This is a genomic window from Shimia sp. R9_3 (assembly GCF_017743755.1).
Taxonomy (GTDB): Bacteria; Pseudomonadota; Alphaproteobacteria; order Rhodobacterales; family Rhodobacteraceae; genus Shimia.
In genome coordinates this window covers 1-115,343 of the sequence record NZ_JAGHRP010000003.1, presented here as the reverse complement: position 1 = coordinate 115,343, position 115,343 = coordinate 1, and the positions used below count along the sequence as shown (strand labels likewise).

Sequence of the window (115,343 nt, the reverse complement as noted above, 5' to 3'; positions counted from 1 at the left end):
CACCATTCTGACCGATCTGTTCACGCTGGATGAGAACACCACTGAGGTGCCAGGCGAGCTGAACAACATTAGCCTGAACGAACTGCGCCTGACTCTGGCCGGTGCGAGCGTGGAAGGCGCAGGCGACTTTGTCTTTGACAACAGTGATCTGGAAACCTTTGACGGGCTGCCACGTCCGGAAGGCGCGGTAGACCTGACCATCAACGGCGTCAACGGGCTGATGGACACATTGGTCAGCATGGGCTTGCTGCCTGAAGATCAGGCTCTGGCAGCCCGCTTTATGATGGGCACCTTCACCAAACCGGGTGCAGGTGAAGACACTCTGACCTCCAAAATCGAGGTCAACGAGAAAGGCCATGTGATGGCCAATGGTCAGCGCCTGCGCTAAGCGCGGTCCCGAGATCACTGACAAGCCCTGCCGACCCCGGTGGGGCTTTTCTTTTTTGGGTGCCCACCATCGAAAGGAATGGGTCAGCTTTTTTGCCATTGTCGGGCTGGACGTTGAGTAAAGCGCGGCATAGTGTCCGAGCAAGCTTGAGAGGGGTTATACTATGGCAACCGGCAGCAACATTCGCACCTATTTCAACGGCAGCTGGCATGACGGCGACGCGCCGATTATGCGCGCCGCAGATCATGGCGCGTGGCTGGGATCCTCTGTTTTTGACGGCGCGCGGATGGTGAATGGTCTGACCCCGGATCTGGACAAACACTGCGCGCGCACCAACCGCTCCGCCGAGGCGCTGTTGCTGACACCAACGGTCAGCGCAGAGGAAATGGTGGAGATCGCGAAAGACGGCTTGAAAGCCTATGCCCCCGGCGCCGCGGTTTACATCCGCCCAATGTACTGGGGCATTGATGGCGACGCGACAGCCATCGTGCCAAGCGCAGACACAACGGGCTTTGCCCTCTGCCTTGAGGAAATCCCGATGGCTGCGCCAGAAGCCGCCGCCACCCTGACCAAAACCCGGTTCCGCCGCCCAGTGCTGGAAAGCGCGGTGGTCAATGCCAAGGCAGGCTGTCTCTATCCAAACAACGCGCGCATGCTGCGTGAGGCCCGCAACAAAGGCTTTTCCAACACGCTGACCTGTGACGCGATGGGCAATGTGGCGGAAACCGCGACCGCCAATATCTTTATGGTCCGCGACGGTGAAGTGTTCACGCCGGTGCCAAACGGCACCTTCCTCGCAGGCATCACCCGTGCGCGTCACATTGAAAACCTGCGCGCAGATGGTGTGACCGTGCATGAAACGGTGCTTGGCTATCAGGACTTTGAAGAGGCCGATGAGGTCTTCATGTCCGGCAATATGAACAAAGTGACGCCTGTAAGCGCCTTTGATGACCGCCAGTATCAGACCGGACCAATCACACGGCGTGTGCGCGAGCTTTATTGGGACTGGGCTGCCTCAAGCGCGGCCTGATCGGCGCTAACCGGCCTAAGACGTTGGGGATTTTGGCGCAAACAGATGTTGCGCCGCCCCACCCTAAGCGGCATGATCTCCGAAAGGGAGAAATGTGATGCGCAAGTTCCTCGTGGTGCTGGATGACAGCCGGGAATGTCTCAATGCGATGCGTTTTGCCGCGATGCGGGCGGCAAGCACCGGTGGGGGTGTGAAAATCCTGTCGGTCATTCCGCCGGAAGAGTTCAATCACTGGATTGGTGTGAGCGATCTGATGCGCGAAGAGGCGCGGGAGCGAATCGAGGTGCATTATGAGGTGTTTGCCAAATGGATGCGGGACCGCCAGAACGTCGACCCGGAGCTGAAGATCCGTGAAGGCGAAGCGGTGACAGAGATCCTGTCTGAAATCCGCGAAGACCCCGAAATTGGCGTTTTGGTCCTTGGCGCAGGCAACGATCGCAAAGGGCCCGGCCCTCTGGTGTCGCAGATGTCGCGCAACTCCGGCAGCCTGCCGATCCCGATCACCGTGGTGCCCGGCGATCTGACCAAAGAAGAGCTTGAGGCGATTACGTAAGAGACACACAGAGGCGTCGTGTCTGTCTTACAATTGCGCGCTCACGCAAATACCCCTTGCCCGCTTGGCAAATCGGCTGTAAAGGGCGCTGGTTCCCTATGGGAATAGGAAGGCGGGGTGATTCCCGCTTTTTGAGTTCGATGAGGGTTTGCGGTGGTCGCAGGTCCTCCTCTCAACTCCAACGCCTAAAAAAGGCTGACGAAATGCAAAGTCAAAACATTCGCATTCGGCTGAAGGCTTTTGATTACCGTGTCCTGGATGCCAGCACACAGGAAATCGTGAACACTGCAAAGCGCACCGGCGCGCAGGTTCGTGGCCCGATCCCGCTTCCCAACAAGATTGAGAAGTTCACCGTTCTGCGTGGTCCTCACGTAGACAAGAAATCCCGCGATCAGTTCGAGATCCGTACGCACAAGCGTCTTCTCGACATCGTTGATCCGACCCCGCAGACCGTAGACGCGCTGATGAAGCTCGACCTGGCGGCCGGCGTGGACGTGCAGATCTCTGTTTAAGGAGAATATCTGATGCGTTCCGGTATTATCGCAAAGAAAGTGGGCATGACCCGCTTGTTCATGGAAGACGGTAAGCAGATCCCTGTGACCGTTCTCCACCTCGACGGCCTGCAGGTTGTTGCACAGCGCACCGAAGAGAAAGACGGCTACACCGCCGTTCAGCTCGGCGCTGGCTCCGCCAAGGCCAAACGCACCTCCCAAGCCATGCGTGGCCACTTCGCAGCAGCGAAAGTGGAACCAAAGCGCAAGCTGGTTGAGTTCCGCGTTCCAGCAGAAGGCCTGATTGAAGTGGGCGCGGAAATCTCCGCAGAGCACTTCGTTGAAGGTCAGAAAGTGGACGTTGCGGGCACTTCGATCGGTAAAGGTTTTGCCGGTGCCATGAAACGCCACAACTTCGGCGGTCTGCGCGCAACACACGGTGTTTCGATCAGCCACCGTTCGCACGGTTCCACCGGTCAGTGTCAAGACCCGGGCCGCGTGTTCAAAGGCAAGAAGATGGCCGGTCACATGGGTGCGGTTCGCGTAACCACCCAAAACCTCGAAGTCGTGAAAACCGACGCCGAGCGTGGTCTGCTCTTCATCAAAGGCGCTGTGCCTGGCTCCAAAGGTGGCTGGGTTTCCGTTAAGGACGCCGTGAAGAAGAAAGCGCCTGAAGGTCTGCCATTCCCGGCGGCGATCAAGGCAGCAGCAACCGAAGCAGCAGAAGCGCCTGCGGAAGGTGGTGAAGCATGAAACTTGACGTGATCAAACTCGACGGCTCCAAAGCTGGTTCAGTTGAACTGTCCGAAGATCTCTTCGGTCAGGAACCACGCGCGGACATCCTGCACCGTGTGGTCCGATGGCAGCGCAACAACGCGCAGGCCGGCACCCACAAGGTGAAGACCCGTTCGGAAACTTCCTACTCCACAAAGAAGATCTATCGCCAAAAAGGCACCGGTGGCGCACGCCATGGTGACCGCAACGCGCCGATCTTCCGTGGTGGTGGTATCTACAAAGGTCCGGTTGTTCGCAGCCACGGCCACGATCTGCCTAAGAAGTTCCGCAAGCTGGGCCTGAAGCACGCCCTGTCCGCCAAAGCGAAAGCAGGCGAGCTGGTTGTGATCGAAGATGCAGCAGCTGAAGGCAAGACCGCAGCTCTGGCCAAGCAGGTGAAAAACCTGGGCTGGAAACGTGCTCTGGTCATCGACGGCGCATCCGTGAACGAAGGCTTCCTGAAAGCATCGCGCAACATCGACGGTCTGGACATCCTGCCGACCATGGGCGCGAACGTCTATGACATCCTCAAGCGTGACACTCTGGTGATCACCAAAGCGGGGATCGAAGCACTGGAGGCTCGTCTGAAATGAGCGCGAAGGCAGAACACTACGATGTGATCCGCAAGCCGGTCATCACCGAGAAATCCACCATGGCGTCCGAGAACGGCGCAGTGGTTTTCGAAGTGGCGATCGACAGCAACAAACCACAGATCAAAGAAGCTGTTGAAGCGCTCTTTGGTGTGAAGGTCAAAGCGGTCAACACCACCATCACCAAGGGTAAAGTCAAGCGTTTCCGCGGCCAGCTCGGCAAGCGTAAAGACGTGAAAAAGGCTTACGTGACCCTGGAAGAAGGCAACACGATCGACGTGTCCACCGGTCTGTAATAGACCCCGCCTTAAGAAATTAAGAGGCCGTTCGAGTTTCGGGCGGCCTTTTTTGTTGCCCGCTGGTCGCTTGCGGTCAGCCCCCTGCGCAAGGCCCCGCAGGCAGCCAAAACCGCCCCGGCAGATTCTGTTAACCTTTGGGGCGTAAAATGACAGCCACAACCCAATAAATTTAAGACTTCACGTTTGAACGCGTTAACCAATTAAATTGGTTCAAACTTGAATCAAATACTTCGTGTGTTAGTAGGTTCCTTATGGTGATGGGTAATTTTCATGGCTCCAAAGAATTTAATCATTAACGGCACATTCGATGCGGGTGCATCCGGATGGAGCGGCAGTGATATTGAAGCAAACCACAAAGAGACGGCGTATCTGCACAACGGCTCGCAAAACGCGGTGTCCGAGCTGGATGGGCGGCGTGGGCTGACCACTGTTCTTGAGCAGAGTTTTGAGGTGTCTCACGGCACCGACACAGAGCTGACCTTTGATTCTGCCCTGCGGAACGCCTCGAATCGCAACGCGGGCAAAGAAGGCTTCAACGTTGAAATTCTGGATGCAGACGACAAAGTCATAGCCTCCATGGAAGTGCGCCCAACGGCCAATGAGCTGTTGGAGTTTTCGCTGCCGGTCTCTTTTCCGAAAGGCGGCACCTATACGCTGCGGTTTACCGAGCGTGACCCCAACGACAGCCTTGGCGCGATTGTCGACAATATTTCGTTGATGGTCTGTTTTGCAGGCGGCACGCGGATTGCCACGGCCAACGGCACAAAGGCCGCGCGCGACATCGAGATTGGGGATGTGGTGCGCACAGAGACCGGCCTCAAACCCGTGCGCTGGGTTGGCCGCCGACAGCTTACGGCCGAAGCGCTGGCGCAGGACGAGAAGCTGCATCCGGTGAGAATCGCCGCTGGTGCGCTGGGTCAGGGTCTGCCGGAGCGCGACCTCTTTGTCTCCCGTCAGCACCGCATGGCTGTGCATTCCCCGATTTGTCAGCGCATGTTCGGACAGAAGACCGCGCTTGTGGCGGCCATCCGGCTGTGCGGTCTGCCCGGCATTTCCCTGCATCGCCCCTCCTCAGAGGTGGACTATGTGCATCTGCTGTTTGATCAGCATGAGGTGGTCTTTGCCGAAGGCTGCCCGAGCGAGAGCCTGCTGTTTGGCAAGATGACGGAATGCGCGCTGTCCCGTGAGGCGGTTGCGGAGATCAAGGCGATCTTTCCGGAGACCCGCGATGCCGCGTTTGTCGCCAAAAGCGCTTATGTGATCCCAGAAAACCCGCGGCAGAAACAGCTGGTCCGCCGCCTGCAGAAGAACCATCGGGCGGTGCTTGAGGGCTATGCGCCATCACAGGGGCGTACCGACCTGCAAGGGTTGGTGACAGCGGCCTAAGGATGGCGCGCCTGCGCCTCTACGCGCCGCAATCTGGCAGATAGGTCCACGTCGGCCCCGCCGTTTCGCCGGAGCCATCCGGCAGCGGGGTGCGCATCAGCTTGATGGCGTCTGACTTGAGGTCATACATCACCGGCACCAGTTGGCGCAGCGCCGCGTGCTCGCCGTTAAAGGCGCGCTCCAGCCCTCTGAGCAGCTTGGACCATGTGAAATTGAAGGCGTGTGACATGGCTTCGATGTCCTTTCGGCCCGCAATGTGATCCTGCGCAGGGTCATCACGCATCGGAGACACCGCGCGCCAATCCACGATCAGGTCTTTGCCCGTGGGCGGGCCGTCGGCGGGATCGTCGGGGTGATAGTAGCGGCTGTGCAGGATTTCGTTGAACTTGAAGTAGTGCGCGACGTCTTCGTGGTCTGCTGGGCCGGGGATGGGATCATTGTCGCCGGCGCGATGGCCGAGACAGGCGCCCTCGCCCTCCTCCATGATCTCATCAATGGCCTCTATCGCGGCGGCACAGCGCTCTTCTGGAGAGCCGATGATGTCTATCACATGCCCCCCTGCCCCGTAGTAGTCATCATTGCTGATCTGGCGGTCTTCTCCGCCAATGAAGATCGCTTCAACGCCGAAGGTGTCGCAGATGTCTTTGAGGCGGGTTTTGATGAAGATGTAAAAGCCCCCGATGGTGTGATAATCGCCGTGATCCCCCGGGTAGGGGCTTTCGGGGGCGGTTTCGATCTGGCGGAAGGTTTTGATCTGATCCGGCGTGAAGCGGCGCAGATGCACCGTTGGGCCACGCCCGCCGAGCAGAGCATGCGGGTAGGTTGGCAAGAGGTCGGGGTTGGTCATCTGCGGCGTGCCGCCGATGCTGTTCAGCACATTGGCGACCAGCACCATATGCAGCATTTCCTCAACCATGACCTGCCGGATGACCTCGATCGGTTCGGCATTCACCAGCTCCGGATCGGAGCGGTTGTATTGCCCTTCCTGCAGGATCGAATAGAGCGCCGTGGCATAGGGCGGGATGGTGGAGAGCTCCAACATCAGTGCCTGTTGCAGAAGGGTGCAGAGCTCGTGACGGGCGGCGGAGAGATCCTGTGTCATGCAACAGCCTCCTGTTTCAGCGCCGCTTTGAGCGCATCGGCCGCGCGGAAGGCCAGAGCGGCGAGGGTCAGAGTGGGATTGGAGGTGGCAATGGTGGGCATGGAGCCGCAGCCGACCATCCAGAGGTTTTCGTGATCCCACGTCTGGGACACACTGTTGGTGACAGAGGTGTCGCGCGACGTGCCCATGCGGTGGGTGCCGACAAGGTGGCCTGCGCCCCAGAAGGTGTAGCCCTTGCCATTGTAGGTGAAATAGCCTGCGGAATTGGGATCATAGGCGGTGTGGTCTTCCACGCCGAGGCGCTGGAAGATCTGTTTGCAGACATCGCGTGCGGCGGCGAGACCGGCGCGGGAGTAGTCATCCAGATCATAGGCGATCACCGGTCGGAAATCGCCCATCGGCGTGCGGTAGGCCGGATCAATTGTCACACGGTTTGAGGCGCGCGGGAGCTGCTCGACTAAGACGCCAAGGCGGACCTGACGCTGCACATCATGGTAAAGTTTGTCACGCAGGGCGGTGCCATAGAGGTTGTCCTGCTCCACAAGCCGCGCCACATCCGCATTTGGAGAGCCCGCCGCGAAGTTCCACCCCCAGTTGCCGATTTCCAGACGGAACGCGCCTTTGCGCCCCCGGAAGTTGCCATCGCGGAAGTTCGCATAAGAAGAGGTCGAGCCGGGGCCACGGAAGGCGCCAACAGGCTCCGGCGCCGCGCCCCAGCACATCATGTAAGGATGATCCATCAGGTTGCGGCCGAGCTCGCCGCTGCTGCGGCAGAGGTTTGAGGCCAGCGCCAAGGTGACATTCTCCACCGCGCCACCGGCCAGCACATATTGGCGGGCACGCACTCGGCGCAGATCAAACTGCGCCACGCCCGGGAACGGGTACTTCTTGTAGATGATGCCTGAGACTTTGCCATCCTCTCCCACTTCGACTTTGGAGACCACGGCTTGCGTGACCTTGCGCAGGCGGTCTTTGCCCAAATGGATCGCATCGCCCAGCGTCTTCATGGCGTTGTATTTGGCCTGAATGGGGCAGATCGGGATGCAGCTGGAATTGCCCTCACAGCGCTGGCCCATGAAGGCAAAAGCGCCGGTTGCGCCGCGCGGCAAAAAAGGCGCGCGTGTCTCATCGCCCACCGGAAATGTTCCATCTTTCTCTTTGGGCCTGCGCGGGGTCGAATTGCGCCCTTGCGGCGTGTTGGAAACCTTCAGATGCACCGGGCCATCATCATGACCGATGTTGATCGGCATATCATCGGCCTTGGCAAAGAACCCATCCACATAAGACGAGGGGATCGGGTGCATCGGGTATTCGTAGCCCTGGGCGAAGTAGCCTTCGTTGTCCTCCGGCTGGGTTGGATTGATGCCCAGCGCCTTGGGGGTCTGCTCGTTCACATCGGCGGAAACGCCAATCTCCCACTCGGCACGCTCATAGTAAGGGCGCAGATCCTGATAGGAGATCGGCCAGTCCACCCCTTTGCCAAAGCGGGTCTGCATCTCAAAATCGGCAGGCATCATGCGCAGGCTGGTGCCGAGCCAATGCAGCATGGTGCCGCCGTAGGCCCGCAGGTAGTTGCTGCCAAACGGCAACGGGCCTTTCTGCACAAAATAGCCGTTGGTGTCGGGCTGGGTGCCGCGCACGGCGGTGATGTCGAGCACCGAGGGCGAAGGCAATGTGGGCAGATTGGGATAAGGTGAATTGGGGGTCTTGGCCATCGACATGTAATATTGGTCAAGATAGCTGCGGTAGGTCTGCCATGTTTCGCCGTGGTCTGCGCCCGCCTCCAGAATAAGGACGGTCTGGCCAGCGGCGGCGAGCTCTTTGGCGACAATGCCGCCGGCAATGCCCGCCCCAACGATGGCCACATCATAAAACCGGTCTTCTTCAAACACATCAGCGCTCATGATCCGGCCCTCCCCGCAGGAGGCTTCATGGCCCAAGCGCCAAAGCCCTGTTGTTTGGCGCCCATAGGGTGCGCGCCGATGGCATCCCAGACGAGGCCTTCCTTATAAGCGCGGCTGGAGAGGATGCGCGCGGTGTCAAAGCGCGATGCGCCGTAGGCATCGGTCCAGTCCTGAGGCAGCGGGGACCACTCGCCGAGATACCAAAGCTGGATCAGGGCGCGGGCGACGGGGCCGTGGCATTTGTCTGAAAGGAAGTGGTCGCGCACGACGGCGTCCGGGTCATTGCATCCAAGTTTGGCAGCGCCCGCGAGAAAGCTCTCGCGGACCTCCTCTGACAAGACCTGCTGAAATTGATGCCAATATTCGGGGGCGCAGCCGGTGCCTTGCAATTCGGCGGGGGAATAACCGGTCAGCACCGCGCTGATGGTGAGGAAGGCGTCAAAGGCGGGATCAGACTGTGTCATGGCGGTCTCCGTCAATGGCGTCGACGTAAAAGCCGCGCGGCTCAAAACAGGCGGGCGGGCTTTCAAACACCTGAATGGCAACGGGCGTCATATCGGTGAAAAGCCTGTGCATGTCCCGCGTCATGGGAAAGTCATTGTCCCCGAGCTTGAGCTCGAAGGTCTTGGCGATCTCCTGCCCCGCGTCGTCGGTCAACAAGGCGGTTTCAAACAGGCCGGAGATGGTCCAGCGGGTCCAGACCGTACGCCCCAAGCCGGTGGCAAATTCGGGGATCGGCGTGCAATTGGTGATCGCCCATTGATCACCGGTCAGCAGGCCGAAATCGGCACTCAGATCGTAGACGATGGTTTCAGGATCATCGGGATTGACCAGCTGTATCCACCATTTCTTGCTTTGCCGGGGCGGAGTGCCCTTCATCTTGGCATTGAGCGCGGGCACTTTGTAATTGAAGTGGCCCAGAAACTTCGGCTCGCCAAAGGCCTCCCGCCCAGCTTTCACCGCCATGGCGTTGTCAGCGGCCACATGCACGCGCAGATGGCCGATGGTTTTGGTTTGATCGCGGCCGTGCAGATACTCCCAGAGCGAGACTTGCGGCACGCCGGGGACACGGTTTTGCGGATAGGCGAGAAGGTTGAATTCCACCTCGTTCACAAAGCCAAGCGAGTTGTCGTAATGCGCGGTGTAGCGTTGGAAATTCAGAAGGATGACAGCTTTGTCGTTGCCTTTTCCATCGGGAAATCTGGCGACGCAGAGACCAGTGCCTTTGACAAAGGCTTCGGCGACGTCCGGGTCGGTGTACCAGTACATCCATTGGCATTGCAGGGAGGCGTAGAAGAAGGGGAAGGTGTCAAACTCTTTGGGCAGCTTGGGCATCACGCCCGCGATATTGATCTGTTTGCACGGGTTTTCAGTCTGGCTGTCGTCTGTCATTGGTCCCTCCCTATGCGCCACCTTTCTGGCGGCTGACGATGTGCTTGATCTTCTCTCCGTCTTGTCCCTGTTTCAGGTGGCCAGTTTGGCCAAGGCTTTCCACGCCTGGGTCAGGGCCGGGTCTTTGGCCTTGGCTTTGCCAAGCTTGGTTTTCATGTTGTCGCTTGCGTCGCGCAGCCTGTCTGCCGCCGAGGGGATGGCGGCGAGATCGGCCACGGCAGAGGGCAAGGCCCCGTGGTGGCCCATCTCAAACGCCAGCGCGATGGCGCGCTCCAGATGGGTGATCGCCGCGGTGCGATTGCCTTTGGCCAGCGCCACCCGCCCCTGCAATCCGGCAAGTCCGACCACCCAGAATTTCTCCCCGCTGATGGTCACAAAATCATTGGCCTCCGCCAAAAGGTCTTCGGCGAGATCAAACTCCTCACGCAAGAGCGCCACGTCGGCGTAAAGGTAGAGGAAATAGCTCAGGCCAAGGCGACAACCGGTCTCACGCCATTCATCCAAGCCAAGCCGGATTTCGGCCAATGCGTTGACCTGTGGGTCGTGGCGTTGCGCCCAGCCGTTCATCACCCGCGCCCAGCCGCGCCAGAACTGGAAGGAATATTCTTCCGACAGGGTGATCAGGCGGGCGGAGGTTTCGGCCACGCGGGCCTCATCGCCGCTGAATTGCCCAAGCCATCCGGCAAAGGCGTTGGCAAAGGACACGCTGAAAGGATGCGCGGTTTCTTCGGCATGAACAAGGCAGCGCTCGCTGGCCTCACGGGCGCCGATCACATCCCCTGCGAGCCAGCGCGACAGGCCGAGATAGCCGTTGAGCGCGACGGACAGATCCACCACATCAAAATCCAGCCCGCGCTTGCGGTCCTCCAATGTCAGATCCACGGCGATGCCGGCATCCAGAAAGGAAATGGCTTTGTGCGGGTGGCCCAAATAGGTCTGCAATGCGCCCATAGAGCGCTCGGTCGCGGCCAGTGTCATCGGGCTGCCAAGATCGCGGGCCAGAGAGACCAGCCGGTCTGCGTTGTTTTGTGAGGTGGCGTATTCGCCCCCCAGCATCATGGAGCGGAACTGGCCGTAGATGACTTTGAAGAGCCGCTCCATTTCACCGTATTGGCGGCAGAGCTCCTGTGCGCGGGCATAGGCGGTGATCACGGTTTCATGGGCATAGCCGCGCACAAAGGCCAGAGGCACGGCGAGCAGGATTTGCAGATCGATCTCACGGTGATCACGCTCTTGGGACGGTGGCAGCTCGCGCAGGCATTCCAGAGAGTTCTGCAGATGAGAGATCGCCTCGACATTGGCGGACTGCAAGGTGGCGCGCCGTGCGGCGGAGAGCATGAAGCCCTCGGCTTTGGCAAAGTTGCCTGCCTTTTGGTAGTGATAGCCAAGGATTTCCGGCTCTGCCCCCGGCTCTCTGGGGTCGCCTGTGTCGAGCACGCGGGCAATCCGACCGTGCCATTTGGCCGCTGTGGCGCGCAGCATGGATTGATAGGCCGCATCCTGCACCAGAGCGTGGCGGAATTTGTAAGACTGCACATCGCCCGGCAGGCCAGCGGGCACGATCAGTTCAGCCTCCAAAAGCTGATCCAGCGCGTCGCGGGTTTCCAGCTCGTCCCAGTCCAGCACCTCGCGCAGGATGTCATGCCCAAAGACGCGCCCGATTGCAGCGGCGACCTGCACCACCTCGCGGCTGGCGGAGAGCCGATCCAGACGTGACATCAGCGAGTCCTGCAGGGATTCCGGGATCGCGAGGGACAGCTCGGCGGTGCTTTGGGAGTGATCCTCAAAGAGGCCGGTCTCCATCGCCATTTTGGTCAGTTCTTCAACAAAGAGCGGCACGCCGTCGGTGCGCTCTGCAAGCTGGTTGAGGATGGCGGTGGGTGGGCGCATCCCGGCGATGCTTTCCACCAGTTTGAAGGTGTCGGCGCGGCCAAGGCGGTTGAGCTCCAGCGTGGTGACATGGGGCTGGTTGCGCCAGGGGGAGTCAAATTCGCCGCGTGCGGTCATCAGGATCAGACAGCGCCGCTCCGCAAGCCGGGCGATCCATTGATCGACAAAATCCAGCGTGGAGGCATCCATCCAGTGCACGTCATCCAGAAGCAGGAGCAGCGGGTGCTCCGCCTCCATCGCGCAGCAGATTTGCAAGAGCGCGCTAACAAGGGCGGCTTTTTCCCGTTCTGGTGCCATCGGGGCGGAGCTGCCGGTTTCCTCATCAAAGCCCATGAGACGCAGGACCGGCGCGCCGCTGATGGTGACATCAAGGCCGAGCTTTTGCATGAAGGCGATGGCCTGCGCCCGGTTGTCAGACGCCTCGGCGCCGGGGGTGAGGTTCATCACGGAGGCCAGAGCGTTTTTGACCGGAAAAAACGCGCTGCTTTGGTGCATGGGCGAGCCAAAGAAAGTGAGGCTGCTGAAGGTGCCCTTGCTGATATCCTGATTGAGCGCAAAGGCGATTTTGGTTTTGCCAACACCCGCGTCTCCGGTGAGCAGAAGCACCTGCCCGTCACCTTCCAGCGCGTCATCCCAGCGCGACTTCACCAGAGCGATCTCTGCCCCGCGTCCTATGATCGGCGTGTCGCTTTGCAAGACTTCCCTGCGTGGGGTCTGAAAGACGCCGTGGCTGATCGACACAGAAAAGAGCTCCAGCGGGGCTTCGACACCGGCGAGTTCCGGGCTGCCAAGCGAGGCATACTCCAGCCGGTCGCCGATCAATCTGCGTGTCACCTCCGTCACCACCACCTGTCCAACCTTGGCGGCGGACTGCACCCGCGCGGCGACATTTGGCGTATCCCCGAAGAGCCACATTTTTTCATCCAGAGAGGCGCTGTTGGCGGCACCGACCACAACGGGGCCAGTGTGCAATCCGAGGCGCACCTGTGTGCTGACGGAGCTGTCGTTCAGCGCGCTTGCGATCTCTGCGGCACGGTCGTTGATTTCCAGCGCGCAGACGGCGGCGGCGTAGTGGCTGCCCTCTTTGGCCACCGGATAGCCGAACACCGCCACAACGCCATCTCCGGCAAAATTGGCAACCTTGCCGCCAAATTTGTCGACCACGGTTTCCACCAGCGTGCGGTAGCGGGTGATCAGATCGCGGTAGTCTTCGGGATCGAGCTGGGCAGACAAGGCGGTGGAGCCGACAAGGTCGCTGAACAGGACCGTGAGCAATCGCCGCTCTGCCACATCCTCCGGTGGCGGGGTTGTTGGCACCTTAAAGATCGCATCCTGAGGTGCGGGTGTGGCGCTCAGCAGATCTTCCCGCGCCTCGTCCCCCAGCGCAGTGCCGCAATTGGTGCAGAATTTCGCACCCGGCGTGGTCTGGTGGCCGCAGTTTGAACACGCCAGTCGCAGCGAGTTCCCGCAGTGTTGGCAAAAATTGGCGCCAACCGGGTTCTCTGTATCGCATTGTGAACAAGAACTAACGAGGCCTTCCAAACGGCACTCCTCACGCACATCAAAATCACTAAAAGCGTTTCAGAGCACTCTGCGTTTGGTAAAAACTCCTTGGTCACGGCTCTTCCCAAGGACTGCATGCCAAAATCTGACCGCATGCAGCAGGTAAAACGCAAAGTGCCTCAAACGGCAAATCGCCTCTTAGTATGTACCACAAATGCGCCTGATTGTCCTTGGGAATTGCAGCTCTCCTTGTGTGTTCTACCCCTGCAGGAAAGGGGTTTGAGCGCCTTCTACCTGAACTTGGGTGGCCGCTTTTCAAGGAAAGCGGTCATGCCCTCGCGTTGCGCCGGAAGGCCGTAGAGGGCGTGATACATTTGCCGCTCAAAGCGCAGGCCTGCATTGAGCCCTACTTCTTCGGCCTCATTCACACAGGCGCGCGCCATCATGACAATGTCTTTGGGATAGCTTGCGATGGTCGCGGCCACCTCCTGCGCGGTGCTGTGCAGATCCTCTTCAGGCACCACGCGGCTGACCAAACCGATGGCCTGCGCCTCGGGTGCGTCAATCATGCGGCCGGTGAGGATCATATCCATCGCGCAGGCGCGGCCCACAAGTTTGGTCAGCCGCTGTGTGCCGCCGATGCCGGGGATGCAGCCGATTTTAACCTCCGGCTGACCAAAGCGCGCGGTTTCTGAGGCAAGGATCACGTCACACATCATGGCCAGCTCACAGCCGCCGCCCAGCGCATAGCCTGAGACCGCCGCCACCTTTGGCGTGCGCAGGGATGCAAAGCGATCCCAGCCCGCAAAAAAGGCGGTTTCATACATGGAGCCATAATCCTGCACATTGAGTTCGGCGATATCTGCCCCCGCCGCAAAAGCGCGGGCATTGCCGGTGAACACCATACAGCCGATGTCGGGGTCGGTGTCATGGATGGAGGCGCAATCCAGCACCTCCTCCAGAACCTGAGAGTTGAGCGCATTCAGCGCCTTGGGCCGGTTGAGCGTGATCGTCAGAACACGCCCCACCTTCTCTGTCAGAATGGTTTTATAGCCTTGGACATCATCACGCATATCAACTATCCCAAATTGCACCGAAAGCGGGGATGCCTTCGCGTTCCATGTCGTAGATCACCTGTTGGGTGAGCTTCTGGTTGGAGATCACAATCACCGCCTCTGCTCCGGTCTGGCGCACCGCCTCAAGCGCAAGGGCCGAGAGGTTGGGTTTGCCGCGGGCATCGGTGTCCCAGATCAGCGGATCATGGGTGTTGCTTTCGATCTCATCCACCAGCGCATCCCCATAGGTTTTGCGCGGCGACCGGGTGGACCAGATCAGCTTGTTGGGCACCTCATGGGCCAAAAGATGCGGCAGGATCGGGCCAATGCCACTGCCCGTGCCGACATAGACCACCTTTTTGAAGAGCACCTCGATGCGGGCCACGCCCGAAGTGGTGATGCCTTTGACCCAGACGTGGCTGGGGGGCGTGTCGATGAAGCGCCCGGTCCAGTCCCCTGCCCGGCTGATCACCAGACGGTAGCCTGCCTCCCCGGGGGTGGGGATGTTGGCAAAGGAGTGCCATTCGCGCAGCGGGCTGAGGCTGAGCGCGTTGGAGGAGCCAGCAAAGGGGGTGTCACCATAGTTAAAGCGGACCACAACCGCGTGGTTGGAGGGCTTTTCCACCTCGATTGGCACCTTCTTGAGAGTCAGCCACGGCGAGACAATCGACAGCGTCAGCACGCAGAGCAGCCAGAAGGCGAGGCTTTCGGTCATCGGCTGTCCCGCATCGCGCAGCATGGAGGCATTGTGGAGCCAGAACAGCCCCAGAAGAGACCAGCCTGCGAAGCGGTGGATGTGCTCAAAGCGATTGTGAAACTTCTGACGGATGGGGCCGATGGCCGAGAGGATCATCAGGGTCATAAGACCCACCATGATGCCGGTCAGCCATAGCGTCTGCAGCGAGACCCCGCCGGTGCCGTTCAGCGCGTTTGAGACAAGAGCAAAGAGCAGGAAAGCAAACCAGATCGAACCGGCCACCGCGCCGCCGGAATGCAGCCCGCCAAAGTGGAAGACCTTGCCCGCGCCCCAGCGGATCCAGAGCGGCCAGCTGGTGGGGATGCGTGTGGCGAGCCAGAACAGCAGGTTTACCACACGCTGTTGTCGGATCAGGATCGTCAGCGTGAAGTTCAGAAGCGCCACCTGCGCAATCGCAGCGGTGTGAAAGCCTTCCGCGCTCTGCCAAACGCCGCCCGTGATGCCCTGCACAAAGACCCAGAGGTTCACGATGGCGACCACAGCGGCGAGCCGACGGTATTCGATCAGAGAGGGGTGCCGCGTGATGTTTCGGAAGTTGAAGCGGCGAGTCGGCTTGATGTTGGTGGTCTGCGTGGTCATTCCGCTGCCTCCTGACCGCTGAGGCGGATCGCCTCTTCGGCGCGCTGCAGCAGCAAACGTTTGTCGAGCTTGCCGCGCGGGGTTTTGGGCAGATCCGCCATGGGCAGCACCACTTTGGGCACACAATAGTAGGGCAATTTGTTTTCCACCCGCGCGCGCGCCTCTTTGGGGCAGACATCTGCGGGGCTGACGAAGGAGACCAGCGTGCGGTCATCAAATTTGAGGGTCACCGCCTGTTCACAGCAGGGGGTCTCTTCCAGAGCGCGGGAAACACCATCAAGCTCCACCCGGAAGCCGCGGATCTTCACCAGATCATCGACACGCCCGAAATGCAGCAGCTCTCCGGTTTCGGTCCAGGCGCCCAGATCGCGGGTGCGGAACATCAGATGGCCGGGGCGGAAAGGATCAAGGCGATAGCGCTGTGCGTTGAGCTCCGGATTGGCAAGATAGCCCGCCGTAACGCAATCCCCTCCGGCCCACATTTCTCCGGTCGCGCCAAATGGCAGCGGGTTCAACGCCTCATCAAGGATATAGACCGTGTTGTTGGGCGTGGGCTTGCCGATGGTCAGATCGGCCTTCTCGGGGTGGTGGCGCATGGCGGTGTTAATGATGGTGGTCTCGGTTGGGCCGCAGGAGTTGTAGAAATCACAAAAGCTGCCCCATTTGTCTGCCAAGGGACGCGGGCAGGGTTCGCCCGCCACGGCGGCGGCTTTGACCTGCTGGCAGGCGGTGGCGTCAAGGGAGCCAAGGATAGAGGGGGTGGCGATCAGAATGTCCACGGTTTCAGCGGTGGCCTGAATATCGCAGCCCCGGATCACCAGTGTTGCGCCGTTTGAGAGGCATCCGAGAATTTCCCAAGCCGCCATGTCAAAGGCGATGGAGAGAATTTGCCCGACGCGCAGACCGGGGCGCATGCCCAGATCCCCCGGCGCGGTCAGAAGGATGTTGGCGAGGTTCTGATGGGTGACCTGCACCCCATTGGGCACCCCTGTGGTGCCAGAGGTGAAAAGCACCATACAGATGTCATCGCCTTGCAGATCCGCCATCTCGCTCAGGCGCGGCAAAGAGGCATCCCGCATCACCTCCTCGATCGCCAGAAGGTGCTGGCCCTCCTCCAGAGGGACTTCGCCCTGCCGGGCCTCCAGTGTCAGGACAACCTTGGCTTTGGTGACGGCGGATATATGGCGCAGCGCGCTCTCGGTGGCGACGCCAAGGTGCTGCGGCACATAGATCGCGCCAAGCTTCATGATGGCCAGAATGCCCACAACCATCGGAATGGAGCGTTTCAGATAGAGGCCCACCGCATCCTGTTGGCCAATGCCAAGATCGCGCAGCTTCTGCGCCAGACGATCAGACGCCTCATTCAGCGCGCCATAGGTCATGGTTTCGCCTTCGCATTCCAGCGCAACCGCCTCCGGTTGTAGCGCGGCGTAATGCGCAAAGCCTGCCAGCACAGAGGCAAAGCGTGGCGCGACCTGCGGGCCAAAGCCGAAACGGGTGAACCAATCGCCGGGGATGTCTGGTGTCTCTTCTGCGAGGGGTGCGCCGTCTTTTGTCAAAGAGAGGGAGAACCCGTTTTCAAAATTCTGGGCCAAGTTGTGCATTCTGCTGTCCTTCCGCTATGCTCACGTAAATGTTTATGGGAATTTTTCCCACGACAACTCACGTTTTCGTGAATTTCCTTTCTTCTCAGTGGAAAAAAGCGCATATGTTTGCGGGGATTTTTGGGACTTGGAATGGGAAATACGACACGAAGCACCACGACAGACAGGATGGAACGCGCGCTCTCAGCCTTGCTGAAACCCCTGTCTAAACTGCTGATCAAAAACAATTTGGACGTGCAAACAGCCACCGAAGCCCTGAAACGTGCTTTGGTGACAGAAGGGCTGTCAGATGAGAGCGCCACCGACAGTCAGGTGAGTTTGCGCACCGGCGTGCACCGCAAAGATGTTAAGCGGCTGCGCGCTGAAATTGAGAGCGGGCAGACGAAAAAGATTCCCACACGGGGAATCGCTTTGGTGCTGACGACCTGGTCTCAGGAGCTGCCTTTTTGCGATGCGGCAGGCCAGCCGCGCCTGCTGCCGCGCAAGGGCCGACCCGATGCACCGGGGTTTGACGAGCTGATCAAAGCCAGCAAGGTCGACCTTGCGGCAGCCACCGTCCTGTCAGAGCTTGAACGACAGGATCTGATCAAACGCCATCCGGATGGGCAGCTAGAATTGCTGTCAGCGACCTTTGTGGCGCAATCCGGTGATGCGGCGATTGATGCCTTTGAGGCGACGGTGGGGGATCATTTGCGGATTGCCACGGAAAACGTGCTGTCCCCGCCCGGTGCGCCGCGCCAGTTTGATCAGGTGCTGCGCTACTCTCACCTCTCTGCCAGCTCGGTTGCCGCGCTGGAAGCAGAGGCGCGCAAGATGGCACAAAGCTATCTTGAGACGCTCAACGCCATGGCGCACCGCTTGCAAAGCGAAGACGATGCGTCCGGGCAGTTGGCAAACGGCCGCTTTGTCACCGGTGCTTTCATTGCGCCGATACATCCGACCGATACTTCCACGCCAGAAGGCGTGGCCACCCCCGAGAAGAATTCCGAGGAAGACACCAAAACATGAGCGGTTTTCTGAAACTGAGCGCATTATGCGCGTTTGTGATAGCCAGCAGCGCCCTGCCCATCTCTGCTGGCGAAGAAAAGGAGGCGCGTGAAGGCGGTCTCACCGGCACGGGTATTGTCGGCGAAATTGTCAAACTGGGCAGCATCATCGTGAACACGCAGCGCATCACCTTTGCGCCCGATATGCAGGTGAGCTCTGCGGCTGGCTCCAAACCGGCCAGCACGTTGCGGCCCGGGCAAACCGTGGCCGTGGCTGTGCAGAGGGACGGCGATCATTGGGCCGCGGATGCGATCACGCAGGTGCATCCGATTGTCGGCCCTGTGAGTGAGGTGCATCCAGATGCGCTTGTGGTGATGGGCGCACGCATCCTGAAAGATGCGCGCGCGCCTGAGGTGGCCGTGGGCGATTGGATTGCCGTGAGCGGTTTTTGGAACCGCGAAACAGTGATCGCCACCGCCATTGAAGTGGTGCCCCCGCAGGCGCAGGCCAGCGTGCAGGGCAGCTATGCTCCCCCCCCTGAGGGCACCCCATCATGGAAATTGGGCGCCGTGACCATGAACGGGCCGCGCCCGGAACATGCGACAGAGGGGCAGATCCTGCGGGTCTATGGCACAGCGCAGCGCGACGGGCTTGAGGTGCGCGATATGCGTCTTGGCGTGTTTGACGCTCCTAAAGCGCTGGTGCTCGCGGAGGGCTATTTTTCCGTGGTCTCTGCCACCGGGCATTACACTGTCGCAGGCAGTGGGCTGTCGTCTTACACAGAGCAACGCGGCGATGTGATGACCCAAGACAAGGTGCGTATTTGCGGGGTGGACGGGTCCATCGTGAAACCCGATGCAGTGCTGAGCGCGGAAACACGCGCGCAGCTGCGCGTTTTGGGCTGCCCGACACCTTAAAGTCTGGCGAGCGCTGCCATCACTTGCGCAGCGGTCGCCACGTTTACTTTAGAATGAATCTAAACCTTGACTAATCACAACCGCAGGCGCATATCAAATCTTGATAGGAAAGGTCTGCCAATGTTCATTCAAACGGAATCCACCCCGAACCCTGCAACGCTGAAGTTTCTGCCCGGGCAGACTGTGTTGGAAATGGGCACCGCCGATTTCCCGACTGCGGATGGCGCGGCAGCCTCCCCTCTGGCGACCCGCATCTTTGCAGTGAATGGCGTTGCGGGCGTGTTCTTCGGCAATGACTTTGTGACCGTGACCAAAGCGGACGGCATTGAGTGGGATCACATCAAACCGTCGATCCTTGGCGCGATCATGGAGCATTATCAGTCTGGCCAGCCTGTGATGGCAGGTGAGGCAACAGCCCCCTCCGGTCACGCAGAGCACACCGGCGAAGATGGCGAGATTGTAGGCCAGATCAAAGAGCTTCTGGACACCCGCGTGCGTCCGGCAGTGGCTCAGGATGGCGGCGACATCACCTTCCACGGTTTTGACCGCGGTGTTGTGTACCTGCACATGCAGGGCGCTTGCGCTGGCTGCCCCTCCTCTACGCTGACCCTGAAAATGGGTATCGAGAACCTGCTGCGTCACTACATTCCTGAAGTGACCGAAGTGCGTCCGGTCGCGGTGTAATTTCTACCCATGACGGCCCCACTGGTCCTGAGTTTTGACACATCGGCCGCGCATGTCGCGGCCGCTTTGCTGTCTGGTGAGCACATCATCGGCTTTAAGGTCGAAGAGATGAAGCGCGGTCAGGCGGAGCGCCTGATGCCGATGCTGGAAGAGGTTTTGGCGGAAGGCGGCAAGAGCTTTGCCGATCTGGATGCGATTGGTGTGGGTGTTGGCCCCGGCAATTTTACCGGCATTCGTATTTCTGTCTCCGCCGCGCGGGGCCTCGCGCTCGGGCTGGGTATTCCAGCGGTGGGCGTGAACAGCTTTGACGCGATTGAAGCCGGGTTAGACCACCCTGCTGTACCCGTTGTGCCCGGACCGCGCGGGCAAGGCTATCTCTCTCCCAAAGGAGAAGTGCCTTATCTCGCGACCGAAGAAGAGCTCAATGACATCGCGCAGGACCTGGCACTGGCGACTCCAAAGCCGGACAGCTTGGTGGAACAGATCGCCCGCTTGGCGGCAAAACGTTATCAGGACAGCCCGCCTGCCCCGGCACCGCTCTACATCAAGCCTGCTGACGCGGCGCCGCCCAAGGACCCTGCTCCGGTCATTTTGGATCAGTGATCCGCCATGACGCCTGAGACCATGGCGGCCGTACACAGCGCCGCATTCACAGACAGCCGCGCCTGGGATGCCAAAGAAATAAGCGGACTGCTTCAGTCTCAACTGGTGTTTTTTGTCTCAGTTGACGCTGGGTTCGCTTTGGGCCGTGCGGTGGCAGACGAGTGCGAACTCTTGACAGTGGCCGTACATCCCGACGCCCGGCGGCGTGGTTTCGGCTTGTTATTATTAGAAAAATACGAGGCGGAAGCCAGCGCACGCGGGGCGGTCACAAGCTTTCTGGAAGTGGCGGAGGACAACGCAGCTGCGCTTGCGCTCTATGAGCGCTGCGGCTACGAAATATATGGCACGCGGCCCGGCTACTACACACGCACAGACGGGCAGCAAATCGCTGCATGCCTCCTAAAAAAGGCGCTAAACTGATCGGGGGCCTGATTCGAATGTCACCTTTTTGGCCAAATGGTCAAATTAAAGTTGACCGCTTCGGTATCAATCGCCTTAGTTACATGATGGTCCGGCGGGACATGAACAATAGACGGGACGGCACTCGCGACGAAACGACCGCCCCGCTCAACACTGGGAGACTTAAATGAGCCTGATGCACAAATTTCTTGGCGCTGCGGCAGCTGCGGCCCTTTCTGCGGGTGCAGCCGTGGCAGAACCGGCGCTGATCTTTGACCTCGGCGGCAAGTTCGACAAATCCTTCAACGAAGCGGCCTTTGGCGGCGCAACCCGCTGGGCAGAAGAAACCGGCGGCAGCTTCCGCGAGATCGAACTGCAGTCTGAAGCACAGCGTGAGCAGGCTCTGCGCCGCTTTGCAGAAGCCGGTGCCAACCCAATCGTGATGGCAGGCTTTGCTTTCGGCAACGTGCTGGGCGAAGTGGCGGGCGACTATCCTGACACCAAATTTGCCATCATCGACATGGTTGTGGACGCGCCAAACGTGCGCTCCGTTGTGTTCAACGAGCACGAAGGCTCCTACCTTGTCGGCATGATGGCGGCGCAGGCGTCCAAATCCGGCACCGTGGGCTTCATCGGTGGCATGGACATCCCGCTGATCCGTAAATTCGCCTGTGGCTACGTTCAGGGCGTGAAAGCGGTGAACCCGGACGCAACCGTGATCCAGAACATGACCGGCACAACACCTGCCGCATGGAATGACCCGGTAAAAGGCTCCGAGCTGACCAAAGCACAGATCAGCCAGGGTGCGGACGTTGTTTATGCAGCGGCAGGCGGCACCGGCGTTGGCGTTCTGCAAACCGCAGCGGATGAGGGCATCCTCTCCATCGGTGTGGACAGCAACCAGAACCACCTGCACCCAGGCAAAGTCCTGACCTCCATGATGAAGCGCGTGGACAACGCGGTTTACGAAGCCATGAAAGCGGGTGACGCGCTGGAAACCGGCTTCAACGTGATGGGCGTGGCCAATGGCGGCGTCGGCTATGCGATGGACGAATACAACGCTGAGTTGGTTTCTGCGGACATGGCTGCCGCAGTTGATGCAGCAAGCGATAAAATTGCTTCCGGTGAGCTGGCTGTGCACGATTACATGAGTGACAACAGCTGCCCAGTGGAATAACAGGCGCCCGGGATCCATCCCGGAGCTCTTTAAGGGGGCCGTGCCATGGCGGTGCGGCCCCTAAAACGTAAAAGGGGGACAAGTTCATGCCAGACTACGTGACCGCTTTCTTCGCCACCTGGGCAGAGGCAGACGCTAACACACGCAGCGCCACACTAGCCGACGTCATGGCTGAAAACTTCTCCTATTGCGATCCCAATGCCCCAGAGACGATTTCTGATCTGGACGCGCTGAGCAGCTATATCGGCATGTTCACGCAATATGCCCCCGGCGCGACTGCGCAGGTGGTCAGAACCAGCGAGACCAAAGGCCACCACAGGGTGACCGTTGCCTTTCGCATGGCCGACGGCAAAGAGCAGCTTGGCCAATATTTCGTGGAACTTGACGCCGACGGGCGCGCAACGCGCATGGTCGGCTTCGCAGGACTGGGAGAGCCTGAATGACGGCGCCTGCCATTGAACTAAAAGGCATATCCAAAGCCTTTGGCCCTGTTCAGGCCAACAAGGATATCTCGATCTCGGTGCAGCCTGGCACCATTCACGGCATCATCGGCGAAAACGGCGCGGGGAAATCCACGCTGATGTCGATCCTGTACGGCTTTTACAAAGCGGATGCCGGGGAGATTTTTATCAAGGGACAAAAGACCCCGATCCCGGACAGCCAAGCCGCCATCAGCGCAGGCATCGGGATGGTGTTCCAGCACTTCAAGCTGGTGGAGAACTTCACGGTTCTGGAAAACATCATTCTGGGGGCCGAAGACGGCGCGATGCTCAACACCTCTTTGGGCAATGCGCGCCGCGAACTGAAGCATCTGGCGGATGAATACGGTCTGAACGTGGATCCGGATGCGGTGATTGAAAACCTCTCTGTGGGCCATCAGCAGCGCGTGGAAATCCTCAAGGCGCTGTATCGCAAAGCGGAAATCCTTATTCTGGACGAGCCGACCGGCGTGTTGACCCCAGCCGAAGCGGATCAGCTGTTCCGCATTCTGGACCGGCTGCGCGAAGAGGGCAAAACCATCATCCTGATCACACACAAGCTGCGTGAGATCATGGAATACACCGACACTGTTTCGGTGATGCGGCGCGGTCAGATGACCGCCACGGTGAAGACCAAGGAGACCTCACCTGAAGAGCTCGCCGAGCTGATGGTGGGTCGCAAAGTGCTTCTGCGCGTTGACAAAAAACCGGCGGAGCCGGGTGTCACAATTTTGGATGTGCAGGGCTTGCGCGTTGTGGATGACGCGGGCGTTGAGCGTGTCAAAGGCATCGACCTCAATGTGCGCGCTGGTGAAATTGTCGGGATCGCAGGGGTGGCCGGAAATGGCCAATCCGAGCTGCTGGAAGTGCTTGGCGGTTATGCCGAAGGCACCGGCACCATTCTGGTCAACGGGGAGCCGATCCCGCTGAGCGGCCATGGCGCTGACGGACAGGCGCGCCGCGCGACCGGGGTGAGCCACGTGCCGGAAGACCGCCAGCGTGAAGGCCTGATCATGGAGTTCTCCGCTTGGGAAAACACCGTGTTTGGCTATCACCTGGAACCGGAAATCCAGAACGGCGTTCTGATGGACAACAAAGCCATCTATGAGGATGCCGAAGCCAAGATGGAGCGCTTTGACGTGCGCCCGCCCGATCCGAAACTGGCGGCCAAGAATTTCTCTGGCGGCAACCAGCAGAAAATCGTGCTGGCGCGCGAAATCGAGCGCAATCCGGACCTTCTGCTGATTGGCCAGCCAACCCGCGGCGTGGACATCGGCGCGATTGAGTTCATCCACCAGCAAATCGTGAACCTGCGCGATCAGGGCAAAGCGATCCTGCTGGTGTCTGTGGAACTTGATGAGATCATGTCCCTCTCTGACCGGATTGCGGTCATGTTTGACGGCCACATCATGGGCGAGCGCGATCCGGCGCACACCAATGAAAAAGAGCTGGGCCTTCTGATGGCCGGGATCACCGACACCTCCGCAGTTGCAGGCAACGGCGGCAATGACACCACTGAACAGGAGGTCCACGCCGATGGATAAGATGCCTAAATGGGCTGACATCGTCCTGATCCCCCTTATCTCGCTGCTATTGGCGGCTTTTTTCTCCGCATTGGTGATTTTGGCCATTGGCGAAAACCCGATTGAAGCGTTGAAACTGATGATCGACGGGGCGCTGATGCGCTCGGCGGGTTGGGGCTACACGCTCTATTACGCCACCAACTTCATCTTCACCGGCCTTGCGGTATCGGTCGCGTTCCATGCGCGCCTGTTCAACATCGGTGGCGAAGGCCAGGCGATGCTGGGGGGCCTCGGCGTGGCGCTGGTGTGCCTCTACATCCCCTGGCCCCATTGGTCTTTGTCGATCCTCGGTGCCTCTGTGGGTGCGGCGCTGTTTGGCGCGCTATGGGCGCTGATCCCGGCCTATCTGCAGGCCAAGCGTGGCAGTCACATCGTGATCACCACCATCATGTTCAACTTCATCGCTGCGGCGCTGTTGAACTATGTGCTGGTGGAAATGCTGCGGCCCGTGGGCGCGATGGACCCGGCCTCCGCCAAGTTCCCGGATGCAACCCATCTGCCGTCTTTCCAGGATATGTTCTCCACCGCAGAGACACCCATGTTCCGTGGTGCCCCTGCAAACGTGACCTTCTTCCTCGCGCTGATTGCCTGTTTTGTGGTCTGGGCGCTGATCTGGCGCACGCGGCTTGGCTATGAAATCCGTGCCTTTGGCCAATCGGAAACGGCCGCCAAATACGCCGGTATCAGCCCAGTGCGCATCACCGTGATCGCCATGCTGATCTCCGGTGCGCTGGCCGGGATGATGTCTGTGAACACCACAATGGGCGAAAGCGAACGTCTGATCCTCAACAGCACCGAAGGCGCGGGCTTTATCGGCATCGCGGTGGCGCTGATGGGGCGCAACCATCCGTTTGGCGTGTTCCTCGCAGCCATCCTGTTTGGCTTCCTCTATCAGGGCGGCGCGGAACTGGCGCTCTGGACCAGCATCCCACGTGAATTGATCGTGGTGATTCAAGCTCTGGTGATCCTGTTCACCGGCGCGCTGGACAATATGGTGCGCCACCCGCTTGAGAAACTCTTTATCGCGCTGCGCCGGAGGAACGCCTGATGGACTTTCTGACACTGCTTCAGGTGCTGGACACATCTGTGCGTCTGGCAACACCTCTGCTGCTGGCTTGTCTCGCAGGCCTTTACTCCGAACGCTCCGGCGTGGTCGACATCGGCCTTGAGGGCAAAATGCTGGCAGCGGCGTTCTTTGCCGCCGCATTCGCCTATTACTCCGGCAATGCCTGGGTTGGCCTGCTGGCCGGGATTGGCGCGTCGATCATTCTCGCGGTGATCCACGGGCTGGCCTCTGTCACCTTCCGTGGCAACCAGCTGATTTCCGGTGTGGCGATCAACTTCCTTGCGGCTGGCATGACCGTTCTGGCGGCGCAAAGCTGGTTCCGCCAAGGGGGCCGCACGCCACCTCTGGAAGGGGCCGCGCGCTTCAACCCGATTGAGCTGCCGTTTGCAATTGGCCCCACGGACGCGGAAGCCGCAGGCCGTCCGCTGAGCCAGCTGATCGCAGAGGCTAGCCCGCTGCAGCAGTTCTACTCCGAACTGATCTCTGGCCATTCGATCCTTGTTTATCTGGCGCTGCTGACGGTGCCTTTCACCTGGTGGCTGTTGTTCCGCACCCGCTTTGGCCTGCGCCTTCGCGCGGTTGGGGAAAACCCGGCAGCTGTGGATACGGCAGGCGTTTCCGTGGTTTGGCTGCGCTATGCGGCTGTGCTGATCTGCGGTGTGCTGTGCGGTGTGGCCGGGGCCTATCTCTCCTCAGCTCTGCAGGCGGGCTTTGTGAAAGACATGACCGCCGGTCGTGGCTTTATCGCGCTTGCGGCGCTGATCTTTGCCAAATGGCGTCCGGTCTATGCGCTTTGGGCCTGTCTGCTCTTTGGCCTGTTCCAGGCCCTGGAGCTGCGTCCGGACATTATCGAGAATGTTTCCGGCATCAAGGTTCAGGTGCAGCTCCTGGGGGCGCTGCCCTATATCCTGACCGTGGTGATCCTCGCTGGCTTTGTCGGCAAGGCGATCCCGCCACGTGCCAGCGGCGAGCCCTACGTCAAAGAGCGCTAAATCCGCAACCGGACGATAAGTCCAGTTTTCGGTCAATGATCTGTCCTGCCAGCGTTTTATCGACGCTGGCAGGTTGCTTTTGAGAGCCCTGTAGCGCTATCAAAAATTATGCAGATTTACCTCCCCATCGCCGAAGTTTCCGTCAACGCATTCCTGCTGCTTGGACTGGGCGGCATGGTGGGCATTCTTTCGGGGATGTTCGGGGTTGGCGGCGGTTTTCTGATGACGCCGCTTTTGTTTTTCATCGGCATCCCGCCGGCCGTTGCGGTTGCGACGGAAGCAAACCAGATTGTGGCCTCCTCGTTCAGTGGTGTGCTGGCACATCTGAAGCGAAAAACCGTGGACCTCAAAATGGGCACGGTGCTGCTGTCCGGCGGTCTCATAGGGGCCGCGCTTGGCGTGGTGGTGTTCAACTATCTGAAGTCGCAGGGCCAGGTCGATCTGCTGGTGCGGCTTTGCTATGTGGTCTTTCTGGGTGTGATCGGCTCTCTGATGTTCATCGAGAGCCTCAATGCGATCCGCAAATCGCGCAAGAACGCCGGGCCACCCAAACGCAAGAAACACAACTGGGTGCATGGTCTGCCGCTGAAGATGCGCTTTCGTGTGTCCGGTCTCTACATCTCTGTGATCCCGCCAATGATGGTGGGCGTTCTGGTGGGCATCCTGTCAGCCATCATGGGTGTTGGCGGCGGGTTCATCATGGTGCCAGCGATGATCTATCTGCTGGGGATGCCAACCAAAGTGGTTGTGGGCACCTCGCTGTTTCAGATCATCTTTGTAACTGGTTTCACCACGCTTTTGCACGCCACCACCAACTTCACCGTGGACATCGCGCTGGCGGTTCTGTTGCTGGTGGGCGGTGTGATTGGCGCGCAGATTGGCACGCGGCTTGGCACCTACCTGAAGGCCGAACAGCTGCGCATTCTACTGGCGCTTTTGGTGATTATGGTTTGTGCCAAACTGGCGCTGGACCTGCTGCTACAACCCAGCGAGCTCTTTTCGCTTGGCGCGGTGGAGGGTCACTGATGCTGCGGATACTCTCTTTCTGCTTTGCCCTTGCCGCCAGCGCGCTGAGCGCTGAGGAAGTGGTGCTTGGTCTGAGCCAGGATCAGGTGGCGATCACCACGAATTTTGACGGTTCTGAGATCCTGCTGTTTGGTGCGGTGAAACGCGAAACCCCCATTCCGGAAGAGCCGCTGGACGTGGTGATTGCCGTGTCCGGCCCGTCCAGCCCGCTTACCGTGCGGCGCAAGGAGCGCAAGTTTGGCATCTGGGTGAACACCGATGCGGTGGAGATTGACGCCGCCCCAAGCTTTTATGCGGTGGCCACCTCAGCGCCGTTCACAGAAGCGATTTCCAACGTCGAAGACCAGCGCCACAAAGTGTCGATCCCGCGCGCGATCCGCTCTGTGGGCGCGCCTATGGAGGTGGAGGACGCCCAAAGCTTCAGCGAAGCGGTGATCCGGATCCGCACCGATGAAGGCCTGTATCAGCTGCGCGAAAACACCGTGGAAATCGAGCAACAGACCCTGTTTCGCACCTCAATCCAGATGCCCGCCAACCTGACGGAAGGCGACTATCCCACGCGCATTTTCCTGACGCGGGATGGCAAGGTGGTGTCTCAGTTTGAGACGGTGATCAACGTAAACAAGGTGGGACTTGAGCGCTGGCTCTATGATTTGTCGCGCAATCAACCCTTGATTTACGGGATCATGTCATTGGCTATTGCGATTGCCGCAGGATGGCTGGCCTCTGCCGCGTTCCAGGTTTTGCGGCGCAACTGAGCCAGGCCAACGCGCTTGCGTCGCTGCGTCAGGGCGACTACCTGATAACAAACTCAAAAAGGGGCACAGGATATGTCGCAGACACCGGAAACGCTTGCAGGAATGATGCTGGAGGCCGCACAGAAAGCCGGTGCGGAAGCGGCGGATGCGATGGTGGTCTCTGGAACGTCGGTGTCCATCGAAGTGCGCGAAGGCAAGCTTGAGCAGGCCGAGCGCTCTGAGGGGGTGGACCTCGGGCTGCGTGTGCTGATCGGGCAGCGTCAGGCCAATGTGTCCATTTCCGACACGCGCCCGGAAAGCATTGCGACCATGGCAGAGCGGGCGGTGGCCATGGCCAAAGAAGCGCCCGAGGATCCTTATGTGGGACTGGCCGCGGCGGACCAGCTTGTACGCGACCCTGATATTGCTGCACTTGAGCTGTGTGATCCAACTGCCGAGCCCGCGCCTGATGCGCTGCAGGCGGATGCTTTGGCAGCCGAAGCCGCGGCCATGGCGGTCGACGGCGTGACGCAGGTGCAATCCTCCACTGGCGGATATAGCCACACAACCGTGCATTTGGCGGCGAGCAACGGGTTTTCCGGCGGATATGACCGCAGCAGCCGCGCCGTTTACACCACTGCGATTGCCGGAACCGGCGAGGCCATGGAGCGCGACTACGACGGAGATTCGCGCATTTTTCAAAGCGATCTGCGCTCCGCTTCCGAGATCGGCACCGAAGCCGGACAGCGCGCCATCGCCCGCCTGAACGCGCGCAAGCCAGAAACCGGGGCTTTCCCGGTGCTGTTTGATGAGCGCATTTCCTCGTCGTTGGTCGGGCATCTGCTGGCGGCAGCAAACGGGGCCATGGTGGCGCGTGGCTCAAGCTGGCTGCGCGAAAAGCAAGGCCAGCAGGTTCTGCCCGAAGCGCTTTCCCTGATTGAAGATCCGCTGCGCCCGCGTGTCTCCGGCTCGCGCCCGTTTGATGCGGAAGGGCTGCCCACCGCGAAACGCGCGATTGTCGACAAAGGCGTGCTGACCGGTTGGACGCTTGATTTGGCCAATGCGCGCAAGCTGGGCATGGCCTCAACCGGCAATGCCGCGCGCGGCGTTTCAAGCCCGCCCTCCCCGAGCAGCTGGAATGTGGCGCTGACCCAAGGCGCGCAGTCGCGTGAGGCGCTGATCAAAGACATGGGGCGCGGCCTGCTGGTGACATCGCTGATTGGCTCCACCATCAACCCGACAACCGGGGATTATTCACGCGGGGCGGCCGGGTTCTGGATTGAGAACGGCGAGATCGCCTATGCGGTGAATGAATGCACCATCGCCGGGAACCTGCATGACATGCTGCGCCATATCGTGCCAGCCAATGATGCGCGCGGCTACCTGTCGCGCGAGGTGCCCTCATTGCTGGTGGAAGGGATGACCCTTGCCGGCGCCTGACCTTCAGCTCCTGATCGATGCGGCGCTGGAGGCAGGTGAGATTGCCAAGCGCTATGACGGGCAAAACGCAAAGACCTGGCATAAGCCGGAGGGCGCTGGCCCCGTGACCGAGGCGGATCTGGCGGTGAATGACATGCTGGAGCGGGAGCTGCGCGGGGCGCGGCCCGACTATGGCTGGCTGAGCGAAGAGTCACTTGATGAAGGCAACCGGGTGCAGGACGCGCAGGTTTTTATCATCGACCCGATTGATGGCACCCGCAGCTTTATTGAAGGGTCCAACACCTGGGCCCATTCGCTTGCGATTGCGGAACATGGCGAAGTGACCGCAGCGGTGGTCTATCTGCCGCGGCGGGACCGGCTTTATGTCGCGGAAAAGGGCCAAGGTGCGACACTGAACGGCGAACCGATCCAAGCGGCCACCACCGGAGAGCTCGCCGGAGCCAAGGTTCTGGCGGCCCGGCCCGCGATGGAGGCGGCGCTGTGGAGAGACGCGCCTCCGGAATTCAATCGCGGCTATCGCCCCTCGCTGGCCTATCGCATGGCGCTGGTGGCACAGGGCCGGTTTGACGCCATGCTGACCCTGCGCCCGACATGGGAATGGGACATCGCCGCTGGCGATCTGATCTTGCGTGAAGCCGGTGCGGCGACCTCTGACCGGCACGGAAATCCCCTGATGTTCAACAATCCCGATCCCCGGCTTGCGGGTGTTGTGGCGGGCAATGCCTCCCTGCAGTCCAAGATTTGTGCGGCACTGGCGCCAACCCATGCGCCGCAATAGGCAAAACCGCAAAAACCTTTGGGAAACGGGAAAAATTCCGCCTATTTCTCTATAATCTGCCCTCTTGAGACCGCGACGTAAGCGGCTTAGGTTGCGCGCAAATCCGCACCACAAAGGAGTGGCCCATGGCACAACGACTGCACCTCGTCTTTGGCGGCGAGCTGATCGACCCCACAAAAACCGCATTCAAAGACGTGGACGACATTCACGTTGTGGGCATCTTTCCGAACTACGAAAGCGCCTATGACGCGTGGAAAGCCGAAGCACAGCGCACCGTAGACAATGCGCATATGCGGTATTTCATCGCCCATTTGCACCGCCTGCGTGACGAAGGCGCAGAAGCCTCTTCCACGGAAGAACTCGGATAAAACTGGCATGCCGCGCTCGCTTGGTCTGACGACATATCTTGCGTTTGCGCGCCGCCAACCGCCACAGCTGGCTGCCATCACCACGCCACGACCGGCGGGTGAGCTGGTTTGGCTGCATTGTGCGGATCCAAAACGGGTTCGGACCCTCGCAAAACTGGGTCAGCGCCTGACCCGGCAGCGCGGGGCGAACGCGTTTCTGATTACGACACCGCAGAGCAAGCCACCCCAAGGGTTGCCGGAGGAGGCAATATGGCAAAGCTGCCCCTCGGAAAACCCCAACGATATCAAAGTTTTTCTGGCCCATTGGCAGCCCGATCTGTGCCTTTGGCTGGGGCCGGAGTTGCGCCCCGCGCTGATTGATGCGGTGTTTGAGCGGAATATCCCTTCGGTGCTGCTGGAGGCCAATCGCACCAAGATTGACCAGAAGCGCCGCTGGGGGCCGGAGCCGACCCGCGCGACCCTGATGCGGTTCACCAAGATCTTCGCGCAAGGCAAAGAGGCGCGGAGCCGGTTTAAGAAATTGCTACCGGAAACGGCGGAAATCACCCTGAGTGGTGAGCTGATGGAAGAGGCGCAGGCCTTGCCTGTTCAGGACAGTGATCTGGAGGAGCTGCGCGCATCACTTTCCGGCCGCCCGGTGTGGCTGGCCGCGCGACTGCAGCCCAAGGAGCTGCCGCTGGTGCTCAACGCCTATCGCCAGATGCTGCGGCTGTCGTTTCGCACATTGCTGGTGGTTGTCCCCGACAACGCAGAAGATGCCCCTGATATGCACCGGACCATCCAAGAAGACGGGTGGCGGGTTGCTGATTGGGAGGCCGGGGATTTTCCCGGTGAAGATACGCAGGTGCTGTTTGCCCAGACGCCTGATGAGCTGGGCCTTTGGTACCGGCTTGCCCCGGTCAGCCTTGTGGGCTCTTCGCTGGTTGCCGGAGCTGGCGGGCGTGATCCACTTGAACCGGCTGCACTTGGCAGTGCGATCCTCTATGGCCCGTCGGTGCGGCGCTATCTGAACAGCTACACACGGCTGGCCAATGTGGGTGCGGCGCGGATTGTGAAAGACGCTGAAAGCCTGACCGCCGCGCTGATGTTTCTGGCCGCGCCCGATCAAGCGGCGGCGATGGCCCATGCGGGCTGGCAGGTTGTGTCTGACAGCGCCGCGGTTTCCGATATGGTGATCGAACACGCACATGCGCTTTTGGATCAGCAAGAGGCCGTTTCATGAAAGAGCCAAAGTTCTGGTCCAATCCTCAGGACAAACCCGGCTGGCAGGCGCATTTGCTTGCGCCTTTGGGCGCGCTTTACGCCTCAGCGACGCGAAAGCGCATTCGGCAAAGTTCTGACGGCCACAAAGCCAATGTGCCGGTGATCTGTGTCGGCAACCTCAACGCCGGGGGCACAGGCAAGACCCCCACCGCCATCGCCTTGGTGCAGTATCTGCAGGCGCGCGGGAATACACCGCATGTGGTCTCACGTGGATACGGCGGCGCGCTGGAAGGGCCTGTGCAGGTGGATGAACGCGCACACCGCGCCGCGCAGACCGGCGATGAGCCGCTCTTGCTGGCGGCGTTTGCCCCAACCTGGGTCGCCAAGGACCGCGCCAAAGGCGTGGCTGCTGCGGAGGCGGCGGGGGCTGATGTGATCCTGCTAGATGACGGTTTTCAGAACCCCACGGTGCAGAAAGACGCCAGCATCATCGTGGTGGATGCGGCGCGAGGGTTTGGCAACGGGCGTTGCATTCCCGCAGGCCCCTTGCGTGAACCCGTCGCGACTGGTCTGGCGCGGGCGGATGTGCTGCTGTCCATTGGCTCTGAGCAGGCGCAGGCACAGTTTGCAGCGCGCTGGGGACAGGCTGTCTCCCTTCCCCACCTGACAGGCGCTTTGGAGCCGCTGCCGACCGGTATGGACTGGCGGGAAACCCCGTTCCTGGCCTTTGCCGGGATTGGGCATCCGGAGAAGTTTTTTGAGACTCTGCGGGGGCTTGGCGCGACTCTGGTGCGCACGGAAGCGCTGGATGATCATCAGGCGCTGCCGCCATCGCTGTTGACCCGCCTCACATCAGAGGCCCGCGCGCTTGGGGCGCAGCTGGTCACGACGGAAAAGGATGCGGTGCGTTTGCCAATGGAGATGCGGGCGCAGGTGCTGACATTGCCCGTGCGACTGGCCATTTCGGATTGGCAGCCGATTGAAAAGCTCTTGGCCCGGATTGGAGTGCCTGAGCGATCCTAGACCGCTCAGACTTGAGAAAGAGAGCTTATTCGCCCAGCTTGCCGTCCAGAATCTCGCGCAGATCCGCGTAGTTCATGTTGGAATGCTGCTCGCCATCAATGATGAGCGTTGGCGTGGCCTGAACATCGTCCGCCGCTGCATTTTCCTGGAACCAAGCCACAAGCGCCTTGGCTTTGTCTTCGTCCTGCAGGCAGGCCTGAAGCGTGTCGTCTTCCAGCCCTGCAAGGCGACCGGTTTTGCGCAGCGCATCCGCGATGGCCACCGGATCACCGGAGCTTGTCCATTCGCGCTGGGTTTCCATCAGGATGTCGGTCATGCCGAAGAAACGCTCCTGACCGCCGCAACGCGCCACCATGGAGGCCCAGAGACCGTAGCGGTCAAAGTAGACATCGCGGAAGATGAACTTCACCTTGCCGGTGTCGATGTAATCCACCTTGAGGTCTTTGAAGACGTTCTCATGGAAGCTCGCACAGTGCGGGCAGGTGAAGGAGGCATATTCGATGATGGTGATCGGGGCGTCTTCGGCGCCAATCGCCATTTCCACGATCTCAGAGGACTCCGCGTTTTCAGAGGAAACCGTCTGGATGTTGGACACCGCAGGCAGAATGGTGGAGACGGCGGTGGTCGTCGGCTGGCCCGCAGTCATCCAGTAGGCCCCACCTGCAACAGCCATGGCTGAAGCGGCGATAAGGGGAACAAAACGGTTCATTTAGAAACCTTTCTTAGCATTTTTATTTTTCATAAGCACGTTGCCGGCAAGCTGTTCAAGCGCTTGCCGCAGTTCATTGTTCTGCACCGGGGCTGCGACCTGAGCGGCCTCTTGCTGGGTGGCGGGATCGGGTTTGGCCGCCTCTTTTTTGGGCGGGGCCGAGAATTGCACCTGACCTTCGGCAAATCCGGTGGGGGCGGTCTGGGTGATGCGCAGATGGGCAATGGCGTTATAGCCGTAGGCGGCATTCACGCGGTTGCGCAAAGTCTCTTTCTGCATTTCCAGCATGGGCGCATTGGCCCCGGTGGTGAGCACCGTGAGCGTCGCGCCAAAGCCTTTGCGGCCGTATTTCACATCCACGGGCCGACAAATGCGCGCGATATCCTGCCCCACGATCTCTGCCCAATGGGTGAGCACGCGGGTCTCCGCAAACCCCTTGCTTTCGCTGGCTTTGCGAATGCGATCCCGCAGGAGCGAGGAGGTGCGTTTGAACCCTTTGGTCGTGGTACGGCGCATGTTGATCTTGCATCCTCTGGTCGAGAGCTATTTTAGTGGCCCGACCCAGCTGTGCCAGCGAAACCGACTCTAGGCGAGGATAAAACTTGCGTGATTTGCCCCAAAGCTCCGACCTCCTGGCTTGGTATGACCACAATGCGCGCAAGATGCCGTGGCGGATTGGCCCGGCAGAGCGCAAAACGGGCATAAAACCTGATCCCTATCGTGTCTGGATGTCCGAAATTATGCTGCAACAGACAACCGTTGCCGCTGTGAAGGACTATTTTGAGCGGTTTACCGCGCGCTGGCCGACGGTCAAGGATCTGGCTGCGGCGGCGGATGAAGACGTCATGGCGGAATGGGCCGGACTTGGCTACTACGCGCGCGCGCGCAACCTGCTGAAATGCGCGCGTTTTGTGAGCAACGAATTGGGCGGCGCGTTTCCCGATACGGTCGAGGCGCTTTTGAAATTGCCCGGTGTCGGGCCTTATACCGCAGGGGCTGTGGCCTCGATTGCCTTTGATCAGCCCGCCACGGTGGTCGACGGCAATGTGGAGCGGGTGATGGCCCGGCTGTTTGATGTGCACACGCCGCTGCCCGCCGCGAAACCGGAGCTGACAGAGCTGGCTGAGCGCCTGACGCCGCAGGTGCGTCCCGGCGACTATGCGCAGGCGGTGATGGATCTGGGCGCCACAATTTGCAGCCCGCGCAATCCGGCCTGTGGCATCTGCCCCTGGCGCGCACCCTGTCAGGCACAAAAGGCGGGCACCGCGGCGGAGCTGCCCAAGAAGACACCGAAGAAACCCAAACCCATTCGCCATGGCGTGGTCTATATTGCGCGCCGGGTGGACGGAGCTTTTCTGCTCGAGCGCCGTCCGGACAGCGGGTTGCTGGGCGGGATGCTGGGCTGGCCCGGATCTGAGTGGCAAGAGACAGCGGCCCCGGCCCATGAGGCCCCGATCAAAGCGGAATGGAAAACGCTCAACGCCGAAGCGCGGCACACGTTTACCCATTTCCATCTGCGCCTGACGGTCTGTAGCGCGCTGGTGCCGATGGATCGCAAGCCGATCACCGGGCATTTTATCGACGCTGAAGAGTTTGATCCGGGGGATCTGCCAACCGCGATGCGCAAGGCGTTTGATCTCTATCGCGGCGCTTGAGCGCATTGCGATAAGACGCGCTTGCCCGCATAGTCCTTGCGACGATGAAAGAGGTTTGCGCCATGATCCCCTCCGCACAATTGGCCCGTTTCTCCAGTGCCTTACCGTTTTGGTGTTCGTTGCTGCTGATCCCGCTGGTGTGGATCACTGCGGGTTTGGGCGGCTGGTGGGTGCTGCTTGTGCCAATCACCACGTGGTATCTGTTTGCCGCGCTTGACGCCGTGACTGGCCTCAACCTGCAAAACGCCGATCTCGACACCGCTGAGGCGGACCTGAGGTGGTATCGGCTGGTGACCATGATCTGGCCGTGGCTGCAGTTTGCCACGATCTTTGGCATGATCTGGTATGCCACCCGCGCGGACCATTTGAGCACGGGCGCGTTGATCGGTCTGTTTTTTGGCGTGGGTGTGCTCACCGGCACTGTGGGGATCAACTACAGCCATGAGCTGATGCATCAGAAGCCCAAATATGAGCGCTGGCTGGGGGATTTTCTGCTCGCCATGGTGCTTTATTCCCATTTCCGCAGCGAGCACCTGCTGGTGCATCACCGCTATGTCGGCACGCCGCGTGATCCGGTCACGGCGCGCTACAATGAAGGGTTCCACCGCTTCTTCCCGCGTGTCCTGATCGGCTGTCTGAAATCCGCCTTCCGCGCGGAGAAAGAGATGCTGGCACGCAAAAATCTGCCTTGGACCGATCTTTCCAACCCTTTCTTCCGCTATTGGGCGATGCAGGGCGCGATGTTGGTTTTGGCCGGCATCATTGGCGGCTGGCTGGGTGTTTTGCTGTTCATCTGGCAGGCCTATATCGCGATCTGGCAGTTGGAGCTGGTGAACTATGTGGAGCACTACGGGCTGACCCGCAAACATCTGGGGGAAGGCAAATATGAGCATGTGCGCCCGCATCACAGCTGGAATGCGGCGCATAAGGCCTCAAATTGGCTGCTGATCAATTTGCAGCGTCATTCCGATCACCACTACAAGCCGGACAGACGGTTTCCGCTCCTGCAGAACTACAGCGATGCCGAGGCACCGCAGCTGCCCTTTGGCTATCCGATCATGACGGTTGCGGCGATGATCCCGCCGGTGTGGAAGCAGGTTATGAACCCGCGCGTGTGCAGATGGCGGGAGATGTATTATCCCGAGATCACCAACTGGCAGCCCTATAACAAGGCCAAAAACCCGATGCCGCGTTAGCCTGAAAGGCCGTGATCGCGCGGCCGCTCATAGGCCCAGACGGTGAGCTTTTCCGCGACACCGCGAATGTCCTGATCGGTGAATTTCTGCAGCCCATCCAGACATTCATCCCCGCCCTCGCGCAGCACTTCGACGCGCATGCCATCGCTGATCACAAGGCGGGCGTTGAGCCCACGGGTCATGCTCTCAAGGCGGGAGGCGACGTTGACGGTGTTGCCGACCACGGCAAACTCCAGACGGTTGGCGCCGATGTCGGCCAGAACCGCCGGCCCGTAGTGCGCGCCAAACCCGACCCGCAACGGGGGGAGCCCCTTACCGATGCGAGCGTTGTTCCAATCATCCACGTCGCGCATCATCTGGCGCGCACAGCGCAGCGCGTTTTGCGCATCGCGCTCAGAGGGGCTTGGAGTGCCAAAGGTCGCCATCAACCCGTCGCCGAGATATTTGTCGAGCGTGCCCTCATGGGCAAAAACTGCCCCTTCCATAAGGCCGTGAAATTCGCGCAGGGTCTCGATGACTTCCTCAGGTTTACGGGCAGCGGCAAACTCGGTGAAGCCGACAATATCGACAAACAGCACAGCGATATCATGGGATCGGATCTGTTTGAGCGGCTCATCATTCTGGCTCAGCTCTTCGACCACATTGGGCGAGAAATAGCGTGACAGGTTGGTGCGCTCGCGCTCCAGAGCCGCGTTGGAGCGCAGCAAAGTGTTGAACCGGCGCACTGTCAGGCCGAGCGTGAGTGCCACAAGAATGAAGACAAAGGCTTCCTGAAACCGCAGATCAAGGTGCAAGCTGTTTGGGTCGAGCATCCGCCCAAGCTCGGGATGATTTGGCAGCGCAGTGATCACCGCTTCGCTAAGCGCTTCCATCGGCTCGGTGAACCAGAATGACAGCGCCAGCGCCGCGCACCAGATCATCGCGGTCCATGTGCCAATCGCAATCACCGTGCGCCAGGAATAGGCCAAAGTGCCCGCTGCAAGGATCAGATAGAAATATTGGAAGTTGTCATATTGAAAGCGCATGGCAGAGGGCCAGTCATGCTCTCCCAACGGGTTGGGACCGACGATGCCAATGGTCATGATCAAGAGATCAAAAAAGATCAGCAACAGCTCTGTGCGCGATCGACCGACGCGACCCATACGTTGGATGAGCCAGCCGTTGGCGCAGAGCAGAGCCAGTATGAAGTGATAATAGAGAACCTGCGGCCACGGGGCGACAAACAGCAGGAAGACGGCCACAACACCCATCGCCCACCAGCGCGCTTTCACCGCAAGCGCGAGACCTTCGCGTTTGTGATGCTCCAGCACAGCCTCGGTGTAGCGGTCTTCGCGGTCAGCCTCGCCACCGCTTGCAGATGCGATGTCGTCGCCGGGGTCTGATCTTACGCCCTCTGTCATCTTCAGAGCCCTCCGTCTCGTCCTCTTAGATAGGTATTCGCGAGATTCTTACACACCCCAAAATGTTTCGATTTGGTGTTGAGATCTGACCATAAGCCGAAACGCTCGGAACGTATCGACGTCATAGGCGCTATGACATCAAGTTGTGACGCAGCTTAATCCCGAAACGCTATAAAGATCAAAAAACCCCGCCGTTTCCGGCGGGGAAGTCTTGGTGCCTGTTCAGTCAGTTCGGCAACAGGCACCGGCGGTATTCTACCGGCTTTTTCCTGTCTTCTGAATGCGTTGCGCTTAGTTCGGGCGTGTGGCCATCTCTGCGCGGATCTGTTGGCGCAGAAGATCGATCGGCACTTTCTTGCCTTCACGCTTGTAAGACCAGTAGGTCCAGCCGTTGCAGCTGGGTGCGCCTTCAAGATGTGCGCCAACCTGGTGGATGGAGCCTTTGATGTCGCCACCAATCAGGGTGCCATCCGCGCGGACCTTGGCTTTGTAGCGGCCATTGAGCGAATAAAGCTCTTCGCCCGGACGCAGCATGCCGCGCTCGACCAGCTGGCCAAATGGGACACGTGGCTCTGCGCGCTTGGAGGTGGTCACCTGAAGTGCCTCACGGTCAAACTTGCGCACATTGGCGATGCGTTTCTGCGCCACCTTGCGGTAAGCCGCCTCGCGCTCAATGCCGATGAATTCACGACCCAACATCTTGGCCACAGCACCGGTGGTGCCAGTGCCGAAGAACGGATCAAGCACAACGTCACCCGGGTTGGTCGCGCCTATCAGCACGCGGTGCAGCAGGCTCTCCGGTTTCTGGGTCGGGTGCGCCTTGTCGCCGTTTTCGTCTTTCAGACGCTCATGGCCGGTGCAGATCGGAAGCACCCAGTCAGAACGCATCTGCACACCTTCGTTGAGCGCCTTGAGCGCTTCGTAGTTGAAGGTGTATTTGGCGCCTTCGGATTTGGAGGCCCAGATCATGGTCTCATGGGCGTTGGTGAAACGCTTGCCGCGGAAGTTCGGCATCGGGTTTGATTTGCGCCAAACCACATCGTTCAAAATCCAGAAGCCCTGGTTTTGCAGCTCAGCACCCATGCGGAACACATTGTGGTAGCTGCCAATCACCCAGATTGCGCCGTGTGGCTTCAGCAGGCGACGCGCCGCTTTCAGCCATTCGCGGGTGAATTTGTCATACGCTGCGAAACTGGAAAACTGATCCCATTCATCATCGACAGCGTCGACTTTGGAATTGTCGGGACGGTGCAACTCGCCCTTCAACTGAAGGTTATAGGGCGGGTCAGCAAAAATCAGGTCGATAGAGTTTTCCGGCAGACTGTTCATCACCTCGATACAGTCACCAGACAATATACTATTGATCGGGAGCGCGGATGCGCCCTTCGCTTTTGTCATCGTTTTCATTCTCTGCCTCATTACGGCGCGGTTTTTTTAGTGCGCTCGTTGATGTGGATAAGTTTGAGTCAAACGAGATTCGGCGTCAATTTCTTTTTTGAATCAAGACGTTAGTTTTTAGCTTGATACAACATGTTGTGGATAGGTTTGAATGAACGTCTATGGTGTGGGGTTATCCCCAGCTCCAGCAAAGCCGCTTTGTGGCTTTTGGACGGGTATCCGGCGTTGGTTTCCCACCCATAGCCCGGAAACTGTTGCGCCAAATCCATCATGATGTGATCACGCGCTGTTTTGGCAACAATAGAAGCCGCTGCGATGGACAGCGATTTGGCGTCGCCTTTGACAATTGCCTCCGATTTCAGCGTCAATCCGCGCGGGATCATGTTACCGTCGATCAGCAAATGATCCGGAGCCACGGCCAATCCAGCCACAGCGCGCTCCATGGCGATATGACTGGCACGCAAGATGTTGTGTTCATCGATCTCTTCGACCGAGGCGTGGGCGATACAGACATCGGCCACCTTCAAGATCTCTCCAGCCAAGGCATCGCGCCGTTTGGCGGTGAGTTTCTTGGAGTCGTTCAGCCCCTCGGGGATGTTGTTTGGGTCAAGCACCACAGCCGCCGCCGTCACCGGCCCGGCCAAGGGGCCCCGCCCCACTTCATCCACGCCTGCCACACGTGTTGCACCACCGCTGAGGGCGGCCTCTTCCAGCAAAAAATCAGGTGTTGTCATGGCCACTGTGACAATCATCTTCGCGCCCATTGCGCAACAAAAAAGGCTGGACAGCCCCTCGCGCCGTCCAGCCAGTGGCCGCCCTGTCTCGGCCATTCCCTGCTCGATGGGACCGATTAACGCCACACCACTTGGTAGCCGTTGCGATCAAGGCAATTCGTGCGATAGCCGGAGATCGTACGGTGCTTGCCACGCGCCTGGAAATAGCATTTCTCGGGCAACCGATAGGCAGGGTATTCCGCGCGGAACAGGCACCGCTGACCGTAGGCCTGAATGACTTTGCCGCGGTGTGTTTCAAACCGTTTGGAGCAATGACTTGGCAGCCAGGACTTATGCTTGTGCTTGGCTTTTTTGGCTTTCTTTGGCTTCTTGGGCTGTTCAGGTTTGCTCGGCTGATAGGTGTAGCGTGGCTTCTCTTTCTTATCGTCCTTGTGGTCAGCCACCGCCGCCCCGATGACCGCCAGAGCCAAGCCGCCAAACAGCAATGCACCAATCGCGTCTTCATCCAAGGCATGCGCGCGGGGAGCAGATAGGCCGGTGATCACGAGCGCGGCGCTCAGCACGGCGGCAATGAAAGTTTTTGAAGTCATAACAACATCCTCTGCGGTTTTTGTTCGATGAGACCGGTGCGTTGACCGGAAGACATCTTCTGTTTCCGTCAGGATGTGAAAATCGTACAATATCAGGGTGTTGTTATCCTATATCCGATCACAAATGCGGAATGGTTATTGAATATCAAACGCCCAGAGAGCAGTGTTGCGCCATGAAAAACAGGATCAGATACCCGATTTGTGCGGCAGCTCTTGCGGCCTCTCTCGCCCTGCCCAATCTGGCAAGCGCGGCGGACTGCTATGCCGATTACAAAGCCAAAAAGGACGGCCCGTTGCGGCTGCACTATGGTGTCGTTGCGCTGCAGGGCAGCTGTGACAAAGCCTCTGCCAAGCGGGAAGTTGCCGCGCGCATTGGGCAGGACGGGTGGACGCTGTTAAACGTCCTTTCCGTGTTTGACGCCTCAAAACTCTCCGGGAAAAAAGACAGTGCAGGACAATTCTACCTCCGTTATTGAAACGCGGCGCAGCGGCGGGCGGATTGTGATTTTCGGGGTTGGGGCGGTTGTCTCGATCCTGTTGATTTGCGCCGCTGTCCTGCTTCTGACCTTGCCGGATGCCAACGCGTTTAATGCGCGGGTGGAGCAGTTGTTCATGGAGAATGACGCGCTCACCGGGCAGGCGGAAATCAAGCTTCTGGAAATCCTTGCGCAATCGGGCACGGCCTTTGCTGACACGCTTTCAAGCTATCGCCTGGTGATCCTGGTGTTGCTGGTGTTTGCCACCGCGATGATGATCGCAGCACTTGTGTGCCTTGTGGCGCTGATGATGCTGAACCGGCGCATGGCGCAGATCGAGCGGGCCGGCATTCAGGTCACCTCACTGATCGTCAGTCGCGAAGAAAAGACCGTTTACCTCAACGAGATGGGCTTCAAACTGACCGATGCCGCGATGGAAACACTTTCGGTGCTGGCGGAGGCACGGATGGATGACGAGGTGCTGTCAGGCATTGCGCTGGAAAGCGTGATCTCCGGCAAACCATCAGCAGACTGCGATGAGGCGGCAGGGGCGACGCGGATCAAGCGGCTAAGGGATTCTTTGGGCAATCAGATGGTGAGCCAGCTTTTGGTGAAAAACATCGCACGCAAAGGCTATGTTTTGTCGATCGATAAGGACGTGATCGAGGTGCTCTAGCCCTCCTTCCAGTCCCCTGTCCGCGGCCTGCGGCAGCAGCCGTTAAGCCGGTCTGGTGTACAAAAGTTGTTGAAACCACCCGCTAGGGGCTTGTTTACCCTTTGTTCACACACCACATTGGGACGGACCACGCGCGGCAGGGAGAGATCTTGCTATGGAAGGCTCACGATTTGGGGCAAACGCCGGTTACGGCCTCGACATCAAACCGATAGATGCAACTGTAAAAGTGCTGCGCGACGGTGTGGTGCTGGCTCAAAGTGCGCGGGCCAAGGTCATGTATGAGACGCGCCTAGAGCCGCAGATTTACATACCGCGCGACGACATCCTTGTGGCACTGTCAGACCAAAACGAGCTGAAAACCTTTTGCCCCTTCAAAGGCACCGCGCGCTATCGCGACATTCTGATGGATGGGGAAATTATCCCCAATGGTGTGTGGTCCTATGACGACGCAATGCCTGAAAGCCGTGCCATCAACGGCCATATCGGCTTTATGCCGAATGCGGGTGTTGAGGTGGATTTTGGCGGTGCCGAGCTGGAACCGGTTGCGGATGGCAATATCACGGGCCCGCTGGTGGATTGGCTGATGCGCGGCGCCGCGTTTGAAACCACGCCGCAAGACTTCATTGGTGCCTTGGGCCGGAAGATGGAAGAGAGCGGCATTGCCGTCAAACGGATGTCGGCGATGATTTGGTCGCTGCATCCGATGATCGCTGGGCGCCACTATATCTGGACGCGGGACGCGGATGAAATCGTCACCTACACGCCTTCTTACGATCTGCATGAACATCCCGCTTACACCAACAGCCCGCTCTATCATGTCTCTCAAGGGCTGGGCGGGGTGCGCCAGAAGCTGGACGTGCCGGGCCTTGATATGAAGTTCCCCATCATGGATGAGCTGCGGGCTGAGGGGGCGACGGATTATGTGGCGATGCCGCTGATCTTCTCCAACGGGCAAATCAACGTGCTGACCCTGACCAGTGATCACCCCAAAGGGTTCACCACGGCAAATCTCGGGCTGATCTTTGAGGTCTCAAGTGTGATCAGCCGGTTCTTTGAAGTCTTCACACAGAAAGAAAACGCGCAGTCGCTGCTGGAAACCTATGTTGGTGCGCGCACCGGTGCGCGCGTGTTGGGAGGCGAAATTCGGCGCGGGGATGGGGACGATATTGATGCCGCGATCATGTTCTGTGACCTGCGCGATTCCACGCGCATGGAAGAAGAGCTTGGCCGCGCCGCCTATATTGATCTGCTCAACACCTTCTTTGAGACCACATCCGCCATTGTCGAGGCCCACGGTGGTGAAGTCCTGAAATTCATCGGCGACGCTGTGCTGGCGGTTTTCCCCGACACGGAAGACGGCGCCGATGCCGGAGCAGAGGCCCTGCAGGCCGCGCGTGAGATTGTGCAGCAACTCGAAGCGCTGCGTGATGAAGATCCGCCACGCTGTTGTGACTGTTCCATCGGAATCTCCTATGGGCGGGTCACCTACGGCAATGTCGGATCGCGCGAGCGTCTGGATTTCACAGTGATTGGCCGCCCCGCCAATGTGGCCGCGCGGCTTGGGGATTTTGGCAAAAAAGTTGGCCATCGTATTGTCGTGTCTGACGAGGTGGCCCGCCATGATCTGGACCGCAAACCCTTGGGCGATATCACCCTACGCAATGTGAAAGAGCCGGTCTCCTGCTTCGCGGTCTCCGCCGATAAGCTCGCAGATTGCTAAATTGCGCGACGTCTCACAGCCGCAGACGCTTGAACCTGCGCTTATGATCGCGGTAACATTCCCATGACCTTATGGGGATGACTGTCTGTGACTCAACAAAATCGCTCTTTGACCCTTCGTGATGTATCTGAAGCCTCGGGGGTGTCTGAAATGACAGTCAGCCGCGTGCTTCGAAACCGTGGTGATGTTTCTCCGGCGACAAGAGAAAAGGTGCTCTCCGCAGCCAAAGAGCTCGGCTACGTTCCCAACAAAATTGCCGGGGCGTTGGCCAGTCAGCGCGTGAACCTTGTAGCGGTGATCATCCCGTCTTTGTCCAACATGGTGTTTCCGGAAGTATTGAGCGGGATCAGTCAGGTGCTGGAAGACACCGAGCTGCAGCCCGTTGTGGGCGTGACCGACTATCTTCCTGAAAAGGAAGAGAAAGTCCTTTATGAGATGCTGTCCTGGCGGCCTTCCGGGGTGATCATTGCCGGGCTTGAGCACACCGAAGCCTCCCGCGCGATGCTGAACGCGAGCGGCATTCCGGTGGTGGAAATCATGGACACCGACGGCGAACCTGTGGACGCTATGGTGGGCATTTCGCACCGCCGCGCCGGGCGCGAGATGGCGGCGGCGATTCTGAAGGCCGGCTACAAGAAGATTGCCTTCCTTGGCACCAAGATGCCGCTGGACCACCGGGCGCGCAAACGCTTTGAAGGCTTTACCGAAGTGCTCGCCAAATCCGGCGTCGAGGTGGTTGATCGCGAGTTTTACTCTGGCGGCTCAGCACTGGCGAAGGGGCGCGAGATGACCCAAGCGGTGCTGGAGCGCAGCCCGGATGTGGATTTCATCTACTACAGCAATGACATGATCGGCGCGGGCGGGCTGCTTTACCTTCTGGAGAAGGGCATTGATGTGCCCGGCCAGATCGGGCTTGCGGGTTTTAACGGTGTGGAACTGTTGCAAGGTCTGCCGCGCCAGTTGGCGACCATGGATGCCTGCCGCCGTGAAATCGGCATCAAGGCGGCTGAAATCATTGCCGCGCGCACCGAGGGCAAAGACAAGGACACAACTGTGACCCTCGCCCCGACGATCAGCTTTGGCGACACATTACGCGACGCCTAAGCTGTAAGCTATCTCACTTAGAACGGATCAGAGCTTTGCGCGCGCCGCGCGCAGAGCTTTGCGGAAGTGCGGCCCACGCCGCCGCGCCAGAACAGCCGCGCAATAGTTGGCGATCATCCATGGACGGCCATCTTTGTTGAGCGTCTGCAACATCTCTTTCTGGTAACGCGGCACTTCACGGCGCTGACGCATCAACCCGTAGAACGTGCTCGCATTCATTTCACCTGCCACACACTTCTCGATCACCGGTTTCAGCAGCCCCATCAGGATCCACAAAGACGCAATCCGGTGCCCCATGAAGCGGCAACGATATTTGCGCAGGTTGTCCCCCCGAAAGAGTGCCGCGTGCATCGCATCCGCTGGCATGCGTGGATCATAAAAGAGGTTCACCTCTTTGGCCTCTGAAATCAGATCGGGAGCATAGCCGTAGCGCCCGCCAAAGTCGCGGTGCCATGCGCGGCGGTAACGTGTTTCCCAGCTTGCGGTTTCTCGATCCAGCGTGGCCTGCGGGGAGATGCAGATGACAGTGGCACCGGGGGCTGCAGAAGAAAAAGCCGCCGCTGCATAGGCGCCCATCGAGGCGCCGTAAAACACAACCTTGTCGAACTGCTCAAAAAAGCCTTCGTCGCGCAGACGGTCAAAGAAATCAAAAACGGCCTCGTCTCGATACCATGTCCAGCCATGCGCCATCAGGCCAAGCATCGACCAGCCGCGCGAGGTGACAAAGTTATGCCCCCAGGGCATCCGCTCCGCGCTGTCCTCAAACACGTGGTCCAGATTTTCAAAGGTGACAATCAGCGTCTTGCCCTGCTCGATATAGAGCGCGGAGTGCTCCTCTCCCAACTCTTCAAAGAAGCCCTGCTCTGCGCCGACTTCTTGCAGGTTGCGCTTCCAATCAGACCGGCTTGGCGCGGCAGGTTTTGCCTCGACTTTGGAAATATCAAGCGCCTCCGGCAAGGTGGCGGCTTTAGGCTTTTCCAGAACGGGGCTCACATCAGCGGTTTGCTCCGTTTGCGGAAGAGATGCGGAGGTTTCGGATGGGCTGCTCGCTGTACCTGAGGCATCAGGGGCTTTCTTCTTTGGCAGGATCAGGGCCGCGTCGGGATCAATGTCGTGCTTTTTGAGCAAACCGTGCATGAAGGAGCCGCGCCGGGGGCGGTTGTCTTCCTTTTCCTCCAGACGGGGCTTCATCCGGCGCGCCCAGAAATGCACGCCACGGGTGTCTTCGGTCAGCCAGTCTTTTTCGATGTCAAACCGGCTTTGGATCATCTTGTTCCGGTCTTTGAAAGACACCGGATAAAACGCCGCTTCCGGCTCGGCGTATTTGATTTCTCCGGACTGGTTGAGGAAATAAGTGACCGCCGCAGGGCCGGTGAACCCCCAGTTTTGCGCGGTCATATGCACCGGGCGTCCGGCATCCTTTTCGGCCTGCAATTCGCGTTGCTGCCACGGCTTCAGCCAAGGGCCGATGGCATATTCATCCTCAAAGAAATCCAACATGGCGTTGAGCGCTCTGGAACTCTTAGGCAGGCCCAGAACCGCGTTGCACAAGAGGCCTTCTTTCTCCCAGCCAAAGATCGATTGACGGGTGTAGTTGAAGGGCCGGTAGCAATAGATATCGGCATCCACCCAGATCTTGTCGGTCTTTTTGAGCAGGTTCAGCCGCCAGATGTCGGCGTGAATGGCCGGGCTGCCGGTGCGCACGTGGCGATACATCGGCTCGCCGGGAAAGATCTCGCCTGCGTCGGCGGTGTGCACCCCTTCGGGCACATTGGGGATTTCCTCATAGCTGTAAAGCGTCGTGTGATGCCCTGCGTCAGCAAAGGATTTGAGACACAGTTGTTCCAGCCACGACAGGCGTCCGCCGATCCACAGCGATGCGATCTCAGGTAGCTTTGCCATTTTGCCCCAACCCTTTGTTCTTAATTTGGAAACAGTCTAAGCCGAAACACCCGTCCTGTCTCCGAAAATCCGTTACAGCCCATTAATGGGCTGTGTCCTGCTTCTCTACCGTAAAGAAGAAATCATCTGGTAAATCACGCTCCACAACCCAATCGGGGATCACCTCCGGCCCGGCAAGGAAGACATTGGCCCCAAAATGCGGATGCAATCTGGCAAGGCGCTCCTGTCTGGCGCTGGTGAGATCCTCGTAAAATTTGGCGTAGTTGGTGGTCTGGCGCAGCGCGTCGATCTTGGCACGGTGGCGATCCACAGAGAAGGCATGGGCCTCTGCAATTTCCGGATCAGACAGGAGCCGATCCATTTCCGCCTGCATGGCCGGGATCATGCGCTGGATGGAGGTGTCTTCCTCGGTGTTGTTGTTCATGCGGAACCAATAGGCCATGCCCTGATCGCGATCGACGTGGTTCACGCGGCCCCGGTCACGCTTCACCAGAAAGCTTTCTGCGGAGCGCACGGCATAATGATTGAGTTGCACCAGATCATAGCCCACCGTGGTTGCGGTTGAGCGCCATGCGTTGCGATACATGTCTTTGGGCAGGGGCTGACCCGAGCCATTCACCCAGTGGATGTGAGACCAAAGCTGCGGATTGAGGCCCTTAGGGCGGTGCACGCCGAGCTTTTTGAAAAGCCCGATGTTGCGGTAAAGCGTCTTGAAGCCCCAGGCCTGATGCGGCTTGCGCGTCTGCTCGCGCGCGCAGCGGGTGAACTGCGCCATCAGTGGCGCATCGCTGTATCCATGCACATCAGAGTTGCCAAAGAGACGCCATGTGCAGGAGATCAGATTGGCATCCCCCACCGCCTCAAAGAGCGCGGGCAGCGTGCCGTCTCCGGTTTTGATGTTGATGAATTCGTCTACATCCATCGAGATGACCCAATCCGCGTTTTGGATCACGGGCTCACTTTCGCCCGCCTGTAGAGCCGCGTGCTGAGGCTTCAGGTTGGTGCCTTTGAACGGGTTATCGCGATGCTGTACAAAGCCTTTTTCCTGCAGCAGATCCAGAAAGCTGTCGGTGCCGTCATTGCAGTCATTGGTGTAGACCAGAAAGCTCTTCACACCGATGGCACGGTGATAGGCGAGCCACTCCAGAATGAACGGGCCTTCGTTCTTCATGCAGGTGATGATGGCCACGTCATTGTCGGCCGGATCCACCTTGGGCGCAGGAATTTCGGGCATGCGGAGCGGTTTGTGATCAAACTTCTTGCGCGCGATTTTTAGAAGCTCGTCTTCTTCGATCAGCGAGGTCTTGGGCACGATTTGCCCGACGTTTTTGGCCGGATGGCGCAGCGCCATGCAGCGATAAAACTTCACCCATTCGTCAGGTTTGGTGCGCGCGCCGACCACGCGGATCAACCGCCAGACCACATCGGAAGGCGCTTTCTTGGGCGCGACCACCCAGCGGCGGCGCATCTTGGTGGCATCAAACTGAACGCAGATGTGATCCGCGTGGCTGGCCTCTTGCCCGTTGCGCACGCGCCAAGGGTAGCAATGCTGCCCCACAAGCGTGATGGCACCGCTTTCGGATTTGACCGCCATGTCAAAGAGGGTGCGGCCCTTGGTGCCAGCCCCTTTTGTCTGGCTGACCAGATCAGAAATATCCAGCAGCGCAACGGCGCGGGCGCGGTTCAGCCAGCGGTGGCGGATCAGCTCAAAGATTTGCACCTCGCCCAGGGGCGCATCCCAAGGAGAGGCCGCAGGGATTTCCATACGGTCTTTGCCTGGCGCGTCTGGGGCATTGTAGGGGTGTGCCTCCGGCGGCAAATCCGCGTGGCCCAACGCCACATCAAACCGCACAACCAAGACCTGCTTCAGCCCTTTGATATCCGGCAGACCTGCCTCAAGCGCGCTCAGATAGTCCGTGTCCTTCCCCGGTTGCGCTCGATCCACAATCACCGCGCCTTGAAGATTGTGCTGCGCCGCGTGGTAGCGCAGCCACGCGAGCGTTGCGGCAGCGGTTTCGCCGTTGCGCACCGCGAGGGCTACATTCAGGCCCTCAAACACGTCCAAATCAGGCTGTGCAACGGCAACATCTGACTGGGCATCCTTGATCCCCAACCGGGGCGCAGAGCCTTCGAAACGCAAGCGCAGGATGGCGCCATCGCCGATGCTGCGCCGCTCCAGAATCTTGGTGTCAGCCCCAGCCGAAATCGCACCGGCATCGACGCCGGTTTTAAAAAACGCCTGCGCCTCAGCGCCATCGCTGCTTTCAGCGGCCACGCAGGACAAAAGCGTCGCCCCCGCCAGATCAGCGGTTGTCACTTCGCACAGATGGAATGCGGCCTTCCCCATGGGTTTGCCCCTGCTCTCTCTTCTTCCCGATCACGCAATGACGTCAGGATATTTTATCTGTTGCCTGTTGATACCATCTTACCAACTGCTGCTGCAATTGTCGTGGCGGCACCTGACTGCCACCCGCCGTGAGGATTTGGGACATCAGCTCTTGTCCGGCGGGCTGGGTCACAAGGGTGAGGAACCGTTGCTGATGCCACGCCACACCGGCGGCATGCAGCGCGGCGGCCTCGTCGATCTCCAGAAGCTGTGCCAAAACAGTCTCTGTTGCAGGGCGCATTTGAGCGATGGAGGTGTCCTCTTCGGTGTTGAAGTTCCGCTCCACCCAATAGCTCAGATCGACTTTTTTGGCGGCGCGGTTGGGCAGCCCACGCTCGTTCTTGACCACAAACGCGGCGGCGGAACGCACCGCATAATGGTTAATCTCCACCAGATCGCGCGCCACGCCGAGACCATAGAGAGACAGCCGTGACGCATTTTCGGCCAGAAAGGGATGCACGGCGTTGCCAGAGCCATCGCGGATGTTTGGCAGGCCCGCTTTTTCCGGATCTTTCTGCTTGGGGCGGTGCACGCCCAATTGGTTGAACGGTCCTTTGGCCCGGAAAAGAGTTTTGAACAGGCTGGCCGCCACCGGATATTGCGCCTCTGCGGGGATCGCACGGGTGAATTGCGCGGTGACAGGGCTGTCTTCGATCGCGACTTTGTCGTTGTTGCCAAACAGGCGCCAGGGCAGAACCACCGCATCCGTCGCCTCATCAAGCTTGGCGAGCAGATCGGAAATGCGGTGCCCCGGCACGTGGATATTGAGAAATTCATCAACGTCGGTGACCAAAATCCAGTCCGCAGCTTTGCGCAGAGGATGTTTCCACGCCTGCTTTAATGCCTGCCACTGGATGCTTTTGCCTGAGGTCGGCTTATGGTCCACATGGGTGATGATACCTGCGGCGTCCAAAGCCTCAAGCAATGCATCGGTGCCATCGTCGCAATCATTTGAAAAAATGAGGAAATCGGTGACGCCTGCGGCCTTATGATGGGCGATCCATTCCAGCAAATACGGCGCTTCGTTGCGCACGGAGGTGACGCTGAGAATGCGCAATGAAGACGTGTCTTGTACCGTGGTCATGGCCTTTGCATAGCACAGTGATCCTGATGGGACAGGCTTTCACATGAAATCCTCATCGGTTGAGTCTTCCGAGGAACACCTCGTGCGCGGATACCTAGGAATGTGAATTGCTGTGTGGCACAACTGCCCTATGATCTTGAAAACCGGTCGGGATTTCCGGCCTTTGACATTTCTTTCATAGAAGCCAAACATTGTGGCATTCAGAAATTTCGCAACCCCAGCCAAACTGGAGGGCACCGATGTCCTTTCAAAACCGCACCGGAGCGCCATTGCCGCAAAGCCTGATTGATCAGGCGGCCCATGTTGGACCGGACCAGATGTCCCGACGCGAATTTCTAACGCTGGCCAGCGCTTTTGGAGCGAGTTCCGCGACGGCCTATGCGCTGCTTGGAAGCGCAAAGCCAGTGGCAGCGCAGACGGCGACTTCCTCGGCGGGGGGCGTGGTGCGCATTCAGCAGGAAGTGCGGGCGCTCAAAGATCCGCGCCTGTTTGACTGGCCGCAGATTGCCAATTTCACGCGCGGATGGCTGGAATATCTCGTCACCTATGAAAACGATGGCACCTTTAAGCCCGCGCTGCTGGAGAGCTGGGAAATTTCCGAGGATGCCAAAACCTATACGCTGAATGTGCGCCAAGGGGTGCGCTGGAACAATGGCGATGCCTTTACGGCGCAGGATGTGGCGCGCAACATCACAGGCTGGTGCGCGCGCGATCTGGCGGGGAATTCCATGGCGGGGCGGTTTGCCACGCTGATTGACCCGGCTACCAACCGCGCGCTGGACGGCGCAATTGAGGTGGTTGATGACCACACGGTGCGCCTGAACCTGCCCAAGGCAGATATATCGCTGATCCCCGGTATGGCGGATTACCCCGCCGCGATTGTGCATAAGAGCTTTGATCCCGCCACTATGCTGGAAAACTCCGTAGGCACAGGACCTTACCTGCCGGTGGATTTACAGGTCGGCGCGCGCGGTGTGCTGATGCGCAATGAGGATCACAGCTGGTGGAACGACGGCAACGGCGCCTGGATGGATCGCATCGAGTTTATTGATTTTGGCACTGATCCGGCAGTTTGGGCGCGTGCGGCCAAGGCCGGTGAAATCGACATGACCTATTCCGTGGACGGCGAATATGCCGACCTGATCGGTGCCACCGAAGGTTGGGTCAAAAACGATGTGATCTCTATGTCAACGGTGGTGGTGCGCCCCAATCAACTGGCAGAGGTGGGCGGGCAGATGCCCTATGCCGACCCGCGTGTCCGGCGGGCCATTGCGATGGCAGTGGACAATGAGGTGCTGCTGGAGCTTGGCAACGGCGGTCACGGCCGCACCGCAGAGAACCACCATATCGGTCCTGCGCATCCGGAATATACCGACATCGGCCTGCCGCCCCATGATCCGCGCGGCGCATTGGCACTGTTGCAGGAAGCGGGCATGGAAGGATTTGAGATGGAAATTCACACCATCGACGATCTCTGGCGCAAAAACACAACGGATGCGGTGGTGGCGCAGCTGCGTGATGCGGGATTTCAGGCCAAAACCACCATTGTTCCAGGCAGCATCTATTGGGAAAACTGGGACAAGTTCCCATTCAGCGCAACGGATTGGAACCACCGCCCGCTCGGCGTACAGATCTGGGCGCTGGCTTATCGCAGCGGTGAAGCGTGGAATGAGTTCGGCTATGCCAATCCGGAGTTTGACGCCATTCTGGATGAGGCGCTTGGCACGCTTGATCTTAACAAACGGCGCGCGCTTGTGGAACGGGGGGAACGGATCTTGCAGGAAGATGCGGTGACCCTACAGCCCTACTGGCGCGCCTTGGCCAACCATACGGTTGAGGGGCTGCTCGGCGGGGCGCATCATATTTCCTTTGAAATACGCCCCGCGGAATTGCGTTGGACCTAAAGCAGGCAAGCCGCCCTCTTAGTGATCGTGATCCTCAAGGCAGTGCTCAAACTGTTTCGCCATGTTGCGGATCAAAGCGAGATAATCCGGGCTGTCCAGATTGACCCCAAGCGGGTCCAGCTCTTCGGAATGCAGATCCAGACCGGAGCTGATTGCCTTCACAACTTTGGGGTTGAACTGTGGCTCTGTGAAAACGCAGGTGACGCCTTCTTTGTTCAGAACGTCACGCACCGCATCCAGACGTGCGGCACTTGGGGTCGTGCCGTCTCCTGAAAGGATCGCACCGGAGGCCGACAAATCAAAGCGGGTTTCAAAATACTGGTAGGCGTCGTGGAACACCACAAAGCCGTGCCCTTTCAGAGGGGCAAGGTCCGTGGCGATTTCAGCTGTCAGCGCCTCTAGCTCTGTCTGACCTTCGGCGGCATTGGCCCGGTAGGTCGCAGCGTTTTCCGGATCAAGGGCGGCGAGCTTTTCTGCAATCGCGCCCATCCAGAACTTGGCATTTTGCGGGTCAAGCCAGGCGTGTGGATCAACGCCATCATGGTCATGATGGTGTTCCCCCTCATGGCCCGCGTGGGCTTCATCCGCATGGTCATCATGGTCGTCATGACCTTCGTGGTCGGCATGTTTGTCGTGGTCATGCGCGTCATGCTCTTCATGGCTCTCATCATGGCCATGCTCATCCGCATGCTCGTCATGGTCGTGATCGTCGTGGCCGTGATCATCATGGTCGTCATGCTTTTCGTCATGTGCATGGTCGTCGTGACCCTCATGATCGTCGTCATCATGCGCATCATGGTCGTGGTCATGATCGTCGTGATGATCATCCCCGTCACCCAGAGCAATCTCAAGGAAGGTTTCATCTTCGCGATAGGCAAGCTCTCTTGTGCCGTTCAGATGCAGCAGGGAGAACGCCTCTCCGTCATTCACAAGGCTCTCGATGGCCTCGTCCATCGCAGGAGACAGCTCCGCACCGACCCAGACCACGAGATCGGCGTTTTGCAGCGCGCGGGCCTCGGAGGGACGCAGGGCATAGCTGTGTGGCGATTGGTTGGCGGGCAGCAATTGCTGAGGTTCGCCAACACCTTGCATGACCTTGGCGACCAGCGCCTGGACTGGTAGGATGTCCGTCACGACGCGTGGCGCTTCCGCCCGCACCGGCGCGGCCAGAACGGTCGCCGCAAAGACCATAGGAATGAATCGCACGTCAGCGCTCCTTTTGTTGCTACAGGGGCTGGCTCTAGTTGAAATGTTATACTATATCAAGTGTCAAATCTTGAGGACCGTCAGGAGGCTCCATGCAAACCGTGGGATTTCAAAGCCATGACCACGCCGCCTGTGTGGGCAGCGGGCTGCGCGCTGCAGAAGAAACCTGCGCGACCAAAGGGCTGCGCCTGACCAAAGGGCGTCGGCGGGTGCTGGAAATCTTGCTGCAGGAACACCGCGCGATGGGGGCCTATGATATTTTGGGCATCCTATCTGAGGAAGGCTATGCGTCGCAGCCCCCGGTCGTCTATCGCGCCTTGGATTTTTTGGTGCTCAACGGGTTTGTGCATAAGGTTCAGAAGCTCAATGCCTATGTGGCCTGCGCCCATCCCGGTGACACCCACACGCCCATCTTTCTGATTTGCCGCGGCTGCAACACGGTTGGCGAAACCGCCGCGTCGTTGAAATCCACCTTGGGCGCAGCGGCCAAGGCGATGGGCTTTGTGGTGGAAAGCACGGTGGTGGAGGCGGAAGGGCTCTGCCCGGATTGCGCGCCCACAGCGGAGACACCGGCATGAGGCTTGTCACCGTCAGCAAAATGTCGGTGAAACGCGGGTCACATCAGGCGCTGAGCAATGTGGACCTGGCCATCGACAAAGGCGAGATTGTCACCATTGTTGGGCCTAATGGCAGTGGCAAATCCACTTTGCTGCGCTGCATTATTGGGGCGCTCCAACCGGATCAGGGCACCATTCTGCGTGCCGCGGGCATGCGCATCGGTTATGTGCCGCAGCGGTTGGCGATTGATGCCACAATGCCATTGACCGCAGCACGGTTTTTGTCGCTCCCCACCAAACGCAGCAAGGCGCAGGTGGAGGAAGCATTGGCGCAGGTTGGCGCGGAAGGTCTGCAAAACAGGCCCATGGCGGGGCTGTCAGGCGGGCAATTCCAGCGTGTTCTGCTGGCGCGGGCTTTGATGGACAAGCCTGACCTGCTGATATTGGATGAGCCGACAACGGGCCTTGATCAACCTGGCTCTGCAGATCTCTACACCCAGATTGAACAGGTGCGGCGCAGCACCGGGGCCGCTGTGCTGATGGTCAGCCATGAGCTGCATGTGGTGATGAGCGCGTCTGACCGTGTGGTTTGCCTCAATGGGCATGTGTGCTGCCATGGCACGCCGGAAATTGTCGCTTCTGCCCCGGAATATCGGGCGCTGTTTGGCACCGGCACCCATGGTGCGCTGGCGCTGTACCGGCATGAGCATGACCACCACCATCATCGCGACCATGACCTCTGTCATGACGGTGACCACGCCCACCACGATCACGGATCTCACTGATATGTTTGACGACTTTCTCGTTCGCGCGCTTTTCGCCGGCGTTGGCGTGGCGCTTGCGGCAGCCCCTCTGGGTTGCTTTGTGGTCTGGCGGCGGATGGCTTATTTTGGCGATGCGACGGCCCATGCGGCGATCCTTGGGGTGGCGCTGTCTTTGGCGCTCGGGGTCTCGATCTTTGCAGGCGCGATGGCGATTGCGCTTGCCATGGCGCTGACGGTGTCCAACCTCTCGGAGAAAGGCTTTGGCGTCGACACGCTGCTTGGGGTGTTGGCGCATTCGGCATTGGCGTTCGGGCTTGTGGCGGTTTCTTTCCTGCAAGGGGTAAGGCTGGACCTGATGTCGTACTTGTTTGGCGATATTCTGGCGGTGAGCAAAACCGATCTGATCGTGATCTGGGGCGGCGCGGCGCTGGTCGTCGGGCTGATGGCATGGCGCTGGCAAGCCCTGCTGACCGCCACGCTGAACCGGGACCTTGCCTATGCCAGCGGGTTAAATCCACAGCGTGAACAACAACTTATGACATTTGCTCTGGCCATTGTGGTGGCGGTGGCGATCAAGGTGGTTGGGGCCTTGCTGATTGTGGCGATGCTGATCATTCCAGCGGCAGGCGCGCGGGCGGTGGCACGCTCGCCAGAAGTCATGGCCTTTGGGGCTGCGGGCATCGGCGCGACGGCTGCGGTGGGCGGATTGGGATTGTCATATCAAATGGATACGCCAGCCGGACCGTCGGTGGTTTGCGTCGCCGCAGCCCTGTTTCTGGTGATGACAGTGCTTGGCCGCCTGCTGCGCCCAGCGCAGAATTAACCAATTTTCGCAGACGTCTGTATCGCGTCGGTATTGCGGCTGTATCGCGGAGGTGTGCACCTCAGTGTCTCCATCCGCGTTAACACTTAGGACAGGCTCAGGTGAGCGCCGCTTGCACCAGTGCCTTGAGCTGCGCGCGGGTTGGGTAACTGCTGGACGGGGAGAGCTGGGTGAAGAAGACCACCGACAGCGACTCGATCGGGTCGATCCAGAAGAAGGTTGAGGCCATACCACCCCAGCTGAAATCGCCAAAGCTGCCGGGGCAGCGGGCGCGGGCAGGATCAAGCACCACCGCACCGCCAAGACCAAAGCCCATGCCTTCCATCGGCTGCTCGGCAAAACTTTGCGGCCCCATGGCGGCGATCTCGTCGGGGAGGTGGTTGTCCATCATGAAGGGAACGGTGCGTGGCGCGAGCAGACGTGTGTCGCCCAGCGCGCCACCGCAGCGGAGCATTTCAACAAAGCGCAGATAATCATCCATGGTGCCCACAAGACCGCCGCCACCGGAGAAAGTTTCCGTTTTCAGGAAAGGAGACCGCTCTGCGTTGTCCACTTCACGCAGCGTGTTGGCACCGACCTTTGCCGCGTTGAGCGCCATCGCGTCCCCCTCAAGCGGGGTATAAAGATCGGCAAAGCGCGACTCCGTTCCCGGCACAACTGAAAAGCCGGTTTCGGTCATGCCCAGTGGATCAAGGATTTCATCGCGGAAAAACCGCTCCAGCGATTTGCCGGAGACCACCTCGATCACGCGGCCCAGAATGTCGATGCCCACAGAATATTCCCAACGCTGCCCCGGCGCGAAGGCCAGCGGCAGGGCGGCGACTTTGTTCACAACGTCTTCGAGTTTGCCTTGGGTGGGTTTGAAGAGCAGATCTTCGGCATCCATCGCTTCTGCAACAAGACCCGGGTTGAACGGATAGGTCAGACCGCTGGTGTGGACGGCAAGCTGGTGCAGGGTCGGGCTGGCGCAGGGTTCCACCTGATCCAGCGATGTCGCGCCGGGGATCAGGGCATGGCTGTCGGCAAAGCCGGGGATGAACTCAGAAACCGGCGCGTCCAGATGCACCAGACCGCGTTCCACCAGCATCATCAGGGCCACCGTGGTGATCGGTTTGGTCATGGAATAGATGCGGGCAACGGTGTCGCGTTCAAACGGAAGGTTACGCGACAGGCTGCGCAGGCCGGTGGCATGATCAAACACCACATCGCCCTCTTTGGCGATCAGCAGGGCGCAACCGGCATATTTGCGATCGGCAACAAGCTGATCCATCCAGCCGGAAAGCACCTCCAACCGGCCGACATCAAACCCTCTGTCTTCGGGTAACGCTGTGCCGATCATGGTGCTGCTCCTCATTGTCATGCCTCACACTGCCTCTATGCCATCAAAATGAGCAAGGCCAGAAAAGCGTTCCAGTTTTTGAAAGGTGACGCAAAGCCACGCTCTGTTAAGCCTGATCGGCTTTGATGCGCCTTGGGAATCACAGCATAGTGGCCCCACGGATGACCATCCGGGCTGTAGAATACGCCGCTCAGGGAGAGAGCATGACCAAGACGACACAGTGGATCAGACGCGGCCTTGCTGTGTTGGCCACATTTTGCGCGGTGCAGTTGGCCGCTGCGCAGACGACCTCACAGACTGCGGACACGGCAGACGGCAAGACTGCGCAGGCGGTTTATGTCTATGGCAACAGTCTGGTGCACCACCTGACCGACAGCGATGAAACCACCGCACCGCATTGGATGGCAGTGTTTGCCAAAGCCGCAGGGACCGACCTGCGACTGGATGGGCAATGGGGCTTTTTGCGCGATTTTGCCCAAAGCGGCCGGCCCTCCGCCAATTGGCGATTTGAAGAGGTGCAACGCGGCTGGATGCGCGCTTATCGCAACTTTGCCGATATGGGCTGGGACAGTGTGCTGATCACGCCTGCAAACTTCATTCAGTATCGCGCACCAGAGCTGCCTTATGAGGGCGACAATCCTGAAAATTACTCCCCGGTCACCGCGACGCTGGACGTGATCGACAATCTGCAGGAACGGCTCGGCGATGCAGCGCCGGTGCGCTACGCGATTTATGAGGGCTGGGCCTATATGGGCAATCAGGTGCGCCGCTTCCCGCCAAATGCGCGCCAGCTGCGCAAATATCAGCGGTTCAACACCGGGGACTATCATGCGTGGTTTGAAGACTATGTGGATCAGCTGCGCGCGGCGCGGCCTGAGGTGCAGATTGACCTGATCCCCGTGGCCAGCGTGATGGCACAATTGCTGGATGGGGGCGTTTTGGAAGGCATGCCGTCTGAGGCGCTCTATTCCGACGATGCGCCCCATGGCACGGCGACCACTTACCTGCTGGCCGGAGCGATCACATATGTCTGGCTGTTTGAATCCGAACTGCCGCTGGCGGTCGCGTTGCCAGACACGATCCATCCGGATGTGCGCACCTATTGGGAGGCCGTGCGCGATGAAATTCACCGTCTGGTGCTGCGCCCGATTGAGGCGGCCAACAAAGGCGCGGCGCTGGAGCAAAGCGGATTTTCCGACGCAGTAGACAGCCCTTCGGAATTGGCAGGACTGGGGCTGGCCGATCCGGCGCTGTCCATGGGGCTGAGCGAGGTCAGCGATTGGGCGACGCAGCATCCGTTTCTCAACCGCATGAAGACTGCTCGCCCCTGGGTTGGCCATTTGGACGGGCGCTGGGGTGCCTTGAGTTTTGAGGACCTGCAGGATCGCGGGTTGGTCGATGAGGACGGCTGGATCTGGGGATTGCCTGAGGAGATTGAGGCGATTGAAACGGTGCTGTTCACCGATCAACCGGAGGAGTCCTCAGGACTCGCCGGACGCTACCGCGTCACCTGGCAGGGCAGCGGCGCGATAGAGCTCACCGGACGTGCGCGTGTGGTGCGGGAAGCTCCGGGAGAGATCTGGTTTGACTACACGCCCGGTGATGGGCTGGTGGGGATCAAGATCCGCAACCCGGATCCGGAGCTGTCAGGCGACTATATGCGCGACATCACAGTACTGTCGATGGCGCATATCCCGCTGTGGAACGCGGGTGCGATTTTCAATCCGGATTGGCTGAACGTGGTGGATGATCTGCGCCAAATCCGGTTCATGGATTGGATGCAGACCAATGGCTCCACGCAATCGCGCTGGGACGGACGCCCCTTGCCCAGCGATTTCACCTATGCCTGGCGCGGTGTGCCGGTTGAGGTGATGGTTGCGCTGGCCAATCAGATCGGTGCGGACCCTTGGTTCAACATGCCTCACCTTGCGGAGGCTGATTATATGACCCGCTTTGCCACCTATGTGCGCGACCATCTGGACCCGGAACTGGTGGCGCATGTGGAGTATTCCAACGAGCTTTGGAACTGGGGCTTTGAGCAAGCGCAATGGGTGTTGCGCGAAGGCGAGGCGCGCTGGGGCAAAGGCAGCGATGTGCAGATGCAGTTTGCCGGGATGAAAGCCGCCGAGATGGCGCAGATCTGGGGGGATGTCTTTGGCGACGCCGCAGAGGCGCGGTTGAGCCGGGTGATCGCGGTGCATACCGGCTGGCCCAGCTATGAGGACGGATTGCTGGAGGCCCCGCTGTGGCAGGCAGAGGGCAATCCTGCTCCGGTGAGCCTGTTTGATGCCTATGCTGTGACCGGATATTTTGGCGTTTCGCTTGGCGTTGAAGAGGGTGCGGAAACCGTGCGTGGCTGGCTTGAAGAGGCGCGCGCGGCGGCGGAGGCTGCGGGCAGTACGGAAGGCCTGCAACGGGTTGCCCTTCGTGAGTTTGTGGCGGAGCGGCGACATGATGGGCTGTTTGCCAAAGCCGCAGAAGCGCTGCGATCCGGCGATCTGCGCCGGATGACGCAGGAATATCTGCCTTACCACGCAGAGCGCGCGCGCAAAGCCGGGCTGGATTTCCTGATGTATGAGGGCGGCAGCCATGTGGTGGGCGTTGGTGTTGAGGCCAATGACGAAGCGCTCACGGATTTCTTCACCGCCTTCAGCACAAGCGAAGAGCTGGCCGGGGTTTATGATGAGATGCTGGTGGCCTGGCGGCGGCTGGGTGGAGGTGGCTTTAACGCCTACAGCGATGTGGGGCGTCCCAGCAAATGGGGCAGTTGGGGGCATCTGCGGCATCTGTGGGACAAGACCCCGCGCCAAGACAGGTTGACCGCCTACAACATTGACGGGCCGCATTGGACCGAAACCCGCGACAGGGATGCGTTTTTGCACGGCGGGATTTACCTGGGCAGCGACGGGCGGGATCGGCTCGAAGGCACCGGCAAGCGTGATGTGCTGCTGGGCGGGGATGGCAACGATATTCTGATCGCCCGCGGGCGGGGCGATCTGCTGCATGGCGGTGCCGGTCTGGATCGCGTGCTGCTGCCGGGCACCCGTGCAGACTACAGCTGGGAACGTGACGGCGCGCGGGTGCGTGTCCGCGCGGACGGGCGGGACTATCTTCTGACCGAAATCGAGGCGGTGGCCTTTGAGGATGCACCGGCATTGGTGCTGCCACTGTCCGGCTTTCTGTAGAGGGCAATTGAGACACAGGGTTGATAATGCAGGCAGATCCCCCTGCCCGTGTGTGATTGGCTCTGTTAGGGTCGCCGCGATTGATCAGAAGAAGGCATCCGCGCGGTGTTGAGCATCCTCATTCCAGCGAGCAATGAAGCGGCCCATATCGGGACCTGCCTTGAGGCTGTGCTGGCATCAGAGGGTCTGGCGCGTGCGCAGATTGTGGTGGCGGCCAATGGGTGCAGCGACAGCACTGTGACAATTGCCAAAGGCTTTGCGGAGCGCGCTGCACAGAAGGGCTGGGATCTGGTTGTTCTGGACCTGCCCGCCATCGGTAAGATTGGCGCATTGAATGCGGCGGATGCGGCGGCGGCTTACGAGATGCGTGCCTATCTGGATGCGGATGTGACTGTTGACGCAGCAGTGTTTGGCGAGCTGGCAGATGTTCTGACAACCGAGGCGCCGCGCTATGCCAGCGGGCAACTGCGCCTGAGCAAGGCCGCGACCTGGACGACACGGGCCTATGCGCGCACCTATGCCAAAGTGCCTTTCATCACCGAAGGCGTGCCCGGCGCGGGGCTGTTTGCGGTGAATGCTGCAGGGCGCGCGCGCTGGGGCGACTTTCCCGACATTATCTCTGATGACACCTTTGTGCGGCTGTCTTTTACCCCCGAAGAACGGGTGGGCGTGTCAGCCGGATATGATTGGCCTCTGGTGGAAGGCTTTGGTGCCTTGGTTCGGGTGCGGCGGCGGCAGAATGCCGGTGTGGGTGAAGTCTTTGCGCGTTATCCAGAGCTGGCGAAGAACGACAACAAACTGCCAGTGCGTGCGGGGCAAATGCTGGGCATGGCGCTGCGTGATCCGATTGGGTTTGGTGTTTATGTGGCGGTGGCCTTGGTTGTGAAATTCACACCGCAAAGGGCGCAGAGCTGGGAGCGCGGGCGATGAGCCGCCTGCAGCAGATCACGAAAGGACAATCGCTGGCCGCGCGCGCGTTGCGCAGCGGCGGGCTGACCATTTTGGGTTATGGCGGCAGTCAGGCGCTCAGGCTGGCTTCCAACCTGATTTTGACGCGGCTTCTGTTCCCCGAAGCCTTTGGCCTGATGAGCCTTGTCTGGGTGTTCATGCAGGGGCTGAACAACCTCAGCGATATGGGCGTGAGCCAGTCGATCCTGCAATCCAAACGGGGCGAGGACCCGGCGTTTCTCGACACGGCCTGGACCATTCAGGTGTTGCGGGGCGCGGCGCTGATGGTGATGACCTGGGCCTTGGCGGCACCGGCGGCGGCGTTTTATGACGCACCGGAGCTGGCGCAAATCCTGCCCGTGGTCGGGGTCACTCTGCTGATTTCCGGACTGTTTCCCACCAAGAAAGACAGCGCCAACCGCAATCTGGTTCTGGGCCGTCTCACGGCGATTGATCTGGGCGCGCAGGTGATTGGATTGGTGGTGGGTGTGCTGGCGGCCTGGGCCACAGGATCCGTGTGGGCATTGGTGGCCAGCGCGGTCACTACGCTGATCATCCAGCTGATTTTTTATCATCTTATGCTGCCCGGAGCAGGCAATCACGTCCGCTGGGAGCGCCCGGCGGCAAGGGAGCTGATCCAATTTGGCAAATGGATCTTTCTGTCTACGGCGGCCGGGTTCCTGCTGAGTCAGGGGGACAAAATTGTTCTGGGGAAATTCCTGAGCCTGAGTGCGCTTGGCATCTACAACATCGGCTATTTCCTCGCCTCCTTCCCATGGCTGTTGGGCGGGATGCTGGCGGGGCGGTTGTTGATCCCGATTTACCGCGAAAAGCCTCCGCATGAGAGCGCGGAGAACCGCGCGCATTTGCACAAGATGCGGCTGATGCTGAGCGGCGGATTGTTTGCGCTGCTAGCGAGCTTTGCGCTGCTCGGGCCGTGGCTTGTCGAGACGCTTTATGACCCGCGCTATGCACTGGCCGGTGGGGTGGTTGTGTTGCTCGCGCTGATGCAGATCCCTCAAATGATTGCGCTGACCTATGACAATGCGGCGCTGGCGGCCGGTGACAGCCGCGGCTTTTTCCTGCTTGCCGCGACGCGCGCCGGATTGGTGATGACGGGGCTCATCGTGGGAGGGACGCAGTTCGGCCTGACGGGAGCGCTGATCGGGCATGGTTTGGCGATGCTGCTGGCCTATCCGGTTGTCATCTGGCTGGCCTGCAAACACGCAGCGTGGGACGCGCGCCACGACGCTTTGTTCTGGGCTGTGGGCGTTGGGGTCGGTGCATTGGTATGGGCCTTGCATCAAAAGAGCATTTTCGCACTTTCTGCCCTCAATTTGCCCTGATTTGACCTTTCTGAAGTATGGTTGTGATTTTACTTTTAAGCGAAATGAAAGAGCTTTTTTGTAGAGGAAAGGCTGATCTCACGCGCGTTTGGCGCAGGTGACTTTGGCGGGCAAGAATTTGAGCGACACTGTAACGAAGACTGTCCAAGCGACAGATATTGCCATTGTCGGTATGGCGGCGCATTTGCCCGGCGCGGCCAGCATTGAGGAATATTGGCAAAATCTGCGCGACGGTATCCGCTCTATCAAACAGCTCAGCGAAGAGGACCTGCTGGCGAATGGCGAAAGCCAGGCGCGGCTCAACCACCGAAATTACGTGCCTGCGGCGGCGATGCTGGACGGGTTTGCCGAGTTTGATGCGGAGTTTTTTGGCCTGTCTCCCAAAGAAGCCGCGATCATGGACCCGCAACACCGCCAGTTTCTTGAGGTGAGTTGGGAAGCGCTTGAAAACGCTGGCCATATGCCGGAGCGCTTTGGCGGACCCATCGGGGTTTTCGCAGGCTGCGGCATGGGCAGCTATTTCTATTTCAACCTCTGCAGCAACCGCGATCTGGTGGACAGTACCGGCATGTTCCTGCTGCGCCACACCGGGAACGATAAGGATTTTCTGGCCACACGGCTGAGCCATATTCTGGACCTGAAAGGCCCCAGCCTTGGCGTGCAGACCGCCTGTTCCACCTCGCTGGTGGCGGTGCATTATGCGGCACAATCGATCCTGAATGGCGAGTGTGACATGGCGATTGCAGGTGGTGTCACCATCGAGCTGCCCCATGGGAGGGGCTATGTGTTTCAGGATGGCGAGATCCTGTCACCGGATGGGGAGTGCCATGCCTTTGACCATCGCGCGCAGGGCACAGTGTTTGGCTCGGGCGCGGGCGCGATTGTGCTGCGCCGGCTCAGCGATGCGATTGCTGATGGCGATCACATCTGGGCCGTGATCAAAGGCTCTGCGGTCAACAATGACGGCTCTGACAAGGCGGGGTATCTGGCCCCCTCTGTGGGCGGGCAAGCGGCTGCGGTGGCAGATGCGCTTTCGATTGCTGATGTCAGTGCGGACACGGTGGACTATGTGGAGTGCCATGGCACCGGCACCTATCTGGGTGATCCGATTGAAGTGGCCGCGCTGACCGAAGCCTATCGGGAAACCACTGAGGAGACCGGGTTTTGCCGGATTGGGTCGGTGAAAACCAACATCGGCCATCTGGACACGGCGGCAGGGGCTGCGAGCCTGATCAAAACGGCGCTGTCGCTGCACCATAAGGAGATGCCGCCAAGCCTTGGGTTTGAAGCGCCCAATCCGGCGATAGACTTTGAAACCAGCCCTTTTGCAGTGAATGCCGCGTTGGAGAGCTGGGATCGGCGCAAGGGGCCACGGCGCGCCGGGGTGAACAGCCTTGGCGTGGGGGGCACCAACGCCCATGTGGTGATCGAAGAAGCCCCGGGCCGGCCAGACAGCGCTGAAAGTGACTGGCCGCTGCAACTGATTGCGGTGTCAGGACGCGGCACAAAGGCTCTGGAAGCCAATACAGCCAATCTGGCGGCACATCTGAGGGCGCACCCGGAGCAGCCGCTGGCGGATGTGGCCTACACCCTATTGACCGGTCGACGCGCGTTTGAAAATCGTCGAGTTGTGCTGGCAGAAAGCCATGAGGACGCGGCGACGCTTCTGGAAAGTAATGATCCGCGGCGGGTGTTTACGCGCCGCGCAGAAGCTTCGCCAGATGTGGTCTTCATGTTCCCGGGCGGCGGGGCGCAATATGTGGGCATGGGCCGTGATCTCTTTGAAACAGAGCCTGTTTTTGCCGATTGGATGGAGCGCGGCTTTGCCCATCTGGCGGACAAAGGTGGCGAAGAGCTGCGCGCGTTGTGGCTTGCGACGGGCGAGGATGTTGCAAAGGCTGAAGAGCGGCTGAAACGGCCAAGCCTGCAACTGCCGCTGATCATGATGGTGGAATACGCACTGGCGCAGCTGTGGATCAGCTGGGGTGCGACGCCTGCCGCACTGATCGGGCATTCCATGGGCGAGAATACGGCCGCCTGTCTGGCAGGTGTGATGTCGTTTGAGGACTGTCTTGGGCTCGTGCATCTGCGCGGACAGCTGTTTGACCGGGTGCCCGCAGGCGGAATGCTGTCGGTGCCTTTGCCGCTGGCGGAGCTTGAGGCTTATCTGGGCGAAGATCTGGACATTGCCTCGGTGAATGCGCCCACACTCACCGTGGTTTCAGGCTCAGACGTGGCGCTGGATGTGCTCGCAACCAAGCTGGCGATGAAGAAGATCGACACGCAGCGTGTGCCAATCAACATCGCCGCGCACTCGCGGATGCTCACACCGATCCTAGAGGAATTTGGCGATTATCTGCGCAGTATTGACCTCACTGCGCCAACCTTGCCGATCATTTCCAACCGCACCGGTAAAGCGCTGCTGGATCACGAGGCGACGGACCCAGAATACTGGGTCGGGCATCTGCGCCATACCGTGCTGTTTGCTGATGGCATCTCTGAGCTGGCCCAGAAATCCGGACGGATCTATCTGGAGGTCGGCCCCGGCAAAGCCCTGTCATCGCTCAGCAAAATGCATGCTGAAGTGAAAGCGGATCAGGTGCTGTCGTCGCTGCGCCACCCGGAAGAACAGACCGCTGATGATCTCTATTTCCTGACCGTTCTGGCCCAGCTTTGGACCTTCGGGGTGGATGTGGATTTTGAGCATCTTTGGGGAGAGCTGCCCCGTCAGAAAGTTGTACTGCCCACATATGCGTTCCAGCGCAGCCGCTATTTCATTGAGCCGGGGCGAGGGCAGGCTGACGCGGCAGATGAGCTGCTGATGCGGCTGCAGGACACCGCCGACTGGACCTACGCTCCCGTATGGACGCCGCGGCTGGCGGAATGCGAGATTGATGTTGAAACCGAACTGGAGCGGGCAGAGCGGCGCAGCTGGCTGATCTTTGTTGATCAAGGCGGCACTGGGTCGGCCCTGGCAGACAAGCTGCACGCCGCAGGTCAGGATGTGGTGACGGTCATCACCGGTGATGCCTTTGCCGAGCTTGGCCCGGATGCCTATGCGCTGGCACCGGAACGCGGGCGCGAGGGCTATGATGCGCTGATGCAGAGCCTGATGGCAAAAGGGCGCGCGCCAGATCGGATTGTCCATCTGTGGCTGCTCACCGAAGATGAAAGCCATCGCCCCGGATCGAGCTTCTTTCATCGCAATCAGGAACAGGGGCTGATGAGCCTGTTTTTCATCGCGCAGGCGGCGAGCGAAGAGAACCTGCCAACCCCACTGCACATCACAGCTGTGAGCAATGGCGCCGTGCAGGCGCGCGCAGAAGCCCTGCCCTATCCGGAAAAAGCCACCGTGCTTGGAGCGGTGCAGGTGATGGGCCGCGAGCTGCCCGGGGTAAGCGCAAGCCTGCTGGATGTGGAGACACCGAGCAGAAAGACACTTGGCACGCTGATCCCCCGCCTTTTGGAGGAAGTGCTGGCCCCACCCAAAACGCAAATCGCAGCGTGGCGTGGGGAGAAACGGCTTGAGCGCGGCTATCGCAAAGTTGCGCTTGAAGGCGATGATATGCCCGCCTGGCAACAGGGTGGCACCTATCTCATCACCGGTGGATTTGGCGGCATTGGGCTTACATTGGCGGAACGCATGATCCGCGAAGCGGGTGCAAATGTTGTTCTGCTGGGACGCGAGAGCCTACCTCCGCGTGAAAGCTGGGCACACTACCTGCAAAACCATGCCCCGCAAGATCGCGTGGCGCAGCGGATGCGCGCGGTAAAGCGGCTCGAAAGCCTTGGTGGCAGCGTGCTGCCGCTGGCGGCGGATGTGTGCAACATTGATGAGATGGCCACAGCGGCCGCTGCCGCGAGAGAGGCTTTTGGCGAGATCAACGGCGTGATCCATGCGGCGGGTGTGATTGATGACGGCCCCCTGTTGGCAAAGACCTCTGCCAGCATCGAAGATGTGCTGGCGCCCAAGCTGCACGGCACGCAGGTGCTGGAGCAGCTGTTCCCGGACGGCAGCCTTGATTGGCTGATGCTGTTTGCTTCCTCTTCCACTGCCACGGCCCCTGCAGGGCAGCTCGATTATGTGGCGGCAAATGCCTATCTGAATGCCTACGCACAGGCGCGCGCAGGCGGAAAAACGCGGGTGCGCGCAATCAACTGGGGGCTATGGACCGAGGTCGGCATGGCAGCAGACGCCGTGGCGGCGCGGCAAGGCAGCCCAACGGAGGCGCCGGTTGAGGCGATTGACACGCCCTTGCTCACAGGGGCCGGATTTGATACACAGGGCAACCGCATCTTCACTGCCGACCTGACAGCGCAGGACTGGATTTTGGATGAGCATCGCACCGGAGACGGTGCGGCGGTGATGCCGGGAACCGGCTATATTGCATTGGCGTATGAAGCATTGGCTGCGCAGGGGGAAAGCGAGAGCTTTGCCATCGAGGACCTATTGTTCCTGCGCCCCTTGCATGTGGCGGAGGACGCGGATTGCGCGCTTCGCGTCACCCTGCGACGAAGCCCTGCTGGCTATGCTTTTGCTGTGCAAACGGCAGTGCAGTTTGACGGGCAAAAGGGATGGCAGACACATGCGGAAGCGCAGCTCGTTCCTGTGCGCGAAACACCGGAGACGCCGCTGAATGTTTCTGAGCTCGCGGCGTCCTGTCCGATCACCAACGATGGATTTGGCGCAGCATTGCGCGCGCCGCAGGAAGCGCATATGCGCTTTGGGCCGCGCTGGAAGGTGCTGCGCGAGACCGCTCTGGGCGAGAAGCAAGGCTTAGCAAAGCTGCGGATTGATGCCCAGTTTGACGGGGACGGTTTGCAGATGCACCCGGGGCTGCTGGATATTGCCACCGGTTGGGCGATGGACCTGATCCCCGGATATGCGCAAGGACATTTGTGGGTGCCGGTGGGATATGCGCGACTGGCCCATTTTGCGCCGCTGCCTGAAACTGTGGTGAGCCATGTGCGGCTGGTGAGCGGAGACAGCACGTCAGGCTCAGCACGGTTTGATGTGTCGCTGGCGGATGCTGCGGGCAACATATGTGTCAAAGTGAGCGAGCTTGCCTTGCGGCAAGTGGAAACCGCTGCCGGTTTCACCAAGGCACAGCCCTTGAGTAAGAGCGAAGTTCAGTTTGCAAACCCCGGTGCAGCGCTCGCCCCGCTCTCTGCAGCAGAGGAGCGGCTGGCCCACAATCTGTCCCAAGGCATACCACCCGAAATTGGCGCCCAGATGTTTGAGGCGGCGCTGCGTGATCGACGCGCGCAACTGGTGGTGTCCTCGCTGGATCTTGCCGCGTTGATCAAGCAGGCGGAGGCCGGTGTTCAGGAAGACGCAGGGCCGACGCAAAGCTTTGAACGGCCTGAATTAGAGACTGATTTCATCGCCCCACGCACGGATATTGAGCGCACGCTGGCCGGGTTCTGGCAGGAGCTTTTGGGTGTTGAGCAGGTTGGCGTGCAGGACAGTTTCTTTGATCTCGGCGGGCACAGCCTGATTGCGGTGCGTCTGTTTGCCATGGTCAAGAAAGCCTGGTCGATCGACTTCCCGATTTCGGTTCTGTTTGAAGCGCCGACCATTGAGACCTGTGCCGCGCTGATCGCGGATCGTGTCGGGGATCAGGGACCACAGACCTCCGCGCAAAACGCAGATAACCTTGACGACACCAAACCGACGACGCGCTTCACCCATCTGGTGCCGATGCATCAGGGGGAAGGTGGCTCCAAAACGCCGTTTTTCCTTGTGGCCGGAATGTTTGGCAATGTGTTGAACCTGCGCCATCTTGCGCATCTGATCGGCGCGGACCGCCCGTTTTACGGCCTGCAGGCGCGCGGGTTGTTTGGGGATGCACAGCCCCATGATGATCTGGTGGACGCCGCCACAGACTACATCAAGGAGATGAAGCAGGTGCAGTCGGAAGGGCCTTATCTGTTGGGAGGTTTCTCTGGGGGCGGGATCACCGCTTATGAAATCGCGCGACAGCTTGAGGCCATGGGCGATGACGTCCGGCTGGTGGCGATGCTCGATACCCCTTTGCCCGTGCGCCGTGCGTTGAGCCGCGCCGACCGGATGCGCATTCAGCTGAAGGAGCTGCGCACCAAAGGTGTGGCCTATCCGGTGATCTGGGCCAAGAATCGCATCGCCTGGGAAATCGCAAAACGCCAACCCGCGCAGGAAACCGAGGCGCAGGGGCAGCAGTTCCATGATGCGGAGATCGAAGCGGCCTTTTTGCAGGCTGTGGCGCGCTATCAGGTGCAGAGTTGGAGCGGCAACCTCGCCCTCTTCCGTCCGCCGCTTCGGGGCAAATGGGCCCTAGGCAATGGACGCTTGGTGGATCAGGACCGTGCCTATGTGTTCCACGACAATGATTGGGGGCAATGGGTACCGGATGTGCAGGTCTTTGAGGTGCCGGGCGATCATGATTCCATGGTGCTGGAACCCAATGTGCGGGTGCTGGCAACGCGGCTGAAGGCGGTGATTGCAGCGGCGGAAGCTGAGGCTGCGCCGCAAATGCTTCGGGAGGCCGCGGAATGAGTATGCCCTCCTCTGTGCTGACTGTCATCCTCAACTGGCGCACACCGGAGATGACGCTGCAGGCGGCTCAGGCTGCGGCACGGGAAATGGCGCAGCTTGAAGGGCATATCGTGATTGTCGACAACGACAGCGGTGATGGCTCCTTTGAACAGATGCGCAACGCGGTTGCGGCGGCAAATTGGGCGCAGGGGCGCGTTGAGGTCGTGCAATCCGGCCACAACGGGGGCTTTGGCGCGGGCAATAATTTTGGCATGCGGCATGGATTGGCCCAGCGCCGCTTTGACTACATCTATATCCTGAACTCTGACGCTTTCCCGGACGCGGGGAGCATTGCGGCGCTGGTGGATCATCTGGATCAAACACCGGAGTGCGGCTTTGCCGGCTCCTACATCCATGGCGAAGATCAAGCGCCGCATATCACGGCGTTCCGTTTCCCGTCGGTCTGGAGCGAGCTTGAGGGCGCTGCGCGGATCGGCCTAGTCACGCGGCTGTTTGCGCGCCATGTGGTGCCGCTGCCCCTCCCGACAAAAACCACGCGGGTGGATTGGCTCGCGGGGGCGTCGATGATGATGCGGCGGCAGGTTCTGGAAGACATCGGCCTCTTTGATGAGACGTTTTTTCTCTATTTTGAGGAGACCGATCTGTGCCTGCGCGCGCGGCGGGCCGGTTGGCATGTGGACTATGTGCGCGCGAGTGAGGTCACGCATATCGGCTCGGTCTCCACCGGAATGAAAAACTGGCAGCGGATGCCGCAGTATTGGTTTGACAGCAGGCAGCATTATTTCCGCAAGAACCACAGCACCGCCTACGCCGTTGCGGCGACGGTGGCCCATGTGCTTGGCAGCCTGCTTTGGAAACTGCGGCGCGCTGTCGGGCGCAAGCCGCGCCGTGACCCTGAGTATTTCCTACGGGATTTGATCGCCCATGCCTGTCGGATGCGGTCGAGCGCACCGGTCGCGGCGGCTGCCAAGACCCCGGCCCTGCCCCCAATTGAGGAGGCTGTCAAATGAGCCTTGATCGGCTGATGGATCGCCCGCCCATGCGCGGCGTCATGATTGGCAATGAGAGCCTGCTTGTGCAATGCGCGAGCCTTTGGCGGGACATGGGGCACCGTCTTGAGGCGGTTGTCACAAGGACAGCAAACATTCGCCAGTGGGCCGAGGCCGAAGGGCTGCGGGTGCTATCCTCAGATGAGGATTTGGTGGCGGCGCTGAGCGGCGTTGAATATGACTGGCTGCTGAGTGTCGCCAATCTGGATATGCTGCCGCAAGCGGTTTTGGATCTGCCCTCTCAGGGCGCTGTGAATTTTCATGATGGACCGCTGCCCCGATATGCTGGCCTGAATGCGCCGGTCTGGGCGCGCATCCATCAGGAGCCGCGCCACGGCATCACCTGGCACACCATGGAGGCGCAGGCCGACACCGGCAAAATCGTGGCCCAGCGCCTGTTTGATGTGGCCGAGAGTGACACTGCGCTGACGCTGAACACCAAATGCTACACCGCAGCGATGGAGAGTTTTCCGGATGTGGTGCACGCTCTGGCAGCGGGGCTGCCGGATGCAGAGGCGCAGGATCTGGGCGCGCGCAGCTACTTTGGCCGGACCGCACGGCCTGAAGCGGGCGGACGGCTTGATTTCACCAACAGCGCGCAGGCGATTGTGGCGCTGGTGCGGGCATTGGATCACGGGGACTACTACAATCCGCTGTGGGCCCCGAAGATCGCGGCTGTGGATCGCATCCTGTTGGTCAGCACCGCCGATCCCGTTGCAAACCCGACAGCGGCTGCAGCAGGCACTGTCCTTGCCTTTGACAACGACACCCTGACCATCGCCTGCGGTGAAGGCGCGGTGCGACTGGGCGGATTGACGGATCTGGACGGCGCGCAGCTCAGCCTCTCGTCTGTGTTGCGGGGGGGCGAGGTTTTGTCTTCGCTCGACCTTAAGGCGCGCGAGGCCTGGACCGCCGCCATGATGCCGGTGGCAAAGGCGGAGCCATATTGGCGCGAACGTCTGGCGGGATTTGTGCCCGCCACGCTACCCATGGCGAGCGATGCCAATGCAAAAGCAGAGATGCAAAGCCTGACGCTCAATCTGTCAGAGACACCCGCCGAAAGCGTTCTGACAGCTGTGGCGGTGTGGGCGCTGAGATCGGGCGTTTCAGAGGTCTGCGGCGTGGCCTATCGCGGCCCCACACTGTCTGCGACAGCATTGGTTTGCCCATGGGTGCCAATGCGGCTGCCCGCCGATCTTATGAACGACACCACCGCAGAGGCGGATGCGCGGATGGCTGCGCTGGTGACCAAAGCGGACAACAGCGGCGGCTTTGCCCGCGATCTGATCGCGCGCGATCCTGCGCTTTCCGCCCTGCAAGTGCCCGATATAGCGGTGCATCTGGGCGGCGGACCCATTGGCGGCGCGGCGATGACCGTGGCTGTCAAAGACGGTACAGCCGCGTTGCATTTTGACGCCAAACGGGTCGCGCCGGAACAGGCTGCGAAAATGGCGGCGCGCTTGGAGCAGGTCGCCTCGCAACTTGCGAGCGCTGAAACGGTTGCACAGGCAGGCGCCCTTTCAGAAGAAGAACGCGCCGAGATCTTAAACGACTGGAACGACACAGAGGCAGCGGTTGATCCGGATGTGACCATGGTCGCGCAGTTTGAGGCGCAGGTCGCGAAAACGCCCGATGCGCCTGCGCTGGTGTTTGGCCATGAGATCCTGAGCTACGCCGAGCTCAACGCCCGCGCAAATCGGGCCGCACATGTTTTGCGTGACATGGGGGTGGACCACGGCGCGCGGGTCGGGCTTTGCCTGCGTCGCTCTACGGAGCTTGTGGTGGCGGCACTCGGGATTTTGAAGGCAGGCGGGGCCTATGTGCCGATGGACCCGACCTACCCCACAGAGCGTTTGGCGCATTATATTTCAGACAGCGGATGTGACGTGATCGTCACGCAGGCTGCCTTGGCCCGCGCGTTGCCCAGCCATCAGGCCCAAGTGCTTGAGATGGATACCGACGCGCGGTTGGCGGATGCAGAAATCGGCAATCCCGATCTGGTCACCCAAGGAGAAGACCTTGCCTATCTGATCTACACCTCCGGCTCCACCGGCGTCCCCAAAGGTGTGATGGTGGAGCATGGCAACGTGGCCAACTTCTTTGCTGGGATGGACGCGCGCATCCCTTATCAGGTGGGCGATGCCTGGATGGCGGTCACCTCGCTGTCGTTTGATATTTCGGTTCTGGAGCTGTTCTGGACCCTGTCGCGGGGCTTCAAGCTGGTGCTGTCAGGCGATGAAACATCCACCCAGATTTCCAGCGGGCGCTTGCCCGTGCCCAAAGGCGAGATAGAGTTCTCGCTCTATTATTGGGGCAATGATGATGGCGCGGGCGAAAAGAAATACGAGCTTTTGCTGGAGGGTGCGAAATTTGCAGATGCCAATGGCTTCTGCGCGGTCTGGACGCCGGAGCGACATTTCCATGCCTTTGGCGGGCCTTACCCCAACCCTTCGGTGACCGGCGCAGCAGTGGCCGCTGTGACCAAACAGATCGGCGTGCGGGCTGGCTCCTGCGTCGCGCCGCTGCACCATACGGCACGGATTGCCGAAGAATGGGCGGTGATCGACAATCTCACCAACGGTCGGGCCGGGCTGGCAATTGCCAGCGGCTGGCAGCCTGATGATTTTGTGCTGCGTCCGGAGAACACACCGCCCGCGAACAAACCCGCGATGTTTGAGCAAATGGGCGCGCTGCGCAAATTGTGGCGCGGCGAAGAGGTCTCCTTTCCCAAGCAGGACGGCAGCCTGCATCAGGTGGTGACGCAGCCGCGCCCTGTATCCGAGGAGCTCCCGCTCTGGGTGACCACGGCGGGCAACCCGGAAACCTGGCAAGAAGCCGGGCGCAACGGGTGCCATGTGCTGACGCATCTGCTGGGCCAAAGCATCGAGGAGGTGGGCGAGAAGATCACGCTTTATCATGCTGCGCTGCGTGAGGCGGGCCATGATCCGGCGGATTTCAAAGTCACGCTGATGCTGCACAGTTTTCTGGCCGAAGACCGCGACACCGCGCGCGAGATCGCGCGGGAACCGATGAAAGACTACCTGCGCTCGGCAGCTGGGCTGATCAAGCAATATGCCTGGGCGTTTCCGGCGTTTAAGCGACCGGAGGGCGTGGACAATGCATTCCAGCTTGATCTGGGGAGCCTGACCGGCGAGGAGCTGGAGGGTATTCTGGACTTTGCTTTCCAGCGTTACTTTGAGGAAAGCGGACTGTTTGGCACCATAGAGGATGCGCTGGAGCGGGTGGCGCAGGTCAAGAGCATCGGTGTGACGGAGATCGCCTGTCTGATCGACTATGGCATCGCGCCGGAGACTGTTCTGGAGGGGCTCAAACCGCTGGCGAAGGTTGTGCAACACTGCAATGAAGGTGGCACGCTGGATCCCGAAGATGTGTCAATCGCCGCACAGATGATGCGCCACGGGGTGAGCCATCTGCAATGCACCCCATCAATGGCCCGTATGCTGGCCGACAATGCCGAAGCGCGGTTTGCGCTGGCGGGGCTGCGGCATTTGATGATTGGTGGGGAGGCGCTTTCGGGCCATCTGGTGGCCGATCTCAAGACCGCAACCAAGGCTGACATTCAGAATATGTATGGGCCAACGGAAACAACCATCTGGTCCACGACCTCCCAAGCTGATGAGTCTGAGGATGTGGTCAATGTGGGGACACCCATCGCCAATACGCAGGTCTATGTTGTGGACGAGGCAGGCGCTCCGGTGCCTGTGGGTGTGCCCGGCGAGCTGTGGATTGGCGGCAAAGGGGTAACGCGGGGCTATTGGCAGCGCGCGGCACTGACGGCGGAGCGGTTTGTCGACAACCCCTTCGGGGATGGCCGTGTCTACAGGACCGGCGATCTGGTGCGCTGGCGCGAGGACGGCAAACTCGATTTCCTTGGCCGTGTGGATCATCAGGTGAAGCTGCGCGGCTATCGCATTGAGCTTGGTGAAATCGAGGCGCGGCTTGAGGAAATTGGCGGCATTGTGCAGGCCGTGGTGATTGCCCGAGAGGACGTGCCCGGCGATGTGCGGCTGGTGGCCTATCTGCGCGGGGCTGTACCTGAAGAGGCCGATATTCGCGCCGCTGTGAGTGAAACGCTGCCAAGTTTCATGCGGCCGCAGCACTATGTCACGATGGATGCCTTCCCGCTGACCCCGAACAAAAAGGTGGATCGCAAGGCACTGCCTGCGCCGCACACACAGACCAGACCAACGCCTCCAAAGGCGGCTGATCCTGCGATGGCAGCAGAGGCTCCGGCGGGTGGCGACATCCTCAAACTGGTGGCAGATGTCTGGGAGGAGGTGCTGGGCGTGGCAGCGATCCAAGGGGGTGACAACTTCTTTGACCTTGGCGGGCACAGTCTGTTGGCGGTGCAAGCGCATCGGGAGATCCGCAACCGTTCTGGCGCGGCCCAATTGTCGATCACCGATGTGTTCCGCTTCCCCACTCTGGCAGGGTTGGCGGCGCGGGTGCAGGCGCTTTTGGGGATCGCGGCCCCTCAGGATGACCCCGAGGCGGAAACCCAAGAAGGTCGGGAGGCGCTTGGCAACAGCCGCGCGGAGATCATGCGCAAGCGGCGGGAGATGCGCGCACAAAGGCGCGCGCGCGTGTCATGAGGCCGATTGCGCCATCGCTGATCGCGCTGAAACAGGGGCTTGCACAGATTGCGCCCAAGGCAGTGGCCGTTGCCGTGAGTGACCCGAGAGGGTCGCTGGCGGTGGTCTGGCCCGAAGAGGCGCCAGCAATCGCCAAGGCGGTGCCCGCGCGGCGGCGTGAGTTTGCGGCGGGGCGTCATGCCGCGCGCATGGCGATGCGTGATCTGGGCGTCGCAGAACAGGCGATACCCGCAGGGCAAGACCGCGCGCCCATCTGGCCAGAGGGTTTGACCGGCTCGATCAGTCATGACGAAACAAGCTGCATCGCGCTGCTTGGACTGCAGGAGGACTTTCACGCGCTGGGTGTGGATGTCGAACCAGTGGAAGCGCTCCCGGCGAATGTGATTGACGAGGTTTGTACCCAACGCGAATTGGACGGGTTGCTTGCGCTCCCTGCCGACTTGCGTGCGAGAGATGCAAGACGGCTGTTTTGCGCCAAAGAAGCGGTGTTCAAGGCGCAATATCCTCTGACGGGCTGTCTTTTCGATTTTAAGACCCTTGAGATCACATGGCCCGAAACCACGACACATTTCACAGCATGTTTTACGAGAGATGTCGGAAGTGTTCCGGCCAATGCCACGCTGTGCGGACAGGTCGGGGAAGCCGGTGGTCATATGTTTGCTTTGGTCGCCATAGGCGCCCGCGCGGCGACGGAAAATGCCGAATTCCCCTTTTGCGCCATGGGATAACCATATTCACACGCCATAAAGGGACATCAAGAGCGCGGGGTCTGAGTCGCGCCGCTGGAAGGTTTGAGGACGGGCATGGATAAGATCCAGTCTATTGCTGAAGTGCTGGGAATGTTGCGCAGAAGGTCGTTTCTGTGGGTCAGTGTGATTGCCGCTGGGCTGCTGATCTCCCTTGCCTATGTGCTGAGCCTGCCGCGAGAGTACGAAACCTCCGCCACCATTCAGATTGAGCAGCCCTCTATCCAAACCGGCAGCACCACGCCGGGTGCGTTGAACGCGGATATGCTGCAAAAGCTGCAGATCGTGGAGCAGCGTGTGATGGCGCGGGACAACCTGTTGACCATCATCCAGAAGTTTGGGCTTTATCGCGACTCTGACCTGAGCGAGATGCAAAAGGTGGCCCTGCTGCGCGAAACTGCGCGGGTGGTGCATATCATCAACCCGGAATTTCGTTGGCGTCAGGATATCAGCCCGTCCGCTCTTCTGGTGACGGTGCGGATGACAGACCCGGTGCTGGCCGCCAATGTGGCCAACGAGCTGGTCAACAATGTGCTGGAGCAGGAAGATCAGCGCCGCATCGCACGCATTACCGAAACGCTGAATTTCTTTGACAGTGAGGAGCGCCGTGTCGGGGCGGGTATTGCCGCCATGGAAACGCAGATCGCTGACTACAAACGGGACAATGCCGTTTTGCTGTCTGGCGGGGTGGAGGCGCTGCGGACGCGGCTAGTGGATCTCCAGCAGATCGAACTCGAAGTGCAGCGCCAAATCCTTGAGAATGAAAGCGCAGCCTCCGGCGGCAATTCGGTGCGCGCACAGCGTGTGCGCCGCCTGAAGGAAGAGGCTGCGCTCTATCAACTGGAAATTGCCGAGATTGAGGCCGCGCTGGCAGATACGCCGCGACTGGAACAGCAATATGGCAAGCTGGAGCGTCAGCTTGCGAAACTGGAAGAGCAATATCAGGCAATCACGGCAGGCAAAGCCGAAGCCGAGATGCAGCAGATGCTGGAAGCGAGCCAACAGTCGGAAAGCTTTACCGTTCTGGAAAAAGCCTTGCCGCCGGATTGGCCGGTCGCTCCGTCGCGCAAACGCATTCTGGCAATGGGTGGATTGCTGAGCGTGATGGTCGCCATCAGCTTTGTGCTGTTGATTGAAATGCGCAGCCCGGTGATCTGGACTCGCGGACAACTGGAACGACAACTGCGGCTGCGCGCCGTGGCTGCAATTCCGGTGCTGCAGACACCCAAACAAAGGCGGCTCAAAACCTTGGGCTCAGTCGCCCGCTTTACAGCACTGATCGCAACCTTTGGTGTGCTGGCCACGGCGATCTTGAATCTCAGCAGCTGAGCGCCACAATTCGGTCAAATTTGACGGTGATGGGCGGATTTTCGCCGAATCACCCTGTAGGTTTTTGAGTGCCCCCGTGTGCCCTCGCCTGCGCAATCAGAAACAATGACACCCCCTCAAAACCATCGTTTCCAATGCGGACACCGGCGCCAGAGAAGCTGACTTCAATTTTAACCAATATGTCAGTTTCTAGCGGCCACACACCCAACAGAAGTGCTTATTTTCAACCATTTAGCCAAATCTATACTTAAGTTAAGGTGGATTTCTGGAAAATTGTGGCTAAGGTTTGTCCTTGGGTGGGCGCTTCCTTGGAGGAGCATCTGAAGAACTAAGACTAAGGACGACACTGTGACTGATCCCTGCTGATAGGGACCTCTTTTTCAAAACAGCTCAGAATGACGGATTTGTCGGAACCGCATGGGACCGACCACAGTGATGTTTTGTGTTCGATGATGCCCTCCCCGGTGTGTTTTGGGGATGAAACAAATGGCGATTTATTCGCGGGACGATTTTGCGCAGGGGTTTGTGGTAACCCCAAACAGGCACGGGATCTACCGAGGCGGGTTTAAGCGGTTTTGTGACGTAATTTTTGTGCTGATTGTGGCGCTGCCGGTGAGCCTTGTCATCACACTGCTGGCGCTGTTGATCTCGCTGGATGGCAGCGCGCCGTTTTATCGACAGGAACGCATCGGGAAAAACGGCAAGCGGTTTTACATGCTCAAACTCCGCTCGATGGTTCCCAATGCGGAGAGCGAGCTGGAAGAGCTTCTGAAACGCAACCCCAAGGCCCGCATGGAGTGGGAAGACAAGCAGAAGCTGACCGATGATCCCCGGATCACGCGGCTTGGCCGGATCATCCGCAAAACCTCGATGGATGAGCTGCCGCAGTTCTTTAACGTGCTGATGGGCGACATGTCCGTGGTTGGGCCGCGCCCGATGATGCCGGAGCAAGCCACACTTTATCCGGGTGCAGCTTACTACACCCTGCGCCCCGGGATCACCGGTTTCTGGCAGATTTCTGAGCGCAACGAATGCAGCTTTGCCGAGCGCGCCATCCACGACAGCCACTATGACCGCGCGCTGTCGCTGCGCACGGATCTGAAGATCATTCTGCGCACTGTGGCCGTGGTGACAGCCGCCACCGGCCGCTGATCTGCTTCGGCTGACAGCTCTGACGCTGCAGGTTAAGGTGGCGTCAGAGACCGGCGGCTTCGCGCATTGCCCGCAAAACCCGCAAAGCTGACGAGGAAGGCCCCCGCCTGATGCCCAATGTTCTTGCCACCCTGATGCTGATGCTTTGGCCGGTGGTGATTTGGCGGCTGTTTGTCAGCCTGCCGCCCGGGCGGGCATTGATCTGGTCGCTGCTTGGGGCCTATTTGCTGCTGCCCCCACCACCGGCCGAGTTTGACTTCCCTCTCATGCCCGCGCTGGACAAAACCAGCCTGCCCAATCTGGCAATCCTGATCGTGGTGCTCTTTGTGCTGCCGCAGCGACCAAAACTGTTGCCCGATAGCATGCTCGCGCGTTGGCTTCTGGCGATCTTTGTGCTGAGTCCGGTGGCAACGGTGCTGACCAATGGCGAGCCGTTGATTTTCACTGAGATGTTCATTCGCGGACTGTATCTGCAGGATGCGGTAGCGCAGCCGATCAACAATTTTATACTGGTGATCGGCTTTCTGCTGGCGCGGGCGCTCTTGCAGACCCGTGCGGATCAACGGGATTTGCTGATTGCCCTGATGATTGGCGGGTTGGCGTATTCGCTGCCCATTTTGCTGGAGGTCCGGCTCAGCCCGCAGCTCAACAATTGGGTCTACGGCTACTACCAGCATCTGTTTTCGCAAACCATTCGCGGCGGTGGGTATCGCCCTATGGTGTTTCTCTACCATGGGATTTGGCTCGCGTATTTTGTCCTGACGGCGTTGCTCGCGGCGCTAGCTTTGTGGCGGGCGGATAGCGGGCAGATGCGGGCGAAGTTCCTGCTTGCGACGCTCTATCTGGCAGCTGTGCTGGTGTTGTGCAAAACGCTGGCAACGCTGGTTTATGCTGCGGCGGCGGGCTGTGTCATCCTATTCATGGGACGGCGTGCGCAGGTGCGCGTGGCGGCCCTCTTGGCGGCGTTGATGTTGCTTTATCCGGCGCTGAAGCTCGCCAATCTGGTACCGAGTGACGCGATTGTAGCACAGGCCGAAGCGGTCAGTGCGGAGCGGGCCCATTCGCTGAATTTCCGGATTGTGAACGAAGACATTCTGTTTGAGCGCGCCATGGAGAAGCCGCTATTTGGATGGGGCATTTGGGGGCGCAATCATTTGCGCGACAGCACCACGGGCGCGATCACCACGGTGTCTGACGGCTATTGGATCATCGTGATCGGGGTCTGGGGCTGGGTCGGCTATCTTGCGCAATTTGGTCTGATGGCGTTACCGATCTGGCTGATTTCCAGAGAGCTGCGCCACGCTCATGTGCAGGAACAGGACCGGCTGCGCTCAGAGAGATCTTATAAGCTGCTCGATGCTCCTTCGGCGCGTGACACATCGGAGGACGGGTTGTCCCCCTATATCGGGCCGCTTGCGGTGATGCTGGGCTTTAACATGATCGATATGCTGCCCAATGCCACGCTGACCCCAACGACTTGGCTGATTGCCGGGACACTGTTTGGTCATGCGGAACGCATGGCGCGCGCGCGTTTGCACGGCGCGCAGACATCGGATGCGCCACAGGGCACAAACGCGGATCAGGCGCAAAAAGAACGTCCGCGCACCATTCTTTAGGGCCGTTTCAGTGGCGCGTTTGCGCCTTGCTTTGCGCTGTTGCCTCATAGCCGGGTTTCATTTTAAGCAGGCGCGCAGGCACTCCGCCCACCACCGCGCCAGCCGGGACATTTGTCGTGACCACCGCATTGGCACCAATTTCCGCATCGCGCCCCACGACCAGAGGGCCGATCAGTTTGGCACCGGCACCCACATCTACATGCCCCTCCAGCACCACCTTGCCGGCAAGAGTGACCTGATGCATGAGCTGGCAGTTCGGGCCAATTCTGGCGCTGGAATGCACAATGATGCCTGTGGGATGCGGCAGGCGCAGGCCGCCTTCGATGGCCATATTGAGATGGATTTCGGATTGGGTGATCAGCGACCAGAAGCGATGCACAAGAACCCAGTATTTGGAGACCAATCCGCCCCAGACGCCCCCTTTGGCACGTGCGGCCTGATAGCGGCGGATCGCGCGCAGAAGCTTAGGCGCAGGGTCCCAGAAACGGGAGATCTGCTCCCGGCTCCAATCCGGTGTGGTTGCGGAAACCTGCGTAGGGTCTTGCAAATCTGGCTCTCCAAAGGGCGCAAAACACATCCATGCGCATTTCAAAGCGTTGTCGCAAAACCTCTTTAATAAAGCAACGTTACTATGGCGTCAGGCGAAGCTTGCCCCCCACTGCACAGAGGTGTTCTCTGTGCGCCAAGACCCATCTGACGCAAGGAACACCGCGCGCATGCAACGTGCCCTAAACAAAGACATTTCGGATCAGCCGGAAGAGAAAACGAACGAGGCCGATACCCCGCGCGCAGAGGCGTTGGGCGGGCCGTATCACCGCAGAGAGATCGACGGCCTGCGCGCCATCGCAGTGCTGGCTGTGGTATTTTATCATTTCGGCGTGCCCGGTTTTGGGGGCGGTTTTGTCGGGGTGGACATTTTCTTTGTCATCTCGGGGTTTCTGATCGGCGGCCTTCTGTGGCGCGAACATCAGGAAACCGGGCGGCTGGCGCTTGGGCAGTTTTATATGCGGCGCATCCGGCGGCTGGCACCAGCCTATTTTGTGATGGCGTTTGCAGTGCTCGCAATTGGTGCCCTGATCCTTTTGCCCTCCGATTTCCGCGAAACCGCAAAAGGCGTGGTGGCCGCGACGGTCTATCTGTCCAATGTGATTTTTTATCGGCAGGCCGGATATTTTGATGGGGCTGCAGAAGAAAAGATCATGCTGCATACATGGTCGCTCTCGGTTGAAGAGCAATTCTATGTGTTTCTCCCGCTGCTGTTTCTGATTTTCGCCCGCAGCGCACGGGGGCTTTGGATCGCCTTGGCAAGCTGCTTTGTGCTGTCGCTGCTGGGCAATATGATCATGACCCCGCGCGCCCATACTGCAGCGTTTTATCTGTTTCCGTTCCGCGCCTGGGAACTGCTGGCGGGCGTGGGCCTTGCGGTTTTGCGCCATGAGCGCCCCGACCTGATGCGCGAACATCAGGCCATCAGCTGGGTTGGTCTTTTGCTTTTGGGGGTCTCCATTCTGTTTGTGCACGCGGGCAGCGGGTTTCCCGGATGGCAGGTGATCGCGCCGGTGCTGGGCACGGTGATGTTGATTGCCAACGGGCAGGAGGACAATTGGGTCAACCGCGTGCTGTCGATGCGCGTGCCTGTGTTGATCGGTCTGATCTCTTACTCGCTCTATTTGTGGCACTGGCCTGTCTACACGCTGACAACCTATCTGCAGGGCAGCTACGCCGGGCCTGCCGAGACCGCGCTCTGGATTTCGATTTCCTTTGTCTTAGCAACGCTGTCGTGGCGGTTTGTAGAACAGCCCGTGCGCAGAGCCACTCAGCTGGCCAGCTGGTCTCTGCTGAGCGCATTAGTGGCTGCCTCGGCACTCGCGGTGAGCTTCTCATGGGTGATCTACCGTACCGATGGGTTGCCGCAGCGCTTTGATAAGCAATCCCAGATGCACATTGCCGCGACAGGAGACTTCCTTCAGGATTTCTCCCGCTGCTACGAACCCAAAGACGGCCCATTGGAAGGGCTGGAGGTGTGCCCGATCGGGCCTGAGAGCGCGCATCACAACCTGATCGTTTGGGGTGATAGCCACGTGCGGGCTTATTTTGAGGGGCTGGATCAAGCGGCCCATGAAACCAAACGCAGCGGGCTGGTGATTTGGCGCGCAGGCTGTGCGCCTCTGTTTGACGTCACCAAACAGGAAAGCGCGGCCACCCGCGCCCAAGACGCGGCCTGCGCAGCGGCAAACCGACAGATCAGAGCAGCGCTGCAGCAGATGCCTGATCTGCGCGATGTGCTGCTGATCGGACGCTGGGCCTATTACGCCACGGGTGAAGGCAGCGGCAACGACATGCACAACACCATCCGTTTGCGCAGTGAGGCCCTGGGCCCGATGACCCAAGACAGATTGCTGGCCAAGGCGCTGGCCGCCACAACGGAAGAGATCGCGCAGCTCGATCGCGATGTTTATGTGCTGCGCCAACCGCCGGAGATCGCCTACTACAAGGCACCCGATATTGCGCGGGCTTTGGTGCATGGTCGACTGACGGCGCAACTTGCGCGTCGGATCGGACAGATCAGCGTAACAAATGCAGAGCGTCGTGCTGCCGGAGCCAATGAGGCGCTCAGTCGGAGCGGCGCGCAAATCCTCGACACATGGGATTGGTTTTGTGATCCATTCCTCTGTGACGCGGTGCAGGGAGGCGTGGGGCAGTATTTTGACAACAACCATGTCACCAACGCGGCGGCGCGCCGGATGCGCGCGGTGTTTTACCCTGTCATGACGTGGCATCCGGGATGACCACCACCGCCCCGATTTCTCTAACCGAAGCGATCGCGCGCACTTGGGACGTGATCGTGATTGGCACGGGCATGGGAGGCGGCACCATTGGCAGGCGGCTGGCGGAGCGCGGACTGTCGGTCTTGTTTGTGGAACGCGGGCCAATCGGGGTGCGCGCGGAGGAGCATGACCTCAACCCCGACATTTGGGATCGGGAAGCGCGGCTGGTACGCGGCTATTGGCCGGAGCCACTGGAAGCCACGGTGAACGGCCTTTCAACCACATTCAACGCACCTCTCGGCGCAGGCGTTGGCGGCAGTTCGGTGTTTTACGCCGCAGCGTTGGAGCGCCCAGCGCCCCATGATCTGGATCACAGCGCTGAGACGCCACACCCCACTGGCGGTTGGCCCGTATCCTACGCGGAGATGGTGCCCTATTTTGATGCGGCAGAAGCGATGTATCATGTCTGCGGCACGGATGATCCTTTGGGGCAGCCGTCTCAAATCCCAGATGGCGCGCCCATGTCCACGGCGGATAAGGCGCTTTTTGACGCCATGGCTTCGGCGGGGCTGCACCCCTACAAAGGTCACTTGGCACTCAAGGACAGTATCCGTGGAGCGGATTACCTAGGCCGCAAATGCCCTTATGACTACAAGATGGATGGCCGCTCAGCCGGGGTGGAACCGGCATTGGGAACCGGCAAGGCCGCCTTGATTGATCTTTGTGAGGTCACCGAGATTCTGCATCAAGGTGACGGAGTCACGGCACTGCGCCTGTGCAAAGCTGGCGAAGAGGCCGAGTTGAGCGCGCGGGGATACGTACTGTCGGCAGGCGCGCTACATTCGCCGCGTGTGCTCATGGCCTCGGGTGACCTGGGCAACCAAAGCGGCATGGTCGGGCGCAATTTGATGTTTCATCTCAATGAGATGTTCCTTCTGTGGCCCAAGCGCGGCGCAAAGAGCAATGGCGCGAGCAAGGCATTGGCATTTCGCGATCTCTATCACAAAAGCGGCGAGCGGTTTGGCATGGTGCAGGCCATGGGGGTTGAGGCGCGTTATGGCGAGATCCTGCATTATCTGAACATGGCATTTGAACGCAGCCCACTGCGGCATCTGCGCGGCGTGAAACCCTTTCTGCGCCTACCAGCGGCACTCGCGGCAAAGCTCTTTGGCAGTGCAAAGCTCTTTGTCGGGATTTTGGAGGATCTGCCAAAGACGGAAAATCGCGTGGTGTTTGACCCAAAAGATCCACACCGTCTGGCGATTTCTTACACAATGGCACCTGAGCTCCTCGCACGCCGCACAGCCTTTCGCAAGGCGCTTCGCCAAGGCCTTAAAGGCCTGCGGATGATGTTTGTGAGCGCTGGTCCCGAGCTGAACTTTGGCCACCCCTGCGGCACGTTGCGGTTTGGCGATGATCCGCAAACCTCGGTGCTGGATCGCAATTGCGCGTTCCACGAGGTGCCCAATCTCTGGGTGGTGGATGCGAGTTTCATGCCCACGTCGATGGGGGTAAACCCCAGCCTGACCATCGCGGCCAATGCCCTGAGAGTGGGGGATGTGATCGCCGACAGTTTTGAAGCGGAGGACAGACCGAATGGCTGAGCAGAAAGCTGGGCGGATTGCCGTGGTGACAGGGGCCGGATCGGGGCTTGGACGAGCGTTGGCTATTGCGCTGACAGCCAAAGGCATCACCGTTGCCGGTTTGGGACGGCGTGCTGAAAAGCTTGAAGAAACCGCCGTGCTCGCCGGTGCGCAGTTCCTCCCCATCGTTGCGGATGTAGCAGATCCTGATGCGGTACGCACCGCCTTTGGGACAGTGCGGAAGCATGGGGCGGTGTCGATCCTGATCAACAACGCAGCGGTCTATCCGCACCGCGATATTCTTGATGAAACGCCTGAAAGCTTTATGCACACAATGGCGGTCAATCTGGGGGGCGTGGTGAATTGCACGTCTGAGGCACTCACGGACATGACGGCGCTTGGACATGGTCGCATTCTGAACGTCGGCAGCTTTTCCGATTTGCAACCCCTGCCCTGCAGTGCGGCCTATAGTGTTTCCAAAGGGGCAGTGAGCAGCTTTTCGCGGGCATTGGTCGCAGATTTGGGAGATCGGTTGCCAAAGATTGTGATCAACACCTGGATGCCCGGCATTTTGCGCACCGATATGGGGCTGGAAGACGGCATCGACCCGACGCTGGCGGCAGAGTGGGGCGCAACCCTGGCACTGTGGGATGATCCCAGCCTGAACGGCGCGGTGTTTGATCGGGATCGGGAGGTTTTGCTCCCTCGTGGCCTCAAGGGCCGTGTGAAGGACTTGATCCGCATGCAACGGCGACAGCCCCGGCGGATCGTGCTTTAGGCCCTCCGCTGCCTCAGCGCGTCGATCAGCAGGCTGGGCAAAATGGCCAAACAACGCAGATATCGACCAGCCAAACGTGACGGGTTGCTCACCGCGCGCCACAGCCATTCCAGAGCCAGTTTCCGCACCCAAAGGGGCGCGCGGTGCTGTGTACCTGCCCAGAAATCCAACCCAGCCCCGATACTGGCGAACCCCATCTGCGGCACAATCTGCCGCCCGCGCGCGGCGAGGCGTTCCTGTTTTGGTGCCCCTAAAGCCAGAAAGGTCATGCGCGCGCCCGCATCAGCCGCCTGTTGAAGAAGCGCTTCGGCTGCTTCACTGTCGGGATCAAATCCCATCGGCGGCGCAAGCGTGGCGACAATCTCAACATCCGGCACTTGCTCTTTCAACGCGGCTGCCGCGGCCTGAAGGGCGGCCTCCGTGCTGCCGATCAACGCGACCCGCACCTGCGCTTCCGCGGCCCATTGCATCAGGGGAAGCACCAGATCAGCCCCCGGCAGAAGCGCGACTGGCTTTGCTGCGAGACGCGACAGCCAGACGATGGGATTGCCATCTGCAACAACAAAATCCTGCACCAGATAGGCCTCACAAAAGGCCACATCTTTGCGTAGCTTAACCAGATGATCGAGATTGACCGTCGCCAAGGCAAACCCATCCCCCGCCGCAAATCGCGCCTGCACCGCAGATTGCAGCGCCGTCATGGTTGCGACATTGACCGAGACCGGCTTTGTGATCGTGGAAAACTGCAAGAAACCGCCGCTGCCTTAAGGGTTTTGCAGAACTTATCACCAAGTATTTTTACCTGTCACAAGCGGGTATCTGAATTTGCGGCAAGTGGTTCTATTGGGCCACATCTCGCGGCGAAGCCATCCCCGCCATGGTGGCAACAGGCCGCGCGCAGCCTATAGTTTATTGTACTTACTTTCTAAAGGGTTCGCTCTATGACCGCCGGCAAGACACGCAGCGTTTCCATTATCGGATGCGGCTTTGTGGCCGACCTTTATATGCGTTCTTTTGCGGCGCATCCGGATGTCGCGGTGACCCAAGTTTATGACCATGATCCTGAGCGGCTCCGGAGTTTTGCCACCTATTGGAACCTGCACAAAGCCGACAGTTTAGAGCGGTTTTTGGCGAACCTGCCGAAAGGCTCCTTGGTTCTCAACCTGACCAACCCATCAGCGCACTATGATGTAAGCCGCACCTGCCTGAACGCTGGCCATCATGTGTATTCCGAAAAGCCGTTGGCGATGGAAATGGACGAGGCGATTGCCCTGCATGATCTGGCATCGGAAAAGGGGCTGATGTTGGCCTCGGCCCCCTGCTCTGTGCTTGGGGAGGCAGCCCAGACCCTTGCCAAAGCCATCCGCGAGGATGTGGCTGGATCTGTGCGGCTGATTTACGCGGAGCTAGATGACGGCTTTGTACCGCAAGCGCCTTATGGCGGCTGGCAAAGCGACAGCGGCGCGCCATGGCCTTCGAAAGATGAATTTGTGGTGGGCTGCACGCTTGAGCACGCAGGCTATTACCTCACCTGGTTGATTGGCATGTTTGGCACTGTGCGCCGTGTTGTGGCGGCATCTGCGGAATGCGTGCCTTACAAAGGGGTTCACCGCACACCGGATTTTTCCACCGCCACGCTCTTTTTTGAGAACGGCATCACCGCAAGGCTGACCTGTTCGATTGTCGGCAGCCATGATCATCGCATCCGGGTCTTTGGCGACAAAGGCGTGCTGCAGGTCAAACAGGCCTGGGACAACGAAGCGGCGGTGCGGTTTCACAAACGTTTCACTTTGCGACGGCGGCTGATGGAACATCCGATTGGCAAGCGCCAACGCCTGTCTGGCGCCACACATCCGAAAGTCGCGCGGTGGGGTGCTGCCGCCATGAACTTTGCGCTGGGGCCGGTGGAAATGCTGGACGCGCTGCGCGAAGAGCGCCCTTGCCGTTTGAGCGCAGATTTCGCGCTGCATCTGAACGAGGTGACACTCGCCGTTCAGAACGCCGGAGCGGACAGCGGCTCTCAAGAAATGTCGACACGGTGCGACCCTATTCCTGCAATGCCTTGGGCGGTTTGACGATGACAGATTTGGCCATCACCGGTGCAGCCGGTTTTATTGGACGCCACTGCGTGGCGGAAGCGCGCAGACAGAACATCCCTGTGCGTGCCTTTGTCCGCCGCCTTGAAAGCGCGCCGCCAGATTGGCAAGCGGACAGCGGCATCACGGTTGTGGCTTTGGATCTGGCGCAATCCAGCGACGCACTGGCGGATGCACTCAAAGGTGCTCAAACCCTCATTCACTGCGCCGCCACGCTATCGGGCGATCAGATCCGCGACACGCTGACCGTCAGCCGACGCGTGATTGACGCAGTGGTGGCTGCAGACGTGCCGCATGTGGTGCTGGCGGGATCGTTTGATGTGTATGACGTGCGCCAACTTGCGGATCATGCCGCTCTGACCGAGGCCTGCCCCACGGGTCCCGCAGGGCGCACGGATTACGCCAATGCGAAACACGCGCAGGAGACCATGTTTGACGACGGGGCGGCGCTTTATGGTTTTGCGCTGAGCACGCTGCGGCTCGGGGCGGTGTGGGGGCCAGAGCATCTGTTCAATGCACATGTTGGCCCTGCGGTGAGCAGCCTTTTGATGATGATCGACGGCGGCGGAACACTGCCATTGTGTCGTGTTGAACTGGCAGCCACCATGCTGGTGCGCGCGGCGCAAACACGAACTGGCGTGGGCATCGTCAATGTGGTTGACGATGATCTGCCTGACCGACGCCGGTATGTGACCGCCTTTCGCGTTTGTGGCTGGCCCAAGGCCACCATGCGCATTCCGCTCAGGGTATGGCGGCTGTTCGCCGCTGTCACGCCAGATATTGGCGCGATGCCGGGCCTGCTGCGCTCCCCAATTTTGGAGACACGCCACCGTCCGCTGACATATGACAATACACACATGCACAAGATCTTGGGACCAGTTGAAATGGTGCCCTTTGAAACCGCGATGCAAACAGACATAGATCGCCAGCAGCAGGTCGAAGCACCGTGACCCGGCAAGACGCCCCCATCGCCTATCTGACCGGAGAGTATCCGCGCGCGACCGACACCTTTATTCAACGCGAGGTGACCGCCCTGCGCGGGCAAGGTCAGCGGGTGGAAACATGTTCGGTGCGCCGCACAGGTGCAGAACATCTTGTTGGTGAGGAACAGAAGGCCGAAGCCAAGGCCACCTTTTACATTCTGGCGGCGGCCAAATCCCCACTGCCGCTGCTCTCAGCGGTGTTTGGGGCCCTGCTGCGTAACCCGCTTCGGTTCCTGCGCGCGTTGGTATTGGCGGTCAAAACTGCACCGCCCGGCCTGCGCAATCTGCTCTATCAACTGTTCTATTTTGTGGAAGCCGCGGTTTTGGCCGCACATTTGCGCAAAAAGGGCGTGCGGCATCTGCACAACCACATTGCAAAATCATCCTGCAGCGTGGCGATGCTGACCTCCGAACTGTCCGGCATCCCCTATAGTTTCACGTTGCATGGGCCCGATATTTTCTTTGCACCGGACCATTGGCGGCTCGATGAAAAGATCGCGCGCGCAGACTTTGTGGCCTGCATCAGCCATTTTTGCCGCTCACAAGCCATGGCGTTCAGCGATCCAAAAAACTGGAGCAAACTGCACATCATCCACTGCGGCGTGGAGCCTGCGCGCTATGATGGGGCGGAGACGCCGATGGGCACCAAGCTGCTGTTTGTGGGACGGCTTGCCCCCGTCAAAGGACTGCCGATCCTGCTGCGGGCGATGGAACAGCTGGTGCAGAAAGAACCGGATGTGCATCTGACCGTGATTGGAGATGGACCAGGCCGCAAGGCGCTGCAATCTCAGACCGACGCGGCCGGGCTTTCAGATCATGTCTCTTTTGTTGGGTACAAGTCCCAGTCAGAGGTGGCGGAGGCGCTTTCCGCGGCGGATATGCTGGTGCTTCCAAGCTTTGCGGAAGGCGTGCCCGTGGTTCTGATGGAGGCAATGGCCGCGCGCAGACCTGTGGTGGCCACCCAGATTGCCGGCATTCCCGAGCTGGTGACCGAAGGTGTCTCTGGCCTGTTGGTGCCACCGGGAGACCCGGGTGCGCTGGCACAGGCCATTGCCAAGCTGCTGGCCAATCCGGCGCGCGCCACGGCAATGGGGATCGCTGGACGCGCCAAGGTGGAGGCGGCCTTTGATATTGATAAAGAAGCCGCACGGTTGCGGGCTCTGCTGCAGGAGCGCGCGCGATGAGAGCCACCACGGCCATTGTGATTGGGCGCAATGAGGGCGAGCGGTTGGTCGCCTGCCTCGCCTCTCTCGTCGCGCAGGAAGTCGAGATTGTCTATGTGGACAGCGGCAGCGCTGACAGCTCCGTTGAAGCAGCCCGAACAGCCGGCGCTCTGGTCATCGAACTGGATGACAGCCTGCCTTTCACAGCCGCTCGGGCACGGCAGGCCGGGTTTGACGCTTTGGCGGAGACCGAAGATCTGCCGGAGTTCGTGCAGTTTGTGGACGGAGACTGCATTGTGGCCGAGGGCTGGATCGCGACCGGAGAAGCGGCGCTGCAAGCAGATCCCAAACTTGGTCTGGTGACCGGCTGGCGCGCGGAGCTGTATCCGGAGCGCAGTGTCTACAACGCACTCTGCGATTTTGAATGGCATCGGCCGGCGGGGGACATCACCGTTTGTGGCGGTGATATGCTGGTGCGCAGTGCGGCCTTTGTGGCGGCCGGTGGATTTGATGCGGCGGTGATTGCTGGAGAAGATGAAGAGTTTTGCCTTCGGGTCGGCAAAGCCGGTTGGACACTCCGCCGCCTGCCCGAAGAGATGACCCGCCATGACGCCGCAATGCTGGAATTTTCGCAATGGTGGCAGCGCGCCGTGCGCGGTGGCCATGCCTATGCGCAGGTGGGTTGGATGCATCCGCCCTATGCGTTGCGAGAACAGGCCCGTGCGGTTGTCTATGGGGCGCTTTTCCCCGCACTCGCAACCTGGGGCCTGCTGAGCAATCGCTGGGCCTTTGTGACTGTGCTCATGATCTATACGGCAAGCTACATCCGCACAAAAAACGGTCTTGTCACGGCGGGGCTGCCTTATTGGGAAGCCTGGCGCCATGCGCGGCTGATCACCCTCTCGAAAGTGCCCAATATTCTGGGCATGGGGATGTTTCATTGGCGCCGCCTTATGGGGCGCAGCATGCGGATCATTGAATATAAATAAAGCCGCCAGCGCTTAAACTGCGCTGACGGCCTTAAGACCATTCGCGAGCTTAGGCTGCGTTTTTGGCCTGTTTTGCCCCAGGAAATGCGGTGTCTTCATACTCCTCAGCGCCATCCGCCGCGCTGTCAAAGGTGGTATCACCTGCAGCCACGCCTCCTTCAAAGAGTGTGAACTGCCCCACCAAGCGCTCGAGCTCGTCGGCTTCTTCTTTCAAAGTGTGACAAGTGGTGTTGGCGTTTTGCGCCATGGCGGCATTTTGCTGTGTGACCTGATCGAGCTGGGCCACACCGGCGTTGAGCTCTCCAAGGCCTGTGGCCTGATCACTGGAGCCTGCCGCCATCTCAGAGACCAGCTCAGAGATATGGCCCACGCGGTGCACGATGTTTTCCAATGCCTTGCCCGTCTTGTTCACAAGCTCCACACCATTGCTCACATGATCCGTACTTTCGGCTATTAGCGATTTGATCTCGGTGGCGGCTTCTGAGGATTTTTGCGCCAGCGCCCGCACTTCGGACGCCACAACCGCAAAGCCACTGCCCGCGTCCCCGGCCCGGGCGGCCTCAACACCTGCGTTAAGCGCCAAGAGGTTCGTTTGGAAGGCAATGTCGTCAATGACACCAATGTTCTGCGCGATCTGGCCTGACGAGTCTGATATTTCCGACATGGCCTGAACGGCTTGCATGACCACCTGACCACTTTCGGTCGCCTCAGAACGCGCGCTGTCGGTTGTGTTCTGAACGCCGCGCGCACCTTCTGCTGCTGCGCGGACGCTGGCGGTCAGTTCCTCAAGCGCTGCGGAGGTCTCCTCAAGTGTCGCCGCCTGATTTTCGCTGCGGCGTGAGAGCTCGAGCGAGGCTTCTGTGATGCCTGTTGCGGCATCGCGGATGCTGGAGGTGTTGTGCACCACGCTTGCCAGCGTGTCGTTGAGTTTTGCCATGGCACCGCTAAAATCAGTGCGTAGGGAGGCGTATTCTTCCGGGAAAGTCCCACAGAACTTGTAGGTGAGATCCCCTTCGGCCAGACGCTCCAATCCGGCGCTGATCTCTGCGACCACTTTATCCTGCTGCGCTTTCAGACGCTCCTGCTCAGACTTGAGCGTATCAGACGCGGCCTGCATATCCAGCGTGTCATGGCGGAACTTATCAAAGGCTCGAGCCAAGCTGTGAAGCTCACCGCGACCTTCCAAGCCATCAATTTCAGCCTCGTAATTTCCTATGGCAAAGTCATCGAGCACCGTGACCAAGTATTTAATCCGTCCGATCACCCGCTCAAAGGCGATCACAGCAAAGGTCAGCACCAGCAAGGACATAGCCACACCAATCCAAATCAGACTGTTCAGGCTCGCCTGCGCCTCGGCTTCAATACCTTCGGTGAGTGCCGCGACTTCATTTACAAATTCAAGCTCTTTGGCGCGCAGCAGATCGATCCATCGGCTGGAAATCTGAAACCACTCTCCGGCGGTGATCGCCAATTCTTCGTGTGCGCCAAAGCGTGAGATGATCTCGTTCCGCGCGGCTTGCAGCGCTTTGAATTCCCGGCTCGCCAGAAGGTCGGTTTCCCAAGTGGGTTCTGCCAAAACGCCGGCGGTTTCATGCATCAAGGAGATCTGTGCGCCCCCAAGCGCAATGTAGCGATTGTGCAAATCCAAAGTGAAGCCCCGGCTCAAGCCAGCGGCGCCTGTGGCGCGCTCCAGCCCGGCACTTTCCTTGGCCGAGCCGACCAGAGCGCGGGCATGCAAGATGGCCTCAAGTCTGCCACCGGCGCTTCCGGTCGTTGGCGGGCGCGCCAAATCGATCAGCAAGTCGATCGTGCCCGTATAGAACTTTGCCATCTCCTGAACCGTGGCGGCGGCCCTATCGACCCGCCCACGCATATCATCCAAAGCGTCTAGCCGGTCTTCGACCTCCGCCACGAGCTGCGCTTTTTCCGTCAGCAAGGCGACGACCTCCGCGCGCATTCCCGCGATCACGTGGGAAGCTTCCTGGCGTTGCGCCTTCAGCTCTTTGGCGAAGTTTTTGCCACTTGAGGCGATGAAGCCCGCAGAATATCCGCGCTCCTTCTGCAACTCATGGATCACATCATCGACCAGCGCCTCTTCATGGGTGATCACTGTGATTTCATGGGCCTTTGCGAGAGCGACACGCTGGGCTGTGATGTCTTGGAATTTGAGATAGCCTGCATAAACAAAAAGCGGGCCGATAACCAACAGCATGACTAGTCTGAGTTTCATCGCGGTGTCCTAACCGGGTTCGTTATTTCCTGAGTGAGGGCACCTTGTGGACTAATAAGCTTACAAGAGTTTAAAGTTGACTGTGCCCTGCGTCTTTTGTGACGTTGGGGCATCCAATGCCCCATATTTAGGCATTTTCCGTCGCCTTTCCATGCACTTAACTTGCGAGACATCAACGCTATTGGGGTAGAATCGCTCCGCGCTACCCGCATAGGTCACTACTTAAGAGTGGCCCTTTGCTCCGAAAAGCCGCCGGTTGAGACAGCGCCTCAAAGCACGACAAGCCCTCCCTCCAAGCCAAAGCCGCCCTATCTCCGCATTGGTGCCTTTCTTTTGTCTGCATTTGACTGCTAGATTTTGAGTTCAAACAATGCGGAAACGCGCGACGATGAGCTACGATCAAAACCAGTCTTCTCAAGATGCCGGCCTTGCAACACAGCAGAGCCTGCCAGCGCTGCATGACCCTGATGTGTTCTGGGGAAACCTGATCGTTGCAGCGCTCGACGACGCGGTTTTGGCGCAAAACCATATGATCAGTGCAACGCGGTCACATGAGGCGCATGCCGCCTTTGATATGCTGCGCACCCGACTGTTGCAGGCCTTAAACGAACATGGCTGGAGCCGGGTGGCGGTGACCGCCCCAACGCGCGGCTGTGGCAGCAGCTTTGTCAGCGCGAATCTGGCATTTTCCATGGCGCGCCTTGAAACGGTGCGCACCGTGATGCTGGACATGGATTTGCGCGCCCCGAGTTTGGACCAGACCCTGGGCCTTGATGCGCCGGATTCGATGGCGGATTACCTGAGCGGCACAATTGCCCCGGAAAACTTTCTAATCAAAGCGCGCCCCAACCTGGCGCTGGCACTGAATGACACCCCAAGTGAGGACTCCGCAGAGCTGTTTCAAAATGAAATGACCGGCACCGTTCTGGAGGAGCTTGAGGAAATGCTCTGCCCGGACCTCATGTTGTTTGACATGCCTCCGGCTCTGGAATTTGACGATGTCCTGGGATTTCTCCCAAATGTGGACGCCGTTTTGATTGTTGCCGGTGGCGGCGTGTCAACAGCAGAGGACGTGCGCAAGGTCGAGCAGATCCTGTCTGAGGTGAAGCCCATCCTGGGCGTCATGTTGAACAAGGCTGACGGGGCGCTGTCTTACTGAGACAGGCTGAGAACCCTCGGTCACAGCTCCCTTACTGACCGATGAGAAGACGGCGCCAGCGCTTGTCCAAGGCATATTTTTTTGGACCGGAAAGCGGTCGCAATGCGAACATCAAATCGTCACGGCCCTCCGGCAGCGATGCCTGTGCGATTGCTGCCTGCTCCGTAGACATATCTCCCGTAAATGTCTTGGGCGAAAGGATCGCCTGCACATAGTTGGCAAGGGTTTCGGCATTCTCTTTCGACACGATATGGGCCAACAATTCGCCACGATGCGCATCGGCCTCCTCGCTCCTGGGCGCCACAAGAACATTGGACCAGATGAGCGAGCCCTCCTTGGGCACCACATAGGTGTAATTTGACTTGGGCGCATGCTTTGCCAATGTCAGACCCACCGTGCTCCAGACCAGACCAAGGCAAGTGTCACCAGAGCTCATTTCCTCCAGCTGCTTGTAGGACACGCGGCGCACATGGGGCATAATCTCTTTTAGCGCGGCAAATCCCGCATCAAAATCTTCGGTTGTCACCCCATGCGGATCACGCCCCAGATGGTGCAAAGCAAGGGAAAAGATCTCTTGTGGCGAGTCGATTATGGAAATGCCGCAATCAGAAAGTGCTGCCGCGTTTTGAGGATCAAAGAGCAGATCCCAGCTGTCCAGTGGGGCATCCGGCAGGCGCGCGCGGATGGCTTCCACATCCATCACAAGTCCGGTGGTGCCCCAAACATAGGGCACATAGTAGTCTGCCACCCGCGACAGCGCATCAGTTTGCGCGACTGAGGCTGACGCCGGTGCCGCCTCCCAGTCAATCGCCACGGGCGTATCGATCGGCATCAAAGCGTCCATGTCAGCCAGACGTTTCACAATCTCGGCCGGCAGCACTGAGACGTCATAACCCGTGTTCTGGGCCGCCAGCCGGGCTTCGGCTTCGTCTGGCACCATAAACGTGTCAATCACCAACCCTTCCGGGTGTTCTTTGACAAAGCTCTCAGAAAACGCATCTGGCGTGCTTGCGCGCCACGTATAAAGCCAAGCGAGATCTTCACCCGCTTTCAGAGCCGTGGCACCGAGACAGACTGTAGCCGCCAATCCGAGTGGGCGAAGAAAGTGCTTGAAGGTCATGCGCTGAGATCCTCTCGATCTTGCGTCTGTGGCGTGTCAGGCCAATGGCGCAGAAGTTCCGCGACTAAGGCTTCGCGCGTGATCGGTTTTTCAAGATAGCCGCTCATTCCCGCCATTGCGCTGGCATCTGCATGTTCATCCAGCGCATTGGCTGAAAGACCGACAATCGGCAGGGTTTGGGCGTTGGGAATGCTGAGATCGGCCCGGATCTGGCGGGTGGCTTCCAGCCCATCCATCACAGGCATACGCACATCCATAAGAACCAGATCCGGCATCCAGTCGCGAACAAGTTTGACAGCCTCTTCGCCGTTTCCGGCCAAGCGCACTTCGCACCCAAGTTTCTGCAAGAGCTTTTGTGCAACTATCTGATTGACACGGTTGTCGTCGGCCACCAGCACAAATTTGTCAAACAGCGCGTCTTTGATGACTTGGGGGCGCTCCTTGCGGTGCAACGCTTTGGCCACGGGGATTATGAGTGCAAACTCAGACCCCTCGTGCAAGACACTGTGCACATTGATCCGCCCGTTCATGGTTTCAGCGAGACGCTTCACGATAGACAGACCAAGGCCGGTGCCGCCAAATCGCGTTGTGGTGGAAGTGTCTGCCTGTTCGAATTGGTTGAAAATGCGATCCACCGCTTCAGGCGAAATCCCAATCCCTTCGTCTTTCACCGCGATACGCACAAAGCGCGGTGCGCCTTCCGGCCCGGACATGTCCTCAAGGTGGACGGTGACTTTGCCATTCTCGGTGAATTTGACGGCATTGCCCACAAGATTGCTCAGCACTTGACGGACGGCGCTTGGCGCGGCGTGCAGATACCAGCCAGCATCTGACGGGGACACCGAGACCGAAAGCTCTACATCGCGCCCAATCGCCTGACCTGAGAACAAGTCGGTGGTTTCGCGACAAAGAGTTTCGAGATCAAAATCCACAAACTCCAGCGTCGATTTACCTGCCTCAAGTTTGGAGAGATCGAGCACGTCGTTGATGATTTGAAGCAGATCCCGGCCGCTGGATGCAATCATTCCCAACATACGGCGCTGTTCTTTGTTCAGCTGCGTATCAGAAAGCACATCGGCAAGCCCCAGCACACCATTGAGCGGCGTGCGGATTTCATGGCTCATCGTGGCGAGGAACATGGATTTTGCTTCTGAGGCAGCTTCGGCTGCGCGCTGGTTTCGTTCGATCTCCATCTGCGCGCCCAGCACATAGCGCTCCATGGGAAGGTGCGCGAATTGGATCGCAATACCCACGCCCAGAAGGGTCACCAGCAATGCTGCGAGACCATAAAGCACTTGATCATTCGCGGCGGCCTCCGCGGCTTCCACCTCTGACTGACGCACACGGTTGAAAAACGGCATGAGACGGAAAGACAGATCAGACGCCAATTTGGCTGCAAGGTTGATAGAGGTGTCACTGGCGCTTGCCGCGACCACCACATCAGCCAGATAGAGAACCTCTTCGAGCTCCATCAACGGATTCATGTTGGGGCGCGTCAGGATGGCCTGCGCATCAGGCGAGAAACTCTCTACAACGTTTGGGCCCGACAGAGCGTCAAAGGCCTGTTGCGCGTTATGGGCCGCACGACGCAGCTGTCCGCGCAAAACGAGATTCTGGCTTTGGCTTTCTCCGTCCTGAATTTGATGAAACACAACCGACATCTCTGAAAGCGATAGCAGGATGGCATCAATCCGGGTGGTGTTATTTGTGCGCGTCTCCACAGCGTCGCGTCCAGAGAGCGCAACCACAAGGGCAATCAACGAGGCCACCAGCAAAATGGCCAGCGCTGTCCCACTGCGCAGGCGAAGAAATCTTTTGGTTGTGCGCAGTTGGGCCATAATCGCTCAGCGGAGTAGTCGTGGTTTGCAAGCTAACCTGTCAGTGGCAGCGAGTGCTTAAAGAAAGATTAACCATATAGCGCAGAAGTTGTCTGCCACCACAATTTTTCAAACTTGTGAACGATGCTGGCGTGCACCAATTGCCCGTTGGATTGCTGGGAAAATCAGGTCTCCCGATCCCCCAAACGTTTGGTGAGTTTGGAGATCACAACGTACAGCAGGACAGACAACACCCCGAGCGTCAGCATTGCGGCAAACATCAGGTCGGTCTTGGCACGGCCATTGGCCAGCAGCATCAAATAGCCCAGCCCCTTTGACGCCCCAACCCATTCGCCGATCACAGCGCCAATCGGCGCATAGACCGCAGCCAGCCGCACCCCGGCGCCCAAAGAAGGCAACGCTGCGGGAACGCGAATGTGCCAAAGCACACGAGACGGGCTGGCCTGCATGGTTTTGGCGAGGTCGAGATAGCCCGGCGGTGTGCGCATGAGCCCGTCAAAGAAGGCTGAGGTCACGGGAAAATAGATGATCAGAACCGCCATCGCGATCTTCGACCACAGCCCATAGCCGAGCCACAGCGTCAGGATCGGTGCCAGTGCAAAGACCGGTAGAGCTTGTGTGAACACCAGAATAGGTTGCACCAGCAAACGCGCTGTTTTGGATGTGGCGAGCTGCAGCGCGGTAAAAATGCCCAGCGCCGTGCCAATTACGAGACCCAACAGCACTTCTTGGGCGGTGACCAACGTATGTTCTGCAATCACAGCGCGGTTGGTCCACCAGGTTTCCGCCACCAACATCGGGCCAGGCAGGATGAACCGCGGCAGCTCGGTGAGCGAGACAATGGTTTGCCAGACGGCAAGCGCAAAGAGCGTGGCGGCTACGGCCGGTAGGATTTTCATGCGGCCTGCCCCATCAACAAACGCAAGAGATCTGATTGGCAGGTCAGGGTTTTTATCGCTTCGACTGCGCGCGGCACGGCGGTTTCGGGCGGCGTAACCGAGGTCAGGCCCGCTGGTGTCATCACGTGGATGGCATGTCCAAGCCGCGCGGCCTCGCCCGGATCATGCGTCACAACCAAGACCGTGCGACCGGCCAGAAGCTCGACCGCAAGATCCTGCATGGCTGCGCGGGTTTGCGCGTCAAGGGCGGAAAAGGGCTCATCAAGCAGGATGATGGGTTTGTCTTCCATCAAAGTGCGCGCAAGCGCGACCCGTTGTCGTTGACCACCGGAAAGTTCGGAGGGACGTTTGCCGAGATGGTCGCGCAGGCCGCAGCGGTCGAGCAGTCGGGAAAGCCGCGCGTCATCCACTTTCTGGCCCCGCAAACGCGTGCCCAAGATGATATTTTTCTCAACCGTGGCCCATGGCAAAAGCAAGTCGTCCTGCGCCATGTAGGCGATACGATCAGCAACACCCGCACCATCCGTGACCGAAATGGTGCCGTCAAAAGCCGCGCCCGTTGGCAAATCAGCCAACAGGCGCAGAACCGTTGTTTTACCCACACCGGATCCGCCCAGAAGGCAGGTCCAGCGCCCGGCATCCAGCGTCAGAGACAAAGGTGCAAAAAGCTGCCGCCCCTCAATTGAGGCCGTGCCCTTAAGCGTGATGCCGGGTGCGTGGGTCATGGGGTCAGGCCCATCTGCCAGAAGCTGACTTCCAGCTCGGTTGCCTTGCGGAACTTGTCACACAGCGTCGCGAAACGCGGGCTGTTTGCATAGTCTTTGCCAAGACGACGTTCCAAAGCGCTATCCAAAAGCTGCCCAACCGCTGCGCAATCGCCTTGAAACCCTTCGCCAGCATAAGTGCCGATCCAGTCTGCGTAGGCCTCGGAGGTTTTTTCCTTTCCCAAACGCGCACCGATCTCGCCATACCCCATCACACAGGGGGCCAATGCCGCCAGAAGGTCCAGGAGATCTCCTGAGTAGCCGGCCTCCAGCACAAAGCGCGTGTAAGCGAGGTTTTCAGGACGTTCAGGCGTTGCAAAAAGCTCATCCTGCGGGATGCCTGCCGCTTCGCAAATACCGACATGCAGTTGCATTTCCTCAGCCACCAATGCGTTGACCGTGGCAACCGCAGCGAGCATTTCCTCATGGGTCTCAGATTTGACCACCGCCAACGCCCAAGCACGAGAGAAATGGATCAGAAACACATAATCCTGACGCAGATAATGCAAAAACGCTTCGCGCGGCAGGGTGCCATCCTTGAGACCTTCCACGAAGGCATGGCGGGTGTAGTCCCCCCATGCCTCCCCTGTGGCCTCGCGCATCAGCGCGAAGCCACGACCATACTCTGGCGCGGTCATTCTGCGGTCACGTCGATGGTGATGGCATCCACGGGGTTGATGCTGTTGATCATGCCGCTGTCATGCAGGAACTGCTCAAAGCGCGCATAACGACCAGCGTCATAGCCTGCAGGGCGCAGTGCGAAACGTGGCAGGGTGTCGACCCATGCGCGCGCGTTCAGCTCGTCCTGAAGCTCGGTGGAGGTGGATGCGAAAATTTCCCAGCTTTTTTGCGGGTTGTTCACGATATACTGGGTCGCCTTTTCGGTTGCCGCAATGAAACGCGCCACTTTGTCGGCATCCATGGTGTCCGGGTTGGCCACATAGATCAGCTCGTCATAAGATGGAACGCCCTCTTCTTCGATGTAGAAGCAGGTGCCTGGCGCACCTTCGATGTCCATCTGGTTGAGCTCGAAGTTGCGGTAAGCGCCGATCACAGCATCCACCTGACCAGACATCAGGGATGGGGACAGCGAAAAGTTCACATTGACCAGCTCAATGTCATCGGTCGTGACGCCATATTTGCCCAGAACGGCGCCAAGCACGGCCTCTTCGACACCCGCCACAGAGAAGCCAACCTTCTTACCCTTGAGATCGGCAGGGGATTTGATTGGGCCATCTTTCAGAACCAGCAGGCAGTTCAGCGGGGTTGCCACGAGGGTGCCAACGCGCTTGAGCGGCAGGCCTTCGTGGATCTGCAGGTGCAGCTGCGGCTGATAGGAAACCGCGAGGTCAGCCTGGCCAGCAGCCACAAGGCGCGGCGGCATGGAGGGGTCAGCTGGTGGGATCACCTCAACCTCAAGCCCCTGCTCGGCAAAATAGCCGTTCTCTTCGGCGATGATGATCGGGCCGTGGTCGGGGTTTACAAACCAGTCCAGCAGCAGGGTCATCTTGTCTGCGGCAAAGCTTGGGGTGGCGGCCAACATGGCCAGGGCAGTCACTAGGTGCTTCATGCGTCTCCCTCTCGAGTTAAGAAGCGGAAGCCGCGACGAGAACGATCTCGCCGGGCCAAAATTCGGTTGCGGATTCTGCAGCGCGCCAGGCACGCAGACCTGTGGCACAGCACAGCGCGAGGCGGCCGGTGCCGTTTGCAGGCAAGGTCTCTTTGAGTTTTGCGGGGTCGATCCGGCGTGCATTGGGGTGCGCTGGAATCCCGGCCTCATCGGCGTCGCGCAGCTCGACAATGGTGTCGGCCGATTCCAGCATATCCGGGCTGACGAAGGGAAACGCCTGCGCCGGTTCAGCCGCGCCGTCAAAGCGGAACGACGCGCTGCGCAGGGTTGTGGCGTCATATTGCACCATCTGGCCAAGCGGGCTCGGGCTCAAACCTATCAGAGAAGACAGCGCCATTTGCGCCTGCAGTGTGCCGATCATGGCTACGACTGGCCCCAGCACACCGGCGCTGGCGCAACTGGCCGCGTTTTGCGGGGCCTCCGGAAAAATCGCACGCAGCGAGGGCGCTCCGCCGCACACACCGGCAGCATAGCCCGAAAGCGCAAGGGCTGAGCCGGTGATCAGAGGTACATCCTGCGCGAAACACACATCGCTCAGGGTGTAGCTGACCGCGTAGCTGTCAGCGCAGTCGAGCACCAGAGTGGCCTCTTCGACCATGACCGATGCCACCGCAGGGGTAAGTGTCGCCACCACGGCCTCAACCGCGATATCACCATTGATCGCAGTGCAGCGCGCAGCGGCCACCTCGGCCTTGGGCAAACCTTCGTCCCGCTCAGTGAACAGAGTTTGGCGGTGCAAATTGGAGCGCTCTATGCGGTCCCCATCCACAATGGTGATGCGACCCACACCCGCCCCTGCCAGAAGCGGCAGAGCGCTGGCAGCCAAACCACCCGCGCCGATCACCAGCACATGAGCGGCGGCGAGCTTTTCCTGCCCGGCTTCGCCAACCTCAGGCAAGATCATCTGGCGCGCGTAGCGGCTCACCTTGAGACCTCCAACCATGCACGCACGCGCGCTTCCGGGTCGGAATTGAGCGTGATGTCGGTCACTGCGGAAACGATATCAGCTCCGGCTTCAAACACGCCCTGCGCGCGCTCGACAGACATGCCGCCGATACCGACAAGCGGCACAGAACCCAAGCGGGCTTTCCATTCGGTCACGCGGGGCAGGCCCTGTTGGTGCCATTTCATCTTTTTCAGAATGGTCGGATAGACTGGGCCAAGCGCGACATAGTCTGGCGCCATCGCCAAAACCCGTTCCAGCTCATCATCGTCATGGGTCGACACGCCCATTTTGAGACCAGCTTCGCGGATCGCTTTCAGATCAGCGTCGTCCAGATCTTCCTGCCCGAGGTGAATCCACTCACAGCCCAGATCAATCGCCGCCTTCCAGTAATCATTGATCACCAGCACCGCGCCATATTCGCGACAGAGCGCCTGGCCTTCGGCAATCTGGGCGCGCACATGTGTCTCTGGCTGATCCTTGATGCGTAACTGCACAAGTTTCACACCAAGCGGCAACATCCGCTTAAGCCAGCTCACGTCATCAAAAATGGGATAGAAACGATCAAGCGTCATGACAGGAAGGCCTTTCCAATAACCGGCGTGGAGGCTTCGGCCATATCGCGCGCCTCAATGGGATCGGCCTCAAGCGCGGCTTGCCCAGCTTCGACGGCCAGCATCATGGCTTTGGCCATGGCCGCAGGATCTCCGGCGCGGGCCACAGCGGTGTTGAGCAGTACCGCGTCAAAGCCCAGCTCCATGGCAGCCGCCGCATGGGACGGCAGGCCAATGCCTGCATCCACCACCAGAGGCACATCCGGAAATTCGGCCCGCATGGCGCGCAGGGCGTAGATGTTGTTGAGGCCCCGGCCGGACCCAATGGGTGCACCCCATGGCATCAGCACTTCACAGCCCGCCTCCAGAAGGCGCTCGCCCACAATCAAATCTTCTGTAGTGTAGGGGAACACTTCAAAACCGTCTTCTGACAGAATGCGCGCAGCTTCAACGAGCTGAAACACATCAGGCTGCAGGCTATCGGTATGGCCGATGAGCTCAAGCTTGATCCATTTGGTGTCAAAGACCTCACGCGCCATATGGGCGGTGGTGACAGCCTCTTTAACGGTGTGACAGCCCGCGGTGTTGGGCAGCACATGCACACCCAGATCCTGAATCATTTTCCAGAATGTCTGCCCGGTGCCGCCTGCCCCTTCGCGACGCAAAGACACCGTGGCCACGCCAGCCCCACTCGTGCGGAAAGCCTCTTCAAGGATCGCTGGGCTTGGATACTGCGCGGTGCCCAGCATCAGCGGATTTGGCAGGTCAACGCCATAAAACGCTCTCATGGTTCAGCCCCCCTGCATCGGTGCGACAACTTCGATGCGGTCGCCATCATTCAACGCCTGAGCATCGCGCATGGTGGCCGGCACAAAGGTTTCGTTGAGAGAGGTCGCCACGCGGCCCGAGAAACCGCATTCTTCCAAAAGCGCAGCAAGTGTGGTGGCGGCAACATCGCGCGCCTCTCCGTTAAGCACGATCTTCATCGACCATCTCCGAATGTGTGTTGTGAAGCGCCAGATCTGCCACGCCGCGCGCCAAGGCTGGTGCGAGCAGGTATCCATGGCGGTAAAGCCCATTGGCGTAGATTGTCCGACCCAAGCGGCGGATGCGTGGCAGGTTGTCAGGGAACGCTGGGCGCAGATCGACGCCAATTTCCAGAACTTCGGCTTCGCCAAAAGCCGGGTTCAGCGCATATGCCGCGCTCAGCATTTCCAGCATGGAACGCGCGGTGATGCGGCTGCTGTCTTCGCTTTCAATCATCGTGGCGCCAAGCATGTAGATCCCCTCGCCGCGCGGCACGATATAGAGCGGGATACGCGGATGCAGCAGGCGCACCGGGCGGGTGATCTCTACATCAGGGCAGCGGATGATGAGCATTTCGCCCTTCACCCCGCGCAGATCGTAGAGATATTCGCGCGCGGACAGGCCACGACAGTCGATGGCGTTTTCCAACGTCGCTGGCGCAAGACGTTTGTGAAAGATGACACCTTTGTCTTTGAGACCCCGGTAGAGATCCTGAAGCGCCTGCCGCGGGTTGAGGTGCGCCTCACCCTCAAAGAAAAGGCCTTGCCCAAAACCGTGCAGATCAGGCTCCAGCTCGGTGACTTTTTCACGCCCCACCTCGACAAACTGTTCCGTGCGGCGGGCAAAGCGGCGCAGGTCCGGCAAATCCCGTTTGTTGGCCACAACCAAAGTGCCTGATTTGGTGACAGGGGTCCGTTTGGCCCACCAGTCGATCGCCTCCCGCCCCAGCCGCAAGACAGGCTCTTCGGCGTTTTCATATTCACACCATGGCGCAAGCATGCCCCCGGCCCACCAGCTACAGCCATGGTGGCCAGGTGGTCCGGCAGGATCAAATACCTGCACCTCGGCCCCGCGCTCCATAAGCTCGGTGGCCACGGCCAATCCAGCCACGCCCGCACCTATGACGGAATAAAGTGTCATGCAGGCCAAACCCGGTGGAAATGGTGCAGCGGCCCGTGGCCCTTGCCGATGTTGAGATCATCAGCCGCAGCAATCGCGCCCTGTAGATAGGCGTGCGCTTCGCTCACAGCATCCTCAAGGTTCAGCCCCTTAGCCAAGCCTGCCGCAACCGAGGACGACAGGGTGCATCCGGTGCCATGGGTATTGCGGGTACGCTTGCGCGGCGCGGTAAATTCGGCGGCAACGCCTTCAGGTGTCATCAAAAAATCCCGGCAAATCTCCCCGCTCGCATGGCCACCTTTCATCAGTACCGCCTGTGCGCCCAGCGCGCAAAGCGCCTGCCCCTGTGCCACCATCGCCGCATCATCTGCAGCAGAAGTTTGGTCAAGAAGCCGCGCGGCTTCTGGGAGGTTGGGTGTGATCACCGTCGCGCGTGGCACCAAAACCTCACGAAGTGTTGCCACCGCTTCATCGGCCAAAAGCGCGTCACCGGATTTTGCGATCATCACAGTGTCGAGCACCACAGGGCCTTTGAAGTCCTTGATCGCCTCGGCCACCGTTTGAATGATCTCTGGTGTCGCCAGCATGCCGATTTTGATGGCGTTGACGTCCATATCAGAAAGCACGGCATCAATTTGTGCACACACCACATCAAGCGGGATCGGATGCACGGCCGTTACGGCTTGGGTGTTTTGCGCTGTCACGGCGGAGATCACGCTGGTGCCGAAGGTGCCCAGCGCGGAAAACGCTTTCAAATCTGCCTGAATGCCTGCGCCGCCGCCGCTGTCAGAGCCGGCAATTGTCAAAGCGATACGTGCCAAAATGGCGCCTCCCAGTTCTCAAACGGGATTCCGCACGGCAAAAACGTCATCTTCTTTGACACCGTTCCCTCCGCCGGAATTGCCCGGATCAGGTTCGATGGGTTTACGCAAGCGCGACTCTCAGCCCCAACAAGTGGGACACCCCAACGGTTTGGGCGATGCTTACAAAAGGCCGGACGCAACGTCAAAACAAAACGACACCTCTCGGGGCGAAAGGTGCCGATGTTTGTGAGCATGATTGCGCGGGATCAGGAGTCGTCCTGATCCATCTTTCCGGCATTGAGATGGGCATATTTCTCTGCCCCGATGCGTTCATGCAGATCGATCTGTGTTTCAAGAAAGTCGATATGCCCTTCCTCATCCTGCAGGAGATCTTCAAACAGCTCCATGGAAACAAAATCATCGACGCTCTGACAGAACTTACGCGCCTCGGTATAAAGCGCGCGGGCGCTCTCTTCAGCCGCCAGGTCACACTCAAGGGTTTCCAACGGCGTTTGGCCGATGCGGAGCGGATCTAGCTTCTGGAGATTTGGATGGCCGCCCAGGAAAATAATGCGGGCGATGAGCTTGTCTGCGTGTTCCATCTCTTCGATGGATTCTTCGCGGCTCTTCTTGGCCATATGGATCAACCCCCAATCTTCCTGGAGGCGATAGTGCAGCCAATACTGGCTAACAGCGGTCAATTCATGTCTTAGAGATTTATTTAGGTATTCAATTACTTCTGGATTGCCTTTCAATGGGTGTCTCCTCCGCCTGTGGCTTGCGCAGACTGCGCAAATGCGCCGGTACGGAGAGGTTATCATTTTTGCGCATTGTGTCGAGGAACAGCGGCATACAGCCGCCGCAATCCGCCGCCTTGCCCAATGCGTGGTAGACCTTCCCTGGGTTGATCAGGGCAGAGGGGTCCGAGGCCCGCATCCAATCGATGGCTGCATGGATCTCGTGATCCGAAATATTCATACAGTGGCAAACGATCATAGCGGGCTCAAATCACTTGGTGAGGATCAGCTTGCCCTGTCGCGTGATGCGCAAGGTGTATTCTGCTTCATTCAGCCGAATGCGCGCCAGATTTCCGCCATCGGTCAGACTCTCAGCGTCATGGATCGGCGTCGATTGCACAGTGTTTGCGTCAAAGCGGTCGGTCATATTTGAACTCTTATTTTCTTCGCGTGACATCGCATTTCGCCTTCCAGATGTAGGCACAGTCTCTTCACCCGCTTTCGATTCGGCTTTCGCACAGGATCAGCGCAAGATGAGTGTTTTTTTCTTACTGAAACAGTAAGAAAGGTCAATCAGAGTTTTTTAATCAGGTTTAAAATTTTAGCGAGCAGGCGCGCCTGTTCGATGGCGGTGGGGCGCGCAGAGGGCCGCAACGGCCAGGATAATACCGGACACCGCGGCGATCATGCCTGCCGCGCTCACCGCGTCCTCAAACCCGATCCACAAAGGCCCGTATCCTGCCAGCACGTAGCCAAGAACAGCGGAGAGACCCGCAAACACCACGCTCCATGCTATTTGATGCTCAAGGCGGTTGGTCATCAGCCGCGCGGCGGCGGGCGGGCAGATGAACATGGCGATCACAATGATCGACCCCACCGCATCAAAGGCCGCCACAGCAGCCAATGCCGAGACCATCACCACAGCGATGCCAAGCGCGGTGGTTGGCACGCCCATAGACTGCGCAAAGCTCTCATCAAATGTGGAAAGCACCAAGGGCCGCCAAAACAGCCAAAGAAACACGACCACCCCGAATAGAGCGATGGCAACGCGGGCCAGCTCTGGTGGCAAACCCGCAAGCGCCACTGGGTCCAACAGGCTTTCCCAGCCAATCGCATCCAGCCAGATCAGGCTTTCCAGATTGCCATAAAGCGCGTGTTCCACATCCAGGTGCACGCCTGAGGTGTCGCTTTGTTCCAGCAACAAAACACCAGCCGCAAAAAGCGTGGTGAAGGTGAGCCCCATGGCGGCCCCAGGCTCGATATTGCCCAAACGGCGGATGGCCTCGATCATCACCACGGCAACAACGGCCGCACCGGCAGCGCCAAGCATCATTGGCACGGCCGCCACGATCCCGGTGAGCAGAAAGGCGGTGACAATACCCGGCAAAACCACATGGGAGATGGCATCTCCGATTAAGGCCTGTTTGCGCAGCAAAAGAAAGTTGCCGGGGAGCGCACAAGCGATGGCTGACAGCACACCGATCAACATCGGTGTGAGCGACAGAGGGACAAATTCCGCACCGCTCATGACTGTACCTCTTTGGGGCCACCAATCCGGTGGTCAATCTCGGCGATCTGATCCGCGGTCAGCACGGTTTCGATATCGCGCAGCCCGTCATAAAGCGCGGCGGCGCTTTCAAAGGCCTGATCCTGACGCACGGTTTCCCAGCGTTTTTCATCCCGAAGCGCCTTGGCGGCACGCGCCCGGCCTGTGTCGGTGGCGACACCATCCGCATGCGCCAATCCGGCGCGACGCAAAAGACGCAGCGTATAGGCCTCATAGATCGGTTGCCCCTGTGCCAAAGCCAACAGCCCCTGCCGCAGATGGACCCGGCGCTGGAACCGATTATGGCGGATCCCGACGGCAAGCAGACCGCGATTGGGCGCGAGCAGAAGCGACAGAGCAAAGAGCGCAAAACTGACCAAAACGATGATCGGACCGGTGGGCAGCGCAGGCGCAATAGCCGAAAGGCTGGCTCCGATCCACGCGGCAGCACCGCCGGCAAGACCAGCGATCAGCGTCATATGGTCGGTCCGGTCGGTCCAGAAACGGGCCGTGACCGGCGGGATAATCAGCATCGCGACAATCAGGATCAGCCCGACAATTTTCAAACCAATCACCGTAACAGCCATGGCCAGCGCCATGATCGCCAGATCCATGCGTTGCACATTCAACCCGCGCGCGGCCGCATATTCGGGATCAAATGCCAGCAGCGTCATTGGGCGGCGCAGGATCACGACCGCCAGAAGCGTCAGCGCGCCACCTATGGCGATAACCAGCGCATCGTTAAACAACATGCCTGCCGTGGCTCCGAGCAGGAAGCCCTCAAGCCCTGCGGCACGCCCGCTGCCCATGGTCTGGATGACCGTCAGCAAGACAACACCAAAGCCGAAAAACACCGAAAGCACTGCGCCAATAGCGGCGTCCTCAGAAAGCCGGGTGCGCTGGGTCAGCAAGTTGACGCACAGCAGCCCGATCCACGACGAAAGCGCGGCTCCCATAAGCAGGCCAGGCAACGACCGCCCGTCGCCCCCAAGCAGCACCATCACAATAAAGGCCAGCCCGACACCGGGCAGGGTCGCGTGGCTGATCGCATCGCTGACCAAGGCACGTTTGCGCAGATAGAGAAAGGTTCCGGTGACGCCGGATGCGACACCCAGCAAAGTGGCACCCACAGTCACCAGCGTGGCGTTATAGCCAAGCTGTAAAGTCAGAGCGTCAAGCAACATGGGCTAGCCTGCCGCGAGTTCCAGCTGATCGATTTGCCCGGTTGCCAGACGTCCACCATAGGTCTTGTGGAGGGTGTCTGGTGTAAAGGCTTCTGCCACAGTGCCTTCGGCAACTTTGCGGGTGTTGATCAGGAACACACGGTCAAAATAGGTGGGAACAGTGGTCAGGTCGTGATGCACAGCCACCACGGTTCTTCCCTCAGAACGCAGCGCCTTGAGAACGTCGATGATGGCTTTTTCGGTTGCTGCATCTACGCCTGCGAAAGGCTCATCCAGCAGATAGAGATCGGCGTTTTGGGCCAAGGCACGCGCAAGGAACACGCGCTGTTGCTGACCACCGGAAAGCTGGCCAATCTGGCGTTCTTCAAATTCGGTCATTCCCACGCGCTCCAGACAGGCGCGTGCTTTGTCCATATGGTGCGGGCGAATGCGGCGCAGCAGGCCCAGCTCTCGGGACAGCCCCATAAGCACCACATCAATCACTCGGGTTGGGAAATCCCAATCCACACTGGCGCGCTGTGGCACATAAGCAATGCTGTGTCGCGCCGACTTGAGCGGCTTGCCAAAGACGGTCGACTGCCCCGCAAGAGGCGACACAATGCCCAAAGCGGCCTTCAGAAGGGTCGATTTACCCGCGCCGTTTGGCCCGATGATCGCGGTCATGGAGCCTTCGGCAACAGTCATATCTACCGAAAACACAACGGGTTTCTGACCGTAAGAGACGGTCATGCCACGGATCGCCAGCGGGCTGTCAGAAACAGAAGAAGATGAGGGCGCCACACCCTCGTTTGCTGCCAGGGAAACGCTCATCTCTTTCTCCTTATGACCCGACCGTCAGATCACCAGACATCCCACGCACCGGCGCCTGTCCGCCAAGCGCCCGTGAAATCACGGTGATGTTGTGGTCAATCATCCCGACATAGGTGCCTTCATAGGTGCCTTCCGCCCCCATGGCATCCGAGTAAAGCTCACCGCCAATCGCAACCTCATGGCCCTTGGCCGCCGCGCCTTCAACAAGGGCGCGGATCGAACGGTCAGAGACGGAGCTTTCGACAAATACGGCACCGATCTTGCGCGCGACCAGCATATCAACCAGCTCGCCAATCCGGTTCAAACCGGCCTCTGACTCGGTTGAAATGCCTTGGATGCCCATAACTTCAAACCCATAGGCCTGACCAAAATACCCAAAGGCATCATGGGCTGTCAGCAGAATGCGCGCCCCTTGCGGCACGGAGGTCAACGCATTGGCCGCATAGTCACTCAACGCATTAAGCTCCGCCAGAAACTCTACGGTGTTGGCCTCAAACAGCGTGGCGGCTTCCGGCATCTTTTCTGTAAGTGCGTCGCGGATACGCTCTGCGACGAACACCCAAAGCTTCGGATCCATCCACACATGAGGGTCAAATTTGTCCTCATAGTCGTCGTGGCCGCGCAGAAGCGCCTTTGGCAATGTGTCAGTCACAGCAACAACGGTGCCGCGCTTCTCCAGCTTGTGGAAAAACTCTTCCATCTGCGCTTCGAGATAGAGGCCGTGCCACAACACAAGGTCCGCCTTGGTCAGCGCCACGATATCGGTGCGTGTCTGGCGGTAAGCATGCGGATCAACACCCGGCCCCATCAGCCCCTTTACCGCGACTAGGTCTCCGCCAATGCGGCGCGCCGTGTCTGCAATCATCCCGGTGGTGGCCACAACTTGCAGCTTACCCGCAGCGAATGCGGGCATTGCAGCACCCAAGCTTGCCGCTGTGGTTGTCAAAATAAAGTCACGCCGAGAGAATCGCATTCTGCCCTCATTCACCAGTTCAGATTGAATATGAGAACCATTCTCAAGTATGTCAACGCTATTGCGACTTATTCGCACCTTTTACCTGACCATATGGTCAAAAAACGAGCAAATGCGCCCCGCCATGCCTTGCCAAGCACTCATGTTGTAGGGCATTTTGAAGCCTGTTTTTCGCAACAGGATAGGCCGATGGCTACGTCAACACTGACCTCCGAAGGGCATCAGCTGCCCACCGCATTGGAGCCGCGCAACCCCGGCATGGCGCTGGATCTGGACTGGGTGCGCAGTGCGCAGGCCAACACCTCAGCTATTGAACGCCGCGCCAAGACGCTGCCGGGCCGCCGGTCTGTCAAAAAAGACTATCAGGCGGCGTGGTTGTGCAAAGCGATTTCGTTGATCGACCTGACGACGCTTTCCGGGGATGACACGGAAGGCCGCGTTGAACGCCTTGCAGCCAAGGCCGCCCAGCCGGTCCGCGCCGACCTGCTGGCCGCACTTGGCATGGAAGGCCTAACCACTGGTGCTGTCTGCGTGTATCACGATATGGTCGAAACCGCCGTAAATGCCCTCAAAGGCACCGGCATTCCTGTGGCGGCGGTGTCCACCGGTTTTCCTGCGGGCCTTTCTCCATATCATCTGCGCATCGCTGAGATTGGCGAAAGCGTAAAAACAGGTGCTGAAGAAATTGACATCGTCATCACGCGCCGTCACGTGCTGCAAGGCAACTGGCAGGCTTTGTATGATGAGATGAAAGACATGCGCGAAGCTTGTGGCGATGCTCATGTGAAAGCCATTCTGGCGACTGGCGAACTGGGCACACTGCGCAATGTGGCAAAGGCTTCGCTTGTCTGCATGATGGCAGGCGCTGATTTCATCAAGACCTCCACCGGCAAGGAAAGCGTGAACGCGACCCTGCCCGTCACCCTAGTGATGGTCCGCGCGATCCGTGACTATTATGAGCGCACAGGTTTCCGCGTGGGCTACAAACCTGCGGGCGGCATTTCCAAAGCCAAAGACGCGCTCGTTTATCTGTCGTTGATCAAGGACGAGCTGGGAGACCGCTGGTTGCAGCCTGACCTCTTCCGCTTTGGCGCATCTTCCCTGCTCGGCGACATCGAACGCCAGCTCGAACACCACGTCACCGGCCAATACTCGGCCTCCTACCGCCACGCGATGGCTTGATCCGAGAAAGGCTGACACGATGACCGTAAAAGAGATTTTTGAGACCATGGATTATGGCCCTGCCCCGGAAAGCGCCGCAGATGCGCTGGCTTGGATCGTCGATCAGGGCGCGGCCTTTGGTCACTTCATCGACGGTACTTGGACCGCACCGCGCAAGGATTTCCAATCCAAGAACCCCGCCAATGGCGAAACACTGGCAGACCTGACGCAAGCCTCCCAAGAAGAGGTCAATGCCGCGGTTAAAGCCGCGCGCAAGGCACAGGGCAAATGGGAAGGCCTTGGCGGCCATGGCCGTGCCAAATACCTTTATGCCATTGCGCGCCTGCTGCAGAAACACGCACGTCTGTTTGCTGTTCTGGAAACGCTGGATAATGGCAAGCCGATCCGCGAAAGCCGGGATATCGACATCCCGCTGGTGCAGCGCCATTTCTACTATCACTCGGGCATGGCGCAGCTGATGGAAGCAGAGTTACCCAACGCTCAAGCGCTTGGTGTTTGCGGCCAGATCATCCCGTGGAACTTCCCACTGCTGATGCTGGCATGGAAAGTGGCCCCGGCGCTTGCCATGGGCAACACTGTGGTGCTGAAACCTGCGGAATACACCTCCCTCACAGCGCTGCTGTTCGCAGACATCTGCCAACAGGCGGGCCTGCCTGCGGGTGTGGTCAACATCGTAACCGGCGACGGTGCTGTGGGCGAAATGATCACCACGCATGACGATGTCAACAAAGTGGCCTTCACCGGCTCCACGGAAGTGGGCAAGCGCATCCGCGAAGCCACTGCTGGATCCGGCAAATCCCTCACGCTGGAGCTCGGCGGCAAATCGCCTTACATCGTATTTGAAGACGCAGACATCGACAGCGCCATCGAAGGTCTGGTGGATGCGATCTGGTTCAACCAGGGCCAAGTCTGCTGCGCAGGGTCCCGCCTGCTGGTGCAAGAAGGCATTGCCGAGCGCTTCCACGCCAAGCTGAAGGCGCGCATGGACGGGCTGCGCATTGGCAACCCGCTGGACAAATGCATTGATGTGGGCGCTGTGGTGGATCCGGTGCAGTTACAAACCATCACCGAGATGGTCGCAAGCAACACAGAGGGTGAAACCTACCAAGCCGCCATCGACATGCCTGTGGAAGGCTGCTTCTACCCACCAACGCTGATCACCGGCCTCGCGCCCTCTTCCAAGCTGATGCAGGAAGAGATTTTTGGCCCGGTACTCGTCTCCACCACCTTCCGCACACCATCTGAGGCGGTGCAGCTGGCCAACAACACGCGCTATGGCCTCGCCGCGACATTGTGGACAGAGAACGTCAACCTTGCGCTCGACATCGCGCCAAAACTTGCCGCCGGTGTGGTTTGGGTGAACGCAACCAACCTCTTTGATGCCGCTGCAGGCTTTGGCGGCGTGCGTGAAAGTGGCTATGGCCGCGAAGGTGGCTGGGAAGGGCTTGCCGCCTACACCAAGCCCAAAGGCACCACCAAAGCGCTCAAACCGGTTGAAGCCTTCACCGGTGACAAAGGCCCGGTGGATCCGCTGGACCGCACACCCAAACTCTATGTCGGTGGCAAACAAGCACGCCCGGATGGCGGCTACAGCCAGAATATCTATGGCAAGAACGGCGCACTGCTTGGTCAGGCCCCGATCGCCAACCGCAAAGATGTACGCAACGCTGTCGAGGCTGCACATGCGGCCAAAGGCTGGTCTGGCACCACAGGCCACCTGCGGGCGCAAATCCTTTACTACATCGCCGAAAACCTCTCGGCTCGCCGCGAAGAGTTCGCGCGCCGCATCGATGCTCTGACCGGTGGCAAAGATGGCGCAAGCGAAGTCGGCGTCGCGATCAGCCGTCTCTTCACCTACGCGGCCTGGGCCGACAAATACGACGGTCAGGCCCATGGCGTGCCCATTCGTGGCGTCGCCCTCGCCATGAAGGAGCCAGTCGGTGTGATTGGCGCGCTCTGTGCTGACGAAGCTCCGCTTCTTGGCCTGATCTCTGCCATGGCTCCAGCCATCGCAATGGGCAACCGCGCCGTGCTTGTCGCCTCCGAGGCTTTCCCGCTGGCAGCGACTGATTTCTATCAGGTGCTGGAAACCTCTGATGTGCCAGCCGGTGTGGTGAACATCCTCACAGGCTCTCACGCGGAACTCGCAGGCTCTCTGGCCGGGCATCTGGACGTTGATGCGGTTTGGTCGTTCTCCAGCACCGACTTGGCGCAGGAGATTGAGGCCGCAAGCGCGGGCAACCTGAAGCGCACCTGGATCAACAACGGCGCTGCCCGTGACTGGCAGAGCCCTGATGGCGAAGGGCGCGCCTTCTTGCAGGCCGCAACCGAGGTCAAAAACATCTGGGTGCCTTACGGCGAATAAGGCCCGAACTCTGGAAACCGAAACAGCCCTGCCCCCGCGGGGCTGTTTTCATTTGCGACCCTCTTTCCGGGGCGATACCAGTGAGACGCCATCAAGTCAGGGAGCCCGCTATGACACCGGAAGAGATCGCAAAATTGCCCTACCGTGAAAACGTGGGTGTGATGCTGGTGAATGGCGACGGCCATGTGTTCGTTGGCCAGCGCCTCGACAGCGAGGTCCCTGCCTGGCAGATGCCACAAGGCGGGATCGACAAAGGCGAAAGCGCCAAAGACGCCGCCCTGCGTGAGCTCGAAGAGGAAACCGGCGTCTCTGCAGATCTGGTGACGGTCGAAGCGGAAACCGCAGACTGGATCGCCTATGACCTGCCGCATGACATCGTGCCGCGCATCTGGAAAGGCCGCTTTCGTGGACAGAAACAAAAGTGGTTTCTCCTGCGCTTTCACGGCACCGATCATGATGTGAATATCGCGGTGGATCATCCGGAGTTTTCCGAATGGCGCTGGCTGCCGGTCGATGATTTGGTCGACAACATCGTGCCGTTCAAACGTGAAGTCTATGCCCAAGTGGTGGCGGAATTTTCTAAAAAGGCCTGAAGCGGCCGAGGGCGCGTAACAAGTACCAAACATCGCCCATGACATTCCAAAACATCACCGCTAGAACACATACACCACGGCCCCGTGGCTCAACTGGATAGAGCAGCCCCCTCCTAAGGGGCAGGTTGCAGGTTCGAATCCTGCCGGGGTCGCCACTCTCCCCCGCCACATACACATCAACGAGCTCCTTCAGGCACAAAAAAAGCCCCTGCCGGGGAAGGCAGGGGCTCGGGGGGAAGAAGGAAGTCGTCAGGGGTTATTGAAGGGCTTCCGGTGCTTTGTCAGCGATGTCAGTCCAGTTGGTGTCTGCGCGCTCGATGAAGCCAGGGACGTCTTCTTCCCAGCGCACCTGAATGTCTTGGGACAGGTTCAGGAACAGTTCGCCGTCAACGATTTTCCAGTACTCTGGATCACCGTCAAATTTGAAGCCCATGGCCGCACCAAAGGCGCAGTAACCGCCGTACTGAGGCAGGTAGGCTTCTGGATCTGCTTCAAAAGCAGCTTTGTGCTCTTCGTTAGCGAAGCGGTAAGTCGCATCGTTGTAGATGGAAGAGATGCGGTAGTCGCCTTTGGTTGGCTCACCTTGGGTGAAATAGGCAACCGGGTCGTAGCCCTGCAGCGCCAGGCCGGTGGAGCTTGCGTTCAGTTCAACGCCTGCGGCGATGGAAGACGTTGCGAGAGCAACAGACAGAGCTGCGCCGGTAACCAGTGTCTTGAAGATTTGCATTTGGAAACTCCTTAGCGTTTTGGATCTCGTTAGGAACTACTTGGTTCCTTATGGGGAATGATGTAACATTGGGAACCGAATGGTACAAATCACATCGATGTGAGCACACAGACACATTTGGAAAGACGAGAGGCAAATGGCGAGACCTAGGGAATTTGACATCGACCAGGCGATGGATGGTGCCATGGAGATATTCTGGCGTCAGGGCTACAAAGCGACCAACTTGCCGGATCTGCTTGCCGCGATGGGCCTGACCCGCGGGAGCTTCTACAAGGCGTTTGAGGATAAGGAGAGCGTCTATCAGGCGGCACTGGAACGCTATGATCAGACGGTCGTGACCACCACACTTGGCATCCTGCGAGGATGCGAAGAGAGCTCCGCCACAGACTGCCTGATGCCGATGTTTACCCCCTCTGATAAATCGAGCTTTGGCTGTTTTATCTGTAACGCCATGGTCGAGGTCGCCCCCGAAAACCCCGATGTCGCCCGCAAGACACAAGACATGGCAGACCGACTGCGCGGTGGTATCTTGTCGGTTCTGGAAGCCAAGGACGTAGGCCAAACCGCAGCCTATAGAGAAGAGCTGGCAGATGTAATCCTGCATCTCTATTTCGGGTTTCAATCCATCGGCAAATCCGGCTCTTCCCGACAAGACTGGCGCGGCCGGCTGCAACATCTTCTGGAAGAGGGCGAGTGAGCCGCAGGGTTGAGAGCCTCTTGGCGCCTCTTTTGATCGGCATTGCGTTGGTTAGTAGCGCAAGAACGAGGTGAAGGGCGCGCTCGGGTTGTCTCTGTGATTATGTGTTGGGATGATGGTCCACCCTTGATCAAGAACCACCTTCGAAACACACTCTGTGCTAAGCCCTTTGCTATGTTACTCAAAGGCGCGAGGGGCGTCGTCAGGAAAATGGCATTCGACAGAAGCCTCTCGGCAGACATATGATCGGAAAGTCTCTCTAGTCGGCGTTTCGGGGGTACCCGACGCAGGACCTCTCAGCCACTCAGCCTACATCCTGCGCACAATCACAGATTACCTTACCAAAGTTGTGCACTAGCCGTCTTCAGACAACGTATTTCCTGCGTCTGACAGAATTTTTCGGCGATAGTAAATCTGGCGTCTCTCTGTCGGTCCACCGTTGGTTAAAGTGCTGCTCAGCATTTCCAACTCTCCGACAAAATTTCTGTAAACAAAGAGATCAATTTTGGTGACTCGGTCCGCAAAATCAGAATGTACGTCTACTTCAGCATAATAAGTCGATGAACCGATCAATTCTGGCTCGAAAACAAGCTCTCGCTTCTTTGAATGATGTTTTCCAGCATGATACTGGAACCACTCATCCTCACTAGCGAGAACCAATTCGACTTGCTGTAGTAAAGGACTACATCCTCCTGGCTGGCACCCCGGAAAACGAACTTTCCAATAGTTTGTGGGATAGTCAGAGTCATAGAAAATGATATTCATTGGATTCAGTCCGACAGGATCAAACCAAGTCAGCAGTTTTCGCACACGACTTTCAGGCGTATCGTCTGGTCTTAGTCCATTTATTGTCTGCACAGAAAATGTATCGGAAGGTACCAGATCCTCGCCAAGCAGGACTTCTAAGGCCTCAATCGAAAGATCCAAAGCTCTGTAGTATTCAACAGCCAGTTGATCGTCCGTTTTTTCTTTTGGGCTCAACCAAAGCCAAAATCCACAAACGATCGCTGCCACGCAGATCGTGGTGGACCATAACAGAACTCTCCGATCCATCCCGCCTCACTTTCCGCATCACACTTTAGCCGTTTGAGAGCTAGTTCTCACAAGTCAGGATACACTTACTCTGGTTAAGCGTTACCGTGACTTGCCTAAGAGGTGTTTCGGTATTTCCGCAAAACGCTGGTAGTGCGCCGTCACATTGCTTCCACACTTGCCGACCCAAAAACGCGAGCGGCGCCCCTTGGGGCGTTAAGTGTTTGATATCCGACCTATTTTTTGGTTGCGGGAGTAGGATTTGAACCTACGACCTTCAGGTTATGAGCCTGACGAGCTACCGGGCTGCTCCATCCCGCGACGCTTTTGATCTTTGGCCTGTGTTGGCTTTAAGATCTGTCGCCCTTCA

100 protein-coding genes, 2 tRNA genes and 1 riboswitch (1 of these 103 running past the window's edge) are annotated in these 115,343 nt (G+C 59.4%); of the genes, 58 read left to right on the top strand and 44 right to left on the bottom strand.

Annotated features, from left to right (window positions below; all coding sequences use genetic code 11):
* The 8 genes from J7412_RS09380 to J7412_RS09345 form a co-directional block, all read left to right on the top strand.
* A protein-coding gene (locus tag J7412_RS09380; protein WP_209078428.1) for a DUF2125 domain-containing protein crosses the window boundary here: on the top strand, positions 1–388 show its end. Its footprint begins 1,115 nt before the window's first position; only the last 388 of its 1,503 coding nucleotides appear in the window; the start codon falls outside the window, past its left edge; the stop codon is at positions 386–388.
* A 163-nt stretch (positions 389–551) separates the two neighbouring features.
* Entirely contained in the window at positions 552–1,418 is an 867-nt protein-coding gene (locus tag J7412_RS09375; RefSeq protein WP_209078427.1) for a branched-chain amino acid aminotransferase, read from the top strand.
* A gap of 97 nt (positions 1,419–1,515) precedes the next feature.
* On the top strand, positions 1,516–1,971 hold the full coding sequence (locus J7412_RS09370; protein ID WP_209064702.1) for a universal stress protein: 456 nt from the start codon (positions 1,516–1,518) through the stop codon (positions 1,969–1,971).
* A 203-nt stretch (positions 1,972–2,174) separates the two neighbouring features.
* Positions 2,175–2,483 (top strand): 30S ribosomal protein S10, encoded by a 309-nt coding sequence (rpsJ, locus tag J7412_RS09365; protein ID WP_044028221.1) that lies wholly within the window; start codon positions 2,175–2,177, stop codon positions 2,481–2,483.
* Between the two features lie 12 nt (positions 2,484–2,495).
* Positions 2,496–3,215 (top strand): 50S ribosomal protein L3, encoded by a 720-nt coding sequence (gene rplC, locus J7412_RS09360; RefSeq protein ID WP_209064700.1) that lies wholly within the window; start codon positions 2,496–2,498, stop codon positions 3,213–3,215.
* A complete protein-coding gene (gene rplD, locus J7412_RS09355) occupies positions 3,212–3,829 on the top strand; it encodes a 50S ribosomal protein L4 (protein ID WP_209064698.1) in 618 nt (205 codons plus the stop codon). Before rplC ends, rplD begins: the two co-directional genes overlap by 4 nt.
* Positions 3,826–4,122, top strand: coding sequence for a 50S ribosomal protein L23 (locus J7412_RS09350; protein WP_058238271.1), 297 nt, complete (start codon positions 3,826–3,828; stop codon positions 4,120–4,122). Before rplD ends, J7412_RS09350 begins: the two co-directional genes overlap by 4 nt.
* Before the next feature lie 273 nt (positions 4,123–4,395).
* Positions 4,396–5,511 (top strand): Hint domain-containing protein, encoded by a 1,116-nt coding sequence (locus J7412_RS09345; RefSeq protein WP_209078426.1) that lies wholly within the window; start codon positions 4,396–4,398, stop codon positions 5,509–5,511.
* 19 nt (positions 5,512–5,530) lie between these two features.
* Here J7412_RS09345 and J7412_RS09340 read toward each other — a convergent pair whose 3' ends face one another.
* The 8 genes from J7412_RS09340 to J7412_RS09305 form a co-directional block, all read right to left on the bottom strand.
* Positions 5,531–6,613: a ferritin-like protein gene (locus J7412_RS09340; RefSeq protein WP_209078425.1), complete on the bottom strand. Its 1,083-nt coding sequence runs from the start codon at positions 6,611–6,613 to the stop codon at positions 5,531–5,533.
* Positions 6,610–8,517, bottom strand: coding sequence for a GMC family oxidoreductase (locus J7412_RS09335; RefSeq protein WP_209078424.1), 1,908 nt, complete (start codon positions 8,515–8,517; stop codon positions 6,610–6,612). Before J7412_RS09335 ends, J7412_RS09340 begins: the two co-directional genes overlap by 4 nt.
* Positions 8,514–8,981 carry a hypothetical protein gene (locus J7412_RS09330; RefSeq protein WP_209078423.1) on the bottom strand — a complete coding sequence of 156 codons (468 nt, stop codon included), beginning with the start codon at positions 8,979–8,981 and terminating at the stop codon, positions 8,514–8,516. Before J7412_RS09330 ends, J7412_RS09335 begins: the two co-directional genes overlap by 4 nt.
* On the bottom strand, positions 8,968–9,909 hold the full coding sequence (locus J7412_RS09325; RefSeq protein ID WP_209078422.1) for a hypothetical protein: 942 nt from the start codon (positions 9,907–9,909) through the stop codon (positions 8,968–8,970). The genes J7412_RS09330 and J7412_RS09325 overlap by 14 nt, the downstream gene beginning before the upstream one ends.
* A 72-nt stretch (positions 9,910–9,981) precedes the next feature.
* Positions 9,982–13,341, bottom strand: coding sequence for an adenylate/guanylate cyclase domain-containing protein (locus tag J7412_RS09320; RefSeq protein WP_209078421.1), 3,360 nt, complete (start codon positions 13,339–13,341; stop codon positions 9,982–9,984).
* A gap of 251 nt (positions 13,342–13,592) precedes the next feature.
* Positions 13,593–14,375 carry an enoyl-CoA hydratase-related protein gene (locus J7412_RS09315; protein WP_209078420.1) on the bottom strand — a complete coding sequence of 261 codons (783 nt, stop codon included), beginning with the start codon at positions 14,373–14,375 and terminating at the stop codon, positions 13,593–13,595.
* Position 14,376: 1 nt separating this feature from the next.
* Positions 14,377–15,693 (bottom strand): hypothetical protein, encoded by a 1,317-nt coding sequence (locus J7412_RS09310; RefSeq protein WP_209078419.1) that lies wholly within the window; start codon positions 15,691–15,693, stop codon positions 14,377–14,379.
* On the bottom strand, positions 15,690–17,297 hold the full coding sequence (locus J7412_RS09305; protein WP_209078418.1) for an AMP-binding protein: 1,608 nt from the start codon (positions 17,295–17,297) through the stop codon (positions 15,690–15,692). Before J7412_RS09305 ends, J7412_RS09310 begins: the two co-directional genes overlap by 4 nt.
* 168 nt (positions 17,298–17,465) lie before the next feature.
* On the opposite strand from J7412_RS09305, the gene J7412_RS09300 reads away from it, so the two are divergent.
* The 17 genes from J7412_RS09300 (at position 17,466) to lpxK (ending at position 32,759) form a co-directional block, all read left to right on the top strand.
* Positions 17,466–18,305 (top strand): DUF6502 family protein, encoded by an 840-nt coding sequence (locus J7412_RS09300; protein ID WP_209078417.1) that lies wholly within the window; start codon positions 17,466–17,468, stop codon positions 18,303–18,305.
* Positions 18,302–19,201 (top strand): DUF5666 domain-containing protein, encoded by a 900-nt coding sequence (locus tag J7412_RS09295; RefSeq protein WP_209078416.1) that lies wholly within the window; start codon positions 18,302–18,304, stop codon positions 19,199–19,201. Before J7412_RS09300 ends, J7412_RS09295 begins: the two co-directional genes overlap by 4 nt.
* Positions 19,202–19,321: 120 nt before the next feature.
* The gene (locus tag J7412_RS09290) at positions 19,322–19,885 is read left to right on the top strand and encodes a NifU family protein (protein ID WP_209064673.1); all 564 of its coding nucleotides are present in this window, start codon (positions 19,322–19,324) and stop codon (positions 19,883–19,885) included.
* 9 nt (positions 19,886–19,894) lie between these two features.
* Positions 19,895–20,488 carry a tRNA (adenosine(37)-N6)-threonylcarbamoyltransferase complex dimerization subunit type 1 TsaB gene (tsaB, locus tag J7412_RS09285; RefSeq protein WP_209078415.1) on the top strand — a complete coding sequence of 198 codons (594 nt, stop codon included), beginning with the start codon at positions 19,895–19,897 and terminating at the stop codon, positions 20,486–20,488.
* 6 nt (positions 20,489–20,494) lie between these two features.
* Entirely contained in the window at positions 20,495–20,908 is a 414-nt protein-coding gene (locus J7412_RS09280) for a GNAT family N-acetyltransferase (protein WP_247743854.1), read from the top strand.
* A gap of 166 nt (positions 20,909–21,074) precedes the next feature.
* Complete coding sequence (locus J7412_RS09275; protein WP_209078414.1) at positions 21,075–22,064, top strand: BMP family ABC transporter substrate-binding protein; 990 nt, start codon at positions 21,075–21,077, stop codon at positions 22,062–22,064.
* An 86-nt stretch (positions 22,065–22,150) separates the two neighbouring features.
* Entirely contained in the window at positions 22,151–22,507 is a 357-nt protein-coding gene (locus J7412_RS09270; protein WP_209078413.1) for a molecular chaperone GroEL, read from the top strand.
* A complete protein-coding gene (locus J7412_RS09265) occupies positions 22,504–24,087 on the top strand; it encodes an ABC transporter ATP-binding protein (RefSeq protein ID WP_209078412.1) in 1,584 nt (527 codons plus the stop codon). The genes J7412_RS09270 and J7412_RS09265 overlap by 4 nt, the downstream gene beginning before the upstream one ends.
* The gene (locus J7412_RS09260) at positions 24,080–25,174 is read left to right on the top strand and encodes an ABC transporter permease (protein ID WP_209078411.1); all 1,095 of its coding nucleotides are present in this window, start codon (positions 24,080–24,082) and stop codon (positions 25,172–25,174) included. The genes J7412_RS09265 and J7412_RS09260 overlap by 8 nt, the downstream gene beginning before the upstream one ends.
* Entirely contained in the window at positions 25,174–26,184 is a 1,011-nt protein-coding gene (locus tag J7412_RS09255; protein WP_209078410.1) for an ABC transporter permease, read from the top strand. The genes J7412_RS09260 and J7412_RS09255 overlap by 1 nt, the downstream gene beginning before the upstream one ends.
* Positions 26,185–26,292: 108 nt before the next feature.
* A complete protein-coding gene (locus tag J7412_RS09250; RefSeq protein ID WP_209064658.1) occupies positions 26,293–27,210 on the top strand; it encodes a sulfite exporter TauE/SafE family protein in 918 nt (305 codons plus the stop codon).
* Positions 27,210–27,968 carry a TIGR02186 family protein gene (locus J7412_RS09245; RefSeq protein WP_209078409.1) on the top strand — a complete coding sequence of 253 codons (759 nt, stop codon included), beginning with the start codon at positions 27,210–27,212 and terminating at the stop codon, positions 27,966–27,968. The genes J7412_RS09250 and J7412_RS09245 overlap by 1 nt, the downstream gene beginning before the upstream one ends.
* A gap of 72 nt (positions 27,969–28,040) precedes the next feature.
* Entirely contained in the window at positions 28,041–29,387 is a 1,347-nt protein-coding gene (locus tag J7412_RS09240) for a TldD/PmbA family protein (protein ID WP_209078408.1), read from the top strand.
* Positions 29,374–30,165, top strand: coding sequence for a 3'(2'),5'-bisphosphate nucleotidase CysQ (locus tag J7412_RS09235; RefSeq protein ID WP_209078407.1), 792 nt, complete (start codon positions 29,374–29,376; stop codon positions 30,163–30,165). The genes J7412_RS09240 and J7412_RS09235 overlap by 14 nt, the downstream gene beginning before the upstream one ends.
* A gap of 125 nt (positions 30,166–30,290) precedes the next feature.
* Positions 30,291–30,533: a DUF4170 domain-containing protein gene (locus J7412_RS09230; RefSeq protein WP_209064649.1), complete on the top strand. Its 243-nt coding sequence runs from the start codon at positions 30,291–30,293 to the stop codon at positions 30,531–30,533.
* Between the two features lie 7 nt (positions 30,534–30,540).
* Entirely contained in the window at positions 30,541–31,755 is a 1,215-nt protein-coding gene (locus J7412_RS09225; RefSeq protein ID WP_209078406.1) for a glycosyltransferase N-terminal domain-containing protein, read from the top strand.
* Positions 31,752–32,759, top strand: a complete 1,008-nt coding sequence (gene lpxK, locus J7412_RS09220) for a tetraacyldisaccharide 4'-kinase (protein ID WP_209078405.1) — start codon at positions 31,752–31,754, stop codon at positions 32,757–32,759. The genes J7412_RS09225 and lpxK overlap by 4 nt, the downstream gene beginning before the upstream one ends.
* Positions 32,760–32,784: 25 nt before the next feature.
* Here the strand turns inward: lpxK and J7412_RS09215 are convergent, their stop codons facing one another.
* Both J7412_RS09215 and J7412_RS09210 read right to left on the bottom strand, forming a co-directional pair.
* Positions 32,785–33,468 (bottom strand): DsbA family protein, encoded by a 684-nt coding sequence (locus J7412_RS09215; RefSeq protein ID WP_209078404.1) that lies wholly within the window; start codon positions 33,466–33,468, stop codon positions 32,785–32,787.
* Positions 33,469–33,990, bottom strand: a complete 522-nt coding sequence (locus J7412_RS09210) for a DUF721 domain-containing protein (protein ID WP_209078747.1) — start codon at positions 33,988–33,990, stop codon at positions 33,469–33,471. It lies immediately after the preceding gene.
* A gap of 80 nt (positions 33,991–34,070) precedes the next feature.
* Between J7412_RS09210 and mutY the strand changes: the two genes are divergently transcribed.
* The gene (mutY, locus tag J7412_RS09205) at positions 34,071–35,123 is read left to right on the top strand and encodes an A/G-specific adenine glycosylase (protein WP_209078403.1); all 1,053 of its coding nucleotides are present in this window, start codon (positions 34,071–34,073) and stop codon (positions 35,121–35,123) included.
* Positions 35,124–35,185: 62 nt separating this feature from the next.
* The gene (locus J7412_RS09200) at positions 35,186–36,319 is read left to right on the top strand and encodes an alkane 1-monooxygenase (RefSeq protein ID WP_209078402.1); all 1,134 of its coding nucleotides are present in this window, start codon (positions 35,186–35,188) and stop codon (positions 36,317–36,319) included.
* On the opposite strand, the gene J7412_RS09195 is transcribed toward J7412_RS09200, so the two are convergent.
* The 4 genes from J7412_RS09195 to J7412_RS09180 form a co-directional block, all read right to left on the bottom strand.
* Positions 36,316–37,719 carry an adenylate/guanylate cyclase domain-containing protein gene (locus J7412_RS09195; protein ID WP_209078401.1) on the bottom strand — a complete coding sequence of 468 codons (1,404 nt, stop codon included), beginning with the start codon at positions 37,717–37,719 and terminating at the stop codon, positions 36,316–36,318. The genes J7412_RS09200 and J7412_RS09195 overlap by 4 nt on opposite strands.
* Positions 37,720–38,010: 291 nt before the next feature.
* Complete coding sequence (locus J7412_RS09190; RefSeq protein ID WP_209078400.1) at positions 38,011–39,126, bottom strand: site-specific DNA-methyltransferase; 1,116 nt, start codon at positions 39,124–39,126, stop codon at positions 38,011–38,013.
* A gap of 101 nt (positions 39,127–39,227) precedes the next feature.
* Positions 39,228–39,851, bottom strand: a complete 624-nt coding sequence (locus J7412_RS09185) for a ribonuclease HII (RefSeq protein WP_209078746.1) — start codon at positions 39,849–39,851, stop codon at positions 39,228–39,230.
* Between the two features lie 116 nt (positions 39,852–39,967).
* Positions 39,968–40,441: a hypothetical protein gene (locus J7412_RS09180; RefSeq protein WP_209064633.1), complete on the bottom strand. Its 474-nt coding sequence runs from the start codon at positions 40,439–40,441 to the stop codon at positions 39,968–39,970.
* Positions 40,442–40,614: 173 nt separating this feature from the next.
* On the opposite strand from J7412_RS09180, the gene J7412_RS09175 reads away from it, so the two are divergent.
* The 4 genes from J7412_RS09175 (at position 40,615) to J7412_RS09160 (ending at position 44,417) form a co-directional block, all read left to right on the top strand.
* Positions 40,615–40,917: a hypothetical protein gene (locus J7412_RS09175; RefSeq protein ID WP_209064631.1), complete on the top strand. Its 303-nt coding sequence runs from the start codon at positions 40,615–40,617 to the stop codon at positions 40,915–40,917.
* On the top strand, positions 40,889–41,593 hold the full coding sequence (locus tag J7412_RS09170; RefSeq protein WP_209078399.1) for a hypothetical protein: 705 nt from the start codon (positions 40,889–40,891) through the stop codon (positions 41,591–41,593). The genes J7412_RS09175 and J7412_RS09170 overlap by 29 nt, the downstream gene beginning before the upstream one ends.
* 154 nt (positions 41,594–41,747) lie before the next feature.
* Complete coding sequence (locus J7412_RS09165) at positions 41,748–43,313, top strand: DUF427 domain-containing protein (protein WP_209078398.1); 1,566 nt, start codon at positions 41,748–41,750, stop codon at positions 43,311–43,313.
* An 87-nt stretch (positions 43,314–43,400) separates the two neighbouring features.
* Entirely contained in the window at positions 43,401–44,417 is a 1,017-nt protein-coding gene (locus J7412_RS09160; protein WP_348539434.1) for a LacI family DNA-binding transcriptional regulator, read from the top strand.
* A gap of 27 nt (positions 44,418–44,444) precedes the next feature.
* On the opposite strand, the gene J7412_RS09155 is transcribed toward J7412_RS09160, so the two are convergent.
* The 3 genes from J7412_RS09155 to J7412_RS09145 form a co-directional block, all read right to left on the bottom strand.
* A complete protein-coding gene (locus J7412_RS09155; protein ID WP_209078397.1) occupies positions 44,445–46,319 on the bottom strand; it encodes a hypothetical protein in 1,875 nt (624 codons plus the stop codon).
* Positions 46,320–46,401: 82 nt separating this feature from the next.
* The gene (locus J7412_RS09150) at positions 46,402–48,666 is read right to left on the bottom strand and encodes a glycosyltransferase family 2 protein (RefSeq protein ID WP_209078396.1); all 2,265 of its coding nucleotides are present in this window, start codon (positions 48,664–48,666) and stop codon (positions 46,402–46,404) included.
* Between the two features lie 43 nt (positions 48,667–48,709).
* Positions 48,710–49,789 carry a glycosyltransferase family 2 protein gene (locus J7412_RS09145; RefSeq protein WP_209078395.1) on the bottom strand — a complete coding sequence of 360 codons (1,080 nt, stop codon included), beginning with the start codon at positions 49,787–49,789 and terminating at the stop codon, positions 48,710–48,712.
* A gap of 239 nt (positions 49,790–50,028) precedes the next feature.
* On the opposite strand from J7412_RS09145, the gene J7412_RS09140 reads away from it, so the two are divergent.
* A complete protein-coding gene (locus J7412_RS09140) occupies positions 50,029–51,693 on the top strand; it encodes an ABC transporter substrate-binding protein (RefSeq protein ID WP_209078394.1) in 1,665 nt (554 codons plus the stop codon).
* Between the two features lie 18 nt (positions 51,694–51,711).
* Here the strand turns inward: J7412_RS09140 and J7412_RS09135 are convergent, their stop codons facing one another.
* A complete protein-coding gene (locus J7412_RS09135) occupies positions 51,712–52,899 on the bottom strand; it encodes a zinc ABC transporter substrate-binding protein (RefSeq protein ID WP_348540488.1) in 1,188 nt (395 codons plus the stop codon).
* 92 nt (positions 52,900–52,991) lie between these two features.
* Between J7412_RS09135 and J7412_RS09130 the strand changes: the two genes are divergently transcribed.
* The 3 genes from J7412_RS09130 to J7412_RS09120 are packed head-to-tail and all read left to right on the top strand — an operon-like array spanning position 52,992 to position 55,043.
* Positions 52,992–53,477, top strand: coding sequence for a transcriptional repressor (locus J7412_RS09130; protein ID WP_209078393.1), 486 nt, complete (start codon positions 52,992–52,994; stop codon positions 53,475–53,477).
* On the top strand, positions 53,474–54,241 hold the full coding sequence (locus J7412_RS09125) for a metal ABC transporter ATP-binding protein (RefSeq protein WP_209078392.1): 768 nt from the start codon (positions 53,474–53,476) through the stop codon (positions 54,239–54,241). Before J7412_RS09130 ends, J7412_RS09125 begins: the two co-directional genes overlap by 4 nt.
* Position 54,242: 1 nt before the next feature.
* On the top strand, positions 54,243–55,043 hold the full coding sequence (locus tag J7412_RS09120; RefSeq protein ID WP_209078744.1) for a metal ABC transporter permease: 801 nt from the start codon (positions 54,243–54,245) through the stop codon (positions 55,041–55,043).
* Positions 55,044–55,140: 97 nt separating this feature from the next.
* Here the strand turns inward: J7412_RS09120 and J7412_RS09115 are convergent, their stop codons facing one another.
* Positions 55,141–56,313 (bottom strand): serine hydrolase domain-containing protein, encoded by a 1,173-nt coding sequence (locus J7412_RS09115; protein WP_209078743.1) that lies wholly within the window; start codon positions 56,311–56,313, stop codon positions 55,141–55,143.
* Positions 56,314–56,585: 272 nt separating this feature from the next.
* Between J7412_RS09115 and J7412_RS09110 the strand changes: the two genes are divergently transcribed.
* The 10 genes from J7412_RS09110 to J7412_RS09065 all read left to right on the top strand — a co-directional run bounded on the left by J7412_RS09110 (position 56,586) and on the right by J7412_RS09065 (position 78,901).
* Positions 56,586–59,567, top strand: a complete 2,982-nt coding sequence (locus tag J7412_RS09110) for a calcium-binding protein (protein ID WP_247743852.1) — start codon at positions 56,586–56,588, stop codon at positions 59,565–59,567.
* Positions 59,568–59,672: 105 nt separating this feature from the next.
* Positions 59,673–60,497: a glycosyltransferase gene (locus J7412_RS09105; RefSeq protein ID WP_348540487.1), complete on the top strand. Its 825-nt coding sequence runs from the start codon at positions 59,673–59,675 to the stop codon at positions 60,495–60,497.
* Complete coding sequence (locus tag J7412_RS09100) at positions 60,494–61,861, top strand: oligosaccharide flippase family protein (protein ID WP_209078391.1); 1,368 nt, start codon at positions 60,494–60,496, stop codon at positions 61,859–61,861. The genes J7412_RS09105 and J7412_RS09100 overlap by 4 nt, the downstream gene beginning before the upstream one ends.
* A 118-nt stretch (positions 61,862–61,979) precedes the next feature.
* A complete protein-coding gene (locus J7412_RS09095) occupies positions 61,980–68,396 on the top strand; it encodes a type I polyketide synthase (RefSeq protein WP_209078390.1) in 6,417 nt (2,138 codons plus the stop codon).
* A 2-nt stretch (positions 68,397–68,398) separates the two neighbouring features.
* Positions 68,399–69,406, top strand: a complete 1,008-nt coding sequence (locus J7412_RS09090) for a glycosyltransferase family 2 protein (protein ID WP_209078740.1) — start codon at positions 68,399–68,401, stop codon at positions 69,404–69,406.
* On the top strand, positions 69,403–74,058 hold the full coding sequence (locus J7412_RS09085; RefSeq protein WP_247743851.1) for a MupA/Atu3671 family FMN-dependent luciferase-like monooxygenase: 4,656 nt from the start codon (positions 69,403–69,405) through the stop codon (positions 74,056–74,058). Before J7412_RS09090 ends, J7412_RS09085 begins: the two co-directional genes overlap by 4 nt.
* Positions 74,055–74,786 carry a 4'-phosphopantetheinyl transferase superfamily protein gene (locus J7412_RS09080; RefSeq protein WP_209078389.1) on the top strand — a complete coding sequence of 244 codons (732 nt, stop codon included), beginning with the start codon at positions 74,055–74,057 and terminating at the stop codon, positions 74,784–74,786. The genes J7412_RS09085 and J7412_RS09080 overlap by 4 nt, the downstream gene beginning before the upstream one ends.
* A 75-nt stretch (positions 74,787–74,861) precedes the next feature.
* Complete coding sequence (locus J7412_RS09075) at positions 74,862–76,133, top strand: Wzz/FepE/Etk N-terminal domain-containing protein (protein WP_209078388.1); 1,272 nt, start codon at positions 74,862–74,864, stop codon at positions 76,131–76,133.
* A gap of 486 nt (positions 76,134–76,619) precedes the next feature.
* Positions 76,620–77,285: a sugar transferase gene (locus tag J7412_RS09070; RefSeq protein ID WP_209064600.1), complete on the top strand. Its 666-nt coding sequence runs from the start codon at positions 76,620–76,622 to the stop codon at positions 77,283–77,285.
* Between the two features lie 110 nt (positions 77,286–77,395).
* Entirely contained in the window at positions 77,396–78,901 is a 1,506-nt protein-coding gene (locus J7412_RS09065) for a hypothetical protein (RefSeq protein WP_209078387.1), read from the top strand.
* A gap of 7 nt (positions 78,902–78,908) precedes the next feature.
* On the opposite strand, the gene J7412_RS09060 is transcribed toward J7412_RS09065, so the two are convergent.
* Positions 78,909–79,448: a serine acetyltransferase gene (locus tag J7412_RS09060; protein ID WP_247743850.1), complete on the bottom strand. Its 540-nt coding sequence runs from the start codon at positions 79,446–79,448 to the stop codon at positions 78,909–78,911.
* 169 nt (positions 79,449–79,617) lie between these two features.
* Between J7412_RS09060 and J7412_RS09055 the strand changes: the two genes are divergently transcribed.
* Genes J7412_RS09055 through J7412_RS09045 form a run of 3 tightly spaced genes read left to right on the top strand, consistent with a single transcriptional unit; the run spans position 79,618 to position 84,030 of the window.
* A complete protein-coding gene (locus J7412_RS09055) occupies positions 79,618–81,690 on the top strand; it encodes an acyltransferase family protein (RefSeq protein ID WP_209078385.1) in 2,073 nt (690 codons plus the stop codon).
* Positions 81,687–83,273, top strand: coding sequence for a GMC family oxidoreductase (locus J7412_RS09050; RefSeq protein WP_209078384.1), 1,587 nt, complete (start codon positions 81,687–81,689; stop codon positions 83,271–83,273). The genes J7412_RS09055 and J7412_RS09050 overlap by 4 nt, the downstream gene beginning before the upstream one ends.
* A complete protein-coding gene (locus J7412_RS09045) occupies positions 83,266–84,030 on the top strand; it encodes an SDR family oxidoreductase (protein WP_209078383.1) in 765 nt (254 codons plus the stop codon). Before J7412_RS09050 ends, J7412_RS09045 begins: the two co-directional genes overlap by 8 nt.
* Here J7412_RS09045 and J7412_RS09040 read toward each other — a convergent pair.
* On the bottom strand, positions 84,027–84,779 hold the full coding sequence (locus tag J7412_RS09040) for a WecB/TagA/CpsF family glycosyltransferase (RefSeq protein ID WP_348540486.1): 753 nt from the start codon (positions 84,777–84,779) through the stop codon (positions 84,027–84,029). The two genes, J7412_RS09045 and J7412_RS09040, sit on opposite strands and share 4 nt — an antisense overlap.
* Positions 84,780–84,971: 192 nt before the next feature.
* Here J7412_RS09040 and J7412_RS09035 point away from each other — a divergent pair, with 192 nt between their 5' ends.
* From J7412_RS09035 to J7412_RS09020, 4 genes are read left to right on the top strand one after another with little or no spacing between them, the layout of a single operon-like run.
* Positions 84,972–86,105 carry a Gfo/Idh/MocA family oxidoreductase gene (locus tag J7412_RS09035; RefSeq protein WP_209078382.1) on the top strand — a complete coding sequence of 378 codons (1,134 nt, stop codon included), beginning with the start codon at positions 84,972–84,974 and terminating at the stop codon, positions 86,103–86,105.
* A gap of 2 nt (positions 86,106–86,107) precedes the next feature.
* Positions 86,108–87,076 carry an NAD(P)-dependent oxidoreductase gene (locus J7412_RS09030; protein ID WP_209078381.1) on the top strand — a complete coding sequence of 323 codons (969 nt, stop codon included), beginning with the start codon at positions 86,108–86,110 and terminating at the stop codon, positions 87,074–87,076.
* Entirely contained in the window at positions 87,073–88,293 is a 1,221-nt protein-coding gene (locus tag J7412_RS09025) for a glycosyltransferase family 4 protein (protein ID WP_209078380.1), read from the top strand. Before J7412_RS09030 ends, J7412_RS09025 begins: the two co-directional genes overlap by 4 nt.
* Positions 88,290–89,261 (top strand): glycosyltransferase, encoded by a 972-nt coding sequence (locus J7412_RS09020; protein ID WP_209078379.1) that lies wholly within the window; start codon positions 88,290–88,292, stop codon positions 89,259–89,261. The genes J7412_RS09025 and J7412_RS09020 overlap by 4 nt, the downstream gene beginning before the upstream one ends.
* 49 nt (positions 89,262–89,310) lie before the next feature.
* Here the strand turns inward: J7412_RS09020 and J7412_RS09015 are convergent, their stop codons facing one another.
* The gene (locus J7412_RS09015) at positions 89,311–91,491 is read right to left on the bottom strand and encodes a methyl-accepting chemotaxis protein (protein ID WP_209078378.1); all 2,181 of its coding nucleotides are present in this window, start codon (positions 91,489–91,491) and stop codon (positions 89,311–89,313) included.
* Positions 91,492–91,879: 388 nt separating this feature from the next.
* Here J7412_RS09015 and J7412_RS09010 point away from each other — a divergent pair, with 388 nt between their 5' ends.
* Positions 91,880–92,650, top strand: a complete 771-nt coding sequence (locus J7412_RS09010) for a CpsD/CapB family tyrosine-protein kinase (protein ID WP_209078377.1) — start codon at positions 91,880–91,882, stop codon at positions 92,648–92,650.
* 31 nt (positions 92,651–92,681) lie between these two features.
* Here the strand turns inward: J7412_RS09010 and J7412_RS09005 are convergent, their stop codons facing one another.
* The 19 genes from J7412_RS09005 to J7412_RS08915 form a co-directional block, all read right to left on the bottom strand.
* A complete protein-coding gene (locus J7412_RS09005; RefSeq protein ID WP_209078376.1) occupies positions 92,682–93,770 on the bottom strand; it encodes an extracellular solute-binding protein in 1,089 nt (362 codons plus the stop codon).
* Entirely contained in the window at positions 93,767–95,608 is a 1,842-nt protein-coding gene (locus J7412_RS09000; protein WP_209078375.1) for an ATP-binding protein, read from the bottom strand. The genes J7412_RS09005 and J7412_RS09000 overlap by 4 nt, the downstream gene beginning before the upstream one ends.
* A gap of 164 nt (positions 95,609–95,772) precedes the next feature.
* Positions 95,773–96,507 carry an ABC transporter permease gene (locus J7412_RS08995; protein WP_209078374.1) on the bottom strand — a complete coding sequence of 245 codons (735 nt, stop codon included), beginning with the start codon at positions 96,505–96,507 and terminating at the stop codon, positions 95,773–95,775.
* The gene (locus J7412_RS08990) at positions 96,504–97,232 is read right to left on the bottom strand and encodes an ABC transporter ATP-binding protein (RefSeq protein ID WP_209078373.1); all 729 of its coding nucleotides are present in this window, start codon (positions 97,230–97,232) and stop codon (positions 96,504–96,506) included. The genes J7412_RS08995 and J7412_RS08990 overlap by 4 nt, the downstream gene beginning before the upstream one ends.
* A complete protein-coding gene (gene tenA, locus J7412_RS08985; RefSeq protein ID WP_209078372.1) occupies positions 97,229–97,909 on the bottom strand; it encodes a thiaminase II in 681 nt (226 codons plus the stop codon). The genes J7412_RS08990 and tenA overlap by 4 nt, the downstream gene beginning before the upstream one ends.
* Positions 97,906–98,841 carry an ABC transporter substrate-binding protein gene (locus tag J7412_RS08980; RefSeq protein ID WP_209078371.1) on the bottom strand — a complete coding sequence of 312 codons (936 nt, stop codon included), beginning with the start codon at positions 98,839–98,841 and terminating at the stop codon, positions 97,906–97,908. The genes tenA and J7412_RS08980 overlap by 4 nt, the downstream gene beginning before the upstream one ends.
* 16 nt (positions 98,842–98,857) lie before the next feature.
* A complete protein-coding gene (locus J7412_RS08975) occupies positions 98,858–99,826 on the bottom strand; it encodes a HesA/MoeB/ThiF family protein (RefSeq protein WP_209078370.1) in 969 nt (322 codons plus the stop codon).
* Entirely contained in the window at positions 99,823–100,419 is a 597-nt protein-coding gene (locus J7412_RS08970; RefSeq protein ID WP_209078369.1) for a thiamine phosphate synthase, read from the bottom strand. Before J7412_RS08970 ends, J7412_RS08975 begins: the two co-directional genes overlap by 4 nt.
* On the bottom strand, positions 100,416–101,186 hold the full coding sequence (locus J7412_RS08965; protein ID WP_209078368.1) for a thiazole synthase: 771 nt from the start codon (positions 101,184–101,186) through the stop codon (positions 100,416–100,418). Before J7412_RS08965 ends, J7412_RS08970 begins: the two co-directional genes overlap by 4 nt.
* Positions 101,187–101,189: 3 nt before the next feature.
* Positions 101,190–101,384 carry a sulfur carrier protein ThiS gene (gene thiS / locus J7412_RS08960; protein WP_209078367.1) on the bottom strand — a complete coding sequence of 65 codons (195 nt, stop codon included), beginning with the start codon at positions 101,382–101,384 and terminating at the stop codon, positions 101,190–101,192.
* Positions 101,368–102,345 (bottom strand): FAD-dependent oxidoreductase, encoded by a 978-nt coding sequence (locus J7412_RS08955; protein ID WP_209078366.1) that lies wholly within the window; start codon positions 102,343–102,345, stop codon positions 101,368–101,370. The genes thiS and J7412_RS08955 overlap by 17 nt, the downstream gene beginning before the upstream one ends.
* Positions 102,342–103,145 (bottom strand): bifunctional hydroxymethylpyrimidine kinase/phosphomethylpyrimidine kinase, encoded by an 804-nt coding sequence (gene thiD, locus J7412_RS08950; RefSeq protein ID WP_209078365.1) that lies wholly within the window; start codon positions 103,143–103,145, stop codon positions 102,342–102,344. Before thiD ends, J7412_RS08955 begins: the two co-directional genes overlap by 4 nt.
* A gap of 48 nt (positions 103,146–103,193) precedes the next feature.
* Positions 103,194–103,301, bottom strand: a riboswitch (TPP riboswitch).
* A 92-nt stretch (positions 103,302–103,393) separates the two neighbouring features.
* Complete coding sequence (gene bfr, locus J7412_RS08945) at positions 103,394–103,882, bottom strand: bacterioferritin (RefSeq protein WP_209078364.1); 489 nt, start codon at positions 103,880–103,882, stop codon at positions 103,394–103,396.
* A complete protein-coding gene (locus J7412_RS08940; RefSeq protein ID WP_209078363.1) occupies positions 103,857–104,123 on the bottom strand; it encodes a (2Fe-2S)-binding protein in 267 nt (88 codons plus the stop codon). The genes bfr and J7412_RS08940 overlap by 26 nt, the downstream gene beginning before the upstream one ends.
* Before the next feature lie 12 nt (positions 104,124–104,135).
* Positions 104,136–104,291: a hemin uptake protein HemP gene (locus J7412_RS08935; RefSeq protein WP_209064547.1), complete on the bottom strand. Its 156-nt coding sequence runs from the start codon at positions 104,289–104,291 to the stop codon at positions 104,136–104,138.
* A 174-nt stretch (positions 104,292–104,465) separates the two neighbouring features.
* Positions 104,466–105,392, bottom strand: coding sequence for a metal ABC transporter permease (locus J7412_RS08930; protein WP_209078362.1), 927 nt, complete (start codon positions 105,390–105,392; stop codon positions 104,466–104,468).
* Positions 105,389–106,594, bottom strand: coding sequence for a metal ABC transporter permease (locus J7412_RS08925; protein WP_209078361.1), 1,206 nt, complete (start codon positions 106,592–106,594; stop codon positions 105,389–105,391). Before J7412_RS08925 ends, J7412_RS08930 begins: the two co-directional genes overlap by 4 nt.
* Before the next feature lie 3 nt (positions 106,595–106,597).
* Entirely contained in the window at positions 106,598–107,404 is an 807-nt protein-coding gene (locus J7412_RS08920) for a metal ABC transporter ATP-binding protein (protein WP_209078360.1), read from the bottom strand.
* Between the two features lie 10 nt (positions 107,405–107,414).
* Entirely contained in the window at positions 107,415–108,317 is a 903-nt protein-coding gene (locus tag J7412_RS08915; protein WP_247743848.1) for a zinc ABC transporter substrate-binding protein, read from the bottom strand.
* Positions 108,318–108,566: 249 nt separating this feature from the next.
* On the opposite strand from J7412_RS08915, the gene deoC reads away from it, so the two are divergent.
* The 4 genes from deoC to J7412_RS08895 all read left to right on the top strand — a co-directional run bounded on the left by deoC (position 108,567) and on the right by J7412_RS08895 (position 112,672).
* A complete protein-coding gene (gene deoC / locus J7412_RS08910; protein WP_209078358.1) occupies positions 108,567–109,559 on the top strand; it encodes a deoxyribose-phosphate aldolase in 993 nt (330 codons plus the stop codon).
* Positions 109,560–109,578: 19 nt separating this feature from the next.
* Positions 109,579–111,924, top strand: coding sequence for an aldehyde dehydrogenase family protein (locus tag J7412_RS08905; RefSeq protein ID WP_209078357.1), 2,346 nt, complete (start codon positions 109,579–109,581; stop codon positions 111,922–111,924).
* Positions 111,925–112,034: 110 nt separating this feature from the next.
* On the top strand, positions 112,035–112,517 hold the full coding sequence (locus tag J7412_RS08900; protein ID WP_209078356.1) for an RNA pyrophosphohydrolase: 483 nt from the start codon (positions 112,035–112,037) through the stop codon (positions 112,515–112,517).
* Positions 112,518–112,595: 78 nt separating this feature from the next.
* A tRNA-Arg gene (locus J7412_RS08895) sits at positions 112,596–112,672 on the top strand.
* A gap of 101 nt (positions 112,673–112,773) precedes the next feature.
* Here J7412_RS08895 and J7412_RS08890 read toward each other — a convergent pair.
* The gene (locus J7412_RS08890) at positions 112,774–113,244 is read right to left on the bottom strand and encodes a YHS domain-containing (seleno)protein (RefSeq protein WP_209064530.1); all 471 of its coding nucleotides are present in this window, start codon (positions 113,242–113,244) and stop codon (positions 112,774–112,776) included.
* A gap of 136 nt (positions 113,245–113,380) precedes the next feature.
* On the opposite strand from J7412_RS08890, the gene J7412_RS08885 reads away from it, so the two are divergent.
* The gene (locus J7412_RS08885) at positions 113,381–113,941 is read left to right on the top strand and encodes a TetR/AcrR family transcriptional regulator (protein WP_209078355.1); all 561 of its coding nucleotides are present in this window, start codon (positions 113,381–113,383) and stop codon (positions 113,939–113,941) included.
* A gap of 354 nt (positions 113,942–114,295) precedes the next feature.
* On the opposite strand, the gene J7412_RS08880 is transcribed toward J7412_RS08885, so the two are convergent.
* Together J7412_RS08880 and J7412_RS08875 are read right to left on the bottom strand one after the other, a co-directional pair.
* Complete coding sequence (locus J7412_RS08880; RefSeq protein WP_209078354.1) at positions 114,296–114,955, bottom strand: hypothetical protein; 660 nt, start codon at positions 114,953–114,955, stop codon at positions 114,296–114,298.
* Positions 114,956–115,217: 262 nt separating this feature from the next.
* Positions 115,218–115,294, bottom strand: a tRNA-Met gene (locus tag J7412_RS08875).
* Positions 115,295–115,343 lie beyond the last annotated feature (49 nt).

Excerpts from the sequence above, each read along its gene's own strand:
- J7412_RS09260 (WP_209078411.1), top strand. The coding sequence starts at position 24,080 with ATGGATAAGATGCCTAAATGGGCTGACATCGTCCTGATCCCCCTTATC.
- J7412_RS09245 (WP_209078409.1), top strand. The coding sequence starts at position 27,210 with ATGCTGCGGATACTCTCTTTCTGCTTTGCCCTTGCCGCCAGCGCGCTG.
- J7412_RS09255 (WP_209078410.1), top strand. The coding sequence starts at position 25,174 with ATGGACTTTCTGACACTGCTTCAGGTGCTGGACACATCTGTGCGTCTG.
- J7412_RS09140 (WP_209078394.1), top strand. The coding sequence starts at position 50,029 with ATGTCCTTTCAAAACCGCACCGGAGCGCCATTGCCGCAAAGCCTGATT.
- tenA (WP_209078372.1), bottom strand. The coding sequence starts at position 97,909 with ATGACCGCGCCAGAGTATGGTCGTGGCTTCGCGCTGATGCGCGAGGCC.
- J7412_RS09005 (WP_209078376.1), bottom strand. The coding sequence starts at position 93,770 with ATGACCTTCAAGCACTTTCTTCGCCCACTCGGATTGGCGGCTACAGTC.
- J7412_RS09340 (WP_209078425.1), bottom strand. The coding sequence starts at position 6,613 with ATGACACAGGATCTCTCCGCCGCCCGTCACGAGCTCTGCACCCTTCTG.
- rpsJ (WP_044028221.1), top strand. The coding sequence starts at position 2,175 with ATGCAAAGTCAAAACATTCGCATTCGGCTGAAGGCTTTTGATTACCGT.
- J7412_RS08920 (WP_209078360.1), bottom strand. The coding sequence starts at position 107,404 with ATGAGCGTTTCCCTGGCAGCAAACGAGGGTGTGGCGCCCTCATCTTCT.
- J7412_RS09020 (WP_209078379.1), top strand. The coding sequence starts at position 88,290 with ATGAGAGCCACCACGGCCATTGTGATTGGGCGCAATGAGGGCGAGCGG.
- J7412_RS09180 (WP_209064633.1), bottom strand. The coding sequence starts at position 40,441 with ATGACTTCAAAAACTTTCATTGCCGCCGTGCTGAGCGCCGCGCTCGTG.
- J7412_RS09200 (WP_209078402.1), top strand. The coding sequence starts at position 35,186 with ATGATCCCCTCCGCACAATTGGCCCGTTTCTCCAGTGCCTTACCGTTT.
- J7412_RS09310 (WP_209078419.1), bottom strand. The coding sequence starts at position 15,693 with ATGACCACGCAGACCACCAACATCAAGCCGACTCGCCGCTTCAACTTC.
- J7412_RS09175 (WP_209064631.1), top strand. The coding sequence starts at position 40,615 with ATGAAAAACAGGATCAGATACCCGATTTGTGCGGCAGCTCTTGCGGCC.
- J7412_RS09110 (WP_247743852.1), top strand. The coding sequence starts at position 56,586 with ATGACCAAGACGACACAGTGGATCAGACGCGGCCTTGCTGTGTTGGCC.
- J7412_RS09230 (WP_209064649.1), top strand. The coding sequence starts at position 30,291 with ATGGCACAACGACTGCACCTCGTCTTTGGCGGCGAGCTGATCGACCCC.
- J7412_RS09100 (WP_209078391.1), top strand. The coding sequence starts at position 60,494 with ATGAGCCGCCTGCAGCAGATCACGAAAGGACAATCGCTGGCCGCGCGC.
- J7412_RS09130 (WP_209078393.1), top strand. The coding sequence starts at position 52,992 with ATGCAAACCGTGGGATTTCAAAGCCATGACCACGCCGCCTGTGTGGGC.
- J7412_RS08970 (WP_209078369.1), bottom strand. The coding sequence starts at position 100,419 with ATGACGCTTGATCGTTTCTATCCCATTTTTGATGACGTGAGCTGGCTT.
- deoC (WP_209078358.1), top strand. The coding sequence starts at position 108,567 with ATGGCTACGTCAACACTGACCTCCGAAGGGCATCAGCTGCCCACCGCA.
- J7412_RS09165 (WP_209078398.1), top strand. The coding sequence starts at position 41,748 with ATGGAAGGCTCACGATTTGGGGCAAACGCCGGTTACGGCCTCGACATC.
- J7412_RS09250 (WP_209064658.1), top strand. The coding sequence starts at position 26,293 with ATGCAGATTTACCTCCCCATCGCCGAAGTTTCCGTCAACGCATTCCTG.
- J7412_RS09350 (WP_058238271.1), top strand. The coding sequence starts at position 3,826 with ATGAGCGCGAAGGCAGAACACTACGATGTGATCCGCAAGCCGGTCATC.
- J7412_RS09270 (WP_209078413.1), top strand. The coding sequence starts at position 22,151 with ATGCCAGACTACGTGACCGCTTTCTTCGCCACCTGGGCAGAGGCAGAC.
- J7412_RS08990 (WP_209078373.1), bottom strand. The coding sequence starts at position 97,232 with ATGACCCACGCACCCGGCATCACGCTTAAGGGCACGGCCTCAATTGAG.
- J7412_RS09290 (WP_209064673.1), top strand. The coding sequence starts at position 19,322 with ATGTTCATTCAAACGGAATCCACCCCGAACCCTGCAACGCTGAAGTTT.
- J7412_RS08935 (WP_209064547.1), bottom strand. The coding sequence starts at position 104,291 with ATGACCGACCGCTTTGACGCAAACACTGTGCAATCGACGCCGATCCAT.
- J7412_RS09280 (WP_247743854.1), top strand. The coding sequence starts at position 20,495 with ATGACGCCTGAGACCATGGCGGCCGTACACAGCGCCGCATTCACAGAC.
- J7412_RS09225 (WP_209078406.1), top strand. The coding sequence starts at position 30,541 with ATGCCGCGCTCGCTTGGTCTGACGACATATCTTGCGTTTGCGCGCCGC.
- J7412_RS09215 (WP_209078404.1), bottom strand. The coding sequence starts at position 33,468 with ATGAACCGTTTTGTTCCCCTTATCGCCGCTTCAGCCATGGCTGTTGCA.
- J7412_RS09085 (WP_247743851.1), top strand. The coding sequence starts at position 69,403 with ATGAGCCTTGATCGGCTGATGGATCGCCCGCCCATGCGCGGCGTCATG.
- J7412_RS09185 (WP_209078746.1), bottom strand. The coding sequence starts at position 39,851 with ATGACAACACCTGATTTTTTGCTGGAAGAGGCCGCCCTCAGCGGTGGT.
- J7412_RS09335 (WP_209078424.1), bottom strand. The coding sequence starts at position 8,517 with ATGAGCGCTGATGTGTTTGAAGAAGACCGGTTTTATGATGTGGCCATC.
- J7412_RS09330 (WP_209078423.1), bottom strand. The coding sequence starts at position 8,981 with ATGACACAGTCTGATCCCGCCTTTGACGCCTTCCTCACCATCAGCGCG.
- J7412_RS09030 (WP_209078381.1), top strand. The coding sequence starts at position 86,108 with ATGACAGATTTGGCCATCACCGGTGCAGCCGGTTTTATTGGACGCCAC.
- J7412_RS08965 (WP_209078368.1), bottom strand. The coding sequence starts at position 101,186 with ATGAGAGCGTTTTATGGCGTTGACCTGCCAAATCCGCTGATGCTGGGC.
- J7412_RS08900 (WP_209078356.1), top strand. The coding sequence starts at position 112,035 with ATGACACCGGAAGAGATCGCAAAATTGCCCTACCGTGAAAACGTGGGT.
- J7412_RS09190 (WP_209078400.1), bottom strand. The coding sequence starts at position 39,126 with ATGAAAACGATGACAAAAGCGAAGGGCGCATCCGCGCTCCCGATCAAT.
- J7412_RS09275 (WP_209078414.1), top strand. The coding sequence starts at position 21,075 with ATGAGCCTGATGCACAAATTTCTTGGCGCTGCGGCAGCTGCGGCCCTT.
- J7412_RS09265 (WP_209078412.1), top strand. The coding sequence starts at position 22,504 with ATGACGGCGCCTGCCATTGAACTAAAAGGCATATCCAAAGCCTTTGGC.
- J7412_RS08915 (WP_247743848.1), bottom strand. The coding sequence starts at position 108,317 with ATGCCCGCATTCGCTGCGGGTAAGCTGCAAGTTGTGGCCACCACCGGG.
- J7412_RS09055 (WP_209078385.1), top strand. The coding sequence starts at position 79,618 with ATGCAACGTGCCCTAAACAAAGACATTTCGGATCAGCCGGAAGAGAAA.
- J7412_RS08980 (WP_209078371.1), bottom strand. The coding sequence starts at position 98,841 with ATGAAGCACCTAGTGACTGCCCTGGCCATGTTGGCCGCCACCCCAAGC.
- J7412_RS09305 (WP_209078418.1), bottom strand. The coding sequence starts at position 17,297 with ATGCACAACTTGGCCCAGAATTTTGAAAACGGGTTCTCCCTCTCTTTG.
- J7412_RS09325 (WP_209078422.1), bottom strand. The coding sequence starts at position 9,909 with ATGACAGACGACAGCCAGACTGAAAACCCGTGCAAACAGATCAATATC.
- J7412_RS09045 (WP_209078383.1), top strand. The coding sequence starts at position 83,266 with ATGGCTGAGCAGAAAGCTGGGCGGATTGCCGTGGTGACAGGGGCCGGA.
- J7412_RS08940 (WP_209078363.1), bottom strand. The coding sequence starts at position 104,123 with ATGATCGTTTGCCACTGTATGAATATTTCGGATCACGAGATCCATGCA.
- tsaB (WP_209078415.1), top strand. The coding sequence starts at position 19,895 with ATGACGGCCCCACTGGTCCTGAGTTTTGACACATCGGCCGCGCATGTC.
- J7412_RS09155 (WP_209078397.1), bottom strand. The coding sequence starts at position 46,319 with ATGGCAAAGCTACCTGAGATCGCATCGCTGTGGATCGGCGGACGCCTG.
- J7412_RS09295 (WP_209078416.1), top strand. The coding sequence starts at position 18,302 with ATGAGCGGTTTTCTGAAACTGAGCGCATTATGCGCGTTTGTGATAGCC.
- J7412_RS09000 (WP_209078375.1), bottom strand. The coding sequence starts at position 95,608 with ATGGCCCAACTGCGCACAACCAAAAGATTTCTTCGCCTGCGCAGTGGG.
- J7412_RS09115 (WP_209078743.1), bottom strand. The coding sequence starts at position 56,313 with ATGGATCAGCTTGTTGCCGATCGCAAATATGCCGGTTGCGCCCTGCTG.
- J7412_RS09125 (WP_209078392.1), top strand. The coding sequence starts at position 53,474 with ATGAGGCTTGTCACCGTCAGCAAAATGTCGGTGAAACGCGGGTCACAT.
- J7412_RS09345 (WP_209078426.1), top strand. The coding sequence starts at position 4,396 with ATGGCTCCAAAGAATTTAATCATTAACGGCACATTCGATGCGGGTGCA.
- J7412_RS09120 (WP_209078744.1), top strand. The coding sequence starts at position 54,243 with ATGTTTGACGACTTTCTCGTTCGCGCGCTTTTCGCCGGCGTTGGCGTG.
- rplC (WP_209064700.1), top strand. The coding sequence starts at position 2,496 with ATGCGTTCCGGTATTATCGCAAAGAAAGTGGGCATGACCCGCTTGTTC.
- J7412_RS09065 (WP_209078387.1), top strand. The coding sequence starts at position 77,396 with ATGCCCAATGTTCTTGCCACCCTGATGCTGATGCTTTGGCCGGTGGTG.
- J7412_RS08925 (WP_209078361.1), bottom strand. The coding sequence starts at position 106,594 with ATGTTGCTTGACGCTCTGACTTTACAGCTTGGCTATAACGCCACGCTG.
- thiS (WP_209078367.1), bottom strand. The coding sequence starts at position 101,384 with ATGAAGATCGTGCTTAACGGAGAGGCGCGCGATGTTGCCGCCACCACA.
- J7412_RS09315 (WP_209078420.1), bottom strand. The coding sequence starts at position 14,375 with ATGCGTGATGATGTCCAAGGCTATAAAACCATTCTGACAGAGAAGGTG.
- J7412_RS08955 (WP_209078366.1), bottom strand. The coding sequence starts at position 102,345 with ATGACACTTTATTCCGTCATAGGTGCGGGCGTGGCTGGATTGGCCGTG.
- J7412_RS08890 (WP_209064530.1), bottom strand. The coding sequence starts at position 113,244 with ATGCAAATCTTCAAGACACTGGTTACCGGCGCAGCTCTGTCTGTTGCT.
- J7412_RS09075 (WP_209078388.1), top strand. The coding sequence starts at position 74,862 with ATGGATAAGATCCAGTCTATTGCTGAAGTGCTGGGAATGTTGCGCAGA.
- J7412_RS09375 (WP_209078427.1), top strand. The coding sequence starts at position 552 with ATGGCAACCGGCAGCAACATTCGCACCTATTTCAACGGCAGCTGGCAT.
- J7412_RS09090 (WP_209078740.1), top strand. The coding sequence starts at position 68,399 with ATGCCCTCCTCTGTGCTGACTGTCATCCTCAACTGGCGCACACCGGAG.
- lpxK (WP_209078405.1), top strand. The coding sequence starts at position 31,752 with ATGAAAGAGCCAAAGTTCTGGTCCAATCCTCAGGACAAACCCGGCTGG.
- J7412_RS09300 (WP_209078417.1), top strand. The coding sequence starts at position 17,466 with ATGGAACGCGCGCTCTCAGCCTTGCTGAAACCCCTGTCTAAACTGCTG.
- J7412_RS09050 (WP_209078384.1), top strand. The coding sequence starts at position 81,687 with ATGACCACCACCGCCCCGATTTCTCTAACCGAAGCGATCGCGCGCACT.
- J7412_RS09195 (WP_209078401.1), bottom strand. The coding sequence starts at position 37,719 with ATGACAGAGGGCGTAAGATCAGACCCCGGCGACGACATCGCATCTGCA.
- J7412_RS09080 (WP_209078389.1), top strand. The coding sequence starts at position 74,055 with ATGAGGCCGATTGCGCCATCGCTGATCGCGCTGAAACAGGGGCTTGCA.
- J7412_RS08885 (WP_209078355.1), top strand. The coding sequence starts at position 113,381 with ATGGCGAGACCTAGGGAATTTGACATCGACCAGGCGATGGATGGTGCC.
- J7412_RS09015 (WP_209078378.1), bottom strand. The coding sequence starts at position 91,491 with ATGAAACTCAGACTAGTCATGCTGTTGGTTATCGGCCCGCTTTTTGTT.
- J7412_RS09240 (WP_209078408.1), top strand. The coding sequence starts at position 28,041 with ATGTCGCAGACACCGGAAACGCTTGCAGGAATGATGCTGGAGGCCGCA.
- J7412_RS08905 (WP_209078357.1), top strand. The coding sequence starts at position 109,579 with ATGACCGTAAAAGAGATTTTTGAGACCATGGATTATGGCCCTGCCCCG.
- J7412_RS09035 (WP_209078382.1), top strand. The coding sequence starts at position 84,972 with ATGACCGCCGGCAAGACACGCAGCGTTTCCATTATCGGATGCGGCTTT.
- J7412_RS08995 (WP_209078374.1), bottom strand. The coding sequence starts at position 96,507 with ATGAAAATCCTACCGGCCGTAGCCGCCACGCTCTTTGCGCTTGCCGTC.
- J7412_RS08930 (WP_209078362.1), bottom strand. The coding sequence starts at position 105,392 with ATGAGCGGTGCGGAATTTGTCCCTCTGTCGCTCACACCGATGTTGATC.
- J7412_RS09010 (WP_209078377.1), top strand. The coding sequence starts at position 91,880 with ATGAGCTACGATCAAAACCAGTCTTCTCAAGATGCCGGCCTTGCAACA.
- J7412_RS09070 (WP_209064600.1), top strand. The coding sequence starts at position 76,620 with ATGGCGATTTATTCGCGGGACGATTTTGCGCAGGGGTTTGTGGTAACC.
- J7412_RS09145 (WP_209078395.1), bottom strand. The coding sequence starts at position 49,789 with ATGACCACGGTACAAGACACGTCTTCATTGCGCATTCTCAGCGTCACC.
- rplD (WP_209064698.1), top strand. The coding sequence starts at position 3,212 with ATGAAACTTGACGTGATCAAACTCGACGGCTCCAAAGCTGGTTCAGTT.
- J7412_RS09370 (WP_209064702.1), top strand. The coding sequence starts at position 1,516 with ATGCGCAAGTTCCTCGTGGTGCTGGATGACAGCCGGGAATGTCTCAAT.
- J7412_RS09150 (WP_209078396.1), bottom strand. The coding sequence starts at position 48,666 with ATGGGGAAGGCCGCATTCCATCTGTGCGAAGTGACAACCGCTGATCTG.